The following is a 113,172-nucleotide window of genomic DNA, read 5'->3' as shown; positions in this document are numbered from 1 at the left end:
GCGGTGGGCCAGTCGGGCATCGCGCTCCACTGCGCCAAGGCGGGTGTCTTGAGCCAAGCTCGCAGTTCGTCGCCGGAGGTGAAGGTGGCGCCCGTGTCCTGAACGACCTTGATTGCCGCCAGCCTTGAGTTGAAGCCCGCCTGGATCAGCAAGGAGGCCGATCGCAGCAGCGTGCCGGTCTCGACCGCCGACACGGCCAATCCCAACTCATGATCATCGACCCGGAAGTCGCCGAACAGATCATCGTTGGCGGTAGCGCGCACGCGGATCGATTCCATCGCCCATGGCAACCGATATACGAGGCCGCCTTCGATGAACTGCAACACTTCGCCTTGGTCTTCGCCACCGAGTCCAGCAAGCGGCTGACCGAGCAGCCAGGCGCGCAGCACGTCGCGCTCCGCGCGCAGTTGCTGCCAGCGCTGGACAAACCGGTCGGCGCGAAGCTCAGGGTTGGTGCGGACCTCCGCCTCCAGCTGCATCTGGCGGATTGCGCCGGCAGTGCGGCCATTGGCTGCTTCGCCGACCAGACCGGGCTCGCGCGCGAACGCGGCGTCGAGGTCGCGCGCGCTAGTGGGTTGGACGGCGTCGAGCGCCCGGGCAGCCTGTAGCTTGGCGGCCTTCTGATATTCGAGTGCGGGGAGGCCCTGCCCGGTCATCCGATCGATGTCCTGCACGGCGCGGGCATAGCGCTGGACCGCCGAGCCAAGCGCGGAGTGCTGATCGCCTGGGGCCTGCTCCGGAGAGGTCGATAGCTTGAGCCCATCGAACCGACTGCGCGGCCTTGCCGGCTCGGCATCGTGCACGCGCAGCCGCAACCCGTCGAACCGGCCACGCTTCGGCGGTTCGGGCGCCGTATGCCTACGATCGACCAGCGGTTCGCGAGCCAGCGCGTCGAGTATCCGCGATCGATCAAACCCTCGCCGCTCGGCAAAGCGGGTCGCACTCTGTTCGTAATCGAGCGCGCTGTCCTTCGCCCGGTCGCGCGACAGCGTGCGGGCGAGCCGCTCGATGCCCTCGAAGTCGTCGCGGCCATAATGGAGATGCACCGCGTCGCGGTGCCGCGACAGCGCAACATAGGCAGCGTGGCGATCGAGCCCTGGCGTCGCAAGCACATGCACGCGATCGACAGTGAGCCCCTGCGCCTTGTGGATCGTGGCCGCGTAGCCATGGGTGACGTCGGCATAGTCCTTGAGATCGAACGCGACGCGCCGGCCATCGTCGAGCCGCACTGCCATGCGGGCGCGATCAACCTGTTCGATGGTGCCAAGGGAGCCATTCTTTACGCCCAGTTCGCGTTCGTTGCGCAGGAACATGATGCGGTCCTGAGGCCCAAACAAGCGCTCGCCGTGCGTGGTTTTCACAGCAACTTCAGTAACTAACGTCCCGTCGTGCTTCATACGGTCCCGGGCCAGCGCATTCAGTTCATCGCATTCTTGATTGGTATGCGACAGGATGATCGAAGAGCGCGCCGGATCGGCGACCCGGTCGCCATCCCAGCGGTCGATCAGCGCCTCGCGCGCCTCCGCGCGGGTCTCCGACTCGACGAGCATTCCGGCTCGGGCATAGGTGCCCAGCGCCGCTTCGGTTCGGCCAGTCGCCAAGTGCCGGGTTGCATCGCGCTGCCAGTCTTCGCGCTGGCGGCGAACCTCGGTAATCTCGATGCCGCCGTGCCGCTCGGCGGTGGCGCGGAACGCGGCACCCGCCTCGATCGCCTGGAGCTGTTCGGGATCGCCGACCAGCACGACCTTGGCGCCGCGCTTTTCGGCTTCGGCGATCACCCGCTCCATCTGTCGCGAGCCGATCATCCCGGCTTCATCGATGACGAGGACAGACTTGTCGGTCAGCAGCTCCCTGCCCTGCCCCCATTGATGTTCGATGCTGGCGATGGTGCGCGACGCGATGCCCGAGCCGCTCTCGAGATTCTCGGCAGCGATGCCGGACAGCGCGAGCCCCTGGACCTGATAGCCGGCACGCTCCCATGCCTCGCGCGCAACCCCGAGCATCGCTGACTTGCCCGTGCCGGCATAGCCGATGACGATGCCGAGATCCCTGCCGTCTGTGACGTGCTCGAACGCCGCACGCTGCTCGCCCGACAGCAGCATCCCGCGCTGCTCGGCATTTGCCAGCGCGCGCTCGCGGTTCCGCGCTCCGACGCGGTGCCGCTCGCGCTCAGCCAGCGCCTGCGTCTCGCGCGCGAGACGCTGTTCGGTCTCGATCATGTCCCGGCTGGTGAACCGCTCTTCGCCGCGCCCGTCGCTGCCAAGTGCGACCAAGTCAGGCGATGCGCGCACCGCCGCCATCACAGAATCGAACTGATCCTTGCCGTCGCTATGCCGGTGCGCAAACCGGGCAAGGTCACGGGTGGTGAAGGTCGCCTGGGTGCGAGTGATCGCATCGAGCGCGAGCCCCGGACGGGCGATGATCTTCTCGCCGTTCAAGCGCGCGATCTCGAGATGCTCGGCGGCACGCTCGGACTCGAGGCCCTGTGCTGCCATCCGCGACGCCGCTGGGCCGATCTTGTGCTGCGGTTCGAGCTCGATCCCCTGCGCCTCCAACGAGCGGTGATCGATGCGCGCATCGATATCGAGCTGGGCGAGCCGTTTGTTGACATGGCCGCTCCACCGCTCGCGCCATTTCTCGAGCAGGTCGGCGCGGTTCCAGTCGCGGTTTTTCTTGCCGAACCCGTCGGAGTCCACCTCGCGCATCGTCAGCATGACGTGCGCATGCGGCTTGGGCTCGCCATCGGCGCCAATATCCCAATGGACGTTGAGGTCGGCGATCATGCCGCGGTCCACAAACTCCCCGCGGACGAAGTCGCGCGCCAGCGCGATCCCCTGTTCCTTCGTCATCTCCTTCGGAATCGCGAACTCGATCTCGCGCGCGAGCTGCGCGTCGATCCGCTTCTCGACTGCCTCGACTTCGTTCCACAGCCGGTCGCGGTCGGCGAGATGCTCCGGTGCGCCCTCCGGCAGCAGCACTTCGGAATGGACGACGCCTGCCTTGTTGGAGAAGTCATGGCTCCGGTCGAGCCGCTCATCGTGCAGCCGCGAGGCCGAGCGATATGCCGCAGACGCCAGCGCCGACGAGCCTGCAGCGCGAGAGATGACTTTGGCCGAGAAGTGATAGATCGCCATAACGGCAATCCATCTACACTACACAAGCGACGTCGGCACGACGTATAAGCGCGCCCTCGAAAGAATTCATCTTTCTCGGGATCGGTTCATCCCACGATGTTTCATGCTATTTACGCTGATCGATGCAGTTACTAACTGAAGCGTCCCTCCACAGCAATTGAGGACGGCACGATGCGCAAACCCCGCGATTACGATTCGGAACTGCACGCGCTCAACGACAAGGCGAAGCTGCTCAAGGAACGCAAGGTTCAGCAGCTCGGCGAGGTTGTCGCCGCAACCGGCGCCGACGCGTTGCCAATTGAGCTGCTTGCCGGCGCATTGTTGAGTGCCGTCGACAGCAACGATGCCGCCGCGAGGGAGGGCTGGCGCAAGCGCGGAGCCGCCTTCTTTCAAGGGTCACGCAAAGCTGGCGGCGTCGCTCGCAGTGACGCGCGCAGCGATCCGGCGGGCGATGGCAGGACGTCATCGGTTGCAAGCCAGGATCGCGCGTGATGATACGCGAGACTGGGTCGTGAAGCGGCGCGAGCGCACCCGCCAGTTGATCGAGCTTGGCGGGCTTGTTGCCAAGGCCGGGCTACTCGAACTGACCGACGACGACCGCGCGGTAATCTTCGGCCTGATGGTCGAAGGTGCCGCTGCATTGCGCGGCGAACATCGCCAGCAAGCGCTAACCTCGTGGCGGCGTCGCGGTCAGCGCGCATTTGAACACTCTTCCGACGATTAAGCATCTCGGCAGTTGAATTCGAAATGCGCGTTCGACATGGAACAATGCAACCGGGGGAGACGGTTCGCGAAGGCGCCAATGTGGTCGCCACACAATTGAATAGGAACCCTGATGTCCGATGAAAACTCTTTGAACGCAGTCGAGCTCGCGACCGAACTCACGATCGCCTGGCTCGGAAATCAGAACAACCGTGTCTCCGCCGAAGACGTCCCCGCCTTCCTGCGCACCATGCACGCAACGGTGACGGAGTTGGCCGGTAGTTCGTCGAATTCCGGCGACGACACACAAAAAGTCGCTCCCGAGCAGGAATTCACGCCCGCGGTTACCGTGCGCAAGTCGCTGGCATCGAAGGATCACATCATCTCGCTGATCGACGGCAAGCCGTACAAGACGCTGCGTCGCCACCTGTCGACGCATGGCCTGACGCCCGAAGAGTATCGCGCCCGCTACAATCTCAAGCCGGACTATCCGATGGTCGCGCCGACCTATTCGGAAGCGCGCCGTGCCATGGCACACAAGATTGGTCTGGGCGCAAAGGGGCGCGCAGCCCGTGGTGGTGCCGCTGCTACGCCGCCCGCAGCAAAGCCAAAGCGGGCACCGCGCGCTGCCAAGCCTGCCTGAGATAAGCGAGCGCCGCGCGGGCAACCGCGCGGCGCGAGCCGCCTATTGTTCGCCGGCCTCGACTTTCAACTGGGCCAAGCGCTCCGCGCAAAGCGCTGCGACTATATCGCGGAGCGTTGCAATGGAGGCGGCAAGCGCCTCCAAATCTTCTGCGGCGATCGCGTAGCTGGCTGAGTATCGCGCCTCGACATAGGCCCGCTTGAGCCGCTCGAAGCGAGAACGATCCGCCCGAGTTTCGCGAGGCCAAGCCTCGATCAGACGAGGCTCCTTGTCCTCGGATAGCGACCGCAGGAATTTGAGATTATGAGAGCGCGGAAAATACAACGTCCGCACCAACAGAAAGCAGATGTAAGCGCGTTCTGTTGATTGGTGGAGGTCGAATGCCGCCGCCTTGCGCCATTCGATATCATCCGCTTTCTCAGCGGAAGTCTTCGCTCGTTCAATCCACACATCCACTGAGTGTGACCACTGCTCGTAGTAGTCTTTCGCCACGCGATACGCGTCAACCGACGTCAGCGGCATCGGCGTGGCGAGCGAATGACAGGGGAGCTCGTAGATCGCGACACCATCGCGGGCGATATCGGTCCAGAAATACTCGCCTCGCTTGAGCGCGGTGTTCACTTCATTGAGCGAATGGACGATTATGTTGACCGGCCGCGCGATGCCGGGGTCGCGGGCGATCCGGTCCTCCGCGATGTACCAATAGTCGGCAATGTCGGTCAGGTCCTCATGGCTGACCACGACCAGCAGATCGAAATCGGACTGGTATCCGTTCTCCGGCTCATCGACCCAATCGTCGCGTGCGTAGCTGCCGAACAGGATGATCTTATAGACCTTGCCGCCGCGCCGGTTCGGCTGGCTCGCCCGCGCTGTTGCCTTGTCGAACTCCTCAAGCAGAATGTCGCGCACGCGCGCCAGTTCGTGCTGCTGTTTCTCCGGCAGATGGTCCAGCTCGGTCTTCATAGGAAGCACTCCTAACCGGGGTTGCGGGAAGCGCAAACTCGCCGGGCACAAGCCCGGCGAGCGAGAGGTTCAGCGGCGCGGCCACCAACGCCTTGCTGGTCGGCGCATCCGGCGACTGATGCTGGCCAGCGCCTTGGCCAGGTGTAGCTCGACCTCGCTAACCGGGAGCCCGGTACGCTCGGCAATCTCGGCATAGCTCATGTCGTCGAGCCGGGCGGCGAGGAAGATTTCGCGCTGCAACCGGGGAAGCTTGCGAACCGCCCGTCCGATCCGCCGTAGGGTTACGGAGTCGGGATCATCGATCATGATGTCCTCCGATGTTGCGAAGGCCCGGCGGCGCGTTGGCCGCCGGACACAGGCTTACGCGGCTGCACGCAGCGGCAGCGGTTCGGGGACGATGGTAAGACCCGCCATCTTCTCGGCCCGGGCAACGGTCGGCACGCCACCGCGCGCGGTGTAGGCGGCAGGCGGGAAGGCCATCCATTTCGGTACCCAGCTCTCGACCTTGGTCCGCCCGTTCTCGCCGGTCAGGCAATCGCGCACGATCCCGCGCTTCACCTTGCCCGTCGAGGCCTCGTTGGCGCTGGCGACAGCCTCACCCGCCACATCGGCCAGCACGCAGCCGATCACCTCGCGGTCGCGGATCAGGTCGAGCAAGGCGTCGTCGGCCTGCCAGACCTTGGCCATGTCGGTGCCGAGCAGCGGCCCCAGCACCTCGATCAGCGCGCTCCCGGCCACCAGCGTCTCGCCCATCACGATTGCCGCCACGTCGAGCAGCGCCGGATCGGGAAGCTGCAACAGCCGCACGAACAGCCCGGCAATGCCGTGCTCGCCGTCATAGCCACGCGTGACGGTCGGGGTTTCGGGATCGAAGCCGAGCAGCGCCAGCACCGCGCGCCGCTTCTCGTCGAACCGCGCTTCGGATGCGCAGTTCTCGACGCTCTCGGCAATCGCATCACTCGATGCGCGCTGATTCTCAACCCGGACATTCCAGAGCGACGAGCCGACAATGGCGTGCGCCACCATCAGCCGTAGCACGACCGAGGGCTGGTCGATCAGGTCGGCACGCACAGCGGCATGCCGGTGCAGATCGACATAGTTCTGGATCGTCGCGCTCACCTCGGGCCGCACCGGCTTCTCGTCCTGGCTGGCCTCGCCGCGTTCGCGCCGCCGCGCTTCCTTCGTCGAGACATAGCCCTCATGGACGGTCACCTCGCCGCGCGCGCTGACCGCGAGGAACACCTTGCCGCCCTTGCGCTTGGGACAGCGCTCATGCTCCCAGCTATGGAACGTCTCACCGGTCGGCAGGATCAGCACCTCCGGCCATCCCGCCTTGCGAAAGCTCTCGGCCTTGGCCTCGATGGCAGGCGTCTGCGCCGCCCAAAAGCTGGCTGTGTCGGCGAAGAAGCGCTCCTCGCCGAACAGGTCAGACACCAGCTCGCCGGGATAGTCGGCCAGATCGAAGAGCGCCGCGCCCACCGGCACCGACGTGCCGCCGAACAGCCACGCCTTGAGTTGATGCCCAGTCGGGCAATGCGTGTCGGAATCGTCGAACAGCCCCAGCCAGTCGCGCTGGCGGGCCTTGGAGGCGAGGGTCAGGTGCCGCACCGTCGCCGCGTCGATGTCGCCCTTGCGGTACAGCCCACGGACACGCGGCAGTAGATTGCCCAGCGCCAGCGTCCGCTTCACGTGCAACTCGGTCAGCCCGAAGGTGAGCGCGATGTCCTCCGGCGAACGCCCCTCGCGGACCAGCCGCGTGAAGCTCTCCCACAAGGTTACCTCGTCGGGATCGAGCCGCGCGACATTCTCGATCAGCGAGGCTTCCAGCGCCGCCGCATCATCGCCCGGCGCCATGATCGCGCACGGCAGGGGTTCTGCCTCGCCGCTCTCCTCAGCCACGGCCAGCGCCGCGTGATAGCGCCGCTTGCCCGCCACGATCTCGAACCGGTCTTCGTCGGCAGGCCGCACGATCAACGGCACCAGCACGCCGCGCGCCCGGATCGACGGCAGGATTTGCGTCAGGTCGGCCTTGCCCTTGGCGCGCATGTTCACAGCGGAGATGCAGAGCTTAGCGGTATCGATATGCTTGAGTTCCATCTGTCCTACTCCTTTTCAAACACCGCACCGGCCCCGGAAAAGGGGGGTGGGCGGCAAGGAGCAGACCGGCAGTCCCGCTTGAGCGGCGGGCAGCACCCCCGGGGTCCCCATTGCGCTTGCGCAATGGGGTGGCTTGCAGGGCCGAAACACAGTGGAGGACCCGGCGCAGCCGGGTTGCGGCACGCCGCGACGGGACTAGAGGGAGCGACGCCCACCCCCCTTGGCCGCGGCCGGCAGGCAGACGCCGGCGCGGTCGCGCCGTCCGCAGATCTTCAGCGCGTAGCGCCCGGCGCCAGCGGCGCCGATCAAAGCAGCACTCTCGAATCCGGGCGGCCGTCGCGGCGGCGTGCGCGCGCGGTCGTGGGCCAGCCGCCGCCGCGCCTTCCGGCCGGATCGAGTGTGCCACGCGGAAAACAAGAGGCGCCGCGGACCCTGGCGGCTGCGCAGCAGTCCGTCAGAGCACGCTCAGCAGACATCGCGTTCCGCTGAACGGCATCGCCGTTAAACGTCGGCGATCGTCACCCGAATGGGCCGAGACGCACAGCGACTCGGCGCCGCGCAGGCGGCGTAGAGCGCGGCCACGCGCAGCGTGGGACGCCCTGACACAAGCACCCAAATTCCAGTGACCTACGCGATGCTACGTTTGTGCACGCTATGGCCGCAAAGGCACCTTCTGACACCCAAGAGGCCCTTTTCACCTTCCTGGATTCCTGCCCAACTTACCCGGGGCGCACCACTCAACGGCACCAAGTGCAAGGTGATACCAATGCAGACCGATACCCCCGACCGCATCCTCCGGATCAAGAGCGTCCTCGAGCGCACCGGCCTCAGCCGCTCCACCATGTACCGCAAGATGCAGAACGGCACCTTCCCAAAGAACGTCCAGATCAGCACCCGCTGCGCCGGCTGGCGGGAGTCCGCCATCCTCGAATGGCTCAAGAACCCGATGTTCTATGAGGTGGACGACCAGGCCGCGGGCTAGAGCAATTTCACATTGACCGTTGATATCCAGCGGCCTGGAAGAAGTTGGCACATTCGCAGGGCGGGAAGCGATCAAGGAGTTCGCCGATGCGCTCGACAAGAGCATCGACGGTTCGGGCTGGCTGCTGGCGCAGGAGTGCCTTGAGCTTGGCGAAGGCCATCTCGATCGGGTTCATGTCGGGGCTGTAGGGAGGCAGGTAGAAGAGCTGGGCGCGCCGGGCGGTGATCGCCTCGCGGATGCCGGCCACCTTGTGGGCGGGCAGATTGTCGAGCACCACGACATCGCCGCGCCGGAGCGTGGGGGCCAGGACGTCGCGGACATAGACCCGGAAGGCATCGCCATCCATCGGCCCATCGAGCACCCAGGGCGCGGTCATGCCGGTCAGGCGCAGGCCGGCGATGAACGTCATCGTCTTCCAGTGTCCGAACGGCACGCGATCGCGGCAGCGCTCGCCGACCGGCGCCCAGCCATAGAGCCGCGCCATCTTGGTGTTCACCCCTGTCTCGTCGAGGAAGACGAGGCTTTCAGGGTCGATGAACGGCTGGGCTGCCCGCCACAGCTTGCGACGTGCCGCCACGTCCGGCCGCTCCTGCTCGGCTGCGTGCAGGGCTTTTTTTAAACGACAGGCCGAGCCGCCGAACCGCGTTCCACATCGCACCGGTGCTGAGCCCGATCCCATGTTCGGCCAGCAGCCACGCCTGCGCCTGCGCCAGCGTGATCCCAGGCCGCGAGCGGATGTGCGCCGCCAGCACCAGTTCCTGTGCCGGGGAGAGTTTGCGCGGAGGACGGCCGCGGTTCGGGTTGATCCCGGCATCACCGGTCAGCCGCCGTCGAATCCGCGCCTTGTAGATATAGGCAATACTGACCTTGAAGATTACTGCTGCCGCGCGGACCGGCATCCCGCTGTCCACCGCCGCCAGCACCCGATCACGCAAATCCTGCGAGTAACTCTGCCCAGGTCGCCAACCCATCGCCGCCTCCTTCGTGACGGCTGCCTATGAATCACACGATCAGCGAAAAGGGAATCCCCCGTGATTCCACCCGTCGTGAACCCGCTCTAGATGCTCGGGCGAAACTGGTCCACTGGCGCAACGACAACGGGTTGCTCGAGCCGCCGCGCGATCCTGGACGCAAGCTCCTCGGTGGCGCAATCGCGCATCTCAGCAGTCGGCGCCGTGATACCGACACAGACCCAGCCGGGCGCATCTTGAATGGCTTCGACAATCGTCGTTGCTTGCAAGTCCATTTCCGATCTCTTCCATCGGATGCAGGTCGATCTCTTCCGGCCAATGCGCCCGCGAGCGGAACAGCCGCGCAGGGGAATGAGGATCAGCAACGTGCATATTGGATGTCATGCCGGGGCGATCCGGGATCGTCACGTTCTCATCTTCGCACTCAATTCGATACCCATGTAGTCAGCGCGTCCTGGATCTGGATCCACACCGTCTCGCACCTCGCCGCAAGTAGCTCGCCATGACCAGAATTGGGACGATAGGGACTGCCATCGAGACGGGCTACCCGTCCTCCGGCTTCTGTCAGAAAAAGCGCGCCGGGTGCGTGATCCCAAGGCTGCGTGTTTCCAAATAGCGCGAAATCTTCCTCCCCCTGCGCGATGCTCGGATACTCGGCGCCGCAGCACATATATCCTGGCAAAGCCTCGCCGATCGCTGACAAGCGAGCGTTGACGGTCTGCGCCATGGCGGAAGACATGAAATTCGTGAATACCGCCCCGCGCAGTCCAGACGCGGCAGGTGAGCCGTGCTGCGTTGTTATCCGGGTTCCAGCGAGCCAGGCTCCGCTTCCGCGTTCGGCAGTCGCCAACGAACCGCTTACCGGGTCAAATATCCAACCGGCGAGCGTTTCGCCCTCGGAGACTAGGGCCAACATTAGTGCAAACGGCGATCGCCCTGCTGCAAAGTTGGCCGTTCCGTCGATGGGGTCGATTAGCCAGAGGGTGCCGTCGTCCAGATCGTTGAGGAGGGCCGGGTTCTGAAATGCGGCCTCTTCGCCGACGACGCGGCTAGTCGGCATCAACCGGATAAGGGCAGTAGCGATCATTTCCTCGGCTTCTCGATCTGCAATCGTCACGATATCGCCGGATGACTTCTCCTCGACATCGTTCCTTGCCAAAGACCGGAAGCGCGGCATCACCTTCAAGAACGCAACCTCTTGAAGCAGGTCGGATACTCTCTCGACGATATTTGGAAATGTGATCATCGAGGGGACGGTCTCGGGCCAACTCGCTTGTCCAGCAAGCGCTAAATCAACTTGTGACTGCTGCGTTGATCGCAGCTGTGCCGCTGCACGGCCGCAATCCCTTTCGCCAAGGCGATGCCGCTGGTGTTGGGAAACGGCTCTAGCTGCCAGGCGCTTTGCAGAAACGCCTGCCCAGCTGCGAGAAAATAGTCCGATACTGCGGCGACGCGCGATTGGGGAGCAGAGCTGCCGACTCAAACGGGAACCAGCGAATCTCCGAATGTTCGTCGTCCCGGACGGTCGGCTCGCCAAGCCACGAGGATACCGCATAGATGTGCACCACGGACGGGGTCTCGGACTGGGCCAGCACCAATGTGTCGAGATAGTCACCGGCGGCGCACTCGATACCAAGCTCTTCCATCAGTTCGCGACAAAGCGCCGGCCATGGCGATTCCCCGTCTTCGATATGGCCGCCGATGATGTCCCAGGTGCCTGCGAAGGATTTATGAGCTGCTCTCAATCCGAGCAGTACTCTCTCTCCACTGACGAGTATCGCGCCTACCGTTTCGGCCACCGTCCATCCAATACTGCGTTCAACGCCATTTCCCTGCCTAGCGTGTCGCGACGGCAGATCCTTCGCCGCTTTATTCAGTGCTCTCCTGCTCGAGAGTCGCATTCTTACAGAATTGCCCCCAATCGCGCATGAGATGTCGGCGCTTGTCGAGGAAATCGGTGCGTCGGTAGGCCGCCTCAACCTTGTTCGATACCGTGTGAGCGAGCGCAGCTTCGGCGATCTCTCCTGAATAATCCGTCTGCTCCGCTACCCAATCCCGGAAGGCAGAGCGAAAGCCGTGCACCGTCACGGTTAGCTCCGCGTCCCGAAGAATCTTGAGCAGGGTCATGTCAGAGAGCGGCTTCTTCACGTTCTGGCCAGGAAAAACCAAGTCGCCGACACCCGCCTTGTATTTCTTCGCGCGTTCAAACGCCGCGACCGCTTCCGGCGACAGCGGCACAATGTGAGGCCGCCCCATCTTCATGCGCGCGGCGGGAACCGTCCATAAGCCTGCCCCCAAATCCAGCTCCGACCAAAGCGCGCCGCGAATTTCACCCGACCGCGCAGCCGTGAGGATGAGCGCTTCCAACGCGAGGCGCCCGACCGACTCACGTTCGCGAAGCTTCTCCACGAATTCCGGCACGTCCGCATAGGGCATGGCGGCGAAATGGCCGTCCTTCTTGGGCTGCCGCGGCAACCCCTTGGACAGCGACCGCATCGGCGCTTCGGTGGCGCGAAAACCCTTCGCACAAGCCCAATCGAGAACCGTGCCGATACGCTGCCGTACCCGCCGCGCCGTCTCCGGCTTGGAAAGCCAGATTGGGATCAGAACCTCCCGGATCGCGGGGCCCTAGATCTTGTCCACCGGGAGGTCCCCGATCTTGGGGAAGGCGTAGGTTGTCAGGGTCGCAAGCCACTGGTTCTGGTGCTTGCCGTTCTTCCAGGCCTTTTCGTGCTCTTCGTGCACGAGTTTGGCCGCATCACGGAAGGTCGGAACAGTCTGCCGTTCCTGCTTTCGTTCCGCGACCGGGTCAATTCCCTGCGCGATCTTCTTGCGCATGACGAAGGCTGAATCGCGTGCATCCGCCAACGAGACGTTCTTCAGCGAACCCAGGCCGATCTCCCTTCGCCGCCCATTTGACTGAACCCGGAGAACCCACCTGCCGGCCGCCTTGCCGGTGACATCGAGAAAAAGGCCATCGCCGTCGGCATACCGCCCCGGCTCAGACAATGAGCGTACCTTAAGCGCGGTGAGCTTTCCCATAACCCTCGCTCCCAAAACACCCCCCATTTTACCCACCACATTGTGGTGGGAAGTGGTAGGATTGAGCGAAATCCGGTGAGACAAAGAACGCCGGATTTCGTGAGGTTTTATAGCACTTTAGGAGGGTTTTGGCGAGCCCACAAAGGGGCATAAATGGCGGAGAGGGAGGGATTCGAACCCTCGGAACCCTTGCGGGCTCAACGGTTTTCGAGACCGCCCCGATCGACCACTCCGGCACCTCTCCGCATTGAGGTCAGCATGATGTTCCGCGGGGCGGAACGGCCATGCCGGTCGACTGAGCGCGGGCCTCTAGCGCAGTGTTTCGCGGTGCGCAAGCGCCTCCTTGTGCCCTGCGGCAAAGACACTAAATTAGTGCCATGCCCCGTTTGGTTTCAGAATTCCCCTATGACGCGGCGGTGCCGCTTCCCCCCGTGTCCCATGCTCGATTCGCGATCGGCGAGGTCGTGCGGCACCGTTTGTTCGATTTTCGCGGCGTGATTTTCGATGTCGACCCGGTCTTCGCCAACAGCGAGGAATGGTACGAATCGATTCCCGAGGACGTGCGCCCGCGCAAGGACCAGCCTTTCTACCACATCCTCGCGGAAAACGCCGATTCGAGCTACACGGCCTATGTCAGCCAGCAGAATCTGGTGGTGGACGAAACCGACGAGCCGGTGGACCATCCCGCGATCGGCGGGCTGTTCGAGCATTATGCCGGCGGCCGCTACCAGCTGAAGCGCCAGCACCGGCACTGATCCCGGCCAACCGGCCCCTTCCCCACCGGGGAAAGAGGCCGGCACACCCATCAGAACTTCAGCGTGACTCGCCCGTAATAATATCCCCCGTTGATGCCATAGGGGCTGAACGTCAGCGGCGCGTCGATCACATTTCCGTCGTTGACCAGCGAGAAGTCGGTCGCGCCCGGCACCAGCGCCACGGTCGGCGGGCGCTTGTCGAACAGGTTGTTCGCCCCCGCCGACAGCCGCAGCGCGCTGGTCAAGTCATAGCCCAGTTCGATGTCGACGATGAACGCCGTCGGGATTTCCTGCTTGTAATAGGTGCCCCCGTCCGGCGTCGTGTAGTTGGACGTCTTGCCATACAGCGTGCCGCGCAGCGTCGCGGAGACACTGTCGAGCGACCAGCTCGCGCTCCCGATCACCTTGAACTTGGGCGACGCGGTCTCGAGGTTGCTGATCGTCTCCAGGTCGAACAGCGCGATCGGGCCCGATGCCCCGGCGGGCGTCAGCGCTGTCGGCGCGGGCTTCACCTTGGTCACCTTGGTCTCGTTGTAATTGCCCGAGAGCGTCCAGCTGACATGGCCGAGCGCGCCCAGGTCGGTGGGATAGCTGGCGGTCACTTCGACGCCGCGGGTCCGGGTATTGGCGCCGTTGGTGAAGATGTTGATGCCCGTCTGCGACACCGTCGGGTCCAGCACATTGCCGTTGGCGACGATCGCCGTGGTCACGATCGGGAAGTTGAACGCGCCCCCGCTGCCATAGATCGACCCGGTGCCCAGGATGCGGTTGCGGATCTTCACCTGATAGGCATCCGCCGTGATCGTCAGCCGCGATACCGGCGCAAACACCACGCCCGCCGAGAAGTTGGTCGATTTCTCCGGCTCCAGATTCTGGAACCCGATCAGCTTCGCCGCCGCCGAATTGGCGGGCAACTGGACGAAGGCCGAGCTGGGCGAGACGTTGGTCGCCGAATAATAGCTCTCGGCCAGCGTCGGCGCGCGGAACCCGCTCGACACGGTGCCACGCAGCGCAAAGCCTTCGGAGAAATCGTACCGGCCCGTGCCCTTGAAGATCCACTGGCTGCCGAAGTCCGAATAATGCTCGTATCGCACTGCGCCATCCAGCTTCAGCCCGTCGATCGGGCTTGCCGCGATGTCGAGGTACAGCGCCTCGTTCTCGCGGCTGTGGCTCCCCGCGTCGGAGGGGCGGAAGCCGGGATAGGACTGGCCGCCCTCCTTGTAGATCGACGCCGGGTCGCCCGACCCGATCGCATAGGTATTCCGGCGATATTCCGCCCCGAACGCCACCGTCACCGGCTCCGCAAACCCGGCCTCCAGCGCATAGGTGAAGTCGGCATTGGCCGTCAGCTCGGTCGCCTTGAACGATCCGTCGTAGAAGCTGGTCGGGGTGAAATGCGTGTCGATGAACAGCGATCGGTTGGCGCTGCCCAGCGTATAGACCAGGTTCTTGTCCTGCCCATAGGTGGTGCTCAGGTCATAGGTGAACCCGCCCAGCTCGCCGCGCACGCCATAGGACACCGCCCAGTCGTCCTCGCGAATCCCCTCGCGCGGGGAAAATCCGTTGGACGGACTGTCGCCATCGGGGTCGAACACGATCGATCCCGGCGCGCCCAGCGTGCCCCCCACGCCCAGCACCGGCGAGGCGATGATGCGATCGGGCACGCGCAGATTCTCGTACGCGCTCGCAATCCGCTTCGAATAGGTCGCATTGGCATAGAGGTGCATGTCGCCAACGTCATAGCCCGCGCTCATCTGGACGTTGGTCAGATGCGACTTGGCATCGCCGTTGATCAGGTTGACGTACGGAAAATTGGCGATGTTGCCGTACAGCGCCTTCTGCGCCGCGCTCAGCGAGCTGCGCAGCACCCCCTTGTCGTCGGTGACGCGCCGGTCCAGCCCGCCAACGGTGGTGAAGTCGTGGTAGCGGTGAAAGATCGTGGCGTTGATGAACCCGTCCTCGCCCAGCTTGGTCCCCAGATGGATCGAGCCCGCATAGGTCTCCCCGCCGACATCGTAATTCTGCCCGGCGGTGAACATCGCCTCCCCGCCCTCCGCAGTGTCCTTCAGGATGATGTTGATGACCCCGGCGATCGCGTCGGACCCGTATTGCGCCGCCGCGCCGTCCTCCAGCACTTCGATGCGGGCGATCGATTGCGGCGAGATCAGGTCGAGATCGGCGGTCGCCGCGCCCTGGTAAGGCCCGCCAAGCACCGCCAGGTTCGACGTGCCGTGCCGCCGCTTGCCGTTGACCAGCACCAGCGTGTGGTTGGGGCTCAGCCCGCGCAGCCGCGCGGACAATGTCAGATTGGCGGTATCGCCGCCAAAGGCCTGCGCCGTGAACGACGGCACAAGCTGGGTCAGCACCTGGTTCAAATTGGGCTGGCCCACGGTGGAAAGCTGGTCGGCACTCAGAACCTTGATCGGCGTGGCACTCTCCGCGACGGTGATGCCAGTTACGCGTGTACCCGTCACAATGATGTCGGACTGGCCGGACTCCGCCGGCGTGTCGGTTTGTGCATGGGCGCTGGCCGCTGCGAGACAGGCGACCGTTAGCGCGAAAGCAGATACAGTGTTCCGTGTCATGGTGAGCTTCCCCCGGTTGGTGAGGCGCTCTCAGGTGTCCCCTTCTTGCTCCCCCATTGCTGCCATGCCCTCTCGGCCGGGAGCCGATCGGAGGGCTTTGCTCATCCGCACGAACGACAGCGTCTCCGCCCCCGCCCGGCAGTGAAGGTCTTCGTGCGTGGCGAACCCCGCACGGCGATAGAATGCGAGTCCCGGCAGCGTCGCCATCAGCTCCAGCCGGGCGAATCCGGCGGCCAGCGCGGCCGATTCGCATTGCGCCAGCAGCATCGCGGCCAGCCCGTGGCGCGCATGGTCGGGATCGACGAAAAACGCCCGGATGCGCGCCGGGTCCTGTGCCGGGTCGATCGGGGAATCGTCGCGCGCGGCAAAGCGGTCGCCGCCGAACAGCGTGCGCCGCATGCTCCACCCGCCACAGGCCACGGCCATGCCCGCGCGCTCGATCAGGTAATAGGTGCCGTCCGCCACCAGCTCCGAATCGACGCCGAAGATATGCGCGACCGCCGCCTCGATCTGCGCATCGTCATAATGGCCGCGACTCAGCGCGCGGGCAGAGCGCGCGATCAACGCTTCCAGCATCGGCACATCGTCTGCGCGCGCGATCCGCAGCGTCGGCGCGTCCGGCCTGCCCGCCGAATCGGGCAGTGCCAGTATTTGCGCCATTGCCCTTCGCTCGTTCAACAGATGCGCCCTATCCTTGCGCCCTCCACGCGAATGGAGAAGCGGTTGCAATGCCGCTCGCGACCCTGCGGGCGCGCGCGGTGACGATCATACAGAGATGCCGGGCCTTTGACCTCGGCGGGTCTTTTGCGACGCACGAAACTGGCCATGAATGCTGCTGCGTTGCAACAATTTCTTCACGCACTTCTGTCATACGAAAGGATAGCCGGGCTGTTTGTCGCCCACTATTGCATTCGCGCAACGGTGCCGGGCGGGGAAAAGGCGGATAAACGAGTCCGCAACGCTTGACAGCGCGCCCCTGTTATCATAGCTGCGCCCTTCCTTCCTGCATGGACAAGGTCTGTGCGGGCACAAGCTTTTTGGGTTGAGACAGAGCCATGTTCGCTATCGTGCGCACGGGCGGCAAGCAGTATCGCGTTGCCGCAGGAGACAAGATCGTCGTCGAGAAGCTCGACGGCGAGGCCGGTTCGTCGGTCACGCTGGGCGACGTTCTGCTCGCCGGCGAAGGCAGCGAGCTGAAGCCGACCGACGGGCTGACCGTCTCGGCCGAGATCATTGCGCAGGCGAAGGGCGAGAAGGTCATCGTCTTCAAGAAGCGCCGCCGCCACAACTACCGCCGCAAGAACGGCCATCGTCAGAATCACACGATTCTGAAGATCACCGCCATTGGCGGCGAAGCGTAAGCGAGCCACGAGGAGTATAGACCATGGCACATAAGAAAGCAGGCGGCTCTTCGCGCAACGGTCGCGATTCGGCAGGTCGTCGTCTCGGCGTCAAGAAGTTCGGCAGCGAAGCCGTGATCGCGGGCAACATCATCGTGCGCCAGCGCGGCACCAAGATTTATCCGGGCGTGAACGTGGGCATGGGCAAGGACCATACCCTTTTCGCGCTCGTCGACGGCCGCGTATCGTTCAAGGAAGGCCGTCTCGGCCGTAAATTCTGCTCGGTAGACGCGATTGCGGAAGCAGCCGAGTAACAGCGGGTAACCAGCCGGGTTGCCCACCAGGGCGACCCGGTCTGTATCGACAGACCGCAAAAAGGGAGACGGGTCGCCCCGGCTCCCTTTTTTCATTTCTCCCCCGCAATCGCGATGCAACAACCTCGTCACACTATCGTGGCTTGGGGGCTCGCAGGACCGAGGAGAGTGGTCATGTTCGTGCGTACGCCTAGACTGACATTGCGGCCCGGCTGGCCCGAGGACGCCCCTGCGCTGGCCCATGCGATCGGACACGAGTCCGTGGTGCGCAACCTGGCCATGCCGCCCTGGCCCTATCCGATCGAAGCGGCGGAGGCATTCCTGGCGAACACGCCGGAGCCCACCGAGCCCCGCTTCCTCGTCTTCGAACATCAGGCGGGCACCATCCGCCTGATCGGCAGCATGTCGATCGGCCCGTACAAGGACGCGCCGCACGAATTCGGCTATTGGTTCACCCCCGATGCCTGGGGTCGCGGCTATGCGACCGAGGCCGGGCGCGCGGTGCTCCAGGCGGCGCGGGCCCGCGGCATCCGCCGGGTGTCGGCAGGCCATTTCATCGACAACCCCGCCTCGGGCCGCGTCCTGCGCAAGCTGGGCTTCCGTCCCACGGGCCGCATCGACACGATGTACTCGCGCGGACGCGGCTGCGACGTCGCCACCGTCCAGTTCGAACGCGACCTGGCGTGCGACGAATGCGACATGAGCGACCCGGACAATCGCCTCGCGGCGTAAACGCGGCGCCGCCCTCACCCTTCCCACCGCCTACGGCGGCGGGCCCCTTCCCTCTCCCGCATGCGGGAGAGGGAGGGAGCCGCGAAGCGCCGGAAGGGTGAGGGCCCGCGCCACACGCCCCCGCCCTCGAAACCCCCAAACCCCGCACCCCCAAACCCCTCTCCCGCATGCGGGAGAGGGAGGGAGCCGCAAAGCGGCGGAAGGGTGAGGGCCCGCGCCACACGCCCCACGCCCTCGAAACGCCAAACCACGCCACCCCCCACCCCTCTCCCGCATGCGGGAGAGGGAGGGAGCCGCAAAGCGGCGGAAGGGTGAGGGCCCGCGCCACACGCCCCCGCCCTCGAAACCCCCAAACCACGCCCCCCCCCAACCCCTCTCCCGCCTGCGGGAGAGGGAGGGAGCCGCAAAGCGGCGGAAGGGTGAGGGCCAGGACGCACAACCCCCGCTGTCCTACACGCCCTTCCCGCGCTATCCTCCCCCCTGCTCTTTGAAACCGTGAAACCCGAACCGGTGACACCACACCGAACGCCGATCCGCACACCCCCGGACCGGCGGAAATCCGCGCGCCCGCCCGCACCTGCACACCGGCCGCGCAAACTTCCGCCTCCACACCATCAACCTTCCCACCCCGCGACTCGGCGCAATCCCGCGCGCAAACCCGGCGGGCAACACCCTGCCCCCCGCCACATACGCAACCTTACGCGGCCCGATCGTCGCGTTCGTCCACATCTCTTCGCGCCGCCGCCACTACAGGCTTTGCCATTCGCCGGAAAAATCCTCTAAGCCGCGTCTTTTCAGGGCCAGGAAGCCACGCACCCTTCATGTCGACACCCCCACGCAAACGCCTTTCCCCCGAAGAGTCCCGCGACGCCGCGCTCGAAGCCGCGCGCACGCTGCTGCTCGAATCGGGCCCCCAGGCCGTCACGCTCAAGGCGGTGGCGGCGAAGATCGGACGCACCCACGCCAATCTGCTCCACCATTTCGGCTCGGCGGCGGGACTGCAAAAGGCGCTGGCCGCGGTCATCACCGGGCGCGTCAGCGACAAGATCAGCGCCGCCGTGGTCCGCGCGCGTTCCGACAACCATGATCCGCGCGAAGTCGTGAACCTGACCTTCGACGCCTTCGACACCGAAGGCGCGGGCGCGCTGGCCAGCTGGATGATCCTGACCGGCAATCAGGACGCGCTCGATCCGATCCTCGAGGCGATCCACCGCCTGCTCGATGAGATTGCAGAAGGGCGCGACGACCAGACCGTCCCGCTCCACGAACAGACGCTCCAGCTGGTGCTGATGGCGCTGGGCGACGCGCTGCTCGGCGCCCCGATGGCCCGCGCCCTCGGCCTACCGCGCGACAAGGCCCGCGAAATGGCCACCGAACAGCTCCGCAACTCGGCGGTGGTCATCACGCCGTTATAAATAACCACTAAATATCAATATGTTAGGCTGCCGAATTACTCGGCGGCGGCGCGATTGCCTCGCGCCGCGCCCTGTTCCACCGCCTCGTCGATCGCCCGCGCCAGCGCCGCGATCGTGAACGGCTTGCGCAGCACCGGGCGCCCGCAGAACATGTCGGCATCCGATTCGCCCGCATAGCCGGTGACGAACAGCACCGCGACGCCCGCGATCCGCTCGCCCAGCGCGGCGATCATCTCCGGCCCGGTCTGGCCGGGCATCAGCACGTCGGACAGGATCAGGTCGAGCGCGCCGAGCGACTCGACCAGCCCCACCGCCTCCGCCGGATCGGCGCAGGGCGTGGGCCGGTGCCCCAGCTCCTCCAGCGCGCTGACCGTGGCGGCCAGCACCCGCGAATCGTCCTCCACCACCAGGATGTCGAGCCCGCGCGCCACCGCCGCATCCGCATCCGGGCCGTCCACGGGCGCAGCCACCGGCTCGCCATGGTGACGCGGCAGGTACAGCGTGACCTGGGCCCCCTCCCCCGGCGCGGTGACGATGCCGATGTCCCCGCCCGATTGGCGAACAAAGCCAAAGATCTGGCTGAGTCCCAGCCCCGTTCCCTTGCCCACCGGCTTGGTCGTGAAGAACGGCTCGAACACGCGCTCCAGCACCTCGGGCGTCATCCCGCAGCCGCTGTCCGCCACGGTGATCCCCAGATACTCGCCGCCCGCGCACGCACCGACCTCGCCCGCGCGCAACACCGCCTGCCGCGTGGTGATCGCCAGCGTGCCGCGCCCCTCCATCGCGTCGCGGGCGTTGACCGCGAGGTTGAGCAGGGCGTTCTCAAGCTGGTGGCGATCCACCCAGATGCGCCAGCCCGCGCCGTCGTCGCTGGTGTGGACCTGGATCGTGTCGCCCAGCGTGCGGTCGAGCAGGTCCGACATGCCGGCGATCAGCACCCCCGCATCGACTGCCTCGGGCAGCAGCGGCTCGGATCGCGCAAAGGCGAGCAGCCGCCGAGTCAGCGCGGCGGCGCGAGTCGCCCCCTCCATGGCGCTGTCGATATGCCGCTGGGCGCCGGGCTTGCCGGTCCGCAGCGTGCGGCCCGCCAGTTCCAGCCCACCCACGACGACCGCGAGCATATTGTTGAAATCATGCGCGATCCCGCCCGTGAGCTGCCCCACCGCCTCCATCTTCTGCACCTGGCGCAGCTGGGCCTCGGCCGCTTCGCGCTCGCGGGCCTCGGCCAATAGCTGCGCGGTCGCAGAGGCGACGGCATCCTGGAGTTCCGCCGCCCGCTCGCGCTCGGCATTGGCCTCGGCGTCGGCGACCGCGCGCTCGCGCTCGGCCTGCACCGCCATCCAGCCGAGCAGCACCGCCGCCAGCACAATCACGATGCCGAACCCGCTAAGCACCCGCGTCGCATAGCTGGAACTCACGATCAGTTCGGACGCGGCGGCGGTCCGCGTCCTGAGCAGGCCACGCTCGGAATCGACGATCTGCTGCACCAGCGTCTCGACATCGCGCCGGGCATCGCTCTGCCGCACCTGGTAGTAACTGCCCCACGCATCGCGGTGCCGCTTGAACGACGAATACAGCGCCGTGTCGCCCAGTTCCTTGCCCCGGGCCTCGAATGCCTGCTTCAGCCGGGCCAGCCGCGCCTGTTGCGCCGCGTTGTCGGTGGTCAATTGGCGCAGGCGGTTGAGCTGCTCCCCCGCGCGGGCCCAATAGTCCGAATATTGCTGGCCCAGCGTCTTGTCGGCGCTGACCACATAGCGGCCCAACGCCGCTTCCGCCGAAGAGATCGCCGCCGAAAGCTGGTTGGCGCGGATGATCACTTCGAACGTGTGCTGCTGGCGCGCGATGGCGCTGTCGCGCTCGTTGTCGGCGCGCTGCTGCACCACGATCAGCGAGACCAGCACGCCGATACCCAGCACGGCCAGCGCGCCCAACAACCAGATGCGCCAGTTCGCCAGGCGAACCGCGCGCTCCACTGCAATGGCAGGTGCCTCGTTCATCCGATGACCAGCCTAGGCGACCCCGCCCGCAGAAGAAACCCGCTGCGGCGTCCGGGTCAGCCGATGGCCCCCACCGCCGCGCCTGCCGCGCGGAACAGGCCCAGCACGCGCTGGATCTGTTCGGGGGTGTGCTCCGCGCACAGCGAGCAGCGCAGCAGGAACGTGCCCGCCGGGGTGGCGGGCGGACGCGCCATGTTGACGTAGAGCCCGCTGTCGAGAAGCGCCTGCCACATCATCACCGCCTGCGCCTGGTCTTCCAGGATCACCGCGATGATCGCGCTGTCCGGGTTTTCGGTGCCGAGGCGGAACCCCATCGCCTTCAGCCCGCCGTGCAGCGTGCGGGCATTGTCCCACAGTTGCGCGCGCTTGGCGGTGGCGGTCATCAGCTTGCGGATCGACGTCGCCGCCGTCGCCACCACCGACGGCGGCAGCGAGGCAGTGAAGATATAGGGGCGGCACGCCAGGCGGATCGCCTCGAACTTCGGATGGTTCGAAACACAGAAGCCGCCGACGGTGCCGACCGATTTCGAGAAGGTGCCGACGATGAAGTCCACGTCGCCCTCGCACCCCTGCGCCTCGTACACGCCGCGCCCGTTGGGGCCGTAGAAGCCCATCGAATGCGCCTCGTCGCTCAGCACCATCGCGCCGTGCTTCTTGGCGACGGCAACCATTTCCTTGAGCGGCGCGACGTCGCCGAGCATCGAATAAACGCCTTCGAGCACCACCAGCTTGCCCGGCTCCTTGGGCAGCCGGCCCAGCCGTTTGTCGAGGTCCTCCACCGAGTTGTGGCGGAAGCGGACGATCTCGGCATTGCCCTGCTGGCACCCGTCATAGATCGACGCATGGCTGTCGGCGTCGAGGATGACGTACTCGCCCTTGCCCGCCAGCGTCGAGATCATGCCCAGATTGGCCATGTATCCGGTCGAGAACACGATCGCGCCCGACACGCCGTAAAAGTCGCGCAGCGCCTGTTCGACGTCCATATGGTCGCGGAACGTGCCGTTGAGCATCCGGCTGCCGTTGGTCCCCGAACCGAACTGGTCCAGCGCGTCCTTGCCCGCCTGGATCACATCGGGGTCGAACGTCATGCCCATATAGTTGTAAGTGCCGAGCAGGATCGTGTCGCGCCCCGCGATCACCGCCTCGGTCGGCGACTTGACCTGCTCCATCACGATCGCGAACGGATCGGTGACGCCGCTGTCGAGCAGCTTCTGCCGCTCGGCGATCAGGCCATCGAACTTCGACATCAGGTCGCGCTCGGGCGCCACGTCGGCGGGGAATTCGGGGAGCGCGTCGGCGGTCTGGAGGCTCTCGCTCACGGCTTCAGCCCTTCAGCTTCTGGACGGCATCTACCAGCTGGCCGACATTCTCGATCTCGGCCTGCATGTTCATCGTGATGATGATGTCGAACTCGTCCTCGATCGCGGCGACGAAGTCCATCACCGTCAGGCTATCCCATTCCAGGTCGCCGGCAAAGGTGGTGGTATCGGTCAACGCGACGCCCTTCTTGTTGAAGGGCTCGATCTGGGCGGTGACGGTTTCAAAGATTTCGGAGCGATCAGTCATGGCCGAGGTCCTTAAAGGCATCCCCCGCCAGTGCCAAGCGAATGCGGCGGAAACGCGCCCACCGCGCGGCGGGCCCGGTGCCAAGCGAAGTAGGAAGCTTGGGGCTCCAGCCGTCGCGGCCCGCGCCGCAACGCCTTAGCATTTTGTATTGTCGCCATATTAAGAGCTATCCGCACCGCTCATCGCGATACGAACAGCAGCGCGACCGCCAGCGCCGCCAGCACGCCTTCCGCAAAGGCGCGCAGCGCGTTGAGGGCGCCGCGCAGCGCGCTTTGCTGCAAATGCCGCGCGAACCAGATCGCCTCGGCCACGAGATACGCAAGCACCGCCCCAATCGCGAGGCCCGGCCCGACGATGCCCACGCCGGGCAGTGCGGTGTGCCCCATCGATATCCCGAGTCCCAGAAACAGCGCGAACGGCGCACAGGCATAGCATTGCGCGTAGAAAGGCCCCTTCATCCGTTCGCGCGTGACCGTGATGCGCCGCGCCCGCAGCAACCGGACCGCCATCACTAGCGGAAACAGCGAAAACACCACGAGCCGAAGCGCAAGCAGCGTCGTATCGTCGGTAATGAAGCTGGCGAGCCCCGTATTGCGCGCGACGATCGGGTTCGTGCCACCGCCCAGCGCCTTGTCGATCGCCTGGGTCAGCAGCAGCGACAGGACCAAGAACAAAGGCGGGTTGAGCGTGTCGGTGAATTGCTCGTCGGCGGTGTCGTGCAGTTCCTGATCGGAATAGCGCATCATCTGAAGCGGGTTGGTCATCGTCCGCCACAGCGTGATCGGATAGAAAACCAGCCAGCTCATGACCTCATAGAGCAACTCGCCAAGCGAATTCAGCCACTTCATGAAATCCATGCCGGCCTTCCCTTCTGTCCGCAGGCTCTCCGCGCTGCCGCAGCCTTACCCCTGCCCCGACCACTCCGGCAACCGCGCCACCGAATTCGGTCCGCCCGCGCAACTAAGTGATCTCCCTCGGTCCGGCAGCGGCAACTCGATCCTATAATTTACAAAGTGTGCGCGAGGTACTGCGCCGCGCGAAGGGCGTGAATCAAGGGAACCGGATGTCGATTGGAACTTTCGTGCGCACCAGCGCGCTGGCAATGATGGCGATCCTGATCGTCGGCGGGCTGTTTGCCGCCTCGCGGCTTGACCGGATTCGCATGGGCGGCGAAGTGCAGGTGGCCCAGCAGATGAACGCCGACCTGATAGCCGACATCCTGCCGCCACCCGAATATGTGATCGAACCCTATCTGGAAGCGACGCTGCTGGCCCGCGCGCCCGAAACGGTGGCCGAGCGTGCGCCCCGCATCGCCACGCTCCGCCGGCTGTATGACGAACGCCGCGCGTTCTGGCAGACCGCGAAGGTGAAGCCGGAACTGAAGACCCAGTTGCTCGACCATAGCCAGCCCGCCGCCGAGCGGTTCTGGAAAGAGCTTCAGGGCCCGTTCCTCGATGCCGCGCGTGTTCAGGACCGCGCCGCACTCGACGCATCCTATGCCAAGCTCACCACCGAATACGCCGCGCACCGGGCTGAAATCGACAAGCTGGTGACGATGACGCTCGACGAGCAAAAGGCTGTGGCGGCCGCGGGCAACCGCGAATTCTATCTCGCGATCTGCGCGGTGCTGGTGCTGGGCCTGATCGTGGGTGTCCAGGCGCTGCATTTCTACATCACCATGTATCGCCGCGTGCTCGAGCCGGTCAGCACGCTGTCCATGCTGACCGCGCGCCTCGCCAAGGGCGCCGACGCCGACATCCCTTATCAGGATCGCAGCGACGAAGTCGGCAGCATTGCGATCGGGCTGGAGCATTATCGCGCGGCGGCGGCAAAGCGCGCGGAAACCGATTCGCACAACATCGCCGAACAGCGCCGCATGACCGATCTGTTGGGCGATGGCCTGCTGGCGCTGCGCGAAGGCGACCTGAGCCACACGATCGACGACCCCTTCCCCGTCGAATATGAAGTGCTGCGCAACAACATCAATGCCGCGATCGCCGCGCTGCGCGACAAGGTCCAGCTGGTACGCGACAGCGCGGGCAGCATCGGCATCACCTCGCGCGAGATCGCACAGGGCTCCGAGGATCTGGCCCGCCGCACCGAAGGCAGCGCCGCGACGCTGGCGCAGGCGACCAACGCGCTGGCGGAGATCGACGAGCGATTGACCGACAGCATGAAAGCGGCGGACACCACCGTCACGCGCGCCAGCGAAGCGATCGGATCGGTCCAGGACGGGCGCTCCACGACGTCGCGCGCAGTCCAGGCAATGACCCGCGCCAGCGGCAGCGCCCGCAACATCGACGGCGTTATCGAGGGGCTCGACAAGATCGCCTTTCAGACGCGCGTGCTGGCGATGAACGCCGCCGTCGAGGCGGGGCGCGCGGGCGAATCGGGGCGCGGATTCGCCGTGGTCGCCGACCTGGTTTCCGCCCTGGCGATGCGCGCAGAGGAGCAGGCTAAACATGCCCGCGAAATGCTGACCGAGACGCAGGCGGACATTCTGCAGGCGGCGACCGCCGTCGAGGAAACCGAAAGCGCACTCGATGCCATCGCCGGCGATGTCGAGACAGTCCACGACCTGATCGCCGCGATCGACCGCGACAATCATGCGCAGTCCAAGGCGGTGTCGGAAGTCTCCGCGGCGATGCGGGGGATGGATACGGTCACCCAGCAGAATGCGGCGATGGTCGAGGAGACGTCGGCGGCGCTGCGCAACCTGTCGAGCGAAGTCAGTGCCCTGGCGGCACGCGCCGGCGCTTTCCGGTTCGAGCGCGGGGGCGGTGGTGGACGGGCGCCGACCGAGGTCGGGGCGACGCTGCACTGACGGCGCCGCCCCGCTCCGGCTCAGCCCGCGCGCGGGCGAATGCCGGCGGGCAACTGCCGAACCGGGCAATAGCGATAAGTGGTGATGTTCCCGCCGATCGCCTGGCCAAAAGTGAGGGCATCGTACACCCGGATCTGCTGGCGCTGCTCCCGGCGCGGCGCAGGGCCGGCACCGGCGTCGATGCACGACTGGCTGACGGTGTAGCTATTCCCCTTGCGCGCCAGAATGCGAGCGCGGCATGCATGGGTGTTCGCGGTGCTGATCCCGCGCCCGTCATATTCGCGGATCGCGGCGTTGGCGGGCGAACCGCAGCTCGATCCCTTGGCTACGTAGATGCCGGGCTTCAGCTTGTACACGCCCCCGGGGGCGGTGCCGGGATTGCCGACGGGCTCGGACGCGCGCTGGGGGGCGTGGTGCGGGTTATGCTGAACGCTGGCCCCCGCAGCGCCCGCAACCATCAACGCGGCGCCAACGCCAAAGGCGTGCAAAATCCGAATCTTCATCGCGTATCCCTCCTATTGGAGGGCCGCTCGTAGCGGGGCGCGCATGAACCCGTGACTACCACAAGGTATGATTGCGCGGCGCCGCAATGGGCCGCGGCACCCTCCCCGGCGAAAGGATGCCGCCCCGACCTTATCCTGCGCGGTTCGCGGCGCTGAGCACGGCCCGGACCGACGCCGTGGCGATGTCGGCATCGATGCCCACGCCGAACACGGTGCGCCCGTCATCGGTGCGGCATTCGACATAGGCCGCCGCCTGCGCATCGGCGCCGTTGCCGATCGCATGCTCGCTGTAATCGACGACATCCAGGCTGGGTCCCGTCGATCCGCCCAGCGCGTCGATTACGCCCGAGATCAGGCCGTTGCCGCGCCCGGAAATCGAACGCTCGGCGCCGTCGATCGCGATGCGGCCGACGAACACCCGGTTGCCCGCGCTGCCCGTTTCTTCATAGTCCACCAGCGCGATGCGCGCATCGGTGCCCGGCAGATAGGTGCGATCGAACAGCGCGCCAATATCGGCGGCGTTCAGCTCGCGGCTCGTCTCGTCGGCCAGCGCCTGGACGTGGCGCGAGAAGTCGGCCTGCATCCGCTTGGGCAGCTTCAGCCCGCGATCCTGCTCGAGCACCCAGGCGACGCCGCCCTTGCCCGACTGCGAATTCACGCGGATCACCGCTTCGTAGTCGCGGCCCAGATCCTTGGGATCGATCGGCAGATAGGGCACGTCCCACATCTGGTCGTTGCGCGCGGCCTGCGCGGCAAAGCCCTTCTTGATCGCGTCCTGGTGGCTCCCCGAAAACGCCGTGAACACCAGTTCGCCGGCATAGGGGTGGCGCGGATGGACGGGCAGCTGGTTGCAATATTCGACGGTCTGGATGACCTCGTCGATGTCGGAGAAGTCCAGCCCCGGATCGACCCCTTGCGTGTACATGTTCAGCGCGACGGTCACCAGATCGACGTTCCCAGTACGCTCGCCATTGCCGAACAGGCATCCTTCGACCCGGTCGGCCCCCGCCAGCAGCCCCAGTTCGGTAGCCGCGACGCCGGTGCCGCGATCATTGTGCGTGTGCAGGCTGATGACCACTGCCTCACGATTGCGGATGTTGCGCCCGAACCATTCGATCTGGTCGGCATAGATGTTGGGCGTCGCCGCCTCAACCGTGGCCGGCAGGTTAAGGATGATCGGCTTTTCCGCCGTGGGCTGGAGAATATCCATCACCGCCTCGCAGACCTCGACCGAGAAATCGAGCTCGGCGGTGGAGAAGGTCTCCGGGCTGTATTCGAAACGCCAGTCGGTGTCGGGCTGGGCTGCGGCGCAATCGCGCAGCACCTTGGCGCCTTCGATGGCGATCTGGCGGATCTCGTCGCGGCTCATGCCGAATACGATGCGGCGCCACGCGGGGGAAACCGCGTTATAGAGGTGCACGATCGCCGTCTTCGCACCGCGCAGGCTTTCGAAGCTGGTCTCGATCAGGTCGCGGCGCGACTGCGTGAGCACCTGGATCGTCACGTCTTCGGGGATGCGGTTGTCGCGCACCAGCCCCGAGATGAAGTCGAACTCCGTCGCGCCGGCACTGGGGAAGCCGACTTCGATTTCCTTGACGCCGACCTTGCACAGCAGGTCGAAGAAGCGCTGCTTCTTTTCGCCGTCCATCGGATCGATCAGCGCCTGGTTGCCGTCGCGCATGTCGGTGGACAGCCAGCGCGGCGGCTGGGTGATGGTACGGCTGGGCCATTGCCGGTCGGGCAGGTCGACCTGGGGGAACGCACGGTATTTAACGCTGGGATCGCGCAACATGAATCAGTCTCTCGGGCTGGCCGCGCACGGGTGCGGGCGAAAATAGGTTCGAGTCGAATTGGCCCTTAGAGGCGCGCACAGGCGAACGGCACCCCTAAGGGCGCGTAAGTCGTAGTCCGAGAAGCCGGCGCGTAATCTGCATTTGCGTGATGATAGACATCCGCTACGGAAAGTCCAGCTAGGGAATCGCCCCGGATTGCGGGGTTTAGCCCCGGTTCGGTACTCCCGGCGGGCAATGCTCCAGATAATCTATGTCAGCACGGCCAACCGCACGCTGGGCCCGGTGGATCTCGATCCGATCCTCGAGGTGGCGCGCGCAAGCAACGTCCGCGATGGCATAACCGGGATGCTGTATGCCGATGGTGCGCGGTTTCTGCACGTGCTGGAGGGGCCAGCCTCCCAGACGGCGGCGTCCATGGCGCGCATCCGGCGCGACGTGCGGCACAAGGCGATCGTGCAACTCGTCCGCCGCCCGATCACCGCGCGCGAATTCGGCGATGCGCCAATGGCATCGATCAGCCCCGGCGATGCGGCAGACCGCCTGATCGAACAGGTCGGCGCGATTGTCGCCAACGGGTCGCTGGGCGTACGCGCCACGCTGGAGGGGTTCATCCGCGAGCGGACGCAAACCCGGCACGTCACGAAAATCGTACTCTAAACTCCGCGCTCACTCGGCAGCGTTGTCGATCATCTCGGCATCATCGTTCGTGATGGCATATGCGGGCACATCATTTTCGATTTCGGCCTGCGGGGCCTCTGTCTGGCGCGGCGTCGGGGTCGCGACGATCTCTGCCATCGGGGGCGCATCGGCATAGTTGGCGCCGGTCGTTCCGCCGCCGCCGCACCCGCCGAGCACGATCAGCCCCGCTACCACCACCATCCGCATTGCCACTTCTCCCTCGCGCGGTGGCCCGTGTAGCATGCCCGCGACGCGGCGCGCCAGATCGCCCGCCCGCGGTGCGCCTGGGCACCGAACCCGGCCCCGGAAATCGCACCGGGCGCCCCTTCGTGACAAACTGGTGTCTAGACAGACGCATGATACCACGATCAAAGGGCATCAGGTCCGTGCGTCGGTGCACGGGCCACAGTACATCGTCGAGAGCGGCAATGGCGGGAAGCTATCCCACGAGCCCGCGGCGCTGACGAAGGAATAGCCCGGCAACGGGTACAACAGGAGAAGAACGACATGGCCGAGACCAAAGCACGCGGCGGCATCGCCAAGCCGGTGACCCCGTCGCCGGAACTCGCAAAGATCGTCGGCACCGCCGATCTGCCGCGCAGCGAGATCGTCAGCAAGATGTGGGAGTACATCAAGAAGCACAACCTCCAGAACCCTGAAAACAAACGGGAAATTCTGGCGGACGCCACGCTCGAGCCGATCTTCGGCGCGAAGAAGGTGACGATGTTCGAGATGAACAAGCACATTTCCAAGCACGTCAAGTAAGGCTGGCGCCGGCGATCCGCCGGCCTGTCCGAAGACAGGACAAGGGCGGGCCCGAACAGGGTCCGCCCTTTCTCGTTCCGGGGCTCGCCGGGGCGCCGGAACGACGCCACCGGCGGAGGCGCGGCGCGTCGCCAACGCCAAGACTCGCACCGCCGGTTCGCGCCGCGCGCCGCCCCGCACAGGCCCAAACCCGTCCGAAACCCCGACAAAGCACGCCCGCGACGTGCCCGAGCCGAGTTTTCCACAGCATTTTTTGCACGGTGCGTCGCGTCGCTAGACGGTGGTCACGGCGCCCCCATGATGGCATGGCCCCTCTCTTAAGGAGACGAAGATGAGCGAGCGGTTCGAACGCCACCGCCAGCCCTGGCGCACCGATGAGGTCCAGAAGCTGCACACCCTGGCCAAGAAGGGCATGCCGCTGAAGGCGATCGCCAAGGCGATGACCCGCAGCGAGGAATCGATCAAGGATCGCGCCAAGGCCGACGGGCTTACCATCGCCAAGCTGCGCTGACGGCACCGCCGCGATGACGCAATATGACGTTATCATCCTGGGCGCCGGCGCCGCGGGGCTGATGTGCGCGCTCACCGCCGGGCAGCGCGGGCGCCGCGTGCTGCTGGTCGACCATGCCGATCGCGCGGGGAAGAAGATCCTGATCTCGGGTGGCGGGCGGTGCAATTTCACCAATATCGGCACCGCGCCCGATCGCTATATCTCCGCCAACCCGCATTTCGCGAAGTCGGCGCTGGGCCGCTACACCGCGCGCGATTTCCTCGAACTGGTCGAGCGCCACGGCATCGCGTGGCACGAAAAGACGCTGGGGCAGCTGTTCTGTGACGGATCGGCGGCGCAGATCGTCGAGATGCTGCTGGGCGAATGCGCGATCGGGGGCGTCGAACTCTGGCTGGGCCATCCGGCGAGCATCGACCATGCCGATGGCCGTTACCGCGTGGAAGCGGGCGGCAGGACCGCCGATGCCCCCGTGCTGGTGATCGCGACCGGCGGGCCTTCGATCCCCAAGATGGGCGCGACCGGTTTTGCCTATGAACTCGCCCGGCGCTTTGGGCTGAAAGTGGTCGAGCCGCGCCCGGCGCTGGTCCCCCTCACTCTCGCCGCCGACCAGGCACTGTTCCGTGAACTGTCCGGCGTTTCCACCGACGTGGTCGCCCGCGCAGGCAAGGCGGCGTTCCGCGAGGCCGCCCTGTTCACCCATCGCGGCCTGTCGGGCCCGGCGATCCTCCAGGTATCCAGCTATTGGCGCCACGGCGAGCCGGTGGACATCGACCTGCTGCCCGATGCCCCGCGCGGCTGGCTACCCGCCGCCAAGCGCGCCCGCCCGCGCACGACGCTGCGCAAACTCCTGGCCGAGGCGCTGCCCGACCGGCTGGCCGAGACGCTGGCCGAGCAACTGGCGCTGCCCGGCGAACTGGTGACCGCGACCGACCGCAAACTGGAAGACGCCGAACGCCGCCTCGCCGCCTGGCGTTTCCTGCCGAGCGGCACCGAAGGCTTTGCCAAGGCCGAAGTGACCGTCGGCGGCATCTCCACCGCCGACCTGTCCTCGCAAACCATGGAAGCGCGCAAGGTGCCGGGGCTGTACGCGATCGGCGAGGCCGTGGACGTCACCGGATGGCTGGGCGGATATAATTTCCAATGGGCATGGGCCAGCGGCTGGGCGGCTGGGATGGCGGTTTAGGGACGGGACCGGGACGGGGGCACCTGCGCGGATAGCCAAGACCCGAGCGCATCAGAGTTTTGCATCACGAAATCGCGGAAGACAGGCGGCGGCGGTACGGGCCGCTCACGATATATCCCGTTGTTAGCGCTCGTGTCGCGAGAGCCAGCGACGACGCAGGATTGGAATTACCACGGCCGTTCCAATGTAAAGCGCGGCCACCCAAGCGGGCAAACAAAATGGTCACCCGCCCTTCTGGCATGATAAACCAGATCACGCTTACCGAAAAAACTCGAATAACGGCATGTATACCGAATATTGGGCTACCAAATGCCCAGCTCATAACGTAAAAATCTAGGCAATATACGATCGACATTACTAGCAGTAATGATTCGGGAAACGTGATCGCACAACCTATTACGATCGGGAGCATCATCGCAATTATGCTCATATGGGTATAGCCCACCAGTTCACCCAGCGCATTACCCTTGGTGAACGGATCAGCACCGACCAGACGGGAAACGACCACAGCAACTGGTAAAATAAGAAATGTGCCAACAATCCAGAGGATATGGGCTTGGCCCAACTCGACCGTGATGCCGATCACAGTGGCGGCTGTCCAGAAGATTGCGCCAGCGACAAAAAAGCCAATGTTCCACTGGCCACGCTTGGCGGCGTCAATCCGCAATTTCTCCAGGCTGTCTGTCATCAACCTGCCCCCCCTAACGCCCCTTGCGTAGCTACACTTCCGCTTCAAATGCTGCAATCGTCAGGCGACACCAACCGTTATTGGGCCGGCTCCTAACGGCAAGATTGCACCTCTGTTTGATGCGAAAATTGTGCATTTTGCATCATGAACGCGGAGAACGATCGATGGCGTTTGCACACAAAACGCACAAAACATCCTCATGACTTTGCTGTCGGCACATGTTTAAGGGAGCAGAGTGACCGGAAGACGCATCCTCGCCCTAACAGCCTATGTTGCTTTTACGGCTGCGTGCGTGGCGCTGCTCGGCCTTCTCTGGGTATCCGTGAATCTTCTCAGTTTTCCATGTGATAGCCCCGAAGACCCGAGGCCCTGTGCCGAAGTCGCGCCTTGTTTTTTTGCCACGCGCGGCCTCGTTCCAATTGGTGCAATCTGGACCATAGCGACGTGGGCAACATTCCGACGCCGCAGTTAAGCGGTAGGTCGCCCGCCCAATTCGCCCCGAGCCGAAGGGCGCTTCTGCATCAAACGCCCTCCCCTACCGTTTCGGCGCCCCTCGCTTCACGACCACTGCCGCGCGCAGCATTTCCGCATACCCCTCCAGCGCGGTGGCTTCGGCGTCGGTCAGGCCGTTGCTCGCATAGCGTTCGGACAGCGCACCGATGCGAGCAGCTTCGCGGCGCAGGCCTCGGGCCTCGCGCCGGGTCAGTTGCCCGCTGTCGCGGCCGTTGCGAATATCGGCGCGGGTATTGCGCAATTGGCGGCCGATGTCGGGTTCTCGCGGCGCCACCAGGGTGCCGCCGGACGGCATGCTGATTCGGCCCACGATCTGGGCCGATGCGGGCAGCGCAGTGAACAGGGCAAGGGCGGCGGCAATCGACAGGACCATACGCATCGGCGAAGTCTCCCGGACGTGTCGGCGCGCAGGCTATCATTCGCCTCGCCCCCGCGCCACCCCGCGCCCCGCCAGTTTCGCTGGCAACACCCGTCTTAACCGCGAATTCACTTGCTCTATTGCGTTCGCGCGCCCATCTGCGCGTTTCATGCCATTTTCATCACTCCCCGCGCTTCTTTCCGAAGCGCTCGCCGCGCGTGGCTATGCCGCGCCCACGCCCGTCCAGGCCGCCGTTCTCGAACCGGAAGCCGCGGGGCGCGACCTTGTCGTCTCGGCACAGACCGGCTCGGGCAAGACCGTCGCCTTCGGCCTCGCCATGGCTAACGACCTGCTGGGCGAGGATGGCCGCGCCATCCCCACCCGCGCGCCGCACGCGCTCATCATCGCCCCGACGCGCGAACTCGCGTTGCAGGTCAGCCGCGAGCTGATCTGGCTCTATGGCCCCACCGGCGCGCGCATCGCGACCTGCGTGGGCGGCATGGATGCGTCCAAGGAGCGCCGCCAACTCGGCTTCGGCGCGAACATCGTCGTCGGCACGCCGGGCCGCCTGCGCGACCATCTGGAACGCGGCGCGCTCGACCTGTCGGCGCTCAAGGCCGCCGTGCTCGACGAAGCCGACGAGATGCTCGACATGGGCTTCCGCGAGGACTTGGAAGAAATCCTCGACGCGACGCCGGGCGAACGCCGCACGCTGCTGTTCTCGGCGACGATGCCCAAGCCGATCGTGATGCTCGCCAAGCGCTACCAGAAGGATGCGCTGCGCATCTCGACCGTGGGCGAGGATCGCGGGCATGGCGACATCAGCTACCAGGCCGTCACGGTCAGCCCGTCGGACATCGAGCATGCGGTCATCAACCTGCTGCGCTTCCACGAAGCGGAGACGGCGATCCTGTTCTGCGCGACGCGCGACAATGTCCGCCATCTGCACGCGACGCTGGTCGAGCGCGGCTTCTCCACCGTCGCGCTGTCGGGCGAGCATAGCCAGAACGAGCGCAACCAGGCGCTCCAGGCGCTGCGCGACCGCCGCGCGCGCGTCTGCGTGGCGACCGACGTCGCCGCGCGCGGGATCGATCTGCCCACGCTCACGCTGGTCGTCCATGTCGAGCTGCCGCGCGATGCGGAAACGCTCCAGCATCGTTCGGGCCGCACCGGGCGCGCGGGCAAGAAGGGCACTGCTGTCCTGATCGTCCCCTATCCGCGCCGTCGCCGGGTGGAATCGATGCTCAAGGGCGCCCGGATCAACGCCGAATGGGTCGAAGTGCCGAGCGCCGAGGCGATCCGCGCGAACGATCGCGAACGCCTGCTCGCCGCGCTGCTCGCGCCGGTAGAAGTGGACGAAGAGGATATCGCGCTGGCCGAGCGCCTGCTGGCCGAGAAGTCGCCGCAGGAAATCGCCGCCGCGCTGGTCCATGCCCACCGCGCCGCGATGCCGCAGCCCGAGGACATGATCGAGCAGACGCCCGAGGCGCGCCGCGCCGCTCAGCAGGAGCGCCATCGCCCCGGCTTCGAGGATGTCGTGTGGTTCCGCATGGATATCGGCCGTCGCCAGAATGCCGATCCGCGCTGGGTGCTGCCGCTGATCTGCCGTCGTGGTGCGATCACCAAGAACGAGATCGGCGCGATCCGCATCGGCCCGAACGAGACGATGTTCCAGGTGCCCCGCGCCGTCGCGACCAAGTTCGCCGCATCGGTCGCGCGCACGGCCGAGGCGGACGAGGACGTCCGGATCGAGGCATCGCCCGACGGTCCGCCGCAGCATGACGGTCCGCGTGGCGGCCATGACGGCCCGCGTCCCCAGCGTAGCGGCCCGCCGCGCTCGACGCTGCACCGGGCCGGGCCGGGCGGCCCGGGTCGTGGCGGTCCGGGCGGCGGCGCCCCCTACCGCGCCGGCGGCGCGCACAAGCCCAAGCCGTTCCGCAAGGGGCCGCCGCGCGGGTGAGCGGGGGCCTGCGCATCCTCGTCGATGCCGATGCGTGCCCGGTGAAGGAAGAGATCTACAAGGTCGCCTTTCGTCACGAAGTCCCGGTTACGATCGTCAGCAATGCCTGGCTGCGCATTCCCCAGCACCCGTTGCTCAGCCGCGAAGTGGTGAGCGACGGGTTCGATGCGGCGGATGACTGGATCGCCGAGCGGGCCGATGCCCGGTCCGTGGTCGTCACCGCCGACATATTGCTGGCCGACCGCGCACTGAAAGCCGGCGCGCGCGTTGTTTCCCCCACGGGCAAGCCGTTCACCGCAAGTTCCATTGGCGCCGCAATCGCGACGCGCGCGATCATGGCCGATCTGCGCGCAGGCGGCGAGCAACTGGGCGGGCCGGCGCCGTTCGCCAAGACCGATCGCTCGCGATTCCTGTCGGCGCTCGACCTCGCGATCGTCACGCTGAAACGGGCGGGTTAGCGCCACCCCTCGCCTTTGCCCGCTTGCCGGGAACGCGTGCGCCGCCTAGCGCTGGCGTGGAACCGGGTTGGGGGAAAGATGGCAAGGCTGGCTGGGGCAACGCCCCATCGCGATCGCGTCGCCGGCGGCTGGCGCTTTCCCGCGTGGCTGGCGCTGGCCGGCTATCTCCTGTCGATAGGCATCGTATTTCGCCAGGTGATCGCCAGCGGATTCGACCTGGGCTTTGGCGACCGTATCGACGTTCCGATCGAAATCAGCATCCTGGAACATTGGCGCGCCACGCTGATGGGCTCGGCGACCTGGAACCTGCCGCTTTATTTCCATCCCTACACCGACACCCTAGGCTATAATGACGGCTATCTGCTCTCGGGGCTGCTCTATTCGGGCTGGCGGCTGGGGTTCGGTCCGTTCCTCAGCGCCACGCTGACGGCGTTCACCTTCAAGACGATCGACTATGCGGCCACGCTGTGGCTGGTGCGCGGGGTGCTGCGGTGGGAATGGGGCGTGGCGGTGCTGATCGCGACGCTCGCGACGATTTCGAACAACATGGTCGCCCAGTCGGGCCATGCGCAGATCAACAGCCTGGCGCTGCTTCCGGTGCTGGCATCGCTGGCAGTGCTGGCGGTGCGCGCGGAAATCGCCGGCGCGCGCCTGCGGGCGGCAACGCTGGCGGTGCTGGCCGCGCTGCTGCTCGGGCTGTGGCTCGTCACGGCTTTCTACTTCGCGTGGTTCAGCCTCTATTTTGCGCTGGTACTCGGCGCATCTTGGCTGTGGCTGACCGAGCGCTGGCGACCGGCGGCGCTGGCGGCATTACTGCGGACGCATTTCCAGACGGCGGCGGTGTTCATCGGCACCTTCGCGGTCGCGGCGATCCCGTTCCTGCTCGTCTATGTGCCCAAGCGGCTCGAGACCGGGGGGCATGGCTATATGATCTCGTACCTCGTCCAGCCGACCGATCTGGTGAATGTCGGCGAAGACAATCTGGTCTGGGGCTGGCTGGTGCGCGCCTTCGCGGCGGTGGTGCATCTGGTTGCCGAGCCGGGCAGCCGCCTGGAGCGTTCGCTGCTGGGGGGCGAGCATGAATCGGGCTATCCGGTGCTGCTGTTCGTGCTGGTCGGCACGGCCGCCTATGCGCTGTTGCGCAGGCGCGGGGACGCCAGCTTTGCCCGCGTCTTTGCGCTGGCGGTCGTGGTCAGCTGGGCGTTGACGCTGCGCATCTGGCAGGTCTCGCCCTGGATCGTCGTCCACTATCTGGTCCCGGCGGCAAGCGGGCTGCGCGTCGTGCTGCGCTATCAGTTGTTCGTCGTGCTGCCGGTGCTGCTGCTGGTCGGCACCGTCTATCGCGCGCGCTTCGCGATGCTGTGGCGGCAGCGTCCGTGGCTGGCGGCACTGCTCGTCGCGTTCCTGATCGCGGAGCAGGTCAATCTGAAGGACGCGGCGCGACTCAGCCGATCCGAAGAGCGCGCCGCCTATGACGCGATCCCCGCCCCGCCGGCGGGCTGCGCGGTATTCTATGTCGTCGCCGGGCACCTATCCCAGCGCCCCTACCCGATCGCGTTCATGGACGATCTGTACCCGCACAATGTCGACGCGATGTTCCTGGCCGCGCGCTGGCGCATCCCAACGATCAACGGCTATTCGACCTTCAATCCCCCCGACTGGAACTTCGCGCACGCCGAGGCGCCCGATTACGATGCGCGGGTGCAGGCCTATGCCCGCGCGCACGGCCTGCGCGGGCTGTGCCGGCTCGACGTGCGCGATGCCGTGCCGTGGCGCCGCGTGTGAGCGTAGCAACACACCGCTAGCCCTGTGTCCGCGTAGCCGCTAGGTCTGGGGCACAGGTAACAGGGGCAACACGTCATCATGCGCGCATCCAGCTTTGCAATCGCCGCTTTTCTCGCAACCGCGTCGCTCTCCACCCCCGCCGCCGCGCAGACGGTCAGCGAGGCTTCGGTGCGCGGGCATGTGTCGTATCTCGCCGGCGATGCGCTGCGCGGGCGCGGGAGCGCGACCAAGGATGAGGCGGCGGCCGCCGCCTATGTCGCCGCAGTGTTCCGGGGCTATGGCCTCCAGACCGCGCCGGGGATGACCGGCTATACCCAGACCGCCGAGATCGTCAGCTACCGGCTCGACGGCGCGCCAGTGCTCACCGCCAACGGCACGGCGATCGCCGCCCCGCTGCTGTTCGCATCCTCGGGACAGCCGGTACGCGGCACGCTCAGCCTGTTCGCGGGCACCGATCCGAAGGCGGCACCCGCCAGCGACGTCGTGATCGTGACGGCGCCCGGCGATCCGCTGCGCCTCGCCGGATCGTTCGACCCGGCCAAGGTCAAGCTGGTCGTCATCCGCGCGACCGACGAAGTCCGCAGCTATTACGACCGGATCGGCGGCAAGCCGCGCCTGCCCACCTATCTGAAGGGGCAGGCCCCCCGCCCCCGGCCCACGGTGGTCGCGCTGCCCGACGCAGCGTTCGACGCGCTGGCTGCGCAGCCGGGCGCCGCGATTGCGCTCGACCTGCCGGGGCTGGTGGAAGAGACGCGGACCACGACCAACGCCATCGGCTATCTGCCGGGCACCGATCCCAAGGCGGGGGTGCTGCTGCTGAGCGCGCATCTCGATCACCTGGGCGAGCGACCCGACGGCAAGATGATGTACGGCGCCAATGACGATGCATCGGGCACGACGGCGGTGCTGGAGCTGGCACAGGCGCTGGCCGGCAAGAAGCATCGTCGGGGATTGCTGTTCGTCGCCTATGGCAGCGAAGAGATCGGCGGCTTTGGATCGCGCCATTTCGCCGCCAACCCGCCGGTGCCGCTGACCGACATCGTCGCCAATATCGAATTCGAAATGATCGGCGCGCAGGACCCCAAGCTGCCCAAGGGCGACATGATGATGACCGGCTATGAACGGTCGAACCTGGGCGCCGCGCTCAAGGACCATGGCGGGCTGATCGCCGCCGATCCCTATCCCGAGCAGAACTTCTTCCAGCGCTCGGACAATTACAGCCTCGCACTGAAGGGCATCGTCGCGCACACGATTTCGGGCTGGGCTGTCGTCCCGACCTATCACACGCCCGAAGACACGGTGGCGAACCTCGACATTCCATTCATGGCCCGCGCGATCCAGTCGCTGATCGCGCCGGTGCGGTGGATGGCGGACAGCGCATTCAAGCCCGAATGGGCGCCGAACGGGCGGCCGAGCGAGTGAGGCTGGCGGGAGAGTGGTGACCCGGAGAGGATTCGAACCTCCGACCTCTCGATTAGGAATCGCTTGCTCTATCCTGCTGAGCTACCGGGCCACGCGCCGCTGGTACTCACACGCGGCGGTCAAATCAATTGCACGTCTCGGGCGGGACGATCGGCACGAGCAGCGGGGCGACGGCGATGCCGTCGTCGAGCAGGTCCTGCGCCTGTTCGGGCGTCGCCTGGCCGTGGATCTGCGCCGGGGGCTCGTCGCCCAGATGCATCGAGCGCGCCTTCTCCGCAAAGGCGGTGCCCACCCATTGCGAATGCTGGAGCGCGCTCGCCTGAAGCCGCGCGAGCTCTGCCATCGCCGCCTTTACCACTTCTGTGGAAAGCGCGGGTGTGGCAGTGCCGGGCTCGGTGCGCGTAGCGGCGGCGACCACGCGCTGGTTGCCCTTGGCGCCGACATTGGGCGCCATCACCGCCTTCATAACCTTGCCGTCGCCGCATAACGGGCAACCGACCAGACCGCGCTCGCGCTGCTCCTCATAAGCGGCGCTGGAGCCGAACCATGCCTCGAACACATGGCCCGCGCTGCATTTGAGATCAAAGACGATCATAGCGCCTCCACCGGCGGAATGGCGCGGCGATGCTGGAGCACGGGAACGCGGGCCCGCGCGGCCTCGACCCGTGCCATGTCGATCTCGGCGAACCCGATCCCGGCGGGCTCACCCATGTCGAGCAATACTTCGCCCCAGGGATCGACCACCAGCGAATGCCCATAGGTCGCGCGGCCATCGGCATGCTCGCCGGTCTGCGCCGCCGAAATGACGAACGCTGCCGCCTCGATCGCGCGGGCACGCTGGAGGACGTGCCAATGCGCCGCGCCGGTGGGCCGGGTGAAGGCGGCGGGCATCGCCAGGATCGTCGCCCCCGCATCGCTCAGGCTGCGGAACAGATCGGGGAAGCGCAGGTCGTAACAGATGGCAGGCCCGAGCACGCCCAGCGGGGTTCGCACCGTCACCGCCCGCTCGCCCCGCGTATAGCTGTTCGATTCGCGCCAGCTTTCGCCGTTGGGCAGATCGACGTCGAACAGGTGCATCTTGTCATAGCGCGCGCGGATTTCACCCGTGCCGTCGATCACATAGCCGCGATTGGCGAGCTTGCCATCGTCGCGCAGCACCGCGAGACTGCCCAGATGCACCCAGATGCCGTGCCGCACGGCCGCGTCGCGCACCGCTGCAAGCACGCGATCCTGATCCTCGGTGGCGACAGACGCCGCTGCCCGCGCGCGGTTGCTGTCCACCAGCCCCGACATTTCTGGGGTGAACAGCATCGCTGCCCCGCCGGCGGCGGCATCCGCCACGCCCTGCACCAGCGTAGCGGCGTTCGCGGCGGGGTTGATCCCGCTGGTCATCTGAAGCAGCGCGGCGCGACTCATGCGGCGAGCAACGGGTCCAGCCCACCCTCGCGGTCGAGCGCGGCGAGATCGTCCGAACCGCCGATATGGCGATCGTCGATAAAGACCTGCGGCACCGTGGTGCGGCCGTTGGCCCGCTGGATCATTTCCGGCCGCCTGGGTCCGCCCATCGTGATGTCGATTTCCTCGTACGTCGCGCCCTTGGAATCGAGCAGCGCCTTCGCCCGCGAGCAATAGGGGCAGAATGCCTTGGTGTAGATTTCAACTTTAGCCATGATGTTTCCGAATTGTGTCGATACGCTCCGGTTGTCAATCGGAGTCCTCGCTCCGGATAACGCGCGCCCAGCAAAGAAGGATCACTTTATTTGCGCCGCCACGCTTGAGTTCACGCGCGCAGGCGCTGGCGGTGGCCCCGCTGGTAAAGACATCATCGACGAGAACCACGATTTTTCCTTCCAAGGTCGGCACGCCCGGCGCGAGTGCAAAGGCACCCGCCACCGCGCGCGCCCGACCGCGCCCGCCCAGCCCGCGCAACACCGGCGTGGCCCGCACGCGCCGCAACACCCCGGTGTCCATCGGCAGCCCCTGCGACCGGGACAGCGCCCGCCCGATCAGCGCCGCCTGGTTGAATCCGCGCGCCCATATGCGCCAGCGGTGGAGCGGCACCGGGACCAGCAGGTCGGCATCCGGTGGCACCAACCGTGCCATCGCCCGCGCCATCGTTTCCGCGCATGCCAGCCGGCCGCCATATTTAAGCTTCAGCGCAACGCCGCGCGCGACGTCGCCATAGGCTACGGCGGCGCGGACGCCGTCATGTGCCGGCGCATCGGCGATGCAGCGGTCACAAAGCGCGCCGCCGCGATCATACTCGAACGGCAGATGGCACCTCGCGCACCAGGGCGGCCCCAGAAAGGTCAGGCTGCCCCAGCAATCGGCGCAAAACTGGTGATCGGCGGCCGTTACGGCGCCGCACCCCGGGCAGCGCGGCGGCAGCGCGAGGGCAGCGATGCGGGCAAGAAGAGCAGGAAGCGCCACAGCACCTTGTCGCGGCCGCCGCGCCGCTGCACAAGCCGCGCGTGTCCGACTCTGAAATCTTCGTCCGCGCGCTGCGTCGCCGCCGCCGCGACCGTGCCGAACCCGCCTATCGCGCCCATGGCTTCCTGCGCGACCACATGGTTGAAGGCCTGCTCGAACGCCTGGATGGCGTGAAGCGCAGCTTTGCCGAAATCCTCGATCTGGGCAGCTTCGGCGGCGAGTTCGACGTGAATGGCGCCCGAATCGCGCGCGTCGATTCGGGTTTCGCCTTTGCGCATGCCGCCGGCGGGGTGCAGGCCGACGAGGACCGACTGCCCTTTGCCGATGCGTCGTTCGATCTGGTGATTTCCGCCGGCGTGCTCGATTCGGTCAACGACGTGCCGGGGGCACTGGCGCTCGCACGGCGCGTGCTGCGTCCCGACGGACTGTTCCTGGGGGCGTTTCTGGGCGCGGGCTCGCTCGCCACGCTAAAGGCCTCGTTCCTCGCCGCCGAGCCCGATCGCCCCGCCGCGCGCTTTCATCCGCAGATCGACGTACGTTCGGCGGGCGACCTGCTCAGCCGCGCCGGGTTCGCGCTGCCGGTCGCCGATGTGGAGACCCTGAACGTGCGCTACGGCTCGATCGGCGGGCTGCTCGACGATGTGCGCGGGATGGCGGGCGCCAATCTGTTGCCCGGCGCATCGCCGCTGACGCGCGAGACGCTGATGCGCGCCGCCGCCGCCTTTGCCGATCGCGCCGACCCGGATGGCCGCACGCCGGAGCGGTTCGAAATCGTGTATCTGACTGGCTGGGCCCCCGATGCGTCCCAGCCCAAGCCCGCGCGGCGCGGCAGCGCGACGACCTCATTGGCCGCCGCCCTGAAGGCCAAGCCGCTCGATTAAAGCAGCTTCTCGATCAGCGCGATCAGGGGGAGATCGGCGGGCGGCATCGGCAGCGCGTACATGTCGGCAGGCCGCACCCAATCCAGCGCCGTCGCGTGACGCGCCTCGGGCACGCCCTCCCATGTCCGAAGCGTGTAGAGCAGCAACAGCAAGTGCCGGTCGCCCAGCGATTCGCTGGCAAAGGCTGCCGGGGCCAGCGCGCCTGGCGACAGAGTAATCCCCAATTCCTCATGCAGCTCGCGCGCCAATGCGGCCTCGGGCAGTTCGCCGGGTTCCACCTTGCCGCCGGGAAATTCCCACAGACCCGCCATCGGCTTGCCGGGCGGGCGCCGCTGCAGCAGCACGCGCCCCTCGCCATCGACCAGCGCCGCAGCGACCACCAACAGCAATTTGACGTCGCTAATCACTTTGTAACTCCAATCCCCTATAATCAACGAACCTGTGGGAGAGATTGAGCGCCAATGCGAGCCATTGTCTGTTTTGCGCGCAAGCTTTCCCTCGATCGAAGGGCCGCCACGGCTGTGGAATATGGCTTCATCCTCGCGTTGATCGTGCTGGCGATCATCGGAAGCCTGCAGGTGCTGAGTTCGGTCACCACCAGCATGTGGAACAATGTGAGCGATCAGGTGCAGGGCGCCGGACGCTGACCGGCAAAAGTTCCCCTTCTTAGCCGTTTCTTTACCCGACTTGCCTAGCTTGCACGTGCCGTACCGGTGTTCCCGGGCCGGCCGGGTGAACGAAGCATCATTGAACGACGGAGACCGGTATGAAGAAGATTCGCAATTTCCTCAAGAATTCCAAGGGCGCCACTGCAATCGAGTACGGCCTGATCGCCGCGCTGATCGCCGTCGCCGCAATCGCCGCGATGCAGGGCCTGGGCAACCAGCTCAAGACCACGTTCGGCAACGTTTCGAGCAGCATGAAGAACTCGTAACGACGATTCTGGCGGCGGGACTTCGGTCCCGCCGCTTTATCCCAGTTTACCGGAAGCGTGGACAGCGCGGGACCGGACCATATGTGGAGACTCGAAATGCAGAAGTTTCGTACCTTCCTCAAGAATTCCAAGGGCGCCACCGCAATCGAGTACGGCTTGATCGCAGCGCTGATCGCCGTCGCCGCAATCGCCGCGATGCAGGGCCTGGGCAACCAGCTCTCGACCACGTTCGGCAATGTTTCGAGCAGCATGAAGAACTCGTAATCTTCAAGGCAGCCTAACGAAAAAGGGCGGCGGAACCTGGTTCCGCCGCCCTTTTTGTATCCGGGTCGTTGCCCGCGCTCGCGGGCCGAGGCCCTTAAATCCGTCCCATCGCCAGGAACTTGGCGCGCCGCGACTGGCGCAGTGCCTGGGGCGAGAGCGGGATCAGCTCTTTCAGCCCCGCCTCGATCGCGTCGCCCAGCGCCTGGATCGCCGCCTGCGGATCGCGATGCGCGCCCCCCGTCGGCTCGGGCACGATTCCGTCGATCACGCCCAGTTCCTTCAGGTGCTGCGCCGTGACCTTCATCGCCTCTGCCGCGTCGGGCGCCTTGTCGGCGGTGCGCCACAGGATCGATGCACACCCTTCGGGCGAGATCACCGAATAGACCGCGTGCTCCATCATCAGCACCTTGTTGCCCGCCGCCAGCGCGACCGCGCCACCCGAGCCGCCTTCGCCAAGGACGGACGCGATCAGCGGCACGCCCAGGTTCAGGCACTGTTCGGTCGAGCGGGCGATAGCCTCGGCCTGGCCGCGTTCCTCGGCCTGCACGCCCGGAAACGCGCCCGACGTATCGACCAGCGTGAGGACGGGAATGCCGAACCGGTCGGCGAGCTGCATCAGGCGAATCGCCTTGCGATACCCTTCGGGCTTGCCCATCCCGAAATTGTGCTTGAGCCGGCTGGCGGTGTCGTCGCCCTTTTCATGGCCGATCACCATGACGCGGCGGCCCCGGAAACGCCCCAGCCCGCCGATGATCGCATTGTCGTCGGCAAAGGCGCGGTCGCCGCCCAGCGGCATGAACTCGTCGATCAGCCCGGCGACATAGTGTTTGAAGTGCGGACGCTCCGGGTGGCGGGCCACCTGGGTCTTCTGCCACGGAGTCAGCCGGGCATAGGTGTCCTGCAACAGCCGGTCGGATTTCGCCTGGAGCGGGCCGATTTCGGCGGCGATGTCCACGTCGCCGCCGGCGGCGGTGGTGCGGAGTTCGTCGATCCGGCTCTGCAGCTCGGCGATCGGTTTCTCGAAGTCGAGGAAAGTTGCCATCGCGCGGCGGTTAAGCCTCGTCGGGGTTCGCGTCAATTCGTCGCGCATCGGCGCCACGCGCGGCTGTGCCGGAAAGAGCCTCGGCCAGCGGGTGCCGGGCGTTGACCAGCTCTACCAGCCGCCGGCTGTCGACATGGGTATAGATTTCGGTGGTGGCGATATCGGCATGGCCCAGCATCGCCTGGAGCGCGCGCAGATCGGCTCCGCCCTCCAGCAGATGCGTGGCAAACGCATGGCGCAGGACGTGGGGGCTGATGCGATCGGGGGGAATGCCCGCCTCCGCCGCCAGCGCGCGAACGATCTGGTACAGCCGCACCCGCGTCAGATGCCCCTTGCCCGACGGGAACAGCCAGGGCCGGTCGCTCGCGACATGCGCGCGCCACGCCGCCACCGCCGCCCGCGCGCGATCGGAGATCGGCACCAGCCGCTCGCGCCCGCCCTTGCCCTTCAGGATCAGATAGGGGCGATCGGGCGCCACCGCGTTGCGCGGCAGGCTCACCAGCTCGGTCGCGCGCAGACCTGAGCCATAGAGAAGCTCGATCAGGGCCGCGAGCCGCAGGTCGAGCGGGTCGGCGGGCACGCGCGCCTGCCGCGCGGCAATCGCGGCGAACAGCGCATCGACGTCCGCGGTGCTGAGCACCTTGGGCAAGGGCCGCGTCGCCCCCGGACGGGGCAGCGCCGCACCCGGATCGTCGGCACGAAACCCTTCCTCCGCCAGAAACGCGAAGAAACGGCGTAGCGCCGCCGATTTGCGCGCCACCGTGGCGCGGGCCAGCGGCTCCCATGCGGCACCCAGCTGCTCGATCGCCGGCCGGTCCGCCTGCCCCAGCCGCCCGCCGAGCAGGTCGGATGCCATGCGCAGATCGGTGGCATAGGCGGCCAGCGTGTTCTGCGCCGCCCCCGCCTCTGCGCGCAGCATTTCCAGGAAACGCTCGATCAGCGCGCGGTCGTCGCCGGGCGGGGCGCCGTTCAAGCGCGGGTTATCGCCTCGACGGCGATCATCCGCGCGTAATTGACCATCCCTGTGGCGCGCATCGCCGCGACGATGTGGAACAGCGCTTCGGGCGTGATCGCAGCCCAGCTGCGCGATTGCAGCCCGACTCCGGCCAGCAGCGCCACAGTGGAGGCGTCGCCCCGCGCGGCCGCGGCGTCGATTGCCTGGGTCCAGGCATTGCTGGCGCCGATCCGCACGTCCACCGCTGCTGCGGCACGTTCCGCACCGCTGGCGTCCAGCCGCCCCAGCCCCGCCAGCCCGGCCAGCAGCAGCTGCGCCTTCCGCGGGCTGGCCGCATCGCGATAGGTGTCGAAATCGCCATAGACTATTCGCGATTCGGCGGGGTCGGCGAGTGCGAGCAGCGCCCAGCCCTCGCTGCCGCGCGGCACCACGTTGCGCCATTCCATCGCCGGGGCCTCCAGCCCTGCCGACAGCATCGACGCGATCAGCCGCTCGGGCGCCCCCACCTCCTTGCTCGCCGGCACCCAGGACGCGGCCCGCGCCGTCAGGATCAGGCGGGCATAGCGGCTGCGCGGGGTCTGCGGTTCGTCCCACAGCGTCTGGAACGCCTTCATCCGCGCGCCGATGTCGCTGTCGGTATAGGCGATGCGCAGGTCGCGGGCCGCCGCCGAACCCGGGCTGCCTGGATCGCCAGCCTGCTCGATCTCGCCATACAGGTCGACCAGCGCCGCGCTGGAAAACACGCCTGCACTCGCCGCCAGTTCTGCCGAGGCCAGCCGCGCGGCGGGATCGATATTGGCCGCCAGCGCCTGCCAATAGCGGACCTGCGGCCCCGCCGTCGCATACAGGTCCGCCGGCACTTCGGCCCCGGTCGCAGTCGCCAGACCCCAGCGCCAGGCGCTGAGCTGGTTGACCGCATTCCATTCGACCGTGACCGCGCGGCGGCCCTGCGCGCCGGTGCCCAGCACCTTTTCCGCCAGCAGATTGTCGATGTCCGACGCGCTGGTGCCGCGCCGGGCCTGCTCGAACAGCCGCCCGGCCTCGTTCGGCTTGCCCGCCAGCCCCGCGCACATCGCCTGCGCCAGCGCCCAGCCGCGATCGCCGATCGCCTGCGCCGCATTTCCTGCGACCGGGCACATGCCGGCAGGATCGCCATTGGCGAGCGCACTCTGCATCGCGACCTGGTACAGCCAGGGGGTATAGTTGTCGGTGTCCACGTCGCTGATGACTGCACGCGCGGCCACCGCCTCGCCCATGCGCAGCAACAGCCAGGCGCGCTCGGCGGCGAAATCGGCGCCGTTGACATGGCGCGGCGTATTGGCCGGCGACATCAGCGCACGGCGCAGCGCGATCGACGCCCAGCGCGACGCGACCGGCGCGCCCATCCGCCGCATCAGCGTGGTCAGATAGCGCCCGTCGGTGGCGCCGAACCCGTTGGCCGGGAATGGCGTGTTGCCCCCCGCGAGCACGCCGACGCGCGCCAGCGAATGGCGGGCAAAGGCCGGCAGTTCATATTTCGTCAGGTCGACCGGCGCCGCCAGTTCCTCCGCCGCCGATACGTTGCCGAGCGAATCATCCGCCGCCGCCAGGTCGTTGCCCGGCAAGACGGGCGCCGGATCGACCACGCGGGGCGCCTCCGCCGCGCGGGTCGGGGCGGGTGCAGGCGCCGGCGCGGGATCGTCGAAGCCGGGCGGCAGAAGCGATTCGGGCTTGTCCTGCTGTCCCAGTGCCGGGACCGCCACGCCGGCGAGCAACAGCCCCGCCAGCGCGACCCGCGCGCCTTTAGTTGGCAAGGTTATCAAGCGGCACTGCCTTTTCCATGCGCACCGGCTCCTTCTCGGTGCTGCGGCTGCCAAGGAAGACGAGTCCCCCGATCAGCAGGACGACGACGACGATCAGTGCGATAAGCGAACGAGGCATTTACGGGTCCGTCTGAAATGTAGCGCGCGCCTTTTGCCCGACAGGCGCCCTCGCTGTATAGCCCCCAACGATGTTGCAGACCCCACCCACCGAGCATGCCTGGAACGGAAAGCCGATTGTGCTCGTCGGACTGATGGGCGCGGGCAAGACCACGGTGGGGCGGCGGCTGGCCCAGCGCATTCGCCTGCCCTTTGTTGACGCCGATCATGAGATCGAGGCGGCGGCGGGCATGACCGTGTCCGACATCTTCGAGCGATTCGGCGAAGCGCATTTCCGCGACGGCGAACGGCGCGTTATCGCCCGGCTGATCGACGGCACGCCCAAGGTGATCGCCACCGGCGGCGGCGCTTTCGTCCAGGATGAGACCCGCGCGCTGATCCTGCGCGATTCGATCGCGGTGTGGCTAGATGCCGAACCGGCCGTGCTGGCCGACCGCGTTCGCCGCCGCGACACCCGCCCGTTGCTGCGCGGGCGCGACCCCGAAGTGATCCTGCGCGAACTGGCCGAGGTGCGAAATCCATTCTACGCCCTTGCGCCGATCCGGGTGGCCAGCGTAGCCGCCCCCCACGACGCTACCGTCGATGAAATCCTGAAGGCGCTTCCCCTGTGACCATCGTTCCCGTCGCGCTTGGCGACCGCAGCTATGACGTGCGTATCGAGGCCGGGCTGCTCGCGCGTGCCGGCGCCCATCTGGACCCATTGGGCAAGGGGCGCCCGCTCCATATCGTCACCGACGAAAATCTGCGCCCGCACCTCGCCACGCTCCAGGCCGCGCTCGCGCATCCCGGCGAGGCGATCGTGCTGCCGGCAGGCGAATCGACCAAGAGCTGGCGCCAGCTGGAGGCGCTGACCGACCGGCTGCTCGACCTGGGCGTCGAGCGTGGCGACCATGTCATCGCGCTGGGCGGCGGCGTGATCGGCGACCTGGTCGGCTTTGCCACGGCGATCCTCAAGCGCGGCTGCAACTTCGTACAGATTCCCACGACGCTGCTGGCGCAAGTGGACAGCTCGGTCGGCGGCAAGACCGCGATCAACAGCGCGGCGGGCAAGAATCTGGTCGGCGCGTTCCACCAGCCCGCGTTGGTGCTCATCGACCCGCAGGTGCTGGACACGCTGCCCCCGCGCGACCTGCGCGCCGGCTATGCCGAAGTCGTCAAATACGGGCTGATCGACGATTTCGCCTTCTTCGAGTGGTGCGAAGCCAACGCGCCTGCGCTGATGGCGGGCGATCCGCAGGCCCGCGAAACCGCCATCGCGCATTCGGTGGGCGCCAAGGCGCGCATCGTCGCCGAGGACGAGCGCGAGACGACGGGCAAGCGCGCGCTGCTCAACCTGGGCCACACCTTCGGCCATGCGCTGGAGGCCGAGGCCGGCTTTTCCGACCGGCTGCTCCACGGAGAAGGCGTGGCGGCGGGGATGGCGCTGGCGTTCGCCTATTCGGCGCGGCGGGGACTGTGTTCGGGCCAAGAGGCCGCGCGCGTCGCGGCGCATCTGCGCGCCATCGGGCTGCCCGACGGGCTGAAGGCGGCGGGCATCGCCGCGTCGGGCAAGGTGCTGGTCGAGCATATGCTCCACGACAAGAAGATGGCGGCGGGCACCCTGCCCTTCCTGCTCGCGCGCGGCATCGGCCAGACCTTCGTGGACAAGACAGTCGACCTTGCCGATGTGGCAGCGTTTCTGGACGAACAGGAGCGCTGAGGAGCGCCCGCTCAGTTGCCGTTCAGCCCGGATACGCATAGCACGGTGCCATGCGTATCCTTTTGCCTGCGGTCGCCGCGCTGATGGTCACCTCTTCCGCCCTTGCCCAGACGGTGCCCGCGCCGATCCTGACCACCCCCGAGGCGCGCGACGCCTGGACGCACGCCCAGCCCGAAGTGGCGCGCGTGACGCATGTCGACATCGACCTGCGCGCCGATTTCGCGGCAAAGACCCTGTCCGGCACTACGACACTCGACATTCTGGCGGCCAGAGGCGCGCGGCAGATCGTGCTCGACGTGGACGGCCTCGCGATCCGATCGGTCACAGATGACAAGGGCCGCGCGCTGCCCTTCACGCAGGGGGAGTCCGCCCCGGACCTCGGCGCCGCGCTGACCGTCCAGCTGGGCGGGGCGAAGCGGATCGTCATCGCCTATTCCACCAAACCCGATGCCAGCGCGCTCCAGTGGCTCGCCCCGGCGCTCACCGCCGGCAAGGTAAAGCCCTACCTCTTCAGCCAGGGCCAGCCGATCAACAACCGCAGCTGGATTCCGACGCAGGACAGCCCCGGCATCCGCCAGACCTGGACCGCGAAGATCACCGTCCCCGCCGGGCTGATCGCGGTGATGAGCGGCGAGCGGCTGGACGGCGCGACCGGACAGCCCGCCGCCAATGGCGAGCGCAGCTTCCGCTTCCGCATGGACAAGCCCGTCCCGCCCTATCTGATCGCGCTCGCGGTCGGCGATCTGGCGTTCAAGGCCACCGGCCCGCGATCGGGCGTGTGGACCGAACCAAGCATGCTGGATGCCGCTGCGCACGAAGTCGGCGATGTCGAAAAGATGATCGACGCGGCACAGGCGCTGTACGGCCCCTATCGCTGGGGCCGCTACGACATGCTCGTCCTCCCGCCCAGCTTTCCCTATGGCGGGATGGAGAACCCTACCCTCACTTTCCTGACCCCGACGATCATCACCGGCGACCGATCGAACACCGACGTCGTGGCGCACGAGCTGGCGCACAGCTGGTCGGGCAATCTCGTCACCAACGCGACCTGGTCCGATTCCTGGCTGAACGAAGGCTTCACCACCTATTTCGAGAACCGCATCATGGAGGCGGTGTACGGGCCCGAGCGGGCCGCGATGTACGCCGATCTCGACTGGGACGGGCTCAAGAAGGACATTGTCGAGGCCGGCGGCGACACGGCGCCGACGACACGACTGCACGGCGAGCCCGGCACGACCGCGGGCCAGCTCGATTACTTCAAGGGGTCCACGTTCCTCCGCACGATCGAGGCCGCCGTGGGCCGCGCGCGCTGGGACGCCTATCTGCGCAGCTATTTCGATCGCCATGCCTTCCAGCCGCAGACCACGGCGGGGTTCCTCGCGGACCTGCGCAAGAATCTCATCCGGGGCGACGCGGCGCTGGAGGCAAAGCTCCAGCTCGATCGCTGGGCCTATCAGCCGGGGCTGCCCGAGAACGCCGTCCACGTCACCTCCGCCACGCTGGCGCAGGTCGATGCCAAGCTCGCGGCGGTCAACGCTGGCGGCCCGATCGCGGCGGTTCAGCCGCAGGGATGGAGCACGCAGCAATGGCTGCGCTTCCTCAACGGCCTGCCCCGCCAGCAAAGCCCGGCGCGGCTCAAGGAACTCGACGGGACGCTTGGCCTGTCGGCATCGACCAACGCCTATGTCCGATCGGCCTGGGGCGAGTTGGCGATCGCCAACCGCTATGCGCCCGCGCTCCCCGCGATCGAGGCGTTCGTCACCAGCGTCGGGCGCGGGCTGCTGGTCTATCCGATCTATCGCGACCTGATGGCACAGGGCGACTGGGGCGCCGCCATCGCGCGCGATTTCTATGCCAAGGCAAAGGCAGGATACCATCCCGGCACCGCAGCGGGCGTCGCGAAGATCATCGGGCAATAGGCTTACGCGAACGCGAACACCGCGCTGGGCCGCGTCTCCACGCTGTCGGTGTCCGCGAAGCGATAGTCGGCGATGCGGCTCAGCCGGGCGAGCGGCAATGTCGCGCGCCCAGGGTCGCCGACCAGCACGATGATGCCGACCTCGCGGCAGCGGGCGAGAAACGCGCCCACGCGGTCCGCCAGCGCGGCGTCGTAGAACAGGTCGCCGACCAGGATCAGGTCGATGTCGGCAGGCGGCGGGCCGTCGGTAAGGTCTCCCTGCACCGCGTCGATCGTCACGCCGTTCGTCGCCGCGTTCAGCCCCAGCGCGGCAATCGCATAGCTATCGACCTCCGCCGCCACGACGCTGGCCGCCCCCGCCTTTGCCGCTGCGATGCCGACAAGGCCGGAGCCCGCACCCAGATCGAGCACGCGCAGCCCCGCGACTGTCTCGGGCCGATCGAGCACGAAGCGCGCTAGCGCCAGCCCGCCCAGCCAGTAATAGGCCCAATAGGGCGATCCGAACCCCGCCTCGTCCTGCGCCGCCAGCCGCCCCAGCCCGCTGGCGGGTACGGCCTTGTGCAGCGACACTTCCGGGATGCCCGGCACCGGCAGCACGGGCAAGTGCGCGCGGATAAACTCGGCGGCGTTCAGGCGCGTGGTGCCCTGGCCAGATGCACCGCCAGCACGATCCAGCCCAGGATCAGCGCACTGCCGCCCAGCGGCGTGACCGCGCCCAGCCAGCGCGGCGCACCGAGTGCCATGGCATAGAGCGTCGCGGCAAACAGCCCGGCCCCGCCGACGAACAGCCAGCCCGGCACCCGCGCCTGCATCCGCACCGCGACGAGCGCGGCGACCGCATGGACCAGCTGATACTGCCCGCCCAGCCGCAGCCACTCCGCCGCCTGCCCACTCGCGCCATGCGCCCCGAACGCGCCGGCGGCGACGGCGAGTGCGCCCGACAAGGCGGCCAACACTGCAAGCAGCTTCACAAGCCCAACTCCATCAGAAATCCGGGTCCGGCATCGAGCACCATCGCGACGCCCACCGCCAGCGCAGCAATGCTCATCGTCAGAACCGCACCCGCCAGCATGTCCTTGGCCACCTTGATCGCCGGATGTATGCCGGGATGCAGCAGGTCGATCACTGCCTCCATCGCCGAGTTGACCAATTCGAGCGCCAGCACCAGCGCGATGACGATTACCACCAGTCCCCACCACACTGGCACGGGGCGCAGCACGACAAGCGCCACCAGCGCGAGTCCGGCCATGCGGACCTGCGCGCGATAGCTCGCCTCGCGCGCCCACGCGGCGCGGATGCCGTCGGTCGCGAAGCCCAGCCTGGCGCGGAGCCCGCGCCCTTTCATTTGCGCTCCAGATCCGCTGCCGCAGCAGCCGCCTGTCCCGCTTGGCTGAAAATCCCTTCGCGCCCGGCATAAAGGTCGCCTGTCTCGCGCTGCAGCTTCAGCCGCTCGAAATCGCGGCGGCGATATTCAGTCTCGGTCTTTTCGATCTGCTGCTGGTCGACGCCCACCGCGCTCATCGCACGCCGCGCCATCACCACGGCGCTTTCCATCACTTCGCGCACCACGCCTGCGATCGGCGCCCCCTTCATCTTCATCACGCTGCGCCGGTCGAAGGCGCGCACGAAGATCGACGCTTTGGGAAAGCTATGGTGGATCGCCTCCAGCCGTTCGGTATCCAGGCCGTCGCCGTCCTGGCAGAACAGCAGAAGCTCGGCATCCTCGGCCCCCGCCTGGCGCAATATATCGAGCCGGGTGCCGTCGCCATAATAGACCTTCATCCCGAACTGCCCGGCGACCTGGATCATCTCTACGTCGGTGTCGACGATCGTCACCGGGATGCCCTGACCGATCAGCATCTGCGCGACCGTCTGGCCGAAGCGGCCATAGCCGACCACCACGGCATTGCTGCCGTCATGCTGCGGCGCCTCCAGCCCCTCGGCGCTCGCCACGGGCTCCGCGCGCAGGCGCTTGGTCGCCATCATCAGGAATGGCGTCGTCGCCATCGACAGCGTGACGATCGCGCCGAAGATGCTGGCGGCCTGGCCCTCGACCAGCATCGCCGCCTGCGCCTGTGCGAACAGCACGAAGCCGAACTCGCCGCCCTGGCTGAGAAGCACGCCCAGCGCAAAGGCCTGGCGCCGCTTCATCCCGAACAACAGCCCCAGCCCCATGATGAGCGCCGCCTTGGTCGCGATCAGCGCGAGTGCCATGCCCGCGACGAAGAAGGGCCGCTCGGCAATCGCATGCAGGTTGAGCGTCATGCCCACCGCCAGGAAGAACATGCCAAGCAGGATCGAGCGGAACGGCTCGACATCGGCCTCCAGCTCGTGGCGGTACGGCGAATCCGCCAGCATCACGCCGGCGATGAACGCACCGAGCGCCGCCGACAGCCCCAGCGATTCCATGATCGCCGCGCTCGCGATCACGGTGAACAGCCCGGCGAACACGAACATCTCGCGCTCGCCCAGATTGCCGATCAGCCGGAACATCGGCCGCAGCAAATAGCGCCCGGCCAGGATCAGCCCCGCGATCGCCACGACCGTATAGACCGCAAGCAGCCAGCCCGGCGGGCCGTTCTGGTCCGCCGGATTGCGCGACAGCGCGGCGACGATCGTGATGAGCGGCACGATCGACAGGTCCTGGAACAACAGGATCGCAAAGGCGCGCTCGCCGAAATCGGTGCGCAGCCGGCCCGCCGATTGCAGCAGCGGCAGCACCTGCGCCGTCGAGGACAGCGCAAGCGGAAGCCCCAGCGCCAGCGCCGCGCCCACCGACGATCCGGTGACGAACCACACGATCCCCGCGACCACCAGTCCGCACAGCGTGACCTGCAACAGGCCCAGCCCGAAAATGTCGCGGCGCATCCGCCACAGCCGTCCCGGCGACAGCTCCAGCCCGACCAGGAACAGCAGCAGCGCGATGCCCAGTTCGGCAATGCCCATCTTGGCCTCGGCATCGCCGACCAGCCCGAGCCCCTGCGGCCCGACGATCGCGCCCGCCACCAGGAAGCCCAGCGTCGCACCCAGCCCCAGCCGGCGGAAAATCAGCACGAACACCAGCGCGAAGCCCAGCATCGGCACGCCGTCGTGCAGCAGCGACAGGTTGGCGTGATCCTCCATCAGCCGCGCGCTCCAGCCGCTGCCTGCGCCGCCGCTTCGGCCACAGCCTCGAACGCGAGCCGGATAGAGGCGTGGCGGCCCCGGTGCGGTAGCGCGGGCACGAACAGGTCCAGGCCCGGCCAATCGGGTATGTCGGGGCTGTCGCCCGCCAGCCACGCAGTCAGTGCATCGCGCGCAGTCGCCAGTTCGGCGACGCTGCGCCCGACGGCGTGCGCCCCCATCAGCGAGGCCGAAGCCTGGCCCAGCGCACATGCGCGTACGAGCATCCCGATCGCGGCTACCCTGCCGTCCGCATCGACATCGACATCCACCGTGACACGGCTTCCGCATACTGGCGAGCGCCTCTCGACACTCGCCATGGGCGCGGGCAACCGGTCGTGAAACGGTATCGTCGCGGCAAGCCGCAGAATCTGGGTGTTGTACAGCGGCGCATTCATCCCCGAGACTTAGGGGAGCGCATTGCCAGATGCGACCCCCAAAAGGGTATGGGGTCGGCGCCGGCGCGGGCGGATCAGGTGTTGTGCACCACCGCCTGCAGGTTGAAACCGATGAAGATGACCACCACCAGGGCGAACACCACGATGATCGCCAGCCCCATCCCCTTGCGGATGCGGCGCGGCTGGGGCTGGTTTTCGGCGTCGATATTGTCGGGGTTCATGGATGCTCCGCTGCGGTGATGTGCGCCCTACAACGCACGTCGCCGCAAACCCTTCCCCGGCCGTGTGAAATAAGCCTATTGCGCCGCTTCCGCGCGACGCCGCTCGGCGCGGCGCTCCGCAAACACCGGCTCGCCCCGGCGGCGGCGGTCCACGAACTCGGCGATGCCGGCGCTGGTGCGATCGAGCAGCGGATAGGTGGACGAGTTGGTGATCCATTTCGGCCGCTGTGCCGGGCCGCCACCAACGGTATCGAACACCAGCACCATCAACAGGAACGCGATGCTGACCAGCACCAGCCCCTTGAGCGCGCCGAAACCGAAGCCGAGCGCCCGGTCGATCGGGCCCAGGAAGCTGCCGCGCGTGCGGGCACCGATCGCGTTCGCCACCATCCGCCCGCCGAAATAGGTCGCACCCGCCAGGATCGCGAAGGCGAGCACGGCCCCGCCCTGCGCCGTGCCCACCGCCCGCGAAAGCAGTTCGGCCAGCGGCGTGTGGAACAACTTCAGCGCCATCACCACCAGCAACCACGCAAGCAGCGCCAGCACTTCGGTGACGAAGCCCCGGATGAACCCCAATATGGCCGCGCCGCCGATCGCGAGCAGCACGATGATGTCGAGTCCGGTCAAGTTCATGGCGCGCGCCCTTTCAGCGGGCTCCTTAGCGCAGCGGACGCCCCGCGCGGAAGCGCCGATTTTGGCCGCGCGGAAGCGCCGATTTTGGCGCCCCCCGCCCGCTGCCCGAACGACGCGCCTATAATTGTTTAGGATGTCGCGCGGCCCTCTGCCGCGCGCAAAGCAGGGGTCACTTTTATGCGCTTTCGCGGATTCATCACGCCGTCGGACCGACCGGAAGATTTCGAAGCAGTCGCGGCGGACGTAGGGACCAAGATCGGCTCCGGCTATCGTTCGCTGAGCGACATGGGCGGCATGCTCGGGGAAAACCGCATCTTCGACGCGATCGTCGGCAAGCTCGAGGCGCTCGACCTCAATTACGAGGACCAATGTTCGGCGCGCTATTATTTCGATCTGGTGCGGTCGCTGCGCGATTTCAACGGCCAGTTTGATCGCGTGGTGGAAGTCGGCGTGTTCATGGGCGGATCGAGTTCGTACCTCGCCGGCTGCATGGGGCCGTTCGACTTCGACCTCGACATGGTGGATGTGAATGAACCCTATCTGCGCTTCGCCTATGAGCGCGTACGCCGCATGTACCCCGAAGCGGCCAAGCGCATCCGCCTGTTCCACGGCGACCTGCCCAGCTATGTCCGCCAGGTGATGCTGCCCGAACGCGGGCGCACGTCGATCATCCACCATGACGGCTCGCACGAATTCGGCCAGGTCGTGAAGGACATGGCATCGCTTTATTATGTCCGCGAAAAGATCCTGGCGGTCATTGCGCAGGACACGCACCTGCGCGGGCCCGTGCACCGGATGGATTTCGTCGACCTCGCGCTCTACGCGGTGTTCGGCACCGACCTGAAATTCGCGCCGATCGGATCGGTGTACCACGATCATAGGATGACCACGCCCAATGCGTTCGGCGGCGGCTATTTCATGGCGGGCGTAGCCGAAGGCGTCGTGCTGCCGATGGCTGCCAACCAGTTCGTCTATCCGCACCCGATGCTGAACATCGACGATTTCCTCCCCGCCGCGCCGCAGCCCGAAGCCACGCTCTCGGCGGCGGCGTAAACCGCACCGACGCCTGCTGGGGCCTCACCGCCCCAGCAGGTGATCCACGAACGCGGCCAGGTTGCGAAAGCCGGCCATGGTCAGCCCGCCGCCATCGCCCTTGGCGCCCGTTTGCGCCATCGGTGCCATCGCCCGGCCAAAGCCCAGCTTGGCCGCCTCGCGACAGCGCAGCGGGCCGTGCGCGACCGGGCGCACCTCGCCCGACAGCGCGATCTCGCCAAAGGCCACTGCATCCGCCGGCATCGGCCGTTCGGACAGCGCCGATACCAGCGCCGCCGCCACTGCCATGTCGGCGGCGGGGTCCTGTACCCGGTATCCGCCGGCGATGTTCAGATAGACTTCGCAGGTCGAGAAGCTGAGCCCGCACCGCGCCTCCAGCACCGCCAGCACCATCGCCAGCCGCCCGCTGTCCCAGCCGACCACGGCGCGGCGCGGCGTCGCCCCGCTGGCCAGCCGCACGACCAGCGCCTGCACCTCGACCAGCACGGGGCGCGTGCCCTCCAGCGCGGGGAACACGATCGTCCCCGTCACGCTCTCGTCGCGCTGGGTGAGGAACAGCGACGACGGGTTCGCCACTTCGCTCAAGCCCTCGCTCTCCATCGCGAAGACCCCGATCTCGTCGGTGCCGCCAAAGCGATTCTTGACCGCGCGCAGGATGCGATACTGGTGGCTGCGCTCGCCTTCGAACGATAGCACGGTGTCGACCATATGCTCCAGCACGCGCGGGCCGGCGATGCTGCCATCCTTGGTCACATGTCCCACCAGCACCACGGCGGTGCCCCGCTCCTTGGCAAAGCGGATCAGTTCGCCCGAACTCGCGCGTACCTGGCTCACCGTGCCCGGCGCGCCTTCGATCAGGTCCGAATGCATCGTCTGGATCGAATCGATGATGAGCAGGTCGGGCGCCTCGCCCTCCCCCAGCGTCGTCAGGATGTCGCGCACCGATGTCGCCGACGCCAGCTGGACCGGCGCCTCGCCCAGCCCAAGCCGCCGCGCGCGCAGCCGCACCTGGTCCGCCGCTTCCTCGCCCGAGACATAGGCGACGCTCAGCCCGCGCAGCGCGATCTTGGCCGCCGCCTGAAGCAGCAGCGTCGACTTGCCGATGCCCGGATCGCCGCCGATCAGCGTCGCGCTCCCCTCGACAAAGCCGCCGCCCAGCGCACGGTCCAGCTCGGCGATGCCGCTGGTCATCCGTTCGGGCAATGCGATTTCGGTATTCAGCCCGGTCAGCTGGATCGTCCGCCCGCCCGATTGCAAATTGTGCCGCGCCTGAAACGGCGTGTCGGCCACCGCAACCTCCTGCACCAGCGTGTTCCATTCGCCGCAATCGCCGCATTGCCCCGCCCATTTGGACGAGACGGACCCGCAGGCCTGGCACACATAACGCTTCTGGGGTTTCGCCATGCCCATGGGCTAGCGCAGGAACAGGAAGGGAACAAGACTAAAGGGCGCCGCCCGTGGTCATCGCCTGTGGACCTGACGCCGCGCGCCCGCTAAGTCCCGGCCCGCAATGCAAGCCCCGGACCTCCGCGTCGCCCTGTTCAGCGGCAATTATAACTATGTCCGCGATGGTGCGAACCAGGCGTTGAACCTGCTCGTCGGCTATCTGCTGCGGCAGGGGGTGCAGGTACGGGTATATTCCCCGACGACGAACACCCCGGCCTTCCCGCCCACTGGCGATCTGGTGAGCGTTCCCGCGCTGCCGGTGCCGGGCGGGCGCGACGAATACAAGTTCGCGCTGGGCCTTCCGCGCAGCACGCGCGCCGATCTGGAGGCATTCGCCCCCAATATCGTCCACCTCTCTGCGCCCGAGTTCCTGTGCCACGGCGCGCTGCGCTGGGCGCGCAAGCGGGGCGTGCCGGCGGTGGCTTCGCTCCACACCCGGTTCGAGACCTATCCCGGCTATTATCATCTCGGCTTTCTCGTCCCGCCGCTGATCCGGCTGCTCACGCGGTTCTACAACCGCGTCGACCAGGTGGTGACGCCGGGCAATTCGACGGCCGAGCTGATTCGCGACTGGGGCGTAAAGACGCCGATCCGCATCTGGTCGCGCGGCGTGGACCATCAACGGTTCAACCCGCAACGCCGCGACCTGGAATGGCGGCGATCGATCGGCGTGGCGGACGACGAGTTCGCCGTGGGCTTTCTTGGCCGGCTCGTGCTCGAAAAGGGGCTCGACATCTTTGCGGGCGTCGCCGCCGCACTGGAGGCGCGCGGGATCAAGCATCGCGTGCTGGTGATCGGCGACGGCCCGGCGCGCGGATGGTTCGCCGAGCGCGTGCCCGGTGCCGCCTTTGCCGGGTTCCAGCGCGGCGACGATCTGGCCCGCGCCGTCGCGTCGATGGACGTCCTGTTCAACCCTTCCGTTACCGAGACGTTCGGCAACGTCACGCTGGAAGCAATGGCGTGCGGCGTCCCCGTGGTCGCGGCGCGCGCGACCGGCGCGATCGATCTGATCGAAGACGGCGTGAACGGCTTCCTCGTCCCCCCGCGCGATATTGAGGCCTATACCGACGCCATCGCCCGGCTGGCCCAAGACCCCACCCTCGCCGCCGCCGCCGGCGCCGCGGGTGCGGCCAAGGCCCAGGGCTATCAATGGGACGCGATCAATCAGGCGGTGCTCGACACCTATCTGGAAGTGCTGGCGCGCAAGGGGAGTTAGGGCTTCCACCAGCGTGGACGCCGAACACTTCTCAGTTCACCCAATTTGGATATCACAATTGAATAGGAGCTGGCATCTCCGGCATGATTTTGTCGCCTGATGAGGCGGACGGTGCCGGTGATGTCTGCTTCGTACGCGCTTCCAAACAGGGGGCGATCATCGGTCCAGGTTCTCCGCAGTTTGGATAATCTAAGGGGCTCATTCTCAACAAGAAACGAGCCGTTCTCGCATGTTAGAGGCGACACAAGCATGCTCGACACATCCATCAACCCGTCCATCTGATCGCTCACGAGGATGGTCACTCGGCCAGCCACACGCTGACCGTCCTTGAAGGAATGGTTCATCCAACAAGCTGGGAGTTGCCGCTCACTGCCTCCGCAAGCCGCGAGCAACAGAAGCGGAAGACAGACAAGCGGGCAGCGGAGCACGCGAGAGCGTATCGCTCTTGGCGCGCACCTCCACAAGTGGGAAGACTTGAGGTCAAGCAACGACAGAAACTTGGGCGCTCTAGGCCATTCCGAATTTATGAGCCCACCGCCTAGAGCGGGTTCACGACGGGTGGAATCACGGGGGATTCCCTTTTCGCTGATCGTGTGATTCATAGGCAGCCGTCACGAAGGAGGCGGCGATGGGTTGGCGACCTGGGCAGAGTTACTCGCAGGATTTGCGTGATCGGGTGCTGGCGGCGGTGGACAGCGGGATGCCGGTCCGCGCGGCAGCAGTAATCTTCAAGGTCAGTATTGCCTATATCTACAAGGCGCGGATTCGACGGCGGCTGACCGGTGATGCCGGGATCAACCCGAACCGCGGCCGTCCTCCGCGCAAACTCTCCCCGGCACAGGAACTGGTGCTGGCGGCGCACATCCGCTCGCGGCCTGGGATCACGCTGGCGCAGGCGCAGGCGTGGCTGCTGGCCGAACATGGGATCGGGCTCAGCACCGGTGCGATGTGGAACGCGGTTCGGCGGCTCGGCCTGTCGTTTAAAAAAAGCCCTGCACGCAGCCGAGCAGGAGCGGCCGGACGTGGCGGCACGTCGCAAGCTGTGGCGGGCAGCCCAGCCGTTCATCGACCCTGAAAGCCTCGTCTTCCTCGACGAGACAGGGGTGAACACCAAGATGGCGCGGCTCTATGGCTGGGCGCCGGTCGGCGAGCGCTGCCGCGATCGCGTGCCGTTCGGACACTGGAAGACGATGACGTTCATCGCCGGCCTGCGCCTGACCGGCATGACCGCGCCCTGGGTGCTCGATGGGCCGATGGATGGCGATGCCTTCCGGGTCTATGTCCGCGACGTCCTGGCCCCCACGCTCCGGCGCGGCGATGTCGTGGTGCTCGACAATCTGCCCGCCCACAAGGTGGCCGGCATCCGCGAGGCGATCACCGCCCGGCGCGCCCAGCTCTTCTACCTGCCTCCCTACAGCCCCGACATGAACCCGATCGAGATGGCCTTCGCCAAGCTCAAGGCACTCCTGCGCCAGCAGCCAGCCCGAACCGTCGATGCTCTTGTCGAGCGCATCGGCGAACTCCTTGATCGCTTCCCGCCCTGCGAATGTGCCAACTTCTTCCAGGCCGCTGGATATCAACGGTCAATGTGAAATTGCTCTAGCTTTCGGGATTATTGGCACGGGCCCAGCCGCCGCCCCCGCGCGCAATGCGACAACGGTCACGGCGCGCTGCGCGTCAATTCGACGATCTCGAATGCATAGCCGGCCCAGCCGCGTTGGCGCGCGCCGTCTTCCGCCGCTGCCCGCTTGCGCTTTGCCTCGGCCAGCGACTGGACATGGCCCCAGAACACTTCGGTCCTGCCGTTTTCCAGCTGCGCGACAATCCGCCAATAATGGGTGAACGGCGTGGCCGTGGGCCCGATGGTCTTTACATAGCCATCGGGCAGCGTCGCGGTGAGCAGGTATTTCTTCTTCGCCACGCTGCCCCCTTGCACGCGGCAGCGCGCCCGGCCAGCCTATTTCCAGTCGAACCCCAGCGGCGCCTCGCGAAACGCGAAGCGATCGAGGTGGCGGGCGACGGCGCCTTTCAGCGCCTCCAGCTGCTCGGCGCACGACGCGTCGATCCGCACTTCCAGCCCGGTTTCGGCGACATCGAACGTCGCCACCGCGTCGCCGGGAAAGTCCGCGCCGCGCGCATCCTTGGGGAATACCACGCTGCCGTTTTCGGGGGTGAACGTCACCTGGAGGTTGTGCTGCCAGTGCTTGCACAGTTGCTGGAGATACTTGCTGGAATGGTCGGTCGGCACCAGCGCCGACGCGGTAACGGTCGTTTCGGTCATTATCGGTTCCTCGCTCTGCGGCGCAGGCGGGATGCCCAGCCTGCGCCGCAGCATTTCCAGTCGCGGCATGGTTACAGCCGCTCGATCCTGCGCGCTGCCTCGTCGAGGATGTCGGCGACGGCGTGCAGCGTGTCCGCATCCACTTCGTCGGTGGACAGCCGTTCCTGCAACACGGTGCGCAGATTGCCCATCGCGCGACGGATCGGTCCGCCGGAAGTCCGCGCCTGCATGCTGCCCAGTTCCGCGAGCCGCGCGAACAGCGCCTCCACTTCCTCGGCATTGTCGGCCAGGTGCCGCGTGCCCGCCTCGGTGATCGCGAATTGTTTCTTCGCGCCTTCGGTGCTGGCCTCGGCGATCAGTTCCATGTCGCCGAGCAGCGTCAGCGTCGGATAGACCACGCCGGGGCTGGGCGCATAGGCGCCGCCCGAGCGCGCCTCGATCTCGCGGATCAGGTCGTAGCCGTGGCGCGGCTGTTCGCCGATCAGCTTGAGCAGCACAAGGCGAAGCTCGCTGCCGTCGAACATGCGCCGCCCGCGACCGCCGCCGCGCCCGTCCGGCGTCCCGCGCGGGCCGCCAAAGCCAAAGCCGGCGAAGCCGCGTCCGAAACCGCCGCCATGCCGGCCAGCCGCTTCGCGGCAGCCGCCGTGACCATGGTGATGATGATGGGTATGAAATCGCATTTCAATCTCTCTTGTTCGAGTCTCGATGCGCACAAGATATATCTTGAAAACATCCGCGCAAGAGGGTGCTGTGTTTTTTCCCCGCTATTGCGACAGGATCGCCCGCACCCCTGGCCGCACCATCGGCAGCGCCGCCCCCAGCCGCAGCACCGCATGGCGGGCGATCTGCGCCACGGGCCGCTCGTCGGTGAACAGCCGGACGAGCAGGTTCGTGCCCGAATAGAGTGGCCGGCACGCCGCGCGATGCTGGGTGGCATAGCGCTGGAGCAGCGCCGGCGCGCCGAAATCGCGCCCGTCGCGCACCGCATCCCCCACCAGCGCCGCGAGCAACGCCTGCCCGCGCAAGCCCAGGTTGAACCCGTGCGCGGTTACCGGATGCATCCCCACGGCAGCATCCCCGATCAGCGCCGCCCGCCCGCTGGCGAAACGATGCGACCAGGTGGTGGTGAGCGGATACAGGTGCCGGGTGCTCGCGACTTCCATCGTTCCCATCCGCCCGCGATAGGCCTGGGTCAGCGCCCGCCCCAGCGCGGCATCGTCCAGCGCCGCCATCTGCCGCGCCGCCTCCTCGGGCAGCGTCACGACTGCCGAGGACATGCCGTCGTTCAGCGGGAGCAGCGCAAGCGTTCGATGGTGGTCGAACCACTCGAGCGCCACCCCGCGATGCGGCTTCGCATGGCGCACGCGGCACACCAGCATCGACCGGCCCAGCGGGTTGCAATCCGCGCCGATGCCCAGCCGGTCGCGCGTCTCCGACATCCGCGAGTCCGCTACCACCAGCAACCGCGCCCGCACGCGCGCGCCCGACGCCAGCGTCACTTCCGCACGGCGGCCGTCGGCGCGCGCCTCGGCGACGGCGGCGTCGGGCACGATCCGCAGCCCCGACTGCCCCTGTACCGCCGCGAACAGCGCCGCGCGGATCGCGTGGTTGGGCACCAGATAGCCGAGCTGCGTCGCGTCGCGCGCGCCCGGATCGAAGCGCAGGGCAAAGCGCGAGCCGCCATTGACCACGCGCGCCGCGCGCAGCGGCGACACCGCATCGGCGGGCAGCTGCTCCCACGCGCCCAGCCGCTCCAGTATCGCCTGCGATCCATGCGTCAGCGCGATTTCGCGCCCGTCGAACGCCGGGTTCGCCAGTGCCGCCATCGGCATGCGTTCGAGCAGCACGACGTCGAGCCCCGTGCCCGCCAGCGACCGCGCAAAGGCGAGCCCGGCGGGCCCCGCTCCGACAATGGCGACATCGCATTCCATGGCACTTCTCCCAGTCCGGCACCCCTGCGTGGACGCGACGAGCGGGCGTGCCCTTGCGCCGGATCAATCCCGCCGCGACGCCTGAAGTGCCTGCAATGTCTCCAGCCCGAGGCGGCTGTACCGGCGCGGGTCGGCAATTGCGGGGTCCTGCTCCGCCTCCACGACGATCCAGCCGCGATACTCCGCCGCCGCCAGCGCGTCGACCAGCGGCGCAAAAGCGTAATCGCCGTCCCCAGGCGTCGTGAACATGCCGGCGAGCACGCCGTCGAGGAAACTGCCCCCCGCCGCCCGCACCGTCGCATGACGGGCGGTCCGCACGTCCTTGCAATGCACATGCGCGATCCGCCCCGGGTGGGCGCGCACCACTGCGACCGGATCGATCCCGCCGTACAGCGCATGGCCGGTGTCCAACGTAAGCCCGACCCCGTCGCCCGTCACGGCAAGCAACTGCGCCAGATCGTCGCCGGTCTCGACGATCGTGCCGAGATGATGGTGATAGGCGAGCCTGAGCCCGCGTGCGGCGACATGATCGGCCACCCGATCCAGCTTCGCGCCGAACGCGGCCCAGTCGTCGGGCGCCAGCCGGGGCGGCGTATCGAGCCGGCTCGCACGGTCGCCATGCACCGCGTTGCTCGTCTCGGCGATCACCACGACATCCGCCCCGACCCGTTCGAGCAAATCGAGATGCGGCGCCATCGCCGCGATTTCCGCCGCTGCGTCACGCTGGAGCAGGCCGCTGCCATACCAGCCGCCGACCAGCGCGAGCCGATGTCGCGCCAGCAGCGGCGCGAGCACCGCCGGGTCGCGCGGGAACAGATGCCCCAGTTCGATTCCGTCGAAGCCGATCGCGCGGGCGTCCGCCAAAATCGTCTCGATCGTCACGCCCACGCCCAGCTCGGGCAGGTCGTCATTCGCCCAGGCGATCGGACTGACGCCCCAGCGCTGCGTCACGCCCCTTCCCCGGCGCGCCCGCGTTCATAGGCGGCACGCGCGGCGCGCACTTCCGCCCGCTCCGAGACTTCCGGCACCGCCACGTCCCACCAATGCCCGCCGATCCCCGCCGCGCGGGCCGGATCAGCCTGCACCACCAGCACGGTGCTGCGCTCCGCGTCGCGCGCGCGGGCGAGCGCCGGGCCCAGCGCGGCCAGGTCCGCCACCGCCTCCGCCAGCGCGCTCAGGCTGCGGGCGTGCGCCACGAAATCGACCGGCGGGGCCTCCAGCAGATTGTTGAACGCCCGCCCGCCGGTCGCGCGCTGGAGCCGGTCGATGCACCCGAAACCGCGATTGTCGACCAGTATGACGATCAGCTTCAGCCCCAGCGCCACCGATGTCGCCAGTTCGGCGTTGAGCATCATATAGCTGCCGTCGCCGACCATCACGATCACGTCGCGGTCGGGCATCGCCATCTTCGCGCCGAGCCCCCCGGCGATCTCATAGCCCATGCACGAAAAGCCATATTCGGCGTGATAGCTTCCCGCCACGCGGGGGCGCCACAGCATGTGCAGCGCGCCCGGCAGGCCCCCGGCAGCGCAGACGACCACAGCATCGGGCGCCGCACCATCCAGAACCGCGCGCACGATCTGCGCATCGCCGGGCCGCCCGGCATCGGGCGCCGTCGCCGTCAGCCACGCGCGATCCCACGCCGCCACGTCCGCGCGATATGCTGCGCGCCATGTCTCGGGCACCTGCCAGTCCGCCAGCGCCTCGGCCAGCGCCTCGATCACCACGCGCGCATCGCCCAGCACCGGCAGCGCGTCGTGCTTGGCGGCGTCGTGCAGCGCCACATTGACCTGGCATAGCGTGGCGTCCGCCGCGAACAGCGTGCGCGATCCGGTGGTGAAGTCCTGCAAGCGCGTACCGATGCCGATCACCAGGTCCGCGTCCCGCGCCGCCGCATTGGCCGGATCGGTGCCGGTCACGCCGATGCCGCCCAGCGCCTGGGGATGGTCCCATGCCAGCGCGCTCTTGCCCGCTTGCGTCTCCGCCACCGGGATGCCGGTCGCCTGCGCGAGCGCGGCAAGCGCTTCCTCCGCGCGCGCATACAGCACGCCACCGCCCGCGACGATCAACGGCGCCCGCGCCGCCCGCACCGCCGCCACCAGCCGGGCCATCTCGCCGGCATCGGGCGCGGGCCGGCGGCGATGCCAGATACGCTCGCGGAACAGCTGCACCGGATAGTCGAACGCCTCCGCCTGCACGTCCTGGCACAGCGCCAGCGTCACCGGCCCGCACGCAGCCGGATCGGTCAGCACCGCCATCGCGCGGGGCAATGCGTCGATCAGTTGCTCGGGCCGCGTGATCCGGTCGAACCAGCGCGACACCGGGCGGAAGCAATCATTGGCCGACACCGTCGCGTCGCCGAAATCCTCGACCTGCTGGAGCACCGGATCGGGGCGCCGGCTGGCATAGACGTCGCCGGGCAGGAACAGCACCGGCAGCCGGTTGAGATGCGCAACGGCGGCGGCGGTCACCATGTTGGTCGCGCCCGGGCCGATCGAACTGGTGCACGCCATCGCCCGCTCGCGCCGATGCGCCTTGGCATAGGCGATGGCGGCATGGGCCATGCCCTGCTCGCTATGCGCGCGAAAGACCGGCAGCGTCTCCGGCGCGTCGGCCAGCGCCTCGCCCAGCCCGGCCACGTTCCCATGGCCGAAAATCGCCCAGACTCCGCCGAAATAGGGCAGCACCGCGCCGTCCACGTCGCTATGCTGCGCCGCCATCCACCGCACCAGCGTCTGCGCCGCGGTAAGCCGCACCGTGGCAGGCGGAATCACAGCGCCGCGCGCGCCGCGCGCCAAGCCTCCACCAGCGCGCGGAAATTCTCCGCGATCCGCTCGATCGCCTCCGAGTCGTCGATTCCACCGGTCAGCCATTGCTGGGCGGTATCGTGCCAGATCGTCCGCCCCACGGCAAAGCCCTTGACGATCGCAAAGGGCGCCGCCGCCGCAAACCGCTCGACCAGCACCTGCGGCGTCGCCGACAGGCCGAGCAGCAACACGCCCTGGCACAGCGGATCGTGCCGCGCGATCACGGCGTCGATCGCCGCCCAGGTGGCGGGATCGCCATCGGGTTCCAGCTTCCACCAATCGGGATAGATGCCGAGCGTGTAGAAATGCTCGAGCACCCGCGCCGTCGTGTCGCTCGCCACCGGGCCATGGGCGGAGACGATGACTTCCAGCAGCAATTCGTGCCGCGTCGCCCGCGCGGCGTCGAACAGCCGCAGCAGCTGGCGATCCTGCATCGCGCGCAGCCCGGGCGGGTCGTCGGGGCGGTAATAGACCAGGCACTTGACCACCTGTTGCACCGGCCATTCGCGCAGGGTCACGCCCACATCGGCGCCGCCCTCGAACTGCAGCGGGCGCGAACCGGGGACTTCGATCGGCCGCCCGGTCCAATAGGGCATGTCCGCCGCCGCCTCGAGCGCGCGCGCGCCGTCGCCGCCATCGAGCAGCACGCCGAACCGGGTGTCGCCCTTCGCCAGCCGATCGGTCGCGCGCAGCACCAAAGTCTTGAACGCCGGCACGCGCTCCCGCTCCACACCCAGCGCGTGCACCAGCGCGTCGAACTGGCTGCGATGATCGACCGCAAGAACCGTCAGCGCGTCATAGCGCCGTGCCCTGTGCGCCGCCCAGTGGCGCTGCGCCAGCCCGGCGTCGGTGCGCAGCCGGTGCGGCCAGTCGTCGCGGGCGAGGAACGCCTGCAACTCGTCCCACCCCGGCATCGCCGGCGCACAGCCATGCCGCGACACGACCAGCGCCCCACAGCCATTGCCCCAGCGGCATGCCGTTGCCAGCGGCTCGCCGCGCAGCCAGCCGCGCAACAGCCCCGCCATGAAGGCGTCACCCGCCCCCAGCACGTTGAACACCTCCACCGGGAAGCCGGGCACCGCCACCCCCTGTTCGACCGCGCCCTCGAAGACGACGCAACCTTCGGCGCCGCGCTTCAGCACGATCGGCGCCGGACACAGCGCCCGGATCGCGCGCAGCGCCGCCCCGGTGTCGGTCGCGCCGCCCAATATGTGGATTTCCTCCTCGGTGCCGACGATCAGGTCGACCAGCGGGAGCACCTGTTGCAGCGTCGCGGTCACGCGCGCATCGGGGACAAAACGCTGCTCGCCCATCGCCGGCTGCGCCACACCCCACAGCACCGGGCGATAATCGACATCGAATACCACGCGCCCACCCTGCGCCCGCACCTGCTGTGCGGCGGCGAGGCTGGTCGCGAACACCTCGGGCCGGGACAGATGCGTGCCGTTTATCAGCACCGCGCCCGTCGTCGCGAACAGGCCGGGATCGACGTCCGCCGGAGTCAGCGCCATGTCGGCGCAATTCTCGCGATAGAAGAGCAGCGGAAACGTCTCCGCGTCGCGGATGCCGAGAATCGCCAGCGCCGTCAACCGGTCCGGATCGGTCAGCACCCCGCGCGTGTCCACGCCCTCGCGAACCAGCTGTTCGCGGATGAAGCGGCCCATGTGATCGTCGCCGACCCGGGTGAGCAGCCCCGCCTTCAGCCCCAGCCGCGCGGCACCGATCGCGGTGTTGGTCGGGCTGCCGCCGACATATTTGGCGAAGCTCGCCATGTCTTCCAGCCGCCCGCCGACCTGTTCGCCGTACAGGTCCACGCTGGACCGCCCGATCGTAATCAGGTCCAGCGCCGCTGCGCCTTCATCCCCGTGCCCCGCCATTTCTGTCACCGGTTTCCCCATGTCGGAAAACCTATTTCAGGTGCATTCATACTGCAACACTTGTTCCATATCCTGCGCGGCCGTTGCCGACAGGGCTCCGACTGTGGAAAGGACCTGGGCGCAAGGAGGCTGCATGCACGCAATCGCGCTGATCGGCGCCGGACGGATCGGCCGCATCCATGCGGCAAACATCGCCGCGCACCCCCGCCTGCGGCTGGCACATGTCGTGGACAGCGACTCCGGCGCCGCCGCCGCGCTGGCCGACCGCCACGGCGCGCGGGCGAGTGGCGCTGCGGATGCCATCGGCGACCCGGCGCTTGCGGGCGTGGTCGTCGCCAGCGCAACCGACACTCACATCGCCTATACCCTTGCCGCCGCCGAAGCCGGCAAGCCGGCGCTGTGCGAAAAGCCGCTCGACCGCGACCTCGCCGCTGCCACCGCCGCTGCCGACCGGCTCGACATGCTGGGCGCGCGCGTGCTGCTGGGGTTCAACCGGCGCTTCGATACCCATTTCGCGGCGCTCCACGCGCGGCTGGCGGGGGGCGCGGTCGGCGCGCTGGAATCCCTTCATATCGTCAGCCACGATCCCGCCCCGCCGCCGCCCGCCTATGTCGCGGCGTCGGGCGGGCTGTTCATCGACATGGTGATCCATGATTTCGACATGGCCCGCTGGCTGCTGGGCGAGGAGCCGGTGGGGGTGTTCGCCAGCGGCGCCTGCCTGGTCGATCCCGCGATCGGCGATGCCGGGGACGTGGACACCGCACGCACCGTGCTGCGCACGGCCAGCGGGCGGCTGTGCAGCATCAGCTCGAGCCGCCGCAGCGGCTATGGCTATGACCAGCGGATCGAGGCGTTCGGGGCGCAGGGGATGCTGCGCGTCGGCAATGTGGCCGAGACGATGGTGGAACAATGGGACGCGCACGGCGCCACCACCGATCGGTGGCAGGATTTCTTCCTCGATCGCTACGCCCAGGCCTATCGCGCCGAACTGGACCATTTCGCCGACGTGATCGACGGCGCCCCGCCCGCCATCACGCCCCGGGACGGCGTCGCTGCGCTGGCACTGGCCGACGCGGCGACGCGATCGCTGAAAAGCGGGAGGATGGAGGCGCTTTAGTTTTGCAGCTGCGCTGCGGCGGCACCGGCCCACTCCCCCACCCGGCCACCCATAGAATACTGCCGTTGGGTGGCCGGGTGGGGGAGCGGGCCGGTGCCGCTCTGTTTCAGCCTCGCTGAAACAGCATCAAAAACACCCCCATCCCCTATGCTCAGAACTTGACGGTTGCGGTGAGCAGCGTCGTCGTTCCCGAATTGACGATGTCGGACACCGCCAGGCTCTTCTTCCCGATGTGCGCCCAATAGCTGTAGGTGTTGAACAGGTTCGCCACCGACAGGTCGAGCTTGAACGTCTTGGTCACTTCCAGCCCGGCGTGCAGGTCGATCCGGTTGATCGGGCGCACCCACACATCGTCCCAGGTCGAACCCTTGCCCAGCGTGTCGTAGACCGAGACATAGGCGCCGCTGTGCGTGTAGTTCACGTCGAAGCTGACCGGGCCGGCTTCGTAGAACAGCTGGACGTTCGCCAGCAGATCGGGCGCGTTCTGGATGCGATCCATGCGGGTGCCGTCGCCCAGCACGTCCACCTTGGTCCATTGCCGCGTGATGTTCGCGCCGATGCCCAGCCCGCTGAGCAGCCCCGGCAGCGCCGACAGCTTCTGCCGCGCGCTCGCCTCGATGCCATAGACGTCGCCCGAACCGCCATTTTGCGGCTTGAAGGTGATCGTCCCCGTCGTCACGCCCAGGTTGCTGCCCGTGACGATACCGGCACTGCTGCCATTGTCATAGATATAGTTGCGCAGCCGCTTGTAGAAGCCGGCGAGCATCAGGTGGCCGCCCTGGCCGAAATCCCATTCGCCCGACACGTCGACGTTGAGCGCGCGGATCGCCTTCAGGTCCGGATTGCCCTGCGTCACGGTGGTCACCCCGCCCGAGACGTTGGTGTTGGAACCACCGCCCAGCTGGAGGAACGGCGGCCGCACATAGCTGGTCCACACCGATGCGCGGTATACCGCGCTGCCGCTCGGGCGGTAGTTCACGGCGACGCTGGGGAGCAGCGCGTCGAACTTCGCCTTGTTGCTGGCGAACGCGCCCGTGCCGGTCACGCCGTTCAGCGTCGGCGTGACCCAGAAGGTGTTGTCGATGTCGGTGTGCTCATAGCGAACGCCGGGAATGACCTCGACATCGCCGAACTTGAACTGCGCCATCGCATAGGTGGCATAGACCTGCTCGGTCGCCTTTTGCGTGTTGCAGTTATAGCTGTTGATCGGGTTGCTGCCGCAGGTGTCGATCGTCGCATCGGTCGCGCCGCCCAGCTGGTTGAACAGGTCGAACAGCTTGCTCTGGTCGATCTCCGGCACGGCCCAGCCATAGCGGCCTGGCCATACGCTGGAATAGGTGTCCGAGATGATGCCCAGCGCGCCGAAGCTGGATGCCCCGCCATAGCCCGACACGGTATAGTCGCGGTTGGTGATCTCGCGCTTGCTCTTCTCGTAGCGGACGCCGCCCTTGATGAACTGGAGCGCGCTGTCGTCGAAGTCATAGCGCAGGTCCAGCTTGGCCCCGCCCTTCTTCTGCTCGCTGGTCTGCGGCGTATATTCGGGGGCACCGCCCGCGGCAGGCATGCCCGCAATGTTGTTCAGCGCCGAATAGATGTTCGAGGGAAGCAGCGGCGTGGGATAGCCGTCCTGGTAGCCGAACAGCGTCGATCCGCCGAACGCCAGCCCGTTCCCGGACGTGCCCAGCGTGCGCGCCGCAACTTCGATATGGTCGGGCCGCTCGTTGCTGCCCCAGCTGTAGAACAGGTTCGGCGCGATCGTCAGATTGCCCGCCTTGAACTCGCCGCCCAGCTGCGCGGTGCCCAGCGTGGCGAGCGCGGGGTTGGTCTCGTACCAGAAGCGCGTCGAGACGTTGCTCAGCACCGGCGCGTACAGCCCGTTGCCCAGCGGGGTGCCCGCCGAACCCGTCTTCTTGTCCATCGCGATGATCTGGGTCAGCGCGCTGTTCTGCTGCGTGTTCGCCTTGGCATAGGTGACGCGCGCATAGAGCGAGGTGTTGTCGTCGGGGCGCCAGTCGAACGCCGCGTTGCCGCCATAGCGCTCGGTATAGCCCGACGACATGCCGAAATTGGCGCCGGTCAGGATCAGGTTGGACGCGGGATCGAGGTTGCTCGGGTTCGAGCCGCCAGCGTTCTGGACGGCGAAATCATAGCCGAAATCGCAGCAGCCGGATGCCTGGATGCCGCCGACCAGGCTGTTGGCATAGTGGCGGATGTCATAGAAGCCGCTGACATACAGGCCGAATTGCTGCTCCGGCCCGAACTTGGTCGAAAGATCGCCGGCGAAATTATAGCCCAGGCCATCCTTGCCATAGGCGCGCGCACGGCTTTCCATCCGCCCGCCGATCGTCACCGATCCGCGCAGGTCGTCGCTATAGTCAAAGGCCGAGGGCGTGCGGAAATCGATCGTCCCGCCGATCGCATCGCCCAGCATGTCGGGCTGCGACGTCTTGTTGAGCACGATCGTCTGCAGGCCCGACGGCGGCAACAGGCTCAGCTGGACGCCGCGGCTGTACGGGTTGCCCTGCGCCACAGACACGCCGTTGATGAGGTTGAGGTTATATTCGGCGTTCAGGCCGCGCACCGACACGAACATGCCTTCGCCGCGCGAGGCGCCGTCGACGCCGCCGGCAAAGGCCGATCCGGTGTTCATCACGTTGATGCCGGGCAGCAGCCCCAGCGCTTCGGCGACGTTGTGGACGGCGGTGTGCGAAAGATCGTCGGCGGACAGCACGCTGGTGGTGTTGGCCGTGCGCATCTGAAGGTCGGTCGCTTCGTAGCGATTACCGACGACGACGATCTCGCCGGGCCCATCGCCCGAGCCGGCCTGCGCCGTGGAGTCCTGCGCGGGAGGCGTATCCTGGGCCAAGGCGATGCCCGGCGCGGCCAATCCCGCCAGCAGCATCGTTCCGGTGAGCAGCCGGACACGCGTCTTCAACCCGATCATATCAACCTCCCTTGCGCACCGGCATTGCGTCGGCGCTTTCGTTACGCACAGGGAATGCGATTGTCATTTATGTGTCAATATGCATTTTCTGTTCCTAGTTTTTTTGATTTGAATTTTCCATATTTTTTCTCGCAACTGCGGCACGCGGGACACAGTTTCGCACCCGTCCGGCAGGCTACGCCGCCGTTCGGCACCACGACTCGCTCCCGTTGGGTCAGCGTACGAAGATCGGATTCCCGACAAGCCACAGCGTCCCGTCGGCCCGCCGGACGTTGGCGCGGAACCAGCGCCGGACGGGGGGCAACGTCACCGCAATGTCGCCATCGCGCTCGACGATACCCGCCGACACGCTGCGGCCATCGACCACCATTTCGACCCGGCCTCCGACGACGCCCTCAACATGAACGCGCGCCTTGATCGCACCGCGCCCGCGCGCCGGCAGCGTTCCGCCCATCACCGCCACGTCGCCACCGCGCCGCGCCGACAGATCCAGCAGCCGCCCCCGCCCCTCGCTCAGGTCGATGAACACGCGCCCGCTGCGCAGCCCGGCAAGGATCGCTCCCTGTGAGAGATTGTCGGCGCGGATGACGGTCGCCAGGCTGCCGATCGGCGCCTGCGGACCGATGGGCGAATTGCCGCGATACTGGAGCGCGTCATGGTTGTCGCTGCCCGCCACGCCGACCAGCCGATATCCGCGATCGAGCAGCGCCTCCCAATGGCGCACCTGCTTTTCGATTGCCGCCTCGCGGTCGCCGGGGGTCTCCAGCGTCGATCCGCCGTTCACGGCCTCGATCGCGTCGATCAGCGTATAGTCGGTGTCCTTGGGTGCCCATCCGCAGCCTAGGCAATCCTCGCCGGTCGGGCGCGAGGGGTGGTTGATCGTCAGAAAGCCGCCGGTGGCATGCGCGCTGGCCAGCATCCGGTTCTGGGTCTCTGCGCCGGGCCGGCCCACATCGGTTTCGACAAAGCCCATATAGCCCAGCAGGTTCGCATGGCCGTCGCGCGTCGTGATTTCGCGTCCCGGCAGCAGCAACAGCGTGTCGAAATGCGGCTGGAGATAGCCCATCTCGATGAAGTGCGACGTCACGTTGTGATCGGTCAGCGCCACGAAATCCAGCCCGTGCGCGGCTGCCTCCTGGAACGTGTAGATGGGCGGACATCCCACCTCGCGTCCCGCCAGGCTGCGGCAGCGCGCGTCGCTCTGGCCGCTGTGCGAATGCAGGTCGCCGCGATACCATCCCGCCTCCGCGCGGATCGGGCGCGGGGAGAAGGCGACTTCGTCCAGATTGCTCTCGCGTGAGAACCAGATGCGCGCGTGCCACGCCGAACGCTCGCCGTCGCGGATGCTGGGCACCGTCATCAGCAGACGCCAGCGCCCCGCCGGGATCGGGCCGGGCACGAACGACGGCGTCGCAAAGGCATCGGCGATGGAGAATTCATATTTGGTGCCGCCGCCCCAGCCGCGAAAGCGCTGAGGATCGGCGACTCCCAGAGTGATGGTGGTGCCCCGGTCGCGTCCCTCGAACGTGAAGGCGACATGCACCTGTGCGGTGCCCTCCGGCACCTCGAACGGCACGTCGCGGGTGGTCGCCCGGTCCTTCCCCGCGATCACGCCGTCCAGCGCGACGTCCGCCGGACGCCCGAAGGCCACCGGCGGCGCGCCCGGATCGGCGGCGATGGCGGGCGATGCCGCCAGCATCAATATTGCCAGCAGGCATTGCCGCACCATCGTCATCGTCCTTACATCTTCAGCGTGAGGCTGAGCTGATACACGCTGCCGGTCTTCATATAACCGCCGTTGCGGTCGTTCGAGATATAGGTCTTTTCCTTGCCGACCGTCGCCCAATAGGTGTGCTGGTCCAGGATGTTGCGGCCCGAAATGCCGACTTCCAGATACGGTGTCACTTCATAGGCGAGGCCGAAGTTCAGTTCGCCGACCGGCTGGACATAGATGTCGGGCTGGCTGTCCTGCACCGTCGCGAGGATGCGGCCGGTATAGTTGTACCACAGGTTCGCCCGGATGCCGCCGCCGCCATAGAAGATCTCGGCATTGTAGATCAGGTCCGGCGCCTGGGGCAGGCTGGTGGTGCGCACGTCCGTCGCGGTGATGGCATAGGTCGCGCGCGTCTTCTGGTACGTCACGTTTCCGCCAACGCCCAGATTGCCGAGCACGCCGCCGCCGACCAGGTCGCCCAGCGTGAAGCGGCCCGAGAATTCGACGCCCTTTGCGTTGCCCGACTTGCCGTTCGCCGGCTGGACGGTGGTGACCTTGTTCACCGTCGTCCCGATCGAGCGGGTGCCGGTCGGCACGACGATGTTCTTCAGGTCCTTGTAATACAGCGCGAGCTGGAAATAGCGCCCCACCCCGCCATAATAGTCGATACCCGCGTCATAGCTCCACGCCTCGACCGGCTTCAGGTTCGGGTTCGGCTGGGTGATCGTGACGGTGCCGTCGCTCGCCGGCTCGCTGATCCGGGTCGGGCCTGCGATCTGGTCGAATGCCGGACGCGCATAGCTGGAGCGGATCGCGCCGCGCACGACGAACCGGTCGTCCGGGCGCCACGCCGCGAGCAGGCTGGGGTCGAAATGATCATAGTCGCGACCGGCGTTGACGAAACGCGCGCCGTTGACGTCGGACAGATAATAGCGCGCCGAGAAGCTGTTATCCTCATAATGCACGCCCGGCATCACTTCGAGCGTGCCGGCCTTCAGCGTCGCCGTGGCGTACAGCGTCTTGCGCTTCTCGTCGCCCTTCAGCAGCCCCTGGTTCAGCGTCGCCTGCGAGATCACCTGCGGCGTCACATATTGCGCCACCTGCTCGTCCAGCGTGCTGCGCGACAGCACCTTGATCGGACGCGGCGGATAGTAATCGAGGAAGCCGTTGATGACCGCGCCGCCATATTGCGCGATGCTCGGCCCCTGGACGGTGCCGGCCTGCAGCGGGGTCAGGAAGCGATAGCGGGTATTGTCGGGCGCCAGGCTGCGGCCGTCGCGATCCGAATCCTCGTACAGCCCGCCGACCGTCACCGACGACAGCACGCCCGCGCCTTCCCAGCCGATGCTGGCCTTCACCGTCTTCTTGGTCTCCGACAGATAGTCATAGCCCTGCTGGACATAGAGCTGGGTCGGACGGTCGAGCGACGAGATATAGGCCGAGGCACCCGACGACAGGATCGGACGCGGCGACTTCACGTTCGACAGGTCGACGACCACGCCTTCGGTCGCGGCGCCGGTGTTCCCGGCGGCGCCGTTATACGCCACGCCCCGGAACGCCGCCTCGATGCGGTTCGGCTGATCGAACCGGCCATCGGCATAGGCGCCCTCGATCGACGCAGTGAAGCTGTTCCAATGCGCCTTGGCGCCGATCTGCGCCGAGAACAGCTCCTGCTCGACGTCCTCGGTGCGGAAATAGCTGGCCGGGTTGATGCCGAGCGGAGTGTACACGCCCGCCGCGTTATAGGCGCCGCCATTGGGGTTGGTCTGGCCGCGCGTCAGCTCGTTGCGCAGGCCGGTCTGGTTCATCGTGTTGGTGTTCTTGTAGGTCGCATAATTGACCCGCGCGAACAGATCGACGGAATCGCTCTTGAAATCCAGCGAGCCGGTGGCGCCGTAGCGCTTGATTTCGTTGTTGTAGAAATTCCACTGCACGCCATCCGCCGCCAGCGCGCCGCCGGCCTCATACACCTGCCGCACGGTCTTGGTGGTCAGGTTGGCCGCCTTGTAATCATTCTGCACCGCCGTCGATTCCGCGGCATTGGCGCGGTTCTCGTAATAGGCGGCGACATAGACGCCGAACTGGTGGTCCGAACCGAAACGGCGGGCGGCGTCGACGCCGACTGCGGCGCCGGTGCCTTCCTGCTTGCGAGAACGCGCCAGGCTGGCGAGCTGGCCCAGCACGCGGCCGCGGGTGAAGTTGCCGCTGAAATCGAATGCGGTCGGCGTGCGCAGGTCGACGATGCCGGCGATGGCATCCGAATCCTTCGCGGCGCCCGGCGTCTTGTCCGCCGCGATCCCGCCGATCGCGAAGGGCGAGAACAGGTTGAGCGAAATCGCGCGCGACGATCCGGCGATCTGCGGCAGGCGCAGGCCGTCGAGCGTGTAGGCGTTGTAGCTGGTGTCGAAGCCGCGGATCGACACGAACTGCGCCTCGCCGGTCGCGCTCTGGTTGCGGCCCTGGTCACGGCTGACCGAGATGCCGGGAAGCTGCTTGGCAAGGTCGGCGGCGCTGGTCTGCGAACGGATCGCGATGTCGCCGGTGGTGACGATGTCGACCGTGCCCGTGGCGTCGCGCTCATCGTTCAGCGCGGTACGCTCGCGCTTGCCGTTGACGACGATGTCAGAGGTCAGGTCGGCATCCGAATATTCGGTCTGCTGGCCCGCCTGCGGCGCGTTCGTCTGTGCCCATGCCGGCGCAACCGCCCCCAATGACGCGCACGCCATCACGCCCGCCAGAAGGCGAGCCTTGCTCATACCCGATCGCATTTTGCTTCCCCGATTTCTTTTGTTCGACGTCCACGTCGAACGTCTCCCCGGGGCGCTAGGAAACATATGAGTAAGTTTTATGTCAATATGGAAATTTCATATTTCTGTAACAATGAAATTTCGTTCCATAATTTCAGCGACCTACGAAGCGTCCGCCGCAGGGGCCGCGCGTTTCGGCCCGGCGCTCGATTTTTTTTCATAGGCAAGGCCGACGACCAGCGCCTGCGCCACGCACAGCGACGCCGATAGCGAACGAAAGCCCCGCACCTCCGATTCGCGGACCAGCAGCGTCTGGTTCGCCAGCTTGGCGATCGGGCTGAGCAGGCTGTCCGAAATCGCCAGCACCTTCGCGCCCGCCGCCACGGCCGCCTCGACGGCGCTCACGGTCTCGACCGCATAGGAATGATAGCTGATGGCGATCAGCAGGTCGCGGCGCCCCATCGCGCGGAATTGCTGGAACGCCATGCCCCCTACCCCGTCGATCAGCATCGTCGGCTTGCCCGCCTGGGGAATGGCATAGGCAAGATAGGCGGCCACCGGAAAGGCGCGCCGCATTCCCGCCAGATGCACGACATTGGCGTCGCGGATCATCGCCACGGCATCGGCCAGCCCGGCATGGCCGATCGTCTCGCGCGCATTCTGCAGCGCCAGGATGTCGCCTTCGGTGAACTCGTCGATCAGCACGCCGACGCCATTTTCGGATACGGACTGGCTGACCGACGCGTTGAACTGGTGGACGCGCTCGCCATAGCCCAGCGCCGCGTTCTTCGCGAGCAGGCTCTCGCGCAACAGCTTCTGCATCGGCCCCGCGCCGGTAAAGCCCAGCGACTTGGCAAAGCGCACCACGGCGGACGGTTGCGCGCCCGAACGCTCCGCGATCACGGTCAGCGTCTGCAACGCCATGTCCTCGGGGTGGTCCAGCACATAGCGGGCGACATGCTGGAGCCGCTTGCTCAGCGAATCATAGCGCGAAAGGATCGCATCGCGCAGTTCGTCCCCGGTGGCAGGCAATCCTGCGGCATTCTCGGTCATCGGCGTCTCCCTGCGTTCCAGAATAGGAACGGGCGGCAAATTTGCAACGATCGTGTTTGGAATAGAAATTTCATATTGACTTGGAAGTGACATGAACTGTCTAATGCCCGGATCAAGCCAAGGCTGGGGGATTGCAACGACATGCTGCTGATCGAGGCACGCACGCGCACAGGAGCGCCGGCGACGTGGTGACGGCCGCCGCTACCACCCCCCTGCCCGACACCGCGCCAACTGCGCCGCGTCGCGGGCTCGGCCTGCCCGGCGCGCTGTCGGCCAACCTGCTCAACATGATCGGCATCGGCCCGTTCATCACCATCCCGCTCGCGCTCGCCGCGATGGGCGGGCCGCAGGCGCTGCTTGGCTGGCTGCTGGGCGCGATGCTGTGCCTGTTCGATGGCTTTGTCTGGGCCGAACTGGGTTCCACCCTGCCGCGTTCGGGCGGCCCGTTCCATTATCTGCGCGAGGCGTTCGGCCCGTCGAAGCTGGGGCGGCTGTTCGGATTCCTCTATCTTTGGCAGACGCTGCTGATCGGGCCGATGTCGATTGCATCGGGCACGGTCGGCCTCGCCCAATATGCCACCTATCTGGTGCCGTCGCTGACCGGATGGGGCATCGCCGCGCTCGCTGCGGGGGTTTGCCTGCTCAACACCGGACTGTTGTGGCGCGACGTGCGCTCGATCCAGCGGCTGTCGATCACGGTCAGCGTCATCGTCATCGGGGCGTGCCTGTGGATCATCCTGAGCGGCGCGATGCATTTCAACGCCGCGCGCGCGTTCGATTTTCCCGCCAATGCCTTTTCGCCGACGCACGGCTTCTGGATGGGGCTGGGCGCCGCCACGCTGATCGGCGTCTATGACTATGGCGGCTACAACAATGTGTGCATGCTGGGCGGCGAAGTGCGCGATGCACAACGCACCATCCCGCGCGCGGTGCTGCTGTCGATCCCGATCGTCGCAGCACTCTATGTCGGGCTGAACCTGGCGATCCTGGGCGTGCTGCCCTGGCGCGAGGCGATGCAGTCCAAGGCAGTGGTCGCCGAGTTCATGCAGGCGATCTATGGCCCGATCGGCGGCGTCACGGTGGCGATCCTGATCCTGATCGCCAGCTGGGGATCGGCGCTGGTCGTGCTGCTCGGCTATTCGCGCGTCCCCTACGCCGCCGCCGTCGAGGGCGAGTTCTTCGCCCCCTTTGCCCGGCTGCACAAAAAGGGCGGTTTCCCCGCGCTTTCGCTGCTGTTCATGGGCATCGCCTCCGCCATCGCGTGCATGGTGTCGCTCGACAATCTGATCGCGGTGCTGATCGTCATCCAGACGTTGTTCCAATATACCGCCCAGTGTTTCGCGGTGGTGATGCTGCGCCGGCGCAACCCGGTGGCGCAGCCGGGGCAGTTCCGCATGCCGCTCTACCCGCTGCCGGTGATCGTCACGCTGGCAGGCTGGCTGTACATCGTCGCGACGGGCAAGCCGATCCATATCCTCGCGGGCATCGCGATGATGGCGCTGGGCACCGGCGTATTCCTGGTGCTGTCCAAGCGCCGCGCAAGCTGGCCGTTCGAACGATGAGCGCACACTTCGACGTCGCGATCGTCGGCGAAATCTATATCGACCATGTGTTCAGCGGCTTCACCGCCTGGCCCCAGCCGGGCGAGGAAGTGACCACCGACGCCTATACCCGCGAAATGGGCGGCGGCGCGGCGGCGACGGCCTGCGGGCTGTCGCGGCTGGGGCGCTCCGTGGCGCTGGTCGGGCTGGTGGGGGCGGACGACCTGCCCTGGTTCACCGGGCGCCTTGCCGCCCATGGCATCTCGGCCAGCGGCCTGCGCGTCGGCGACGGCGCGACCGGCACGACGATCAGCGTCTCCACGGCCGAGGATCGCTCGTTCTTCACCCATATCGGCGTGAACCGCCAGATCGGCGCGCTGGCGGCCGGCGATGGGCTGGCGGTGCTGACCAGCGCCCGGCACGTCCATTTCGCGATGCCGCTGGCCCGCGCAGTGGCCGATATCGTGCTGCCCGCCCTGCACGATGCGGGGATCACTACCTCGCTCGACATGGGCTACCAGCCCGAATGGCTTTCGGACCCCGCCAATCGCTGGACGATGGCGGCGGTCGATCACCTGATTCCGAACGAGAAAGAGGCCGAGCTGCTGTGCGGCAGCACGGATATCGACGCCTATTTCGAGCGCGCCGCCGCGCTGGGCCTGGCGCATCCGATGCTCAAGCTGGGCGCGCGCGGTGCCGCCGCTCGCGAGCATGGCGAGACCGTCACCGTCACGCCCCCCTCCGTCACTGCCGTCGACGCAACCGGCGCCGGCGACGCATTCGACGCGGGCTTTATCGACGCGCTGCTCGACGGCGCCGACGCGCGTGGCCGGTTGCAGCGCGGCTGCATCACCGGCGCGCTGTCCACCCGCAAACCCGGCGCACTTGCCGCCATCCCCGATCGACTGGAACTCTGGAGCATCCATGACCGTACCTACTGACCGCAAGCTGACCCTGATCGGCGGCGGCGGCGTTCGCACGCCCCTGGTCACCTTTGGCGTGAACGACGCCGCAGAAGCGCTAGGCGCCCGCGAGCTGGTGCTTTGGGACCCCGACGCCGATCGCCTGGCGATCATGGCGGCGATGGGCCGCGCGATCGTCAAGGCAGAGGGCGGCAGCCTGATCGTGCGCGAAGCGACCTCGATCGAGGATGCAGTCGAAGGCGCCGCCTTCGTCATGAACTCGATCCGCGTCGGCGGCATCGCCGGCCGCGCGGCGGACGAGCGGATCACGATCGAGCACGGCTTTCCGGGTCAGGAGACGACCGGCCCGGCGGGCGCCGCGATGGCGCTGCGCACCGTGCCGATCGCGATCGAACAGGCCCGGCTGGTCGAACGGCTGAGCCCCGATGGCTGGATCGTCAACTTCACCAATCCGGCGGGCCTCATCACGCAGGCGATCGCCAACCACACCGGCGCCAAGATCGTCGGCATCTGCGACACGCCCACCGAGCTGTTTCACAACATCGCCCATGCGCTGGGCGCGACGCTGGCCGATGTCGAGTGCGACTATGTCGGGCTGAACCACCTCGGCTGGGTGCGCGGCATCCGCCTGCACGGCGAGGACGTGTTCGATCGCGTCCTGGGTGACGATGCGATCCTCGACAAACTCTATTCCGCGCCGGTGTTCGACAAGGCGATGATCCGCGCGCTGCGGCTGATCCCGACCGAATATCTGTTCTTCTATTACGAACGCCGCCGCGCGCTGGCCAACCAGTGCAAGCACGGCTCCAGCCGGGGCACCGAGGTCGAGGCGCTCAACGTCGAGCTTATCAAGACGCTGCGCGAGCGGCTGGGCGCCGATGACGGCCCCGGCGCGATCGCCGCCTATGCCGCGTACCTCAATCGCCGTTCGGGTTCGTACATGAAGTTGGAGGCGGAAGCCGGATCGGCGTTCGATCCCGAATCGACCTTCGACATCGATCCGTTCCGCGTCGCCAGCGGCTATCACCGCATCGCCATCGACGTGATGAGCGCGCTCACAGGCGCGCGGCCCGCGACGATCGTGGTCAACACCCGCAATCGCGGCGCGCTGCCCGACCTGACCGACCGCGACATCGTCGAGACCTCGTCGCGGATCGAGCGGGACAGCATCACTCCGCTGCCGATCGCGCCGCTGCCCGATCCGGCGATCGGGCTTGTCCACGGTATCAAGGCCTATGAACGCGCCGCGATCGAAGCGGCGCTGACCGGCGAGCGCCCGACCGCGCGCAAGGCGTTGCTGATCCACCCCGCCATCGGCGAATGGGACCCCACGGGCGCGCTGCTCCACGACCTGCTCGACCCGACCTGCGCCCATTGCTGAGAGAGCGGTGATCGTCCGCGCCCTCGCCCTCGCCCTTCTGCCGCTGCTCGGCGCCGCAACCACACCGGATGCGGCGCCGATCCTGCTCGCGGTCGATGCGCGCGACGTCGCCCACGGGATCGTGACAGTCACCGAGACGCTGCCCGACCGGCACGCCGGGCCGCTGACGCTGCGCTATCCGCGCTGGATACCGGGCACGCACCACGCATCGGGCCCCGTCGTCCGGCTCGCCGGATTGCGCTTCACCCAGAACGGCAGGCCCGTGGCGTGGGTGCGCGATCCGGTGGACCCGTACAGCTTTCACCTGACTCTGCCCGCGCGGGGCGCGCTGGTGGCGCAGTTCGCCTATCTCTCGCCGACCGACGGCGGACAGGGCGACGTGACGATGACTCCGGCGATGCAGATCCTGTCGTGGCACACGGTCTCGCTCTACCCCGCCGGCGTGCCCGCCGCCGCGCTACGGGTACGGGCCAGCGCGACGTTCCCGCAGGGCTGGCAATCGGCAAGCGCGCTGGGCCCGGAGGAGGGCGGCAACGTGGTGGCCTATCCCGAAACCGATTACGCCACGCTGGTCGATTCGCCGGTGCTCGCCGCACGCACGCTCCGCCGCGAAACGCTGGCCCCCGGCGTGCGGATCAACATCGCCGCCGACACCCCGGAACAGCTCTCCGCCACCCCCGAACAGATCGCGGCGCACCGCGAAATGGTGCGCCAGGCGCTGGCCGTATTCGGCAAGCCTCCGTTTCGCCGCTATGATTTCCTGTTCTGGCTGTCGGACACGATGGATGGCCAGGGCCTGGAACATCGCGCATCGTCGGAAAACGGCGTCCCTTCGGGCTATTTCACCGACTGGTCGCACATGGCGGCGCGGCGCAACCTGCTGGCGCATGAGTTCACCCATAGCTGGAACGGCAAGTTCCGCCGCCCCGCCGGCCTGCTCACTCCCGATTTCGCGACGCCGATGCAGGGCGAGTTGCTGTGGATGTACGAGGGCCAGACGCGGTTCTGGGACTATGTCCTCCAGACGCGCAGCGGACTGGTCGACCGGCAGGATACGCTGGACGGGCTGGCCCGGATTGTCGCCTATTACCAGTCCGCCCCCGCGTTCGACTGGCGAAGCATCGCCGACACCGCGAACGACGTGCTGATGCCCGGAGACCAGGGGCGCGGCTGGTCCGACTATCAGGGTTCGTCGGACTATTATGAGGCCGGCAAGCTGGTCTGGCTGGACATCGACCAGCTGATCCGCGCGCGCACCGGTAATGCCCGCTCGCTCGACGATTTCGCCGCCATCTTCTTTGCCGAGGGCAGCGCGGAGGCGCCGGTGTCCCCCTATCGCCTGGCGGACATCGTCGCGGCGCTGAACCGCGTGATGCCCTATGACTGGGCGGCGTATCTGCGCACGCATCTCTACACGACGACGCGCCCCCCGCTCGACTGGATCGCGCGCGGCGGATACCGGCTCGCCTTTGTCGATGCCCCGCCACCCTATTGGCAGTCGATCGAGCGCCGCGCAGGTGCCATGGACCTGCGCCATGCAATCGGCCTGTCGGTGGGCGCGGATGGCGGCGTGCGCGAAGTCGCGTGGGACGGCCCCGCCTATCGCGCAGGCATGGCGCCGGGCGCCACGATCCTCAAGGTCGCGGGCCAGCCCTTTACGCCCGAAGCCCTGCTGCGCGCGATCCGCGACGCCAAGGGCGGCACCCGGCCGATCGCATTGACCGTGCGCCAGTCTGGCGAGGTCCAAGCCGTACCAATCGCCTGGGCCGGCGGCCTGCGCTACCCGACGCTGGAGCGCATCGGCACCGGCCCCGCGGGGCTCGACCGGATGCTGGCGCCGCGGTGACCGGCCTCGCTTCCACACGACGCGGGTTCCTCGGCGGATCGGCGGCGGTCGGGCTGGCGGCGAGCGGGCTTCCCGTGCCGCTGCGCGCCGCCCCGGCGGCGGCGCCCACGGGCCCGCGCGAGACGCTGTCGCTCGATGGCGGCTGGCGCTTTCATGAAGGCGACATCCCCTTCCCCCCGATCCTCGACCATGAGGCTGCCTATGCCCATGCCAAGGCGGGCAATGCCGAAGGGGCAGCGGCGAGCGATTACGACGATAGCGATTGGCGCCGCGTCACCCTGCCCCACGACTGGGCGCTGGGCCAGCCGTTCGATCCTGCCGCCAATATCGACCAGGGATACCGGCGGCGCGGGATCGGCTGGTATCGACGCACCTTCGCGCTGGCGCCCGAGGACCGCACCCGCGCGCTCGAACTGCGCTTCGACGGGATCGCCACCCATGCGACGGTGTGGATCAACGGCACGCTGGCGCATCGCCAGTTCGGCGGCTTTACCGGCTTCACGATCGACCTGTCGCCCTTCGCGCTCTATGGCGACGACCTGAACACGCTGGCGATCCGGGTGGACGCCGACGCGACCGAAGGCTGGTGGTACGAAGGCGCCGGCATCTATCGCCACGTCTGGCTGACCAAGCGCGCGCCGGTGCATATCGTCAACGACGGCATCCATGCCGATCCGCGCCGCGACGCCACCGGGCAATGGCGCGTGCCGGTGACGGTGGTGCTCGCCAATCAAGGCAATGCCGCCACCGACCCGACGATCGACGTGCGACTGCTCGGCCCCGATGGCGCGCTGGCGGGCCATGCGGCGACAACGCTGACGATCCCAACGGCGGGCACCGCGACGGCCAGCCTGTCGCTGTCGGTCGAGGCCCCCGCGCTGTGGTCGCCCGACAGCCCCTCGCTCTACCGCGTGGAGACGCGCGTGGTGAGCAGCGGCACTTTGGTCGACGCAGTGGCCACGGCCATCGGCTTCCGCACGCTCCGCTTCGACGCCGACCAGGGCTTTTTCCTCAACGACCAGCCGCTGAAGATTCGCGGCGTGTGTGCGCATCAGGACCATGCCGGCGTCGGGGTCGCGGTGCCCGACAGCCTGTGGGATTTCCGCCTGCGCCGGCTGAAGGCAATGGGCGCAAACGCCTTGCGCGTTGCCCATAATCCCGCCGCGCCCGAACTGCTCGACGCCGCCGACCGGCTGGGTGTGATGATCCTCAACGAGCATCGCGAACTCAGCGCCGCCGCAGATACGCTGGAGCGGCTGGGCGCGCTGGTGCGGCGCGACCGCAATCATCCCAGCGTGATCCTGTGGTCGCTGTGCAACGAGGAATCGCTGCAATCGAGCGGGATCGGCGTGGCGATGGTCCGGCGGATGAAGGCCGTGGTCCGCGCGCTGGACGACAGCCGCCCGATCACTGCCGCGCTCAACGGCGCGATGTTCGCATCGCCCAACATCGCCACCGAGCTGGACGTGGTGGGCTTCAACTACGGCACCGCCCAGTTCGATCGCTTCCACGCCGCGCATCCCGGCCTGCCGCTGCTGAGTTCGGAGGATACCTCCGCCTATATGACGCGCGGCGCGCTCGCCACCGATCGCCCGGCGCATGTGCTGGCCGATGACGACAGCGAACATGCCGGCTGGGGGCTGACCCACCGTGCGGCATGGGCAGCGGTAGCGGATCGCCCGTTCATGGCGGGCGGGTTTTTCTGGACCGGCTTCGACTATCGCGGCGAGCCGACGCCGTTCGAATGGCCGAGCGTAGGGTCGTTCTTCGGCGCGATGGACCTGTGCGGCTTTGCCAAGAGCGCGTTCCACATCCGCCGCGCGCTGTGGAGCGACGCCGCGCCGGTGCTGGAGTTGTGGCCGCACTGGAACTGGCACGGTCGCGAGGGGCAGCCGATCCCGATGCTGGCGATCAGCAATGGCGATCGCATCGTGCTGCGGCTGAACGGGCGCGTCGTACTCGACCAGCCGATGGCGGGCGACGTGCTGGCCCGCGCGGCGATTCCCTATGCGCCGGGCGTGCTGGAGGCGATTGCCTATCGCCACGGCAAGCCGGTGGCGCATCGCCGGATCGAGACGACAGGCCCGGCGGTCGCGCTGCAACTCGTGCCCGATCGCGACACGCTGGCCGGGGACGGGCGCGATACCGTGCCGGTGACGGTGCAGGCGATCGACGCGAAGGGCCGCGCCGTGCCGATCGCGCAGGATGCGGTGCAGTTCCGCATTACCGGCGGCACGATCCTGGGCGTCGGCAATGGCGATCCCAACAGCCATGAAAGCGAGTTGCCCGAACCGGGCGGCGCTCGCGCGGCGCGGCGACTGTTCAACGGGCTGGCGCAGCTCCTGGTCCAGGCGCACGCTGTTGGGGCTGTGCTGGTGGAGGCGCGCGGCGATGGGCTGCGCCCCGCGACGCTGCGGCTGACGGCGACACCGGGCGCGCAGCCCGCCATCGCCCCGCTCGACGGTCGCCAGCAACTCACCGAATGGCGCGTCGCCCCGGCCAGCGCCACCCCGCCCCCGATGGGCCGCGCCATCGATGCCGGCGACATGAACAGCTGGGCCTGGCTCAAGCCCGGCGCGGTCGAACCGGGGAACCCTGCCGCGCGCTATGTCGTCTCCCGCCTCGCCTTCACGCCGCGCGCCGCCGTCGCCGCGCGTGGGGGACAGGTGCTGTTCGCCAGCCTGGCCGGGGCGGCGCGCGTCTGGCTCGACGGCAAGCAGGTTGCGGCGAAGGCCGATCCCGCCCCCGCCCGCCTCGCCCTGCCCCTGCCCGCCGGACCGGGCGCACACGTTCTGGAGATCCTGTTCGACACCGGCGGCACCACCGCCCCCTTTGGCCTGGCGGGCAGCGTGACTGTCCTGCCCGCCGCCTGACTCCTATCCCTTTACCGAAAGCGCCTCCTTGCCCTCTCTCTCCGCACGCCAACCCCGCCCGGCGCAGCACCGCGCAGCCCCTGTCGGGCTGGTCCATCTCGCGCTCGCCATGGGCGGCTTCGCGATCGGCACGACCGAATATGCGACGATGAGCCTGTTGCCGTTCTTCTCCGCCGGGCTCGGCATCGACGAGCCGACTGCGGGCCATGTCATCAGCGCCTATGCCCTCGGCGTCGTCATCGGCGCGCCGCTGCTGGCCGTGCTTGCCGCGCGTTGGAGCAGGCGGGCCGTGCTGATCGCGCTGATGCTGGTGTTCGGCATTGCCAATGCACTGAGCGCGCTGGCCCCCGATTACCCTTGGATGCTGTTCTTCCGCTTTCTCAGCGGGCTGCCCCACGGGGCCTATTTCGGCATGGCGTCGCTCGTCGCCGCCTCGCTGGTCCCGCATGAAAAGCGCACCCAGGCAGTAGCGCGGGTGATGCTGGGCCTTACCGTCGCGACGATCATCGGCGTGCCGTTCACCAACTGGATCGGGCAGGCGCTGGGCTGGCGCTGGGGCTTTGGCGTGGTGGCGCTGATCGCGCTGGCAACCGCCACGCTGGTCGCGCTGGTCGCCCCGCACGACCGCCCGGACTCAGACGCCAACCCGCTGGCCGAGCTGCGCGTGCTGCGCCGGGGCCAGCTGTGGCTGACGCTGGGCATCGGCGCGATCGGCTATGGCGGACAGTTTTGCGTCTATACCTATCTCGCCTCGACGCTGCTGGAGGTGACGCGCGTCCCCGCGACGATGGTGCCGGTGGCGCTCGCCGTGTTCGGCACCGGAATGACGCTGGGCAATTTGATCGCCCCGCGCTTCGCCGATCGGGCGCTGATGCCGACGGCGGGCGTGCTGCTGGTGTGGAGCGTGGTGGCACTGGCAATCTATCCCTTTGCCATCGGCCATCTCTGGTCGATCCTGCTCGTGGTGCTGGCGATCGGCATCGGCGGCGCGCTGGGCACCGTGCTACAGACCCGGCTGATGGACATTGCGCGCGAGGGCCAGGGGCTGGCGGCGGCGCTCAACCATTCGGCGTTCAACACCGCCAACGCGATCGGCCCCTGGGCCGGCGGCTTAGCGATCGCGGCGGGGCTCGGCTGGCAATCGGTCGGCTGGGTCGGATCGGGGCTGGCGCTGGGCGGGCTGCTGCTATGGGGCGCGGCGGTGCTGACGTCGCGGGATTAACCCGCCACCGCGCGTGCAAATCGCACCGGGCGCGCCTATCTTGGCGGCAATGCCCGATCTTTTCGCCACGCAAGAACAGCCCACTGCCCCTGTCGAAACTCCGGCGGGCGGCCCGCTCGCCGATCGCCTGCGCCCGCAACGATTGGACGACGTGGTGGGCCAGGAACATCTCACCGGGTCCGAAGGCGCGATCGGGCGGATGGTCGCGGCGGGCAAGCTCAGCTCGATCATCCTGTGGGGCCCGCCCGGCACCGGCAAGACCACGATCGCGCGACTGCTCGCCGATGCCGTGGGCCTGCGCTTCGTCGCGATCTCGGCAGTGTTCTCCGGCGTCGCGGACCTCAAGAAAGTGTTCGCCGAGGCGCGCGACCATGCCCGGATCGGACGCAAGACGTTGCTGTTCGTGGACGAGATCCACCGCTTCAACCGCTCGCAACAGGATGGCTTCCTTCCCTTTGTCGAGGACGGCACCGTCACGCTGGTCGGCGCCACGACCGAAAATCCCAGCTTCGAGCTCAACGCCGCACTGCTCAGCCGCGCGCAGGTGCTGATCCTCCACCGGCTCGACCACAAGGCGCTGACCCGGCTGCTCGATCGCGGTGAAGCGCTGGAGGGCCGCCCGCTGCCGCTCACGCCCGAGGCACGGGACGCGCTGGTCGCCAGCGCCGATGGCGACGGGCGCTTCCTGCTCAATCAGGCCGAGACGCTGTTCTCGGTCACGTTCGAGGCGCCGCTCGAACCCGCTGCGCTGGGCGATTTCCTCCAGCGCCGCGTCGCCGTGTACGACAAGGACCGCGAGGGGCATTACAACCTGATCTCCGCGCTGCATAAGTCGATCCGGGGCAGCGATCCGCAGGCCGCGCTCTATTACCTCGCGCGGATGCTCACGGCGGGGGAAGAGCCGCTCTATGTCCTGCGCCGCCTTACCCGTGCCGCCGTGGAGGACATCGGACTCGCCGATCCCAATGCGTTGGTCCAGTGCATCGCGGCCAAGGATACCTATGAGTTCCTCGGTTCGCCCGAGGGCGAACTGGCGATCGCGCAGGCGTGCCTGTACCTCGCCACCGCACCCAAATCGAACGCCGCCTATGCCGCGCAAAAGGCCGCATGGCGCTCTGCCCGCGAAACCGGCTCGCTGATGCCGCCGCAGAATATCCTGAACGCCCCCACCAAGCTGATGAAGACGATCGGCTATGGCAAGGGCTACACCTATGACCATGATGCCGAAAACGGCTTCTCGGGCGATAATTACTGGCCCGACGAGATGGCGCCGCAGACCTACTATTCGCCCACCGATCGCGGCATGGAAAAGCGGATCGCCGAGCGGATGGCATGGTGGGATTCGATGCGCGAGCAGCGCCGCGATGGATGATTGGGACGACGCCTGCGCCTATGCGCTGTCGTTGCCCAATGTCGCGCTGGCGCCGTGGTGGGGCACGCCCTGCCCCAAGATCAACGGCAAGGCGCTGATGGCGCCCGGCCGCGAACCCGGCAGCTTCGGCCTGTGCGTGGCGCAGGCGGAAAAGCCGCTGTTGCTCGAAACCGATCCCGACACCTTCTGGCAGACGCCGCACTACGCCAATTACCCGATGATCCTCGTCCGCTATGGCACCGACGCGCGCGAACGGATCGCGCTCTATGTCCGCCGCGCCTGGTGGGATCGCGCGAAAAAGGCGCAGCGCATCGCCGCCGGCATGGCGGAGCGTCCTTGAACTTCACCGATTTCATTGCGATCGACTGGTCGGGTCAGGCCGTGGAGCGCCCGCGCGGGCTCGCGGTCGCGCATGCCCGCATCGGCAGCGCCGCGCCCGAGCTGATCGACCGCCCCTGGTCGCGCGGCGACATCCTCGATTGGCTCGGCACCCTGGCGGACAGCGGCACCCGCGCGCTGATCGGGCTCGATCTGTCGCCTGCCTTTCCCTTCGACGACGCGGGCGCCTATTTCCCGGAATGGGATGCGTCCCCGGCGGACGCGCACGCGCTGTGGGAACTGGTCGACCGGCTCAGCGCGGACGATCCGCATTTCGCCGCCTCCGGCTTCGTCGCCCACCCCCATGCCCGCCGCCATTTCCGCCAGCGCGGCGATTGCGGCGACCTGTTCCCGCCCGGTCGCGGCCGCTTTCGCGTGTGCGAGCATGGCCAGGCGGCGATGCAGCTCTCGCCCTATAGCTGCTTCAACCTGGTCGGCGCATCGCAGGTGGGGAAGTCCAGCCTGACGGGGATGCGTATCCTCCACCGGCTGCGCGGGCGCGTGGCCATGTGGCCGTTCGATCCGGTGCCCGATACGGGGCCGGTGCTGGTGGAAATCTATACCTCGCTCGCCGCGCGGCTGGCGGGGATGCGCAAGGGGCTGTCCAAGATCCGCGACGCCGCCACGCTCGACGCGACGCTCGCCGCGTTCGGATCGGCACCCCATGCGCCGCTGGAGCGGTATGACGACCATGCGACCGACGCGATGCTCTCCGCCGCATGGCTGCGCGTGGCGGCGACGCAGGCGGAACTGTGGATGCCCGCCGGCCTCACCCCCGCGCTCGCCCGCACCGAAGGCTGGACCTTCGGCGTACCCTGAGCCGCCCGGCGCCTTGCACCAATTACCCACCCGTTCCCCCGCGAAAGCGGGGGTCCAGAGCCCGGCGCGCACCGCCCGTGGCCCTGGGCTCCTGCTTCCGCAGGAGCACGATGCTTCCTCGCGCGCGCAGCTCCCTAAGCCCACCTGTTCCCTCGCGAAAGCAGGGGCCCAGAGCCCAACACCCACCGCCCGTGACTCTGGGCTCCTGCCCGCGCAGGAGCACAAAATCCCTTCCGCCCGGCTTCGTTATCGCAGCTTCGCCGGGTCGATCACGACATGGCGGATGCGCTCGCGATTATAGGTGTAGGTGATGTGGACCAGCCCGTCGCGCGTCTGGATCACCGCCGGATAGGCATAGCCTTCCTTGATCGGCGCGCTTTCCAGCGTCAGCACGTTTCGCCACGACACGCCATCGTCCGACAGGCCGATGTTGAGCGGCCAGCGCGGGCCATGGCCGGGATTTCCCGGCAAATGCGCGCTGTGGTTATAGACGATGAGTTGGCGCCCGTCGCGCAGCGTCACAGCATCCGTTCCGGCATTGGGGTTGGGCAGATCGGTCGCGACCAGCGGGCTCCACGTCTTGCCGGCATCCTTGGACCAGGTCATCGCGACCACGCCCTGCTGCGTGCGGGCCACCGCCTCCAGCGTGCCGTCGCGGTGGAACAGGATGCTCGGCTGGATCGCCCCCAGCCCCAGCGGCGAGGCGACCGGCGGGGTCGGCGCCCAGCTCTTGCCGCCATCGCTGCTCCGCTCGAAATGAAGCGACCATTTCTCGTCCGGCGTCTCGACGCTGGAGGGGGACAGCCAGCTGCCGTCCGCCAGCACCACTGGCTTGTTCTTGATCGGCCCCAGCACGCCCTCGCCCAGCCGGCGCGGCGCGCTCCAGCTGCGGCCGTCGTCGGTGGAGGTGATGACCATGCCCCACCATGTCTGCGGGCTCGGCCCGACCTTGTAGAACAGGTGCAGCGCGCCCTTGGGGTCCTGGAACAGCACCGGGTTCCATGTCGGCAGCCGCGTGCCGTCGCTCTGGACGCCGTTGGCGACCGCCACCGGCGTTTCCCACCCGGCGGGCCCGCGCCGCGCGAACCATATCTGGACATCCGGCGCCCGCTCATATTGCCCGCCAAACCATGCCGCCGCCAGCACGCCCGATCGCGTCTCGACGATCGTCGAGGCATGCGCCTGCGGATAGGGCGCGCTGGTATAGATGAACTCGCTGGCCACGATCGCCGCCGGTGCCGGCGCCGCCTTCGCATCGCCTTGTGGTTCCGCCGCATGGGTCGGCAGGGCGAGAAGCAGCGACAGGGCGGACAGGATCATTACGGGCTCCGAAAAGGCGAATCGATGGCAGTGCCGGTAGCACGGATGCGCCGCATTTTCTGTTCGCCCCGCCCCGTCGCTACGCTAGACCGCCCCTGAACCGCGCAGCTTGTGGAGACCGCCCGTGCCCAGCCCGATCAACGGCGTCATCCCCGTGATGATAACGCCGTTCACCGACGACGACCGCATCGACTATGCCGGGCTGGAGCGGCTGATCGACTGGTATCTCGCCAACGGCGCCGACGCGCTGTTCGCAGTGTGCCTGTCGAGCGAGATGTACCTGCTTTCCCCGCAGGAGCGCCGCGAACTGGGTCGCTTCGTAGTGCAATCGGTGGCGGGCCGCGTGCCGGTGGTGGTATCGGGCCATGTCAGCGACGACGAGGCGGACCAGGCCGCCGATCTGCGCGCCGCGGCGGACAGCGGGGCGGATGCGGTCATCCTCATCACCAATCGGCTGGACGGTGCGGGCGACACGCTGCTCGCGCGCACGCGGCGGTTGATGGCAGGGCTCCCCGCCGATCTAAGCCTGGGGCTGTACGAATGCCCCGCCCCGCGCCGCCGCCTGCTGTCCGACGACGAACTGCGCGCGCTGGCCGATGCCGGGCGGTTCGTGCTGCTCAAGGACGTGTCGTGCGATCTGGAAACCGTCCGGCGGCGGCTGGGAATCGTGGCGGGCACGCCGCTGGCGATCAGCAATGCCAACGCCGCCATCGCCTATCCCGCGATGCAGGCGGGTGCGCGCGGATTTTGCGGCATCCTCGCCAATTTTTGCCCCGATCTCTACGCGTGGCTGCTGCGCCACGGCGCCGCGCATCCGGCGCTGGCACAGGAAGTGGCGACCACGCTGGTGCTCGCGTCGATGGGCGAGGCGTTCGGCTACCCGGCGCTTGCCAAGCTCTATCACCAGCGCCTCGGCACCTTCGCCTCGGCGCACAGCCGCGCCCAGCCCGGCAACATCCGCGCGCGGATATGGGGGATAGACCCGCTGCTCGACGCGATCGCCGCCGCGATCGATTCCGCCCGCGCCAGGGTGGCGGCGCTTACCCCCGGCGGCTGACGGCAAAATCCGGCATTGCGCCGCGAAACCACACCCCCTATTCGCACGGCACGGCGCCTTGGCGCCCCGGCCGGTTTAGCTCAGCTGGTAGAGCAGCGGTTTTGTAAACCGAAGGTCGCGGGTTCGATTCCTGCAACCGGCACCACTCCCCGACGTCGCGCGCGCTATCCCGCGATCGGCAGTTCCTGCGTCGATTTGATCTCCGACAGCGCCACGGTCGAATTGATTTCCTGAATGCCGGGCAGCTTGCTCAGCTTCTCGAAGAAGAACCGTTCATAGGCATCGATATCGGTCGCGACGATGCGGAGCATGAAGTCGGTCTGGCCCATCAGGACATAGGCATCGAGCACTTCGGGGAAGGATCGGATCGCGGCGCTGAATTCGTCGAGATTGGAGCGGCCGTGCGCGTTCAGCCGGATCTGCGCGAAGATATGCGCGTTGAGCCCGATCTTGCGGCGATCGATCACCGCCACGCGCCCCCGGATCACGCCTTCGCGCTCCAGCCGGTCGATCCGCCGCCAGCAGGGCGAAGCCGACAGCCCCACCTTCGCCGCGAGTTCCGCCGTGGTCTGGGCGGCATCGCGCTGGAGTTCGCGGAGGATTCTTCGCTCGTATTTATCCAGATCGATCATATTCACCCGCAAATCGCCCGATGCAGGTCAAACATACCGCGCAACCCGCCATATCGACAAGCCTTAGGTCACATCCTCCCCATGGCGCGGTGCATAAGCACTGCGAACCCGCACGCAGGATATTCCCATGGCCTTCCAACCCGATCACCCACTCGCCCCGGCGCATGTCCACCTCCTTCAGGATGCGGCGAGCGGCCTTGACGGCGTGATCGTCCTCCATTCCACCACGCTGGGACCCGCCGCCGGCGGCTGCCGCTTCTGGAGCTATGCCAATCGCGAGACGATGGTCGCCGATGGCTGCCGGCTGGCGGAGGGGATGAGCTACAAGAACGCACTCGCCGATCTCCCGCTAGGCGGGGGCAAGGCGGTGCTGCGCCGTCCCGAGGGCGCATTCGATCGCGACGCGCTGTTCCGCGCATTCGGCCGCGCGGTCGAGTCGCTGCGCGGCGCCTATGTCACCGCCGAGGATGTCGGCACGCAGGTTGCGGACATGGCCGTGGTGCGCGACCAGACCCGGCACGTCGCCGGACTACCACTGCGGGGCGACCGTCCCGGCGGCGATCCCTCGCCCTGGACCGCGCGCGGCGTATTCCTGTCGATGCAGCTTGCCGCCGAACGCAGCCTGGGGCGGCCTTTATCGGACTGCACCGTCGCTGTGCAGGGCGTGGGCAATGTCGGCGCTGCACTCGCCCGGATGCTGCACCGCGCGGGCGCGAAGCTGATCGTCGCCGATGTCGATGCCGCGGCAGTCGCCCGCATCGCGATCGAAACCGGCGCGACCGTGGCCAGCGTCTCCGCGATCCTCTCGGCCCGCGCGGACATCTTCGCCCCCTGTGCGCTGGGCGGGGTCCTGCGCCACGATACGGTGGGCAAGCTCAAGGCCAGGCTGGTATGCGGCGCGGCCAACAACCAGCTTGCCGAGCCCGCCGATGGCGATCGGCTGGCGGACCGGGGCATCCTCTATGCGCCCGATTATGTCGTGAACGCCGGCGGCATCATCAACGTCGCCGCCGAATATCTCGGCTGGTCCAGCGACGAAGCCGCCCGCCGCGTCGATAAAACCGCAGCGCACCTCGCCCGCGTGCTCGACCATGCGGCACAAGCCGGGCTCGCCCCGCACGCGGCGGCCGATCAGCTCGCGCGGCTGCGGATCGCCACGGGCCCCGCCGCGCGCCGCGCTGCCTGACCCCGCGCCCTCACGCCTCCGCCGAGGAAGCGTGGATGGGCAACAGCGCGGCGCCCAGCGTGATCGGGGCGCCGTGCACGCTGGAAACCCGGATCGGCGGGCGGCGATCGTTGCCCGTGCTCACCAGCGCGGCACCGCTCAGCCGATCGCTCAGCCCCTGGAGGATCGCGCGCGGCAGCGTGCCCGCCAGCACGATCGCGCCCGGATCGAGCCAGGCAAAGGCAGTGTTGCACGTGACCTCAAGCTGGCGGGCCGCACGGTCAATCCACTCGGCGATGACAGGGCGCTGATCGTCGTCCGCCGGATCGATTTCCGCGACGGAGGATACCCGGCACCCCCGTTCGCGCAGCACCGACAACAGGTCGAGCGGGCTCGGGCGCGGGCTTCCGCCGGGGTACAGGCAACCGATCTCGCCCGCGACGCCGAACTGCCCGCGCACCAGCCGCCCGTCGACGATCACCCCGGCGCCGATGCCATAGCCGAACAGCAGCACGACGATCGTCGAGAATTGCTGCAACAGCGCACCCATATAATATTCGGCAATCGCGGCGGCATTGGCGTCGTTTTCGATCCACAGCGGCCAGCCCAGCTCCAGGCTCAGCACCGCGCGCAGGTCTGTGCCGCGCCACCCCGGCATGTCCTCGACCACGCTCCACCGGCATCCGTCCGGCGACAGCGGCGGTCCGGGCACCGCCACCCCGATCCCCAGCATCCGCTGGCCCAGCAGGTTGTGCCGCTGGACCAGATCATGCGTCAGCGCGCGCACCCGCCGTCCGAACGCCTGCGGGTCCAGCGGGCCGCTTTCCTCGCGATAGCGCGCGATCGGCGTGCCCGCGAAATCGATCAGCGCGATTTCCAGCAATCCCTTGTGCGCGGTCGCCCCCACCGCATAGCCGCCCGCCGCCGCCAGCCGCAGCGGAATCGCCGGGCGACCCCGCCGATTCTCCGACTCGACCTGCACTTCCTCGACCAGCCCCAGCGTCAGCAACGCGCGCGACAGCTTGGTCAGCGCGGTGCAGCTCAATTCCAGCCGCGCGGCCAGCGCCGATCGCGACAGCGCGCCCTCCCGGCGTAACGCGCGGAGAATGCGGCGCTGGTCCGCGTCGATCGTCGGAATGCTTGTTCGGGGGCCCATCACGGGGCCCCCCTTATTTATATATTATTACGGTAATAATTAGGATCGTAACATTCCGACCGCACCCGCCAGCGCGTCGCCGACCCGGCGATCATAAAAATCTGTGGGGGTCTATGCTCAAATCTCTCCTTGGCGGTGCCGCGCTGGTCGCGCTGTGCGCCGGAATCACTGTGCCTGCCTGTGGCCAGACCGTCGATGCCAGCGCCCCAGCGAGCGCCACGTCGGGCGCCGGAACGCAGAGCGATTCGACCGCGCCTTCGCTTGAGGATCACAGCGACATCATCGTCACCGGATCGACGCGCGCCCAGCGCCGCTTCGATGCCTCCTATGCGATCAACACCGTGTCGCAGACCGACATCGAAAAGATCGCGCCCGTGAACTTCGCCGACCTGATCGGCCAACTGCCCGGTTTCCAGACCGAAATCACCGGCGGCGAAGTGCAGAACATCTATCGCATCCGCGGCCTGCCGAACGATGGCGGCTTCGTGAGCTTCCAGCAGGACGGCCTGCCGCTGTTCCACGAAAATGACGGCGTGTTCTTCCGCGGCGACGCCATCCTGAAGCCCGACCTGATGACCGAGCGCGTCGAAGTCGTGCGCGGTGGCCCGGCGCCGGTCTATGCCAGCTATTCGGGCGCGATCATCAACGCGATCACCGTGACCGGCAGCGACGTGTCGCGCGGCAAGGCGCAACTGACGCTGGGCGATACCGGACTGTACCGGCTCGACGCCTATCAGGCGGGCCCGATCAGCAAGTCGACCACCTATGCCATTGGCGGCTTCCTGCGCTATCACGACGGCTATCGCGACAATGGTTTCCCCAACGACAAGGGCGGCCAGCTCCGCGCCAACATCAAGCATGAACTCGACAACGGCTTCGTCAAGCTGAACGTCAATTACGTCAACGATCACAACGTCTTCTACCTGCCGATCCCGACGGCGGACCCGCGCAACCCCGGCGTGTCGCTCAACAAGTATATCGACTATTTCGACGGCACGATGAATTCGCCCGCGCTGCGCAACGTCGATCTGAAGCACCGCGACGGTGCCGGCGTGATCCACAGCGACACCAGCGACCTGTCCGACGGGCGCCACATGCAGATGGTGAATTTCGGCGCGCAGTACGAAGCCGATTTCGACGGCTGGCTGGTGTCGGTCAAGGGCGGCTACACCCAGGGCAAGCTGGATTTCACCGCATTCTATTCGACGACCAACCCGGCGGACGCCACCACCTATGCCAATGGCTTCCGCGCCCGCGCGACCACGGCCTTCGGCGCCGTCAGCACGCTCCGCTATGTGCTGGCCGGCACCAACACTGCCTATGATCCCTACGCCGCCTCGGGCCTGGTCATGCAGGGCCAGTATCGCGACATCCATTCGAAATTCTATTCGGGCCAGACCAACGTGTCGGTCGCGAAGAAATTCGAAACGCCCATCGGCAGCCACGATCTCAAGCTCGGCTTCTACGGCAGCCTCTATGGGGAGAGCAGCCGCACCACCTATCAGAACTATCTGATCGAAGTGGCGGGCAAGCCGCGCACGCTCGATCTGGTCGCCTATAACGCCGCCGGCACCGAAATCGGCCGCGTGACCGACAATGGCGCGGTCAATTACGCCGCCACGCTCACCAAGGGCGATACCGATGCCAAGATGTTCGCGCTCTATGCCAACGACACCTGGGAAATCGTCCCCGGCCTGCGCATCGATGCCGGCATCCGCCACGAACGCTACAGCTATGAAGGCTGGGCTGCGCTGACCGAACAGGCCAATCTGGGCGACACCACGACGCTGGCCGACGACACCACCCGCGCCTTTACCGGCGCGATCCTGAACCAGAAGCTGAAGCCCCACGTCACCAACTGGACCGTCGGCGCCAATTACGACTTCAACAGCCATATCGGCATCTATGGCCGCGCCTCGCACCTCGAAACGCCGCCGAGCGCACAGACGGTGATGAGCATCAACCCGACGATCCTGACCACGATCGCCGACCAGTATGAAGTCGGCCTCAAGCTCGCTTCGGGCCGCTCGTATCTGTACGTCACCGGCTTCTACACCAATTTCGATCCGCTCAACGCCTCGTTCCTCGCCTATGACCCGACCACGGGGCGCAACGACGTCAACGTGCCCTTCATCGGCGAAGCGCAGGTAAAGGGCGTCGAGTTCGACGGTTCGTGGCGCGTCACGCCGTGGTTCGCACTGAACGGCGCGCTGACGATCAGCGATCCCAAGTACAAGAATTTTGAAAGCGCGACCGGCGCCGATCCGGAACAGGCTGAAGGCAACCAGATCGTTCGCCAGCCGAAGATCTATGGCAATATCCGCCCGAGCTTCGATTTTTCCACCGGCGGCACCGATGTCTCGATCTATGGCCGCTACACCTATATGGGCAAGCGCTTCGTCGATCTGTACAACAACACCGCGCTGCCGGCCTATGGCACTACCGGGGCGGGCGTGACGCTGCGCCACGGCAGCTGGCAGCTGCAGCTGGTGGGCGACAATCTGTTCAACGCCCATGGTCTGACCGAAGGCAATACCCGCACTGACTCGCTGAGCGGCCAGGGCAGCGCCGAGGCGATCTATGGCCGCCCGATCTTCGGGCGCAACTTCCGCCTCGTGATCGGCAAGTCCTGGTGAGCCGGCGCCTGCCGATGCGGAGAGCCGCATCGCTCCTCCTCACGGCAGCGCTGGCCGTTGCTTCCGTCCCGGCTTCGGCCGGGGCGGCAAGCGACCGGGCGACCGAAGTGCTCGCACGCCGCCTGTTCCCCCTGCTCGACCAGCTCGGCCACGATCCCGCCGCGCTGGAGACACTGCGGACCCGGCCCGCGCTCGCCGCGATGCTGCGCGCGCGGCAGGATCGCCGCGCTGCCTGTACGCAGGACCTGCCCTGCCTGACGCGCGCGATGCTGTGGACCGCGCCCGAGGCCGCAGCGCTGGCCGCTGCCGTGCCCGCCACGGCCAGCACCGCCGATGACGGCGCCGCCGCCCAGGCCGCGCGTGAGATCGAGGGCATCAACACGATCGTGCGCACCTACGCCCTTGGCGAGGCGCCGCATTATCCCGAGATCGACGGCGCCGGCGCGATCGACGCGCGCGAACTGCGCGCCCGGCTCCAGGCCGCTGCATGGCTGGCGAACACGCCGCGCGCCCATTCGGTCCAGCCGCTCGACCCCAGCGCCGATTTCGCGCTCGCGCTGCTCGACGCCAGCAACCGCACCGACGCGACGGGGTTCGAGCCGCTGACCGGTGGCCTGAATGCCGCAGCGTTTCAGCGGGCAAAGCGCCTCGACTGGCGCCGCTGGCGCTATAGCGCGATGATCGTCACCGGCGTCGGCCCCGAAGTGCCGGACATGCCGCTCAGCCCGTTCGGCAAATACCATCTGCGCCTTGCCGCCGCCCGGTTCGCGCGGGGCGACATCCCCTTCATCCTCGTCACCGGCGGCCGGGCACATCCGCGCGCGACGCCCTTTGCCGAGGCAGTGGAGATGCGCCGCGCGCTGATCGAGCGCTATGGCGTGCCCGCCGACGCGATCGTGATCGAGCCCTATGCCCGCCACACCACCACCAACCTGCGCAACGCCACGCGCCTGTTGCTGGCGATGGGCGCGCCGCTGGCCAAGGACACGCTGATCGTGTGCAACCCCGGCCAGAGCGCGAGCATTGAGAGCCCCACCTTCGTCCGGCGCAACCAGACCGAGCTGGGCTATATGCCGGGCACGGTCGGCCGCCGCCTGTCTCCCACCGAACTGGAATTCCGCCCCGCGCCCGTGTCGGCCCGCATCGACCCGCGCGATCCGCTCGACCCCTGATCCCTCACCTCGGAGCCTGCACCATGCGCGCCTTCCTGCTTGCCACGCTCACCGCACTGTCGGCGCCGATGCCCGCCCTCGCCTGGGGCGGGACCGCGCATGCGGTGATCGATCGCGCCGCGATCGATGCGATCCCCGATACCGGCCCGATCTTCCTGCGCCGCCGTGTCGATTACATCGCCGGCTCGGCCTCGCTGCCCGACAGCTGGCGCGGGGAGTCCGAGAATTTCTCGAAGATCGAGGAAGACCCCAACCATGGCTGGTTCCGCGAACAGTTCCTGTTCCTGCGCCCCATCCCGCGCTCGCGCTACGAATTCGTGCTGGCGCTGTACAAACACTATGTGACGATCAAGGACAGCGATCCCGCCACCGCCGCGCGCACCAATGTCCGCTGGACGGGCACGCTGCCCTATGCCGCGATCGAGGCCTATGACCGGATCGTGGTGTGCATGCGCCGGATCCGCGCGGCCCAGGCGGCCGGCGAGGATAGCAACTTCGCCGAACAGCACTGCGCCTTCGACGTGATCCGGCTCGGCCATTATATCGGCGACGGCGCCCAGCCGCTGCACGATTCGGTCAACAGCGACGGCTGGCGGGGCGCCAATCCCAAGGGCTACACCACCGACCGTTCGATCCACAGCCGGTTCGAGAGCCGGTTCGTCGACGGCATCGCCCTCACCACCCGCGACATCGCGCCCCGCATCGGCGCGCCGGGCCGGCGCGAAGGCGACATGTTCGACGCGGTCCTCGCGTTCCTGGACAGCGCCGGGGACCGGATGGAGACCGTCTACATGCTCGAAAAGCGCGCCGGCTTCACCAATTTCGCCGACCGCGACGTCCGCGAGCTGGTCTATTCGCAGACGGCGGCGGGCGCGACGATGCTGCGCGACATGCTGTGCCGCGCCTGGTCCGAAAGCGCGAGCGCAGGCGGCAAGACCGTGCCCTCGCCGCTCGACTTCACCAATCCGCGCTTCAACCCCGAAACCGGCTCCGCACCGGATTGAGCCCTCCCCGCCGCGTGCCGCCGGCCCAGCGCCAGCAGCACGCGGCGATGCCGGTCGTGCCCGATGGCAAACCGGCGCAGCAGCACGATCGCCGTCAGGCACCCCATCACCGGCACTCCCAGCGCCAGCACCAGCATCCCCGCCTGCACCTCGGCCGCCTGCACCGTCCCCGGCACATAGCCGAGCGCGCCGAGCGTCCACCCGATCAGCACCGTCGATGCCGCCCCGCTCGCTTTCACCGCCACCAGATAGCCGGCGAACAGCCCGGTCTCGAACCGCCGGCCATGCCGCCACGCCACGAAATCGACCGTGTCGGCCAGCAGTCCCCAGGGCAGCATGAAGATCGCGGCAAAGCCGAAGCCGATCAGCAGCGCGCAGGCCGGCAGCATTTCGGGCCACCCCAGACAGCAGCCGAACAACACCAGCGCCGCCGCGCTGACGCCGTGCCCCATCGCGAGCAACCGGCTCTTGTCGACCCGCGCGGTCAGCGCCGTCCATGCCAGCACCCCCAGAAACTGCCCCGCCGTCATGGCAACCAGCGCCCGGCCCACCAGATCGGGGCGATCCAGCACATAAGTGGACACGTACAACAGCATCCGCCCGAACATCGGCACGGCAAAGCCAGTGACGACCGCCAGCACCGCCATGCCCAGCACCAGCCGGTCGCGCAGCGGTATCGCGATGCCATCGCCCCCCAGCGCCGCGCTCTGCCGCGGTTCGCGCGCGCCACGGCTTGTCAGGACGCACAACAGCATCGTGGCGACGAACAGCCCCCCGGCAATCGCGCCCACGATCGCCAGCCGATCGAACGCGCGCGCGCCGCCTGCATGCTGCACCAGCGGCGTCAGCACCGTGGCGACCGCCAGCGCACTCGCGGTGCTGAACAGGAACCGGTAGCCCGACACGCGCCCCCGCGCCCGGCTGTCGGTGCTGACCTGTGCCATCAGCGCATTGTGCGGCACGTCGATCAGCGCATAGGCGCCCCGGAACACCAGCAGCGCCCCGGCGAGCATCCACCCGTTATGCGCCCCCAGCGCCGGCATCGCGTAGAGCAGCGCAAAGGCAGCCCCGCACGGCGGCGCGCCGATCGCGATCAGCCAGCGATAGCCCCGCCCCAGCCGCCGAAGCCGGATGACCAGTGCGGCGGCGGCCACGTCGAACACCAGATCGCCCGCCAGCGCGAACAGCATCAACGAGCCGACTTCGCCGGGGGCGAGCCCCAGCAGGTCGGTCATCAGGAACAGGATCGTCAGATCGGCGCCGGCAAAGACCAGTGCCTTGCCGAAATTGCCGGACGCATAGGCGAACAGCCCCGCTTCCCGCCGCGCGGTCGCTCGGCCCGATCGATGCAACACCACTGTCCACGCGCCACGATAGCGGCAGCAGCGCGCGGCCACCGCCTTCAATCGGCGCGGTTAGACCGGCATCTTTGCAATCGTGCGACAGTCGGGGCGCCCTTCACCGGGCGCCCCGCGCCTCCCTCACCCGTGGGTCGGGTCGATCAGGTACTTCTCGCCCGTCGCCTTGCGCTCATATCCGCGCAGCACATCGGGCTCCAGCGCCTCTGCCAGCCCGATCGTGCTGGTGTAGCGGCTGGCAAAGGTGGTCTTCAGCTCCGCCAGCACGCGCTGGCGCATCCGCCCGGCGGTCTCCGCGCCGGCGCGCTGGAGGAACGGCGTCAGCAACCACCCGGACACGCTCCACTGGAAACCGAACGCCAGCCGGTTGAGCGTCGTCGGCGCAAGATCGAGCGCGCCATAGATGTACAGCTGCTTGAACGTATTCGATCCATAGCGGCTGTATTCGGCCATGCTGCGGCTTGCGGCCTGCTCCATCGCCTGCAGGATGTCGCTGCCCAGCGTGCCGCCGCCGATCGCATCGAACGCGATCGTCGCGCCCGTCGCCTCCACTGCATCGACCAGCTTGGCCCGGAAGTCCGCATCGCGGCTGTTGACGACATGGGTGGCGCCGATCCCGGTCAGGATCGCGGCCTGCTCGTCGGACCGCACGATGTTCACCAGCGGAATGCCATCGGCCAGGCAGATCTTCTGGAGCATCTGCCCCAGGTTCGATGCCGCCGCCGTGTGGACGATCGCCTTGTGCCCCTCGCGCTTCGCGGTCTCGACAAAGCCGAGCGCGGTCAGCGGGTTGACGAACATCGACGCGCCATCCGCCGCGCTCGCGCCCTCGGGCAGCGGCACGACGTCGCGCGCCTTTAGCTTGCGGTAATCGGCGTACATCGCGCCGCCGATCATGCCGACCAGCTTGCCCTCCAGCGCCTTGGCCGCCGCGCCCGCCGCGACCACGGTGCCCGCGCCTTCATTGCCCACCGGCAGCGACTGCCCCAGCCGGGCCTTCACCGCACCCAGACGGTTCGGTGCGATGTCGAAGGTCACGCTGGGATGCCCGCCCTGTTCGCCCGTGCGTAGCGAGGCGATGTCGGCGGGGCCGAGCAGCAGCCCCAGGTCGCTGGGGTTGATCGGCGCCGCCTGGACCCGCACGATCACTTCGTCATCGGCAGGTGCCTCCAGCACCACTTCTTCGAGGCTCAGCACCAGCGTGCCATCCTCGCGCGCAGTCGAACGCAGCTCGCGGCCGGTAAACGTCATCCTCGCCTCCATCTCTGTTCGTTGATGCCGGGATGACCGGCACGTTGCGGCCGGTCAATCCCCGACGCTCAGGCCGGTTCCGCCGCGATCTGGCGGAGCGCCTGCTCGAATGCCTCGGGCGGCTGGCCGCCGGAGATCAGGTATTTGCCGTTGACGATCACCGCCGGCACCGAGCTTATCCCGCGCGACTGCCACAGCGCCTCGTCGCGGCGCACGTCTTCGGCAAAGTCGCCCTTCTCCAGCACGCTCCGCGCAGCCGCGCCGTCCAGCCCGGCCGTCTCCGCCGCCGCGACCAACACATCGGCATCGCCGGGATTCTGCCCGCGCGTGAAATAGGCCTCGAACAGCGCGTGCTTAAGCGCCGCCTGCCGCCCCTGCTCGCCCGCCCAGTGGAGCAGGCGATGCGCGTCGAACGTGTTGTAGATGCGGCTCTCGTCGGTCATCGCCATGGTGAAGCCCACCGACGCGGCCCGCTCCCGGATCATCGCGCGCGTCTCTGCCGACTGCGCGGGTGTCGAGCCATATTTCTCGCCGATATGCTCGACGATATTCTGCCCCTCGGGCGGCATCGCGGGGTTCAGCTCGAACGGGTGAAAACGGATATCGGCGGTCACGGCGTCGCTGGCACGATCCAGCGCCTCCTCCAGCCCGCGCAGGCCGATGATGCACCAGGGGCACGAGACGTCGGATATGAAATCAATGGTCAGCGGCGTTGCCATGCGGGGACTCCTTCGGCTCCCCAGATAGGGTCGCCACCCGCCGATGGAACCCCGCCCCTAGCGAATCCGCGTCGTCGCATAGGGGGTGCCGTCGCGGTGGAAATAGCCGTCGGGGCCGAAGCGCATGTCCAGATCGGGATAGTCGCCGGTGCCGCGCGGGCCGGCGCCGATCGCGATGAAGACGCAGTCGGCGTCCGACCGGTTCTGAAGGTGGTGGCCGTTGGCCACACCCTTGGGAAAGCTGGCGCAATCGCCCGCGCGCAGCACCGTCTCGCCGCCGTCCTCCACCAGCACCGCCTCGCCCGCCAGCATCACGACGAACTCGTCCTCGTCCGCATGCCAGTGCCGCTGCGAAGACCAGGCGCCGGGACGCAGCGTGACATGGCTGACCCCCATCTCGGTCAGGCCCGATGCGGGGGCGAGCCGGCGATACCAGCGCCCCGCGACGGCCGCGTCGAACGGTGCCGGATAGCCGGTCGCATTCGTCTGCGGGATTGTATCGAGATCGAGCTTGGGCAATGCCACCTCCAGCGAAAGTGGAGACCATCTTGCCCGACGTCGTTGAACTAACCAAGGCGCTGATCGCCGCCGAAAGTGTCACGCCTGCACGCGGCGCCGTGTTCGACGTGCTCGAAGCCGCGCTGGTGCCGCTGGGCTTCGCGGTCGAGCGCTTTGTGGAGGGCGAGGCGCCCGATGGGCCGGTGGAGAATCTGCTCGCGGTGCGCGGCGACAGCGGGCCGCACTTCGCCTTTGCCGGGCATCTCGACGTGGTGCCGCCGGGCAGCGGCTGGACCGCCGACGCCTTTGTCCCGCACGTGCGCGGCGACCTGCTCTACGGGCGCGGCGCCGTGGACATGAAGGGCGCGATCGCCGCCTTCGTCGCCGCCGCCGCGCGCGTGCCGGCGCAGGGCATCGTGAGCCTGCTCATCACCGGCGACGAGGAAGGCCCCGCCACCTATGGCACGCCCCGGCTGATCGAACGGATGGCCGAGCGTGGCGTGCGGCCCGATCTGTGCCTGGTCGGCGAGCCCACCTCCGCGCAGCGGCTGGGCGACACGATCAAGATCGGGCGGCGTGGGTCGACAGTGCTGTGGATCGACGTGCCGGGCAAGCAGGGCCATGTCGGCTATCCCCACCTCGCCGACAATCCGATCCCCCGGCTGGTGGCGGCACTGGCCGAGATCGATGCGATCACGCTCGACACCGGTAACGACTGGTTCCAGGCGTCGAACATCGAAATCATCGACATCACCACCGGCAATCCGACGACCAACGTGATTCCGGGCATGGTCAGCGCCCGGATCAGCATCCGCTTCAACGACATGCAGCGCGGGCCCGCGCTGATCGCGCGGATCGAGGAGATCGTGCTGCGCCACGCCCCCGGTGCGCAGGTGCGCGGCACCGTGTTCGGCGAGGCATTCCTGACCGAACCCGGCGCCTTGTCCACGCTGGTCGCCGGAGCCATCCAGACCGTGCTGGGCGTCACCCCCGAACTGTCCACCACCGGCGGCACGTCGGACGCGCGCTTTCTGGTGAAGCTGTGCCCCGTGGTCGAATTCGGCCTGCTCAACGCGACGATGCACAAGCTGGACGAGGCGGTGGCGCTCGCCGACCTTACCGCCCTTGCCGACGTCTATGCCGAAGTGCTCCGGCGGGCGCTGCTTTAGCCCGCAATCCGCCGGGGCGCGATGCGGTGCGCCCAATCGAGGAAAGCCTGTTCGGGCATCGGCGTCGCCACGGCATAGCCTTGCAACACGTCGCAGCCGATGACCCGCAGCACGGCGGCCTGCGCCTCGCTCTCGATCCCCTCGGCCACAGCCTCGCAGCCCAGGCCGTGGACCAGCCCGATCACTGCCTGGGCGATCGTGCGCGCCTCGGGCTGGTCGGCGACATGCTCGATCAGGCTGCGGTCCAGCTTGACGCGATCGATCGGCAGCCGGCGCAGGCGCTTCAGGTTGGAATAGCCGGTGCCAAAATCGTCGATCGCCACGCTGGCGCCGTCGGCACGCAGCATCGAAATCGCCTCGATCACTTCCTCGGAGCAATGCATCGCCAGCGTCTCGCTGATTTCCAGTTCGAGCAGCGTCGCCGGCGCCCGCGCGGCCAGCATCGCATCGCGCAGCCGGCGGAAGAAGCTGGCATGGTCGATCTGGCGCGGGCTGATGTTCACCGCCAGCCGCTGCTGCACGCCCATCCGGCCCCAGCGCGAGATCGTCTCGGCGACGTTGCTGACCACCCATTCGCCGATCTCGACGATCAGCCCGGTTTCCTCGGCGCGCTGGATGAACGCGCCGGGCATCTTGATCCCATCGGGGTGCCGCCAGCGCAGCAGCGCCTCCGCACCCACGATCCGCCCGTCGGCCGCGCTCACCTGGGGCTGGAACACCAGCATGAATTCGTTCCTGTCCACTGCCTCGCGCAGATCGCTCTCCAGCCGCGCCCGTGCCGCGATCTCCGCCGCCAGCGTGTCGGAGAAATGCTCGGTGCGCCCACGCCCCATCGCCTTGGCATGGTACATCGCGGCGTCGGCGGCCCGCATCAGATCGTGCAGCGTGGTGCCATGATCGGGGCACAGCGCGATGCCGATCGACGCGCCGATCGCGATCTCCTGGTCGGCCATGTCGAAGGGCTCGGACAGCGCATAGACGATCCCCCGCCCGACGCGCTCGGCATCGCGCGGATCGGGCAGCTGCGGAAAGAACATCGTGAACTCGTCGCCCGCCAGCCGGCCGATCAGCGGTCCCCGCGTCTCGCCCAGCCCGCTGAAGCGGTCCGCCACGGCGCGCAGCCGATTGGCGACCATCGCCAGCAAGGCGTCGCCGGCGACATGGCCCAGCGTGTCGTTGACCGCCTTGAACCGATCGAGGTCGATGAAATACAGCGCCGCCTGCGATCCCGGCGCCATTTCCGCCAGCAGCCGCTCGGCGGTGCGCCGGAAATGGGTCCGGTTGGGCAACCCCGTCACCGGATCGAACATCGCCAGCCGCTGCACATTCTCCAGGTTGGCGTGCAGCTGGTGGAACAGCCCGTCCATCGCCTCGGCCAGCGGGGGCACGCATTCGCGCACCTGATCGGGAATCTCGCTTTCCAGGTCGCCATTGGCGGCGCGCGCCAGCCGGGCGATGGCCGCGTCGATCGCTTCCGCCGTAGAGGCGACGGTGCGCTCCGCCGAAGCCCAGCACATCGCCGCACAGACGATCGCGGCGATCAGTGCGCGTCCCGCCGACTCGACCGTGACCTCGCTCGGAGTCGCGGCCGCCAGTGCGAGAATGAACGCCACCGCGCCTGCGCACATCGCAAATGCGATCGCGCGACTCTTTAGCGAGAAGCCTTCCACCGTTTGTGCGCCCGATCCCTCAACTATCGAGCGCCGCCCCGCTCGAACTTCGCGGGGATCATGCAGCCGCAGAAGTTAAAATTCCTATGACCGTCCGGGCTGCGGACGGCGCAGGACAATATAGAGCGCCCCGGTGCCGCCATGGCGCGGATGCGCGCCGCGCACGGCGGCGATCCGATCCGCGTGCCGCGACGATCCCAGCCAGTCGCCGATCGCCGCCCGTATCGCGCCGCGCGCATGCGGACGTTCGGATTCGGGGCGCGGCGGCTTGCCCGTCACCAGCAACAACACCCGGTCGCCGCGCCGGATCGCCTGGTCCAGCCCATGGTCGAGCCGGTCATAGGCCGACGCCAGATTGTGGCCGTGCAAGTCTATCGAACTTTCGGGTGCGACCAGCCCGCGCGACAGCCGGCGGTCCCACGACCCATCCAGCGTGTTCGCACTCGGGCGCGGCGCCGGCGCGGGCCGCGAGTCGCGCAAGGGCGGCACCCGCCCCTTCACCTTCGGCGCGGCGGGCGGTGCGGGGGGAACGCTTGCCGCAACCGGCGGCATCGGCGGTGCGGGCGGCGCCACGGCAGGCCGCATCGGCGTGACCGTGGCGATCACCCGTTTCCACAGCGCCGCTTCCTCGGGCGCCAGGCGACGCCCGCGCCCGGTCACGGCGTCGGTACAGGGGGCTGGAGCCGCGCCAGCGCGCCCTTGGGCAGCAGCAGCCACGCCGTGCCGCGCGCCGACATGCCCCCGGCGGTCGCGCGCGCATCGTCGCCCGCACCCCAGAAGGTATCGAAGCGGTTCGGCCCCTTGATCGCGCCGCCGGTATCCTGCGCGACCCACAGCCCGCTGGCGTCGGTGCGGTCCATCGACAGGAATGCCGGCGCGCCCAGCGGCACGAACTTGGGATCGACGGCGGCGCTCACCGCGCCCGTTACCGGCAGCCCCATCGCCCCCAGCGGACCGGCGCCGGTCAGTTCCTTGAAGAAGATGAAGCTCTTGTTCTCGCGCATGATCGCGCGGCCTTCCTCGGGATGCGCGCGCAGATAGGCCATGATGCCCTGCATCGATGCCTGTCCGGCGGCGAGCAGCCCGCGGTCGCGCATCAGCTTGCCGATGCCGGTATAGTCACGCCCGTTCTGCCCGGCATAGCCGATCCGCATCACCCCGCCATCGGGCAGGCGCAGCCGCCCCGAACCCTGAACCTGGAGGAAGAAGATCTCGACCGGATCGGCGGCCCAGCCGATCACCGGCGCGCGTTCGTTCAATGCGCCGTCCTCGATCTGCGCGCGATCGAAATAGGGGACGAATGCCTTGCCCTGCACGCGCCCACGAATCCGCTTGCCCTTCAGGCCTTCGGAAAACAGGCCGAGATCGACTTCGATCAGGTCGCTCGGCGGGCCATAGATCGGGACGTCATAGCCCGGTTGCCGCTCGCGCGCGCCGTGGATCTCGGGCTCGTAATAGCCGGTGGCAAACGCCTTGCCGTCGGCGATCTGGACCGTTTCGAAATAGCGCTGGAAAAACGCAGTCGCATCCCGCGCTGGCCATGCCTGTGCCGCCTGGCAGCTTTCGGCCCAGTCGGCGCCCTGCGTCAGCCCGGTGCTGTCGGTGCGGCGCTGGAGCGCGGTGCAGCTCAGGCGATAGGCGGCAAGGCCCCGCTCGGCGCCTGCGGCAGTGATCGGCAGCGCGTCGACCGGCGGCCCGGCGATCACGCCCGCCTGCGCGGCGGCGGTGGCCCCGGCGGGCGCTGGCGGCGCGACGACGGGGGCCAGCGGAATGGCCGGAGTCGGCTGGCGGACGGCAGGCTGGTTGATGGTGGAGGGACGGCGGACCGGCTCGGGCCCGGCCCTTGGCGGCGTCACACCACTGGCGCACGCGCCCAACAGCGCCGCAAGCGCGACTGCCCCCCATCCGCGCATCGCCATTCGTCCCTCTACATTATGCTTCGTCGGTTTCGACCAGCTTCCAGTTGGGATCGTCACTGCGCAGTTTGCGCGCAAAGGTCCAGACGTCATGCGTCTCGACGGCGTCGGTCATCGAACCGGCGACGACGGTGCCGTCCTGGTCGCGCGTCACCGCCGCAATGTCGGCGTCGAAGCGCACGGTCACGCGGGCCAGCTTGCCCTCCAGCGAGACGTCGGAGATGATGGCGCGCTCGATCGCGACCAGCCGGTTCTCCAGCACATGGCCCGATTCCTTGCGCGCGGCGATGGCGGCGGCGAACGCCCCGCGCACATCGTCCTCGGCCAGCCAGGCCAGCGTTTCCTCATCGCCCTTCCAAAAGGCTTCCAGGATCATGCGATAGGCCGATTTGGCGCCATCGACGAACTGCGCCACGTCGAAACTCGAATCGGCGGCGACCAGCGCGCGCAGACCCGGCTCGGCGGCGGGATCGACTGCGCGATTGGCGGTCTCGCGCACTTCGGGCGTCACATCGATGGTGCGCGGCATCGGCGGCGCGCCGACGCGCTCCTCCGCCGGCTTGGGCAGGGGCTGCTCATGGCCGGTCCGCTTGCCGAGAACCGAATAGAGCCTGAGCGCCAGAAACCCGGCAACCATCGCAAAGAGAATGAGGTAGAACACTGAGCCTCCAACGCCTCGTCATCCCCGTACATAGGGCTTATCGGGCCATGATTCAAATAGGGGTAGACCGCACAATTGAACTGGCGCCCACCGCCTGCTAACCGGCCGACCGAACAACGCGCCCCGGCGCAAAACTTTCCGACAGATAAGGGATGCTTTGATGGAAGAGAACGAAACGCTCGGCGTACCGGCAGCCAATGGCGCGGATTCCGCTCCTGCCGTGGGCGTGCTTTCGCAATATGTGAAGGACCTGTCGTTCGAAAACCCGAACGCGCCCGGCATCTATCAGTCGCAGACCGCGCCCGCCATCGACGTCCAGTTCAACATCGGGTCGGGCCAGGTCGGCGAGGACGTGTACGAAGTCGTCCTGAAGATCGAAGTGCGCGCCCAGGCCGAGACGCAGACCGCGTTCCTCGTCGACCTGAGCTACGCCGGCCTGTTCGCGCTCCGCAACGTGCCCGCAGAGCATCTCGACGCCTTCCTGCTCGGCGAAGCGCCGCGCATCCTGTTCCCCTTCGCCCGCCGCGTGCTGGCCGACGCCGTGCGCGACGGCGGCTTCCCGCCGCTGCTGCTCGAGCCGATCGACTTCGGCGGCATCTATATGCAGCAGCGTGAGCAGGGGAATATCGAACAGGCCGCCGGCAACGCCTGATCTGCCCTTCGGGACAATAGGGACAGGCGGATGAAACTGGTGCGCAGCCTCGGCTCGGTGGGGGGCCTTACCCTCGCCAGCCGCGTGCTCGCGCTGGTCCGCGATTCGCTCCAGGCGCGCTATGTCGGCGCGAATTTCGCGTCGGACGCCTTTCTCGTCGCGTTCCGCCTGCCCAACATGTTCCGCGCCTTCTTTGCCGAAGGCGCGTTCGCATCGGCGTTCATCCCGATGTTCAACCGCAAGCTGGCCGAGGAAGGCGGCAATACCGCCGCCTACGACTTTGCCGAGCGCACGCTGGCGGTGCTGTTCGCTTTCCTGGCCGTGATGACCGTGGTCATGCTGGCCGCGGCGTGGCCGCTGACCACACTGCTCTCGGGCGGGTTCGCCCGCCAGCATCCGACGCCCGACCAGTTCGCCTTCGCGGTCCAGCTATCGCGGATCACCATCCCCTATCTGTTGCTGATCTGCCTCGCCTCGCTGCTGGGCGGCATCCTCAATTCGCTCGACAAATTCTGGGTCAACGCCGCCGCGCCGATCCTGCTCAACATCGCGATGGTGACCGCGCTGTTCGCCTTTCACGGCACGCCGGAACAGACCGCGCGGGCACAGGCGATCGCCGTACCGCTGGGCGGCGTGCTCCAGCTCGCATGGCTTGCGCTGGCGTGCCGCGCCTCGGGCGTGTCGCTGCGCCTGCGCCGCCCCCGGCTCGACCCCGAAGTGCGCAAGCTGATGAAGCTGATCCTCCCCGCCGCATTGGGCGCGGGCGCGGTGCAGCTCAACCTCGTCATTTCCACCGCGCTGTCGGGCTATCTGCTCGGCGAAGGCTCGATTTCGTACATCTATTATGCCGACCGGCTGAACCAGCTGCCGCTGGGGATGATCGGCATTGGCCTGGGCACCATCCTGCTCCCCACCATTTCCCGCCTGCTAGGCGCGGGCAAGGAGGCGGAGGCGATGGACACGCAGAATCGCGGCATGGAGCTGGCGCTGTTCCTCACTTTGCCCGCGATGGTCGCGCTGATCGTATCGGCCGAACCGATCGTGCGCGGGCTGTTCCAGTACGGCCATTTCACGCCCGAAGACACAGTGCGCTGCGCCTGGGCGCTGGCGGGCTTTTCGATCGGCCTGCCCTCCTATGTGCTCGTGAAGGTGCTGACGCCCGGCTATTACGCGCGGCAGGATACCAAGACGCCGGTGCGGTTCGCGATGATCGCCGTGGCGGTGAACATCGCCGCCAATCTCGCGCTGATCCCGCTGATCGGCCATGTCGGCCCGCCACTGGCGACCGCGCTGTCCTCCACGGTCAACATCTGGCTGCTGTACCGCACGCTGGTCGCGCGCGGGCATTTCGCGATTGATGCGCAGCTACGCCGCCGCCTGCCCCGCCTCGCGCTGGCCGCCGTGCTGATGGGGCTGGCGCTGTTCGCGTGCGATCGGCTGCTCGATCCGTGGCTCAACGGGCATATCTGGCAACGCTATCTGGCACTGGTGGCGCTGGTGAGCGGGGGTGGCGCCGTTTATGCCATCGCCTGTTTCGCGACTCGCGCCTTCCGCCTGTCCGACCTCAAGGCGCTGGTCCGCCGCCGCCGCGCCTGAAGCCCTTTCCCCCGGCTCCGCCCCCCGCTACAGCCCCCGCGTCCCGGACCTTCGCATTGCGGCGGCGCCCCCGCAGTTCGGGACCCACGGCCTGTCCAACGGCCGCACGGTCACCCGGGCGCGGAGTAATTTCATGCGCGTCATCTCCGGCATCCAGACCACCGGCAATCTTCACCTCGGCAATTATCTGGGCGCCATCAAGCAATGGGTCGCGATGCAGAACGCCAGCGAGGAAAATGGCGGCGACTGCTTGTTCTTCCTCGCCGATCTCCACGCGCTGACCGGCACCATCAGCCCGGCCGAGCTCGCCAATTCGACGATCGAGATGGCGGCGACGCTGCTCGCGGCGGGTATCGATGATCGCGCGATCCTGTTCAACCAGGCGCGCGTCCCCGCCCATGCCGAGCTGTGCTGGATCCTTCAGGGCACGGCGCGGATGGGCTGGCTCAACCGCATGACCCAGTGGAAGGACAAGGCGGGCAAGAACCGCGACGGCGCCAGCGTCGGGCTGTTCACTTATCCGGTGCTCCAGGCGGCGGACATCCTGGTCTATCAGGCCACGCATGTCCCGGTGGGCGAGGACCAGAAACAGCATCTGGAGCTGACCCGCGACATCGCCGCCAAGTTCAACACCGATTTCGGCGTCGAGCTGTTCCCCCTGCCCGAGCCGCTGATCTCGAAGGCGGCGCCGCGAATCATGTCGCTGCGCGACGGCAGTGCCAAGATGTCGAAGTCCGATCCGTCGGACCTCAGCCGAATCAACCTGATCGACGACGACGCCACCATCGCCGCCAAGTTCCGCAAGGCCAAGACGGATGCCGAGCCGCTGCCCGATTCGTTCGACGCGCTGGCAGAGCGGCCCGAGGCGAAGAACCTCGTCACGATCTTTGCCGCGCTGGCGGATCGCGATCCGCAATCGGTGGTCGCCGAGTTTGCGGGCCAGGGTTTCGGCGCGTTCAAGCCGGCGCTCGCCGATCTGGCGGTGTCGGTGCTGGGGCCGATTCGCGAACGGCTGACCCGGCTGCTCGACGACCGCGCCGAAGTCGGCGCGCATCTCGCGCGCGGCGCCGAACGGGCCAGCGCGCTGGCGGCGCCGACGCTGCTGGCGGCGAAGCAGGCGGTCGGGCTTCAGGTCTGATCGCCCCAGCCCCGCATACGAAAAGCCCCCCGGAGCCATCGCTCCGGGGGGCTTTTTCTTGGCCCTGTGGGAGTGCGTCGCGCCTCAGCCCTCGAGCGAGCGCATCAGCGAGCGCACCGCGCCGTCGATTTCAACATCCTTGCCGCGCAGGTCTTCGATCCGGCGGACCGCATGGATCACGGTCGAATGGTCGCGCCCGCCGAACTTGCGTCCGATCTCAGGCAGCGAGCGCGTGGTCAGGCGCTTGGCGAGATACATCGCGATCTGGCGCGGGCGCGCGATCGCCACGGCGCGGCGTTCGGAGATCAGGTCGATCTGCTTGACCTCGAAATGCGTCGACACCGCGCGCTGGATCTCGTCGATCGTGATGCGGCGCTGCGTCGCGCGCAGCACTTCACCCAGCGTCGTCGTGGCGAAATCGATCGTGATCGCTTCGTTCGACAGGTTCGCATAGGCGAGCAGGCGATTGAACGCGCCTTCCAACTCGCGGACGTTCGACGTGATTCGCGCCGCCAGCAGGTCGATCACTTCCTCGGGCATCTCGACGGCCGGCATCTCGCTCAGCTTGCGCACGATGATCGCGCGGCGCAGCTCCAGCTCGGCGGGACGGATATCCGCGACCAGCCCCGAACCGAGCCGACCGGCCAGACGCGATTCGAACCCTTCGAGCGCCTGGGGCGCGCGATCGGCGGCGACCACTAGCCGCTTGCCCGACGACATGAACTC

General features: G+C 67.4%; 107 protein-coding genes, 3 tRNA genes and 2 pseudogenes (2 of these 112 cut by a window edge). 49 read left to right on the top strand and 63 right to left on the bottom strand.

The features are described 5' to 3' along the window. A protein-coding gene (gene traA, locus ACG3SL_RS03970) for a Ti-type conjugative transfer relaxase TraA (protein ID WP_448663836.1) crosses the window boundary here: on the bottom strand, positions 1-3,134 show its 5' portion. Its footprint begins 310 nt before the window's first position; 3,134 of the gene's 3,444 nt are visible here — the first part of the coding sequence; it begins with the start codon at positions 3,132-3,134; the stop codon falls past the left edge of the window. Between the two features lie 171 nt (positions 3,135-3,305). Between traA and ACG3SL_RS03965 the strand changes: the two genes are divergently transcribed. The 3 genes from ACG3SL_RS03965 (at position 3,306) to ACG3SL_RS03955 (ending at position 4,479) form a co-directional block, all read left to right on the top strand. Then, a complete protein-coding gene (locus ACG3SL_RS03965) occupies positions 3,306-3,626 on the top strand; it encodes a conjugal transfer protein TraD (RefSeq protein ID WP_448663835.1) in 321 nt (106 codons plus the stop codon). A 19-nt stretch (positions 3,627-3,645) separates the two neighbouring features. Beyond that, complete coding sequence (locus ACG3SL_RS03960; protein WP_448663834.1) at positions 3,646-3,858, top strand: conjugal transfer protein TraD; 213 nt, start codon at positions 3,646-3,648, stop codon at positions 3,856-3,858. Between the two features lie 111 nt (positions 3,859-3,969). Further along, positions 3,970-4,479 carry a MucR family transcriptional regulator gene (locus ACG3SL_RS03955; RefSeq protein ID WP_448663833.1) on the top strand — a complete coding sequence of 170 codons (510 nt, stop codon included), beginning with the start codon at positions 3,970-3,972 and terminating at the stop codon, positions 4,477-4,479. Positions 4,480-4,521: 42 nt separating this feature from the next. On the opposite strand, the gene ACG3SL_RS03950 is transcribed toward ACG3SL_RS03955, so the two are convergent. From ACG3SL_RS03950 to ACG3SL_RS03940, 3 genes are all read right to left on the bottom strand, one after another. Then, positions 4,522-5,442, bottom strand: a complete 921-nt coding sequence (locus ACG3SL_RS03950) for a nucleotidyltransferase domain-containing protein (protein ID WP_448663832.1) — start codon at positions 5,440-5,442, stop codon at positions 4,522-4,524. Between the two features lie 69 nt (positions 5,443-5,511). Further along, complete coding sequence (locus ACG3SL_RS03945; protein WP_448663831.1) at positions 5,512-5,748, bottom strand: sigma-70 region 4 domain-containing protein; 237 nt, start codon at positions 5,746-5,748, stop codon at positions 5,512-5,514. A gap of 54 nt (positions 5,749-5,802) precedes the next feature. Next, positions 5,803-7,539, bottom strand: coding sequence for a ParB/RepB/Spo0J family partition protein (locus ACG3SL_RS03940; protein WP_448663830.1), 1,737 nt, complete (start codon positions 7,537-7,539; stop codon positions 5,803-5,805). A 766-nt stretch (positions 7,540-8,305) separates the two neighbouring features. On the opposite strand from ACG3SL_RS03940, the gene ACG3SL_RS03935 reads away from it, so the two are divergent. Further along, positions 8,306-8,521: a helix-turn-helix transcriptional regulator gene (locus ACG3SL_RS03935; RefSeq protein WP_448663829.1), complete on the top strand. Its 216-nt coding sequence runs from the start codon at positions 8,306-8,308 to the stop codon at positions 8,519-8,521. A gap of 7 nt (positions 8,522-8,528) precedes the next feature. On the opposite strand, the gene ACG3SL_RS03930 is transcribed toward ACG3SL_RS03935, so the two are convergent. The 7 genes and pseudogenes from ACG3SL_RS03930 to ACG3SL_RS03900 form a co-directional block, all read right to left on the bottom strand. Next, positions 8,529-9,492, bottom strand: a protein-coding gene (locus ACG3SL_RS03930) for an IS630 family transposase (protein ID WP_448661465.1) whose coding sequence is annotated in 2 segments (ribosomal slippage) — positions 8,529-9,140 and positions 9,142-9,492 — 963 coding nt in all. Because the reading frame shifts where the segments join, the coding sequence is not laid out codon by codon here. Positions 9,493-9,578: 86 nt separating this feature from the next. Next, positions 9,579-9,767, bottom strand: a complete 189-nt coding sequence (locus tag ACG3SL_RS03925) for a DUF6771 family protein (protein ID WP_448663828.1) — start codon at positions 9,765-9,767, stop codon at positions 9,579-9,581. A 149-nt stretch (positions 9,768-9,916) separates the two neighbouring features. After that, positions 9,917-10,738: an inositol monophosphatase family protein gene (locus tag ACG3SL_RS03920; protein WP_448663827.1), complete on the bottom strand. Its 822-nt coding sequence runs from the start codon at positions 10,736-10,738 to the stop codon at positions 9,917-9,919. 139 nt (positions 10,739-10,877) lie between these two features. Beyond that, positions 10,878-11,291 carry an NUDIX domain-containing protein gene (locus tag ACG3SL_RS03915; RefSeq protein ID WP_448663826.1) on the bottom strand — a complete coding sequence of 138 codons (414 nt, stop codon included), beginning with the start codon at positions 11,289-11,291 and terminating at the stop codon, positions 10,878-10,880. Positions 11,292-11,361: 70 nt separating this feature from the next. Beyond that, positions 11,362-11,988, bottom strand: coding sequence for a tyrosine-type recombinase/integrase (locus tag ACG3SL_RS03910; protein WP_448665062.1), 627 nt, complete (start codon positions 11,986-11,988; stop codon positions 11,362-11,364). A 12-nt stretch (positions 11,989-12,000) separates the two neighbouring features. After that, positions 12,001-12,534, bottom strand: a pseudogene (locus ACG3SL_RS03905) (tyrosine-type recombinase/integrase); the annotation flags it as partial. 154 nt (positions 12,535-12,688) lie between these two features. After that, positions 12,689-12,778 (bottom strand) — tRNA-Ser (locus ACG3SL_RS03900). A gap of 133 nt (positions 12,779-12,911) precedes the next feature. Between ACG3SL_RS03900 and hspQ the strand changes: the two genes are divergently transcribed. Continuing rightward, positions 12,912-13,289, top strand: a complete 378-nt coding sequence (gene hspQ, locus ACG3SL_RS03895) for a heat shock protein HspQ (RefSeq protein ID WP_448663825.1) — start codon at positions 12,912-12,914, stop codon at positions 13,287-13,289. A 50-nt stretch (positions 13,290-13,339) separates the two neighbouring features. Here hspQ and ACG3SL_RS03890 read toward each other — a convergent pair whose 3' ends face one another. Together ACG3SL_RS03890 and ACG3SL_RS03885 are read right to left on the bottom strand one after the other, a co-directional pair. Continuing rightward, entirely contained in the window at positions 13,340-15,874 is a 2,535-nt protein-coding gene (locus ACG3SL_RS03890; protein ID WP_448663824.1) for a TonB-dependent receptor plug domain-containing protein, read from the bottom strand. Positions 15,875-15,904: 30 nt separating this feature from the next. Further along, complete coding sequence (locus ACG3SL_RS03885) at positions 15,905-16,534, bottom strand: GNAT family N-acetyltransferase (protein ID WP_448663823.1); 630 nt, start codon at positions 16,532-16,534, stop codon at positions 15,905-15,907. A 395-nt stretch (positions 16,535-16,929) separates the two neighbouring features. Between ACG3SL_RS03885 and rplU the strand changes: the two genes are divergently transcribed. The 4 genes from rplU to ACG3SL_RS03865 all read left to right on the top strand — a co-directional run bounded on the left by rplU (position 16,930) and on the right by ACG3SL_RS03865 (position 19,675). Then, positions 16,930-17,235, top strand: a complete 306-nt coding sequence (gene rplU, locus ACG3SL_RS03880; protein WP_448663822.1) for a 50S ribosomal protein L21 — start codon at positions 16,930-16,932, stop codon at positions 17,233-17,235. A 23-nt stretch (positions 17,236-17,258) separates the two neighbouring features. Then, positions 17,259-17,528 carry a 50S ribosomal protein L27 gene (rpmA, locus tag ACG3SL_RS03875; protein WP_448663821.1) on the top strand — a complete coding sequence of 90 codons (270 nt, stop codon included), beginning with the start codon at positions 17,259-17,261 and terminating at the stop codon, positions 17,526-17,528. Between the two features lie 174 nt (positions 17,529-17,702). Then, positions 17,703-18,260 carry a GNAT family N-acetyltransferase gene (locus tag ACG3SL_RS03870; RefSeq protein WP_448663820.1) on the top strand — a complete coding sequence of 186 codons (558 nt, stop codon included), beginning with the start codon at positions 17,703-17,705 and terminating at the stop codon, positions 18,258-18,260. An 821-nt stretch (positions 18,261-19,081) separates the two neighbouring features. Then, on the top strand, positions 19,082-19,675 hold the full coding sequence (locus ACG3SL_RS03865) for a TetR/AcrR family transcriptional regulator (RefSeq protein ID WP_448663819.1): 594 nt from the start codon (positions 19,082-19,084) through the stop codon (positions 19,673-19,675). A gap of 35 nt (positions 19,676-19,710) precedes the next feature. Here ACG3SL_RS03865 and ACG3SL_RS03860 read toward each other — a convergent pair whose 3' ends face one another. The 4 genes from ACG3SL_RS03860 to ACG3SL_RS03845 all read right to left on the bottom strand — a co-directional run bounded on the left by ACG3SL_RS03860 (position 19,711) and on the right by ACG3SL_RS03845 (position 24,095). Next, positions 19,711-21,672, bottom strand: coding sequence for an ATP-binding protein (locus ACG3SL_RS03860; RefSeq protein WP_448663818.1), 1,962 nt, complete (start codon positions 21,670-21,672; stop codon positions 19,711-19,713). A gap of 56 nt (positions 21,673-21,728) precedes the next feature. Next, the gene (gene spt / locus ACG3SL_RS03855) at positions 21,729-22,919 is read right to left on the bottom strand and encodes a serine palmitoyltransferase (RefSeq protein WP_448665061.1); all 1,191 of its coding nucleotides are present in this window, start codon (positions 22,917-22,919) and stop codon (positions 21,729-21,731) included. A gap of 76 nt (positions 22,920-22,995) precedes the next feature. Further along, positions 22,996-23,238 (bottom strand): acyl carrier protein, encoded by a 243-nt coding sequence (locus ACG3SL_RS03850; protein ID WP_448663817.1) that lies wholly within the window; start codon positions 23,236-23,238, stop codon positions 22,996-22,998. Between the two features lie 179 nt (positions 23,239-23,417). Next, complete coding sequence (locus ACG3SL_RS03845) at positions 23,418-24,095, bottom strand: hypothetical protein (protein WP_448663816.1); 678 nt, start codon at positions 24,093-24,095, stop codon at positions 23,418-23,420. Between the two features lie 206 nt (positions 24,096-24,301). On the opposite strand from ACG3SL_RS03845, the gene ACG3SL_RS03840 reads away from it, so the two are divergent. Continuing rightward, entirely contained in the window at positions 24,302-26,062 is a 1,761-nt protein-coding gene (locus ACG3SL_RS03840; RefSeq protein ID WP_448663815.1) for a methyl-accepting chemotaxis protein, read from the top strand. A 20-nt stretch (positions 26,063-26,082) separates the two neighbouring features. Here the strand turns inward: ACG3SL_RS03840 and ACG3SL_RS03835 are convergent, their stop codons facing one another. Further along, positions 26,083-26,565 carry a hypothetical protein gene (locus tag ACG3SL_RS03835; protein WP_448663814.1) on the bottom strand — a complete coding sequence of 161 codons (483 nt, stop codon included), beginning with the start codon at positions 26,563-26,565 and terminating at the stop codon, positions 26,083-26,085. 130 nt (positions 26,566-26,695) lie between these two features. Further along, positions 26,696-28,357 carry a 2-isopropylmalate synthase gene (gene leuA, locus ACG3SL_RS03830; protein ID WP_448663813.1) on the bottom strand — a complete coding sequence of 554 codons (1,662 nt, stop codon included), beginning with the start codon at positions 28,355-28,357 and terminating at the stop codon, positions 26,696-26,698. A 235-nt stretch (positions 28,358-28,592) separates the two neighbouring features. Between leuA and ACG3SL_RS03825 the strand changes: the two genes are divergently transcribed. Next, on the top strand, positions 28,593-29,015 hold the full coding sequence (locus ACG3SL_RS03825) for a BLUF domain-containing protein (protein ID WP_448663812.1): 423 nt from the start codon (positions 28,593-28,595) through the stop codon (positions 29,013-29,015). Positions 29,016-29,024: 9 nt separating this feature from the next. On the opposite strand, the gene ACG3SL_RS03820 is transcribed toward ACG3SL_RS03825, so the two are convergent. Next, entirely contained in the window at positions 29,025-29,243 is a 219-nt protein-coding gene (locus tag ACG3SL_RS03820) for a hypothetical protein (protein ID WP_448663811.1), read from the bottom strand. 34 nt (positions 29,244-29,277) lie between these two features. Here ACG3SL_RS03820 and ACG3SL_RS03815 point away from each other — a divergent pair, with 34 nt between their 5' ends. The 4 genes from ACG3SL_RS03815 (at position 29,278) to ACG3SL_RS03800 (ending at position 31,495) form a co-directional block, all read left to right on the top strand. Next, the gene (locus ACG3SL_RS03815) at positions 29,278-29,511 is read left to right on the top strand and encodes an HVA1 family protein (RefSeq protein ID WP_448663810.1); all 234 of its coding nucleotides are present in this window, start codon (positions 29,278-29,280) and stop codon (positions 29,509-29,511) included. A 32-nt stretch (positions 29,512-29,543) separates the two neighbouring features. Continuing rightward, positions 29,544-29,801 (top strand): SWIB/MDM2 domain-containing protein, encoded by a 258-nt coding sequence (locus ACG3SL_RS03810; RefSeq protein ID WP_448663809.1) that lies wholly within the window; start codon positions 29,544-29,546, stop codon positions 29,799-29,801. A gap of 331 nt (positions 29,802-30,132) precedes the next feature. Continuing rightward, positions 30,133-30,312 (top strand): hypothetical protein, encoded by a 180-nt coding sequence (locus ACG3SL_RS03805; protein ID WP_448663808.1) that lies wholly within the window; start codon positions 30,133-30,135, stop codon positions 30,310-30,312. 13 nt (positions 30,313-30,325) lie between these two features. Next, positions 30,326-31,495 (top strand): NAD(P)/FAD-dependent oxidoreductase, encoded by a 1,170-nt coding sequence (locus ACG3SL_RS03800; RefSeq protein WP_448663807.1) that lies wholly within the window; start codon positions 30,326-30,328, stop codon positions 31,493-31,495. 64 nt (positions 31,496-31,559) lie between these two features. Here ACG3SL_RS03800 and ACG3SL_RS03795 read toward each other — a convergent pair whose 3' ends face one another. Continuing rightward, entirely contained in the window at positions 31,560-32,183 is a 624-nt protein-coding gene (locus ACG3SL_RS03795; protein ID WP_448663806.1) for a DUF7010 family protein, read from the bottom strand. A gap of 535 nt (positions 32,184-32,718) precedes the next feature. Then, entirely contained in the window at positions 32,719-33,069 is a 351-nt protein-coding gene (locus ACG3SL_RS03790) for a hypothetical protein (protein ID WP_448663805.1), read from the bottom strand. Between the two features lie 154 nt (positions 33,070-33,223). Between ACG3SL_RS03790 and ACG3SL_RS03785 the strand changes: the two genes are divergently transcribed. From ACG3SL_RS03785 to ACG3SL_RS03770, 4 genes are all read left to right on the top strand, one after another. Next, a complete protein-coding gene (locus tag ACG3SL_RS03785; protein ID WP_448663804.1) occupies positions 33,224-35,014 on the top strand; it encodes a DEAD/DEAH box helicase in 1,791 nt (596 codons plus the stop codon). A gap of 8 nt (positions 35,015-35,022) precedes the next feature. Then, complete coding sequence (locus ACG3SL_RS03780) at positions 35,023-35,472, top strand: YaiI/YqxD family protein (protein WP_448665060.1); 450 nt, start codon at positions 35,023-35,025, stop codon at positions 35,470-35,472. 78 nt (positions 35,473-35,550) lie between these two features. Next, a complete protein-coding gene (locus ACG3SL_RS03775; protein WP_448663803.1) occupies positions 35,551-37,257 on the top strand; it encodes a hypothetical protein in 1,707 nt (568 codons plus the stop codon). Between the two features lie 78 nt (positions 37,258-37,335). Beyond that, a complete protein-coding gene (locus tag ACG3SL_RS03770) occupies positions 37,336-38,679 on the top strand; it encodes a M28 family metallopeptidase (protein ID WP_448663802.1) in 1,344 nt (447 codons plus the stop codon). Between the two features lie 14 nt (positions 38,680-38,693). On the opposite strand, the gene ACG3SL_RS03765 is transcribed toward ACG3SL_RS03770, so the two are convergent. From ACG3SL_RS03765 to ACG3SL_RS03745, 5 genes are all read right to left on the bottom strand, one after another. Further along, positions 38,694-38,770, bottom strand: a tRNA-Arg gene (locus ACG3SL_RS03765). A 33-nt stretch (positions 38,771-38,803) separates the two neighbouring features. Continuing rightward, positions 38,804-39,274 carry a DUF1178 family protein gene (locus ACG3SL_RS03760; protein WP_448663801.1) on the bottom strand — a complete coding sequence of 157 codons (471 nt, stop codon included), beginning with the start codon at positions 39,272-39,274 and terminating at the stop codon, positions 38,804-38,806. After that, the gene (locus ACG3SL_RS03755; RefSeq protein WP_448663800.1) at positions 39,271-40,095 is read right to left on the bottom strand and encodes a carbon-nitrogen hydrolase family protein; all 825 of its coding nucleotides are present in this window, start codon (positions 40,093-40,095) and stop codon (positions 39,271-39,273) included. Before ACG3SL_RS03755 ends, ACG3SL_RS03760 begins: the two co-directional genes overlap by 4 nt. Further along, a complete protein-coding gene (gene grxC, locus ACG3SL_RS03750) occupies positions 40,092-40,349 on the bottom strand; it encodes a glutaredoxin 3 (protein WP_448663799.1) in 258 nt (85 codons plus the stop codon). The genes ACG3SL_RS03755 and grxC overlap by 4 nt, the downstream gene beginning before the upstream one ends. A 34-nt stretch (positions 40,350-40,383) precedes the next feature. After that, positions 40,384-41,109 (bottom strand): ComF family protein, encoded by a 726-nt coding sequence (locus ACG3SL_RS03745; protein WP_448663798.1) that lies wholly within the window; start codon positions 41,107-41,109, stop codon positions 40,384-40,386. Positions 41,110-41,150: 41 nt separating this feature from the next. On the opposite strand from ACG3SL_RS03745, the gene ACG3SL_RS03740 reads away from it, so the two are divergent. Further along, the gene (locus ACG3SL_RS03740) at positions 41,151-41,990 is read left to right on the top strand and encodes a class I SAM-dependent methyltransferase (RefSeq protein WP_448663797.1); all 840 of its coding nucleotides are present in this window, start codon (positions 41,151-41,153) and stop codon (positions 41,988-41,990) included. Here ACG3SL_RS03740 and ACG3SL_RS03735 read toward each other — a convergent pair. Beyond that, complete coding sequence (locus ACG3SL_RS03735) at positions 41,987-42,394, bottom strand: (deoxy)nucleoside triphosphate pyrophosphohydrolase (RefSeq protein WP_448665059.1); 408 nt, start codon at positions 42,392-42,394, stop codon at positions 41,987-41,989. The two genes, ACG3SL_RS03740 and ACG3SL_RS03735, sit on opposite strands and share 4 nt — an antisense overlap. Positions 42,395-42,451: 57 nt before the next feature. On the opposite strand from ACG3SL_RS03735, the gene ACG3SL_RS03730 reads away from it, so the two are divergent. The 3 genes from ACG3SL_RS03730 to ACG3SL_RS03720 all read left to right on the top strand — a co-directional run bounded on the left by ACG3SL_RS03730 (position 42,452) and on the right by ACG3SL_RS03720 (position 43,188). Beyond that, positions 42,452-42,637, top strand: a complete 186-nt coding sequence (locus ACG3SL_RS03730; RefSeq protein ID WP_448663796.1) for a Flp family type IVb pilin — start codon at positions 42,452-42,454, stop codon at positions 42,635-42,637. Between the two features lie 119 nt (positions 42,638-42,756). After that, positions 42,757-42,924: a Flp family type IVb pilin gene (locus tag ACG3SL_RS03725; RefSeq protein WP_448663795.1), complete on the top strand. Its 168-nt coding sequence runs from the start codon at positions 42,757-42,759 to the stop codon at positions 42,922-42,924. A gap of 96 nt (positions 42,925-43,020) precedes the next feature. Then, positions 43,021-43,188, top strand: a complete 168-nt coding sequence (locus tag ACG3SL_RS03720; RefSeq protein WP_448663794.1) for a Flp family type IVb pilin — start codon at positions 43,021-43,023, stop codon at positions 43,186-43,188. Positions 43,189-43,282: 94 nt separating this feature from the next. Here the strand turns inward: ACG3SL_RS03720 and ACG3SL_RS03715 are convergent, their stop codons facing one another. From ACG3SL_RS03715 to ACG3SL_RS03700, 4 genes are read right to left on the bottom strand one after another with little or no spacing between them, the layout of a single operon-like run. Continuing rightward, positions 43,283-44,230: an acetyl-CoA carboxylase carboxyltransferase subunit alpha gene (locus ACG3SL_RS03715; RefSeq protein WP_448663793.1), complete on the bottom strand. Its 948-nt coding sequence runs from the start codon at positions 44,228-44,230 to the stop codon at positions 43,283-43,285. 10 nt (positions 44,231-44,240) lie between these two features. Further along, a complete protein-coding gene (locus ACG3SL_RS03710; protein ID WP_448663792.1) occupies positions 44,241-45,203 on the bottom strand; it encodes a tyrosine recombinase in 963 nt (320 codons plus the stop codon). Beyond that, positions 45,200-46,987 (bottom strand): hypothetical protein, encoded by a 1,788-nt coding sequence (locus ACG3SL_RS03705; RefSeq protein WP_448663791.1) that lies wholly within the window; start codon positions 46,985-46,987, stop codon positions 45,200-45,202. Before ACG3SL_RS03705 ends, ACG3SL_RS03710 begins: the two co-directional genes overlap by 4 nt. Beyond that, positions 46,968-47,105: a hypothetical protein gene (locus ACG3SL_RS03700; RefSeq protein ID WP_448663790.1), complete on the bottom strand. Its 138-nt coding sequence runs from the start codon at positions 47,103-47,105 to the stop codon at positions 46,968-46,970. Before ACG3SL_RS03700 ends, ACG3SL_RS03705 begins: the two co-directional genes overlap by 20 nt. A gap of 70 nt (positions 47,106-47,175) precedes the next feature. On the opposite strand from ACG3SL_RS03700, the gene ACG3SL_RS03695 reads away from it, so the two are divergent. From ACG3SL_RS03695 to ACG3SL_RS03685, 3 genes are read left to right on the top strand one after another with little or no spacing between them, the layout of a single operon-like run. Continuing rightward, positions 47,176-47,715: a shikimate kinase gene (locus ACG3SL_RS03695; RefSeq protein WP_448663789.1), complete on the top strand. Its 540-nt coding sequence runs from the start codon at positions 47,176-47,178 to the stop codon at positions 47,713-47,715. Then, positions 47,712-48,803 (top strand): 3-dehydroquinate synthase, encoded by a 1,092-nt coding sequence (aroB, locus tag ACG3SL_RS03690; RefSeq protein ID WP_448663788.1) that lies wholly within the window; start codon positions 47,712-47,714, stop codon positions 48,801-48,803. The genes ACG3SL_RS03695 and aroB overlap by 4 nt, the downstream gene beginning before the upstream one ends. A gap of 50 nt (positions 48,804-48,853) precedes the next feature. Beyond that, positions 48,854-50,722 (top strand): M1 family metallopeptidase, encoded by a 1,869-nt coding sequence (locus ACG3SL_RS03685; RefSeq protein WP_448663787.1) that lies wholly within the window; start codon positions 48,854-48,856, stop codon positions 50,720-50,722. A gap of 2 nt (positions 50,723-50,724) precedes the next feature. On the opposite strand, the gene ACG3SL_RS03680 is transcribed toward ACG3SL_RS03685, so the two are convergent. The 7 genes from ACG3SL_RS03680 to ACG3SL_RS03650 form a co-directional block, all read right to left on the bottom strand. Beyond that, positions 50,725-51,318, bottom strand: a complete 594-nt coding sequence (locus tag ACG3SL_RS03680; protein ID WP_448665058.1) for a class I SAM-dependent methyltransferase — start codon at positions 51,316-51,318, stop codon at positions 50,725-50,727. A gap of 32 nt (positions 51,319-51,350) precedes the next feature. Beyond that, positions 51,351-51,686: a DUF423 domain-containing protein gene (locus tag ACG3SL_RS03675; RefSeq protein WP_448665057.1), complete on the bottom strand. Its 336-nt coding sequence runs from the start codon at positions 51,684-51,686 to the stop codon at positions 51,351-51,353. A gap of 2 nt (positions 51,687-51,688) precedes the next feature. Then, entirely contained in the window at positions 51,689-52,066 is a 378-nt protein-coding gene (locus tag ACG3SL_RS03670) for a diacylglycerol kinase (protein WP_448663786.1), read from the bottom strand. After that, positions 52,063-53,844 (bottom strand): cation:proton antiporter domain-containing protein, encoded by a 1,782-nt coding sequence (locus ACG3SL_RS03665; RefSeq protein ID WP_448663785.1) that lies wholly within the window; start codon positions 53,842-53,844, stop codon positions 52,063-52,065. Before ACG3SL_RS03665 ends, ACG3SL_RS03670 begins: the two co-directional genes overlap by 4 nt. Continuing rightward, positions 53,844-54,281, bottom strand: coding sequence for an iron-sulfur cluster assembly scaffold protein (locus ACG3SL_RS03660; protein WP_448663784.1), 438 nt, complete (start codon positions 54,279-54,281; stop codon positions 53,844-53,846). The genes ACG3SL_RS03665 and ACG3SL_RS03660 overlap by 1 nt, the downstream gene beginning before the upstream one ends. A 74-nt stretch (positions 54,282-54,355) precedes the next feature. Next, positions 54,356-54,502 (bottom strand): hypothetical protein, encoded by a 147-nt coding sequence (locus ACG3SL_RS03655; RefSeq protein WP_448663783.1) that lies wholly within the window; start codon positions 54,500-54,502, stop codon positions 54,356-54,358. 75 nt (positions 54,503-54,577) lie between these two features. Next, the gene (locus ACG3SL_RS03650; protein ID WP_448663782.1) at positions 54,578-55,135 is read right to left on the bottom strand and encodes a CvpA family protein; all 558 of its coding nucleotides are present in this window, start codon (positions 55,133-55,135) and stop codon (positions 54,578-54,580) included. A 177-nt stretch (positions 55,136-55,312) separates the two neighbouring features. On the opposite strand from ACG3SL_RS03650, the gene ACG3SL_RS03645 reads away from it, so the two are divergent. After that, the gene (locus ACG3SL_RS03645; protein ID WP_448663781.1) at positions 55,313-56,188 is read left to right on the top strand and encodes a hypothetical protein; all 876 of its coding nucleotides are present in this window, start codon (positions 55,313-55,315) and stop codon (positions 56,186-56,188) included. A 24-nt stretch (positions 56,189-56,212) separates the two neighbouring features. Here ACG3SL_RS03645 and radA read toward each other — a convergent pair whose 3' ends face one another. Further along, positions 56,213-57,592 (bottom strand): DNA repair protein RadA, encoded by a 1,380-nt coding sequence (gene radA, locus ACG3SL_RS03640; protein WP_448663780.1) that lies wholly within the window; start codon positions 57,590-57,592, stop codon positions 56,213-56,215. A 106-nt stretch (positions 57,593-57,698) separates the two neighbouring features. Between radA and ACG3SL_RS03635 the strand changes: the two genes are divergently transcribed. Together ACG3SL_RS03635 and ACG3SL_RS03630 are read left to right on the top strand one after the other, a co-directional pair. Then, complete coding sequence (locus ACG3SL_RS03635; protein ID WP_448663779.1) at positions 57,699-58,850, top strand: glycosyltransferase family 4 protein; 1,152 nt, start codon at positions 57,699-57,701, stop codon at positions 58,848-58,850. 628 nt (positions 58,851-59,478) lie between these two features. Beyond that, positions 59,479-60,442 (top strand): IS630 family transposase gene (locus ACG3SL_RS03630; RefSeq protein WP_448661465.1). Its coding sequence is split into 2 segments (ribosomal slippage): positions 59,479-59,829 and positions 59,831-60,442, totalling 963 coding nucleotides; the frame shifts between segments, so codons are not numbered across the junction. 68 nt (positions 60,443-60,510) lie between these two features. Here ACG3SL_RS03630 and ACG3SL_RS03625 read toward each other — a convergent pair. The 7 genes from ACG3SL_RS03625 to ACG3SL_RS03595 all read right to left on the bottom strand — a co-directional run bounded on the left by ACG3SL_RS03625 (position 60,511) and on the right by ACG3SL_RS03595 (position 67,746). Then, on the bottom strand, positions 60,511-60,771 hold the full coding sequence (locus ACG3SL_RS03625; protein WP_448663778.1) for a hypothetical protein: 261 nt from the start codon (positions 60,769-60,771) through the stop codon (positions 60,511-60,513). A 36-nt stretch (positions 60,772-60,807) separates the two neighbouring features. Further along, positions 60,808-61,131 carry a DUF2218 domain-containing protein gene (locus tag ACG3SL_RS03620; RefSeq protein WP_448663777.1) on the bottom strand — a complete coding sequence of 108 codons (324 nt, stop codon included), beginning with the start codon at positions 61,129-61,131 and terminating at the stop codon, positions 60,808-60,810. 71 nt (positions 61,132-61,202) lie between these two features. Next, positions 61,203-61,811, bottom strand: a complete 609-nt coding sequence (locus ACG3SL_RS03615) for a PadR family transcriptional regulator (RefSeq protein WP_448663776.1) — start codon at positions 61,809-61,811, stop codon at positions 61,203-61,205. Between the two features lie 84 nt (positions 61,812-61,895). Continuing rightward, on the bottom strand, positions 61,896-63,062 hold the full coding sequence (gene ubiM / locus ACG3SL_RS03610) for a 5-demethoxyubiquinol-8 5-hydroxylase UbiM (RefSeq protein ID WP_448663775.1): 1,167 nt from the start codon (positions 63,060-63,062) through the stop codon (positions 61,896-61,898). 63 nt (positions 63,063-63,125) lie between these two features. Then, positions 63,126-64,013 (bottom strand): myo-inosose-2 dehydratase, encoded by an 888-nt coding sequence (iolE, locus tag ACG3SL_RS03605; protein ID WP_448663774.1) that lies wholly within the window; start codon positions 64,011-64,013, stop codon positions 63,126-63,128. Continuing rightward, positions 64,010-65,836 carry a 3D-(3,5/4)-trihydroxycyclohexane-1,2-dione acylhydrolase (decyclizing) gene (gene iolD, locus ACG3SL_RS03600; protein ID WP_448663773.1) on the bottom strand — a complete coding sequence of 609 codons (1,827 nt, stop codon included), beginning with the start codon at positions 65,834-65,836 and terminating at the stop codon, positions 64,010-64,012. The genes iolE and iolD overlap by 4 nt, the downstream gene beginning before the upstream one ends. Continuing rightward, complete coding sequence (locus tag ACG3SL_RS03595; RefSeq protein WP_448665056.1) at positions 65,833-67,746, bottom strand: bifunctional 5-dehydro-2-deoxygluconokinase/5-dehydro-2-deoxyphosphogluconate aldolase; 1,914 nt, start codon at positions 67,744-67,746, stop codon at positions 65,833-65,835. Before ACG3SL_RS03595 ends, iolD begins: the two co-directional genes overlap by 4 nt. Before the next feature lie 133 nt (positions 67,747-67,879). Between ACG3SL_RS03595 and iolG the strand changes: the two genes are divergently transcribed. Then, positions 67,880-68,863, top strand: coding sequence for an inositol 2-dehydrogenase (gene iolG / locus ACG3SL_RS03590; RefSeq protein ID WP_448663772.1), 984 nt, complete (start codon positions 67,880-67,882; stop codon positions 68,861-68,863). A 151-nt stretch (positions 68,864-69,014) separates the two neighbouring features. On the opposite strand, the gene ACG3SL_RS03585 is transcribed toward iolG, so the two are convergent. From ACG3SL_RS03585 to ACG3SL_RS03570, 4 genes are all read right to left on the bottom strand, one after another. After that, positions 69,015-71,807, bottom strand: a complete 2,793-nt coding sequence (locus tag ACG3SL_RS03585; RefSeq protein WP_448663771.1) for a TonB-dependent receptor — start codon at positions 71,805-71,807, stop codon at positions 69,015-69,017. A 214-nt stretch (positions 71,808-72,021) separates the two neighbouring features. Further along, positions 72,022-73,542 (bottom strand): CehA/McbA family metallohydrolase, encoded by a 1,521-nt coding sequence (locus ACG3SL_RS03580; RefSeq protein ID WP_448663770.1) that lies wholly within the window; start codon positions 73,540-73,542, stop codon positions 72,022-72,024. Positions 73,543-73,547: 5 nt separating this feature from the next. Further along, entirely contained in the window at positions 73,548-76,277 is a 2,730-nt protein-coding gene (locus ACG3SL_RS03575) for a TonB-dependent receptor (protein ID WP_448663769.1), read from the bottom strand. Between the two features lie 153 nt (positions 76,278-76,430). Beyond that, complete coding sequence (locus tag ACG3SL_RS03570) at positions 76,431-77,321, bottom strand: MurR/RpiR family transcriptional regulator (protein WP_448663768.1); 891 nt, start codon at positions 77,319-77,321, stop codon at positions 76,431-76,433. Positions 77,322-77,509: 188 nt separating this feature from the next. On the opposite strand from ACG3SL_RS03570, the gene ACG3SL_RS03565 reads away from it, so the two are divergent. The 9 genes from ACG3SL_RS03565 (at position 77,510) to ACG3SL_RS03525 (ending at position 89,676) form a co-directional block, all read left to right on the top strand. Further along, positions 77,510-78,883, top strand: a complete 1,374-nt coding sequence (locus ACG3SL_RS03565; protein WP_448663767.1) for an APC family permease — start codon at positions 77,510-77,512, stop codon at positions 78,881-78,883. Next, positions 78,880-79,803, top strand: a complete 924-nt coding sequence (locus ACG3SL_RS03560) for a carbohydrate kinase family protein (protein ID WP_448663766.1) — start codon at positions 78,880-78,882, stop codon at positions 79,801-79,803. Before ACG3SL_RS03565 ends, ACG3SL_RS03560 begins: the two co-directional genes overlap by 4 nt. Beyond that, a complete protein-coding gene (locus ACG3SL_RS03555) occupies positions 79,787-81,166 on the top strand; it encodes a family 4 glycosyl hydrolase (RefSeq protein WP_448663765.1) in 1,380 nt (459 codons plus the stop codon). Before ACG3SL_RS03560 ends, ACG3SL_RS03555 begins: the two co-directional genes overlap by 17 nt. 7 nt (positions 81,167-81,173) lie before the next feature. Beyond that, complete coding sequence (locus ACG3SL_RS03550) at positions 81,174-83,012, top strand: M61 family metallopeptidase (protein ID WP_448663764.1); 1,839 nt, start codon at positions 81,174-81,176, stop codon at positions 83,010-83,012. Then, positions 83,009-85,885: a beta-galactosidase GalA gene (gene galA, locus ACG3SL_RS03545; RefSeq protein ID WP_448663763.1), complete on the top strand. Its 2,877-nt coding sequence runs from the start codon at positions 83,009-83,011 to the stop codon at positions 85,883-85,885. Before ACG3SL_RS03550 ends, galA begins: the two co-directional genes overlap by 4 nt. Before the next feature lie 109 nt (positions 85,886-85,994). Next, positions 85,995-87,107 (top strand): MFS transporter, encoded by a 1,113-nt coding sequence (locus ACG3SL_RS03540; RefSeq protein WP_448665055.1) that lies wholly within the window; start codon positions 85,995-85,997, stop codon positions 87,105-87,107. A gap of 49 nt (positions 87,108-87,156) precedes the next feature. Continuing rightward, positions 87,157-88,479 carry a replication-associated recombination protein A gene (locus tag ACG3SL_RS03535; protein ID WP_448663762.1) on the top strand — a complete coding sequence of 441 codons (1,323 nt, stop codon included), beginning with the start codon at positions 87,157-87,159 and terminating at the stop codon, positions 88,477-88,479. Then, positions 88,472-88,819 carry a hypothetical protein gene (locus ACG3SL_RS03530; protein ID WP_448663761.1) on the top strand — a complete coding sequence of 116 codons (348 nt, stop codon included), beginning with the start codon at positions 88,472-88,474 and terminating at the stop codon, positions 88,817-88,819. The genes ACG3SL_RS03535 and ACG3SL_RS03530 overlap by 8 nt, the downstream gene beginning before the upstream one ends. Beyond that, entirely contained in the window at positions 88,816-89,676 is an 861-nt protein-coding gene (locus tag ACG3SL_RS03525; RefSeq protein ID WP_448663760.1) for a hypothetical protein, read from the top strand. The genes ACG3SL_RS03530 and ACG3SL_RS03525 overlap by 4 nt, the downstream gene beginning before the upstream one ends. Positions 89,677-89,922: 246 nt before the next feature. On the opposite strand, the gene ACG3SL_RS03520 is transcribed toward ACG3SL_RS03525, so the two are convergent. Continuing rightward, positions 89,923-90,996 (bottom strand): sialidase family protein, encoded by a 1,074-nt coding sequence (locus ACG3SL_RS03520; RefSeq protein ID WP_448663759.1) that lies wholly within the window; start codon positions 90,994-90,996, stop codon positions 89,923-89,925. A 124-nt stretch (positions 90,997-91,120) separates the two neighbouring features. Here ACG3SL_RS03520 and ACG3SL_RS03515 point away from each other — a divergent pair, with 124 nt between their 5' ends. Beyond that, positions 91,121-92,053, top strand: coding sequence for a dihydrodipicolinate synthase family protein (locus tag ACG3SL_RS03515; protein ID WP_448663758.1), 933 nt, complete (start codon positions 91,121-91,123; stop codon positions 92,051-92,053). A 69-nt stretch (positions 92,054-92,122) separates the two neighbouring features. Then, positions 92,123-92,198 (top strand) — tRNA-Thr (locus tag ACG3SL_RS03510). Positions 92,199-92,217: 19 nt separating this feature from the next. Here the strand turns inward: ACG3SL_RS03510 and ACG3SL_RS03505 are convergent. Then, positions 92,218-92,685 carry an Lrp/AsnC family transcriptional regulator gene (locus ACG3SL_RS03505; RefSeq protein ID WP_448663757.1) on the bottom strand — a complete coding sequence of 156 codons (468 nt, stop codon included), beginning with the start codon at positions 92,683-92,685 and terminating at the stop codon, positions 92,218-92,220. A gap of 127 nt (positions 92,686-92,812) precedes the next feature. Here ACG3SL_RS03505 and ACG3SL_RS03500 point away from each other — a divergent pair, with 127 nt between their 5' ends. Continuing rightward, positions 92,813-93,871, top strand: a complete 1,059-nt coding sequence (locus ACG3SL_RS03500) for a Glu/Leu/Phe/Val family dehydrogenase (protein ID WP_448663756.1) — start codon at positions 92,813-92,815, stop codon at positions 93,869-93,871. A gap of 10 nt (positions 93,872-93,881) precedes the next feature. Here the strand turns inward: ACG3SL_RS03500 and ACG3SL_RS03495 are convergent, their stop codons facing one another. After that, on the bottom strand, positions 93,882-95,006 hold the full coding sequence (locus ACG3SL_RS03495) for an ROK family protein (RefSeq protein ID WP_448663755.1): 1,125 nt from the start codon (positions 95,004-95,006) through the stop codon (positions 93,882-93,884). Between the two features lie 113 nt (positions 95,007-95,119). Here ACG3SL_RS03495 and ACG3SL_RS03490 point away from each other — a divergent pair, with 113 nt between their 5' ends. From ACG3SL_RS03490 to ACG3SL_RS03480, 3 genes are read left to right on the top strand one after another with little or no spacing between them, the layout of a single operon-like run. Next, entirely contained in the window at positions 95,120-97,642 is a 2,523-nt protein-coding gene (locus tag ACG3SL_RS03490; protein WP_448663754.1) for a TonB-dependent receptor, read from the top strand. Continuing rightward, on the top strand, positions 97,639-98,814 hold the full coding sequence (locus tag ACG3SL_RS03485) for a YdcF family protein (protein ID WP_448663753.1): 1,176 nt from the start codon (positions 97,639-97,641) through the stop codon (positions 98,812-98,814). Before ACG3SL_RS03490 ends, ACG3SL_RS03485 begins: the two co-directional genes overlap by 4 nt. A 23-nt stretch (positions 98,815-98,837) precedes the next feature. Continuing rightward, complete coding sequence (locus ACG3SL_RS03480; RefSeq protein WP_448663752.1) at positions 98,838-99,818, top strand: nuclease; 981 nt, start codon at positions 98,838-98,840, stop codon at positions 99,816-99,818. Between the two features lie 74 nt (positions 99,819-99,892). On the opposite strand, the pseudogene ACG3SL_RS03475 reads toward ACG3SL_RS03480, so the two are convergent. The 4 genes and pseudogenes from ACG3SL_RS03475 to ACG3SL_RS03460 form a co-directional block, all read right to left on the bottom strand. After that, a pseudogene (locus ACG3SL_RS03475) lies at positions 99,893-101,173 on the bottom strand (MFS transporter); the annotation flags it as partial. A 126-nt stretch (positions 101,174-101,299) separates the two neighbouring features. Beyond that, positions 101,300-102,427, bottom strand: coding sequence for an NADH oxidase (locus tag ACG3SL_RS03470; protein ID WP_448663751.1), 1,128 nt, complete (start codon positions 102,425-102,427; stop codon positions 101,300-101,302). Between the two features lie 68 nt (positions 102,428-102,495). Then, entirely contained in the window at positions 102,496-103,146 is a 651-nt protein-coding gene (locus ACG3SL_RS03465) for a DsbA family oxidoreductase (protein ID WP_448663750.1), read from the bottom strand. A gap of 57 nt (positions 103,147-103,203) precedes the next feature. Next, a complete protein-coding gene (locus ACG3SL_RS03460; RefSeq protein WP_448663749.1) occupies positions 103,204-103,665 on the bottom strand; it encodes a cupin domain-containing protein in 462 nt (153 codons plus the stop codon). On the opposite strand from ACG3SL_RS03460, the gene dapE reads away from it, so the two are divergent. Next, entirely contained in the window at positions 103,665-104,813 is a 1,149-nt protein-coding gene (gene dapE, locus ACG3SL_RS03455) for a succinyl-diaminopimelate desuccinylase (RefSeq protein ID WP_448663748.1), read from the top strand. The two genes, ACG3SL_RS03460 and dapE, sit on opposite strands and share 1 nt — an antisense overlap. Here the strand turns inward: dapE and ACG3SL_RS03450 are convergent. The 4 genes from ACG3SL_RS03450 to ACG3SL_RS03435 form a co-directional block, all read right to left on the bottom strand. Then, positions 104,810-106,483 (bottom strand): putative bifunctional diguanylate cyclase/phosphodiesterase, encoded by a 1,674-nt coding sequence (locus ACG3SL_RS03450; RefSeq protein WP_448663747.1) that lies wholly within the window; start codon positions 106,481-106,483, stop codon positions 104,810-104,812. The two genes, dapE and ACG3SL_RS03450, sit on opposite strands and share 4 nt — an antisense overlap. An 84-nt stretch (positions 106,484-106,567) precedes the next feature. Then, the gene (locus ACG3SL_RS03445) at positions 106,568-107,143 is read right to left on the bottom strand and encodes a Smr/MutS family protein (protein WP_448663746.1); all 576 of its coding nucleotides are present in this window, start codon (positions 107,141-107,143) and stop codon (positions 106,568-106,570) included. Beyond that, positions 107,140-108,402, bottom strand: coding sequence for a murein transglycosylase A (gene mltA, locus ACG3SL_RS03440; RefSeq protein WP_448663745.1), 1,263 nt, complete (start codon positions 108,400-108,402; stop codon positions 107,140-107,142). The genes ACG3SL_RS03445 and mltA overlap by 4 nt, the downstream gene beginning before the upstream one ends. A gap of 13 nt (positions 108,403-108,415) precedes the next feature. Further along, positions 108,416-109,060 carry a Tim44/TimA family putative adaptor protein gene (locus tag ACG3SL_RS03435; protein ID WP_448663744.1) on the bottom strand — a complete coding sequence of 215 codons (645 nt, stop codon included), beginning with the start codon at positions 109,058-109,060 and terminating at the stop codon, positions 108,416-108,418. A 160-nt stretch (positions 109,061-109,220) separates the two neighbouring features. Between ACG3SL_RS03435 and secB the strand changes: the two genes are divergently transcribed. The 3 genes from secB (at position 109,221) to trpS (ending at position 112,446) form a co-directional block, all read left to right on the top strand. Further along, positions 109,221-109,712, top strand: coding sequence for a protein-export chaperone SecB (gene secB / locus ACG3SL_RS03430; RefSeq protein ID WP_448663743.1), 492 nt, complete (start codon positions 109,221-109,223; stop codon positions 109,710-109,712). A gap of 30 nt (positions 109,713-109,742) precedes the next feature. Further along, positions 109,743-111,308: a murein biosynthesis integral membrane protein MurJ gene (murJ, locus tag ACG3SL_RS03425; RefSeq protein WP_448663742.1), complete on the top strand. Its 1,566-nt coding sequence runs from the start codon at positions 109,743-109,745 to the stop codon at positions 111,306-111,308. A 133-nt stretch (positions 111,309-111,441) separates the two neighbouring features. Then, on the top strand, positions 111,442-112,446 hold the full coding sequence (gene trpS, locus ACG3SL_RS03420; RefSeq protein WP_448663741.1) for a tryptophan--tRNA ligase: 1,005 nt from the start codon (positions 111,442-111,444) through the stop codon (positions 112,444-112,446). A gap of 84 nt (positions 112,447-112,530) precedes the next feature. Here the strand turns inward: trpS and dnaA are convergent, their stop codons facing one another. Next, on the bottom strand, positions 112,531-113,172 hold the end of the coding sequence (gene dnaA / locus ACG3SL_RS03415) for a chromosomal replication initiator protein DnaA (protein ID WP_448663739.1). It continues 711 nt past the right edge of the window; 642 of the gene's 1,353 nt are visible here — the last part of the coding sequence; its start codon lies beyond the right edge, outside the window; the stop codon is at positions 112,531-112,533.

Source organism: Sphingomonas degradans (assembly GCF_053502645.1).
The sequence above is the reverse complement of the archived record's forward strand: the minus strand, read 5'-3'. Positions and strand labels throughout refer to the sequence as shown.

Coding starts and splice junctions, on each gene's coding strand:
- ACG3SL_RS03530 (WP_448663761.1), top strand. CDS start 88,472: ATGGATGATTGGGACGACGCCTGCGCCTATGCGCTGTCGTTGCCCAAT.
- ACG3SL_RS03925 (WP_448663828.1), bottom strand. CDS start 9,767: ATGGACTTGCAAGCAACGACGATTGTCGAAGCCATTCAAGATGCGCCC.
- ACG3SL_RS03490 (WP_448663754.1), top strand. CDS start 95,120: ATGCTCAAATCTCTCCTTGGCGGTGCCGCGCTGGTCGCGCTGTGCGCC.
- ACG3SL_RS03770 (WP_448663802.1), top strand. CDS start 37,336: ATGCGCGCATCCAGCTTTGCAATCGCCGCTTTTCTCGCAACCGCGTCG.
- ACG3SL_RS03505 (WP_448663757.1), bottom strand. CDS start 92,685: ATGATCGATCTGGATAAATACGAGCGAAGAATCCTCCGCGAACTCCAG.
- radA (WP_448663780.1), bottom strand. CDS start 57,592: ATGGCGAAACCCCAGAAGCGTTATGTGTGCCAGGCCTGCGGGTCCGTC.
- ACG3SL_RS03755 (WP_448663800.1), bottom strand. CDS start 40,095: ATGAGTCGCGCCGCGCTGCTTCAGATGACCAGCGGGATCAACCCCGCC.
- ACG3SL_RS03820 (WP_448663811.1), bottom strand. CDS start 29,243: ATGCGGATGGTGGTGGTAGCGGGGCTGATCGTGCTCGGCGGGTGCGGC.
- ACG3SL_RS03730 (WP_448663796.1), top strand. CDS start 42,452: ATGCGAGCCATTGTCTGTTTTGCGCGCAAGCTTTCCCTCGATCGAAGG.
- ACG3SL_RS03955 (WP_448663833.1), top strand. CDS start 3,970: ATGTCCGATGAAAACTCTTTGAACGCAGTCGAGCTCGCGACCGAACTC.
- ACG3SL_RS03890 (WP_448663824.1), bottom strand. CDS start 15,874: ATGACACGGAACACTGTATCTGCTTTCGCGCTAACGGTCGCCTGTCTC.
- ACG3SL_RS03805 (WP_448663808.1), top strand. CDS start 30,133: ATGAGCGAGCGGTTCGAACGCCACCGCCAGCCCTGGCGCACCGATGAG.
- ACG3SL_RS03715 (WP_448663793.1), bottom strand. CDS start 44,230: ATGGCAACTTTCCTCGACTTCGAGAAACCGATCGCCGAGCTGCAGAGC.
- ACG3SL_RS03785 (WP_448663804.1), top strand. CDS start 33,224: ATGCCATTTTCATCACTCCCCGCGCTTCTTTCCGAAGCGCTCGCCGCG.
- ACG3SL_RS03585 (WP_448663771.1), bottom strand. CDS start 71,807: ATGATCGGGTTGAAGACGCGTGTCCGGCTGCTCACCGGAACGATGCTG.
- dapE (WP_448663748.1), top strand. CDS start 103,665: ATGCCACCTCCAGCGAAAGTGGAGACCATCTTGCCCGACGTCGTTGAA.
- ACG3SL_RS03865 (WP_448663819.1), top strand. CDS start 19,082: ATGTCGACACCCCCACGCAAACGCCTTTCCCCCGAAGAGTCCCGCGAC.
- ACG3SL_RS03480 (WP_448663752.1), top strand. CDS start 98,838: ATGCGCGCCTTCCTGCTTGCCACGCTCACCGCACTGTCGGCGCCGATG.
- spt (WP_448665061.1), bottom strand. CDS start 22,919: ATGTCGAAGTTCGATGGCCTGATCGCCGAGCGGCAGAAGCTGCTCGAC.
- secB (WP_448663743.1), top strand. CDS start 109,221: ATGGAAGAGAACGAAACGCTCGGCGTACCGGCAGCCAATGGCGCGGAT.
- ACG3SL_RS03595 (WP_448665056.1), bottom strand. CDS start 67,746: ATGGCGGGGCACGGGGATGAAGGCGCAGCGGCGCTGGACCTGATTACG.
- ACG3SL_RS03815 (WP_448663810.1), top strand. CDS start 29,278: ATGCCCGCGACGCGGCGCGCCAGATCGCCCGCCCGCGGTGCGCCTGGG.
- iolG (WP_448663772.1), top strand. CDS start 67,880: ATGCACGCAATCGCGCTGATCGGCGCCGGACGGATCGGCCGCATCCAT.
- leuA (WP_448663813.1), bottom strand. CDS start 28,357: ATGTTGCGCGATCCCAGCGTTAAATACCGTGCGTTCCCCCAGGTCGAC.
- rplU (WP_448663822.1), top strand. CDS start 16,930: ATGTTCGCTATCGTGCGCACGGGCGGCAAGCAGTATCGCGTTGCCGCA.
- ACG3SL_RS03665 (WP_448663785.1), bottom strand. CDS start 53,844: ATGGAGGATCACGCCAACCTGTCGCTGCTGCACGACGGCGTGCCGATG.
- mltA (WP_448663745.1), bottom strand. CDS start 108,402: ATGGCGATGCGCGGATGGGGGGCAGTCGCGCTTGCGGCGCTGTTGGGC.
- ACG3SL_RS03540 (WP_448665055.1), top strand. CDS start 85,995: ATGGGCGGCTTCGCGATCGGCACGACCGAATATGCGACGATGAGCCTG.
- ACG3SL_RS03795 (WP_448663806.1), bottom strand. CDS start 32,183: ATGACAGACAGCCTGGAGAAATTGCGGATTGACGCCGCCAAGCGTGGC.
- rpmA (WP_448663821.1), top strand. CDS start 17,259: ATGGCACATAAGAAAGCAGGCGGCTCTTCGCGCAACGGTCGCGATTCG.
- ACG3SL_RS03760 (WP_448663801.1), bottom strand. CDS start 39,274: ATGATCGTCTTTGATCTCAAATGCAGCGCGGGCCATGTGTTCGAGGCA.
- ACG3SL_RS03860 (WP_448663818.1), bottom strand. CDS start 21,672: ATGAACGAGGCACCTGCCATTGCAGTGGAGCGCGCGGTTCGCCTGGCG.
- ACG3SL_RS03850 (WP_448663817.1), bottom strand. CDS start 23,238: ATGACTGATCGCTCCGAAATCTTTGAAACCGTCACCGCCCAGATCGAG.
- trpS (WP_448663741.1), top strand. CDS start 111,442: ATGCGCGTCATCTCCGGCATCCAGACCACCGGCAATCTTCACCTCGGC.
- ACG3SL_RS03575 (WP_448663769.1), bottom strand. CDS start 76,277: ATGAGCAAGGCTCGCCTTCTGGCGGGCGTGATGGCGTGCGCGTCATTG.
- ACG3SL_RS03835 (WP_448663814.1), bottom strand. CDS start 26,565: ATGAAGATTCGGATTTTGCACGCCTTTGGCGTTGGCGCCGCGTTGATG.
- ACG3SL_RS03940 (WP_448663830.1), bottom strand. CDS start 7,539: ATGGAACTCAAGCATATCGATACCGCTAAGCTCTGCATCTCCGCTGTG.
- ACG3SL_RS03615 (WP_448663776.1), bottom strand. CDS start 61,811: ATGCGATTTCATACCCATCATCATCACCATGGTCACGGCGGCTGCCGC.
- ACG3SL_RS03500 (WP_448663756.1), top strand. CDS start 92,813: ATGGCCTTCCAACCCGATCACCCACTCGCCCCGGCGCATGTCCACCTC.
- ACG3SL_RS03720 (WP_448663794.1), top strand. CDS start 43,021: ATGCAGAAGTTTCGTACCTTCCTCAAGAATTCCAAGGGCGCCACCGCA.
- ACG3SL_RS03685 (WP_448663787.1), top strand. CDS start 48,854: ATGCGTATCCTTTTGCCTGCGGTCGCCGCGCTGATGGTCACCTCTTCC.
- ACG3SL_RS03910 (WP_448665062.1), bottom strand. CDS start 11,988: ATGCGGTCGCTGTCCAAGGGGTTGCCGCGGCAGCCCAAGAAGGACGGC.
- murJ (WP_448663742.1), top strand. CDS start 109,743: ATGAAACTGGTGCGCAGCCTCGGCTCGGTGGGGGGCCTTACCCTCGCC.
- ACG3SL_RS03870 (WP_448663820.1), top strand. CDS start 17,703: ATGTTCGTGCGTACGCCTAGACTGACATTGCGGCCCGGCTGGCCCGAG.
- ACG3SL_RS03465 (WP_448663750.1), bottom strand. CDS start 103,146: ATGGCAACGCCGCTGACCATTGATTTCATATCCGACGTCTCGTGCCCC.
- ACG3SL_RS03635 (WP_448663779.1), top strand. CDS start 57,699: ATGCAAGCCCCGGACCTCCGCGTCGCCCTGTTCAGCGGCAATTATAAC.
- ACG3SL_RS03965 (WP_448663835.1), top strand. CDS start 3,306: ATGCGCAAACCCCGCGATTACGATTCGGAACTGCACGCGCTCAACGAC.
- ACG3SL_RS03935 (WP_448663829.1), top strand. CDS start 8,306: ATGCAGACCGATACCCCCGACCGCATCCTCCGGATCAAGAGCGTCCTC.
- ubiM (WP_448663775.1), bottom strand. CDS start 63,062: ATGGAATGCGATGTCGCCATTGTCGGAGCGGGGCCCGCCGGGCTCGCC.
- ACG3SL_RS03660 (WP_448663784.1), bottom strand. CDS start 54,281: ATGAATGCGCCGCTGTACAACACCCAGATTCTGCGGCTTGCCGCGACG.
- ACG3SL_RS03725 (WP_448663795.1), top strand. CDS start 42,757: ATGAAGAAGATTCGCAATTTCCTCAAGAATTCCAAGGGCGCCACTGCA.
- ACG3SL_RS03695 (WP_448663789.1), top strand. CDS start 47,176: ATGTTGCAGACCCCACCCACCGAGCATGCCTGGAACGGAAAGCCGATT.
- ACG3SL_RS03560 (WP_448663766.1), top strand. CDS start 78,880: ATGAGCGCACACTTCGACGTCGCGATCGTCGGCGAAATCTATATCGAC.
- ACG3SL_RS03790 (WP_448663805.1), bottom strand. CDS start 33,069: ATGGTCCTGTCGATTGCCGCCGCCCTTGCCCTGTTCACTGCGCTGCCC.
- ACG3SL_RS03950 (WP_448663832.1), bottom strand. CDS start 5,442: ATGAAGACCGAGCTGGACCATCTGCCGGAGAAACAGCAGCACGAACTG.
- ACG3SL_RS03645 (WP_448663781.1), top strand. CDS start 55,313: ATGCGCTTTCGCGGATTCATCACGCCGTCGGACCGACCGGAAGATTTC.
- ACG3SL_RS03825 (WP_448663812.1), top strand. CDS start 28,593: ATGCTCCAGATAATCTATGTCAGCACGGCCAACCGCACGCTGGGCCCG.
- ACG3SL_RS03495 (WP_448663755.1), bottom strand. CDS start 95,006: ATGGGCCCCCGAACAAGCATTCCGACGATCGACGCGGACCAGCGCCGC.
- ACG3SL_RS03800 (WP_448663807.1), top strand. CDS start 30,326: ATGACGCAATATGACGTTATCATCCTGGGCGCCGGCGCCGCGGGGCTG.
- ACG3SL_RS03945 (WP_448663831.1), bottom strand. CDS start 5,748: ATGATCGATGATCCCGACTCCGTAACCCTACGGCGGATCGGACGGGCG.
- ACG3SL_RS03845 (WP_448663816.1), bottom strand. CDS start 24,095: ATGGATTTCATGAAGTGGCTGAATTCGCTTGGCGAGTTGCTCTATGAG.
- ACG3SL_RS03655 (WP_448663783.1), bottom strand. CDS start 54,502: ATGAACCCCGACAATATCGACGCCGAAAACCAGCCCCAGCCGCGCCGC.
- ACG3SL_RS03580 (WP_448663770.1), bottom strand. CDS start 73,542: ATGACGATGGTGCGGCAATGCCTGCTGGCAATATTGATGCTGGCGGCA.
- ACG3SL_RS03885 (WP_448663823.1), bottom strand. CDS start 16,534: ATGGCGCAAATACTGGCACTGCCCGATTCGGCGGGCAGGCCGGACGCG.
- ACG3SL_RS03470 (WP_448663751.1), bottom strand. CDS start 102,427: ATGACGTTTACCGGCCGCGAGCTGCGTTCGACTGCGCGCGAGGATGGC.
- ACG3SL_RS03840 (WP_448663815.1), top strand. CDS start 24,302: ATGTCGATTGGAACTTTCGTGCGCACCAGCGCGCTGGCAATGATGGCG.
- ACG3SL_RS03535 (WP_448663762.1), top strand. CDS start 87,157: ATGCCCGATCTTTTCGCCACGCAAGAACAGCCCACTGCCCCTGTCGAA.
- ACG3SL_RS03810 (WP_448663809.1), top strand. CDS start 29,544: ATGGCCGAGACCAAAGCACGCGGCGGCATCGCCAAGCCGGTGACCCCG.
- ACG3SL_RS03520 (WP_448663759.1), bottom strand. CDS start 90,996: ATGATCCTGTCCGCCCTGTCGCTGCTTCTCGCCCTGCCGACCCATGCG.
- ACG3SL_RS03620 (WP_448663777.1), bottom strand. CDS start 61,131: ATGACCGAAACGACCGTTACCGCGTCGGCGCTGGTGCCGACCGACCAT.
- ACG3SL_RS03670 (WP_448663786.1), bottom strand. CDS start 52,066: ATGAAAGGGCGCGGGCTCCGCGCCAGGCTGGGCTTCGCGACCGACGGC.
- ACG3SL_RS03700 (WP_448663790.1), bottom strand. CDS start 47,105: ATGCCTCGTTCGCTTATCGCACTGATCGTCGTCGTCGTCCTGCTGATC.
- ACG3SL_RS03775 (WP_448663803.1), top strand. CDS start 35,551: ATGGCAAGGCTGGCTGGGGCAACGCCCCATCGCGATCGCGTCGCCGGC.
- ACG3SL_RS03570 (WP_448663768.1), bottom strand. CDS start 77,321: ATGACCGAGAATGCCGCAGGATTGCCTGCCACCGGGGACGAACTGCGC.
- hspQ (WP_448663825.1), top strand. CDS start 12,912: ATGCCCCGTTTGGTTTCAGAATTCCCCTATGACGCGGCGGTGCCGCTT.
- ACG3SL_RS03650 (WP_448663782.1), bottom strand. CDS start 55,135: ATGAACTTGACCGGACTCGACATCATCGTGCTGCTCGCGATCGGCGGC.
- ACG3SL_RS03920 (WP_448663827.1), bottom strand. CDS start 10,738: ATGATCACATTTCCAAATATCGTCGAGAGAGTATCCGACCTGCTTCAA.
- ACG3SL_RS03555 (WP_448663765.1), top strand. CDS start 79,787: ATGACCGTACCTACTGACCGCAAGCTGACCCTGATCGGCGGCGGCGGC.
- grxC (WP_448663799.1), bottom strand. CDS start 40,349: ATGGCTAAAGTTGAAATCTACACCAAGGCATTCTGCCCCTATTGCTCG.